General features: G+C 51.3%; 94 protein-coding genes (2 of these 94 running past the window's edge). 41 read left to right on the forward strand and 53 right to left on the reverse strand.

Going from position 1 to position 115,343, the window contains the following annotated elements:
* Together guaA and guaB are read right to left on the reverse strand one after the other, a co-directional pair.
* Positions 1-541, reverse strand: partial view of a glutamine-hydrolyzing GMP synthase gene (gene guaA, locus BV405_RS11690; RefSeq protein ID WP_086481014.1) — the beginning only. The gene continues 1,037 nt to the left of window position 1, outside the view; the window shows 541 of its 1,578 coding nt (coding positions 1-541); its start codon is at positions 539-541; its stop codon lies beyond the left edge, outside the window.
* A gap of 157 nt (positions 542-698) precedes the next feature.
* On the reverse strand, positions 699-2,168 hold the full coding sequence (gene guaB / locus BV405_RS11695; RefSeq protein ID WP_086481015.1) for an IMP dehydrogenase: 1,470 nt from the start codon (positions 2,166-2,168) through the stop codon (positions 699-701).
* Positions 2,169-2,357: 189 nt separating this feature from the next.
* On the opposite strand from guaB, the gene xseA reads away from it, so the two are divergent.
* The 3 genes from xseA to BV405_RS11710 all read left to right on the forward strand — a co-directional run bounded on the left by xseA (position 2,358) and on the right by BV405_RS11710 (position 5,789).
* Complete coding sequence (gene xseA / locus BV405_RS11700) at positions 2,358-3,959, forward strand: exodeoxyribonuclease VII large subunit (RefSeq protein ID WP_086481016.1); 1,602 nt, start codon at positions 2,358-2,360, stop codon at positions 3,957-3,959.
* Positions 3,960-3,994: 35 nt separating this feature from the next.
* Complete coding sequence (locus BV405_RS11705; RefSeq protein ID WP_086481017.1) at positions 3,995-5,008, forward strand: peptidoglycan DD-metalloendopeptidase family protein; 1,014 nt, start codon at positions 3,995-3,997, stop codon at positions 5,006-5,008.
* 469 nt (positions 5,009-5,477) lie between these two features.
* Complete coding sequence (locus BV405_RS11710; protein ID WP_140054578.1) at positions 5,478-5,789, forward strand: hypothetical protein; 312 nt, start codon at positions 5,478-5,480, stop codon at positions 5,787-5,789.
* 148 nt (positions 5,790-5,937) lie between these two features.
* On the opposite strand, the gene cysN is transcribed toward BV405_RS11710, so the two are convergent.
* The 5 genes from cysN to BV405_RS11735 form a co-directional block, all read right to left on the reverse strand.
* Positions 5,938-7,359, reverse strand: coding sequence for a sulfate adenylyltransferase subunit CysN (cysN, locus tag BV405_RS11715; RefSeq protein ID WP_086481019.1), 1,422 nt, complete (start codon positions 7,357-7,359; stop codon positions 5,938-5,940).
* Between the two features lie 26 nt (positions 7,360-7,385).
* Positions 7,386-8,297 carry a sulfate adenylyltransferase subunit CysD gene (gene cysD, locus BV405_RS11720; RefSeq protein WP_086481020.1) on the reverse strand — a complete coding sequence of 304 codons (912 nt, stop codon included), beginning with the start codon at positions 8,295-8,297 and terminating at the stop codon, positions 7,386-7,388.
* Positions 8,298-8,618: 321 nt separating this feature from the next.
* A complete protein-coding gene (locus BV405_RS11725) occupies positions 8,619-9,416 on the reverse strand; it encodes a metallophosphoesterase (RefSeq protein ID WP_176330126.1) in 798 nt (265 codons plus the stop codon).
* A gap of 139 nt (positions 9,417-9,555) precedes the next feature.
* Positions 9,556-10,077: a DUF1249 domain-containing protein gene (locus BV405_RS11730; RefSeq protein ID WP_176330127.1), complete on the reverse strand. Its 522-nt coding sequence runs from the start codon at positions 10,075-10,077 to the stop codon at positions 9,556-9,558.
* 88 nt (positions 10,078-10,165) lie between these two features.
* Positions 10,166-10,798 carry an NUDIX domain-containing protein gene (locus tag BV405_RS11735; protein ID WP_086481022.1) on the reverse strand — a complete coding sequence of 211 codons (633 nt, stop codon included), beginning with the start codon at positions 10,796-10,798 and terminating at the stop codon, positions 10,166-10,168.
* 223 nt (positions 10,799-11,021) lie between these two features.
* On the opposite strand from BV405_RS11735, the gene BV405_RS11740 reads away from it, so the two are divergent.
* From BV405_RS11740 to greB, 3 genes are all read left to right on the forward strand, one after another.
* Complete coding sequence (locus BV405_RS11740) at positions 11,022-11,849, forward strand: hypothetical protein (protein ID WP_086481023.1); 828 nt, start codon at positions 11,022-11,024, stop codon at positions 11,847-11,849.
* Positions 11,850-12,125: 276 nt separating this feature from the next.
* Positions 12,126-13,760: a methyl-accepting chemotaxis protein gene (locus BV405_RS11745; RefSeq protein ID WP_086481024.1), complete on the forward strand. Its 1,635-nt coding sequence runs from the start codon at positions 12,126-12,128 to the stop codon at positions 13,758-13,760.
* A gap of 108 nt (positions 13,761-13,868) precedes the next feature.
* Complete coding sequence (greB, locus tag BV405_RS11750; RefSeq protein WP_086481025.1) at positions 13,869-14,396, forward strand: transcription elongation factor GreB; 528 nt, start codon at positions 13,869-13,871, stop codon at positions 14,394-14,396.
* A 150-nt stretch (positions 14,397-14,546) separates the two neighbouring features.
* On the opposite strand, the gene BV405_RS11755 is transcribed toward greB, so the two are convergent.
* The 16 genes from BV405_RS11755 to ffh all read right to left on the reverse strand — a co-directional run bounded on the left by BV405_RS11755 (position 14,547) and on the right by ffh (position 31,103).
* Positions 14,547-14,750, reverse strand: a complete 204-nt coding sequence (locus tag BV405_RS11755; RefSeq protein WP_086481026.1) for a YgaP family membrane protein — start codon at positions 14,748-14,750, stop codon at positions 14,547-14,549.
* 150 nt (positions 14,751-14,900) lie between these two features.
* Positions 14,901-15,908 (reverse strand): tRNA 5-methoxyuridine(34)/uridine 5-oxyacetic acid(34) synthase CmoB, encoded by a 1,008-nt coding sequence (gene cmoB / locus BV405_RS11760; RefSeq protein ID WP_086481027.1) that lies wholly within the window; start codon positions 15,906-15,908, stop codon positions 14,901-14,903.
* Between the two features lie 66 nt (positions 15,909-15,974).
* Positions 15,975-16,724, reverse strand: a complete 750-nt coding sequence (gene cmoA / locus BV405_RS11765; protein ID WP_086481028.1) for a carboxy-S-adenosyl-L-methionine synthase CmoA — start codon at positions 16,722-16,724, stop codon at positions 15,975-15,977.
* 16 nt (positions 16,725-16,740) lie between these two features.
* Positions 16,741-17,883 carry a methyltransferase gene (locus BV405_RS11770; RefSeq protein WP_086481029.1) on the reverse strand — a complete coding sequence of 381 codons (1,143 nt, stop codon included), beginning with the start codon at positions 17,881-17,883 and terminating at the stop codon, positions 16,741-16,743.
* Between the two features lie 135 nt (positions 17,884-18,018).
* On the reverse strand, positions 18,019-18,822 hold the full coding sequence (locus tag BV405_RS11775) for a methyltransferase domain-containing protein (protein WP_245832299.1): 804 nt from the start codon (positions 18,820-18,822) through the stop codon (positions 18,019-18,021).
* A gap of 182 nt (positions 18,823-19,004) precedes the next feature.
* Positions 19,005-19,877 carry a porin gene (locus tag BV405_RS11780; RefSeq protein WP_086481030.1) on the reverse strand — a complete coding sequence of 291 codons (873 nt, stop codon included), beginning with the start codon at positions 19,875-19,877 and terminating at the stop codon, positions 19,005-19,007.
* 337 nt (positions 19,878-20,214) lie between these two features.
* Complete coding sequence (gene recJ, locus BV405_RS11785) at positions 20,215-21,990, reverse strand: single-stranded-DNA-specific exonuclease RecJ (RefSeq protein WP_086481031.1); 1,776 nt, start codon at positions 21,988-21,990, stop codon at positions 20,215-20,217.
* A gap of 87 nt (positions 21,991-22,077) precedes the next feature.
* Positions 22,078-23,469: a threonine synthase gene (gene thrC / locus BV405_RS11790; RefSeq protein ID WP_086481032.1), complete on the reverse strand. Its 1,392-nt coding sequence runs from the start codon at positions 23,467-23,469 to the stop codon at positions 22,078-22,080.
* A 122-nt stretch (positions 23,470-23,591) separates the two neighbouring features.
* On the reverse strand, positions 23,592-24,899 hold the full coding sequence (locus BV405_RS11795; protein ID WP_086481033.1) for a homoserine dehydrogenase: 1,308 nt from the start codon (positions 24,897-24,899) through the stop codon (positions 23,592-23,594).
* 284 nt (positions 24,900-25,183) lie between these two features.
* Positions 25,184-25,960: a DsbC family protein gene (locus BV405_RS11800; RefSeq protein ID WP_086481034.1), complete on the reverse strand. Its 777-nt coding sequence runs from the start codon at positions 25,958-25,960 to the stop codon at positions 25,184-25,186.
* 181 nt (positions 25,961-26,141) lie between these two features.
* A complete protein-coding gene (gene xerD / locus BV405_RS11805; protein ID WP_086481182.1) occupies positions 26,142-27,086 on the reverse strand; it encodes a site-specific tyrosine recombinase XerD in 945 nt (314 codons plus the stop codon).
* A 114-nt stretch (positions 27,087-27,200) separates the two neighbouring features.
* Positions 27,201-27,557, reverse strand: coding sequence for a 50S ribosomal protein L19 (gene rplS / locus BV405_RS11810; protein WP_077243221.1), 357 nt, complete (start codon positions 27,555-27,557; stop codon positions 27,201-27,203).
* Positions 27,558-27,594: 37 nt separating this feature from the next.
* Positions 27,595-28,341: a tRNA (guanosine(37)-N1)-methyltransferase TrmD gene (gene trmD / locus BV405_RS11815; protein WP_086481035.1), complete on the reverse strand. Its 747-nt coding sequence runs from the start codon at positions 28,339-28,341 to the stop codon at positions 27,595-27,597.
* A 45-nt stretch (positions 28,342-28,386) separates the two neighbouring features.
* Positions 28,387-28,917, reverse strand: coding sequence for a ribosome maturation factor RimM (rimM, locus tag BV405_RS11820; protein ID WP_086481036.1), 531 nt, complete (start codon positions 28,915-28,917; stop codon positions 28,387-28,389).
* Between the two features lie 139 nt (positions 28,918-29,056).
* Positions 29,057-29,299 carry a 30S ribosomal protein S16 gene (gene rpsP, locus BV405_RS11825; RefSeq protein ID WP_086481037.1) on the reverse strand — a complete coding sequence of 81 codons (243 nt, stop codon included), beginning with the start codon at positions 29,297-29,299 and terminating at the stop codon, positions 29,057-29,059.
* A gap of 424 nt (positions 29,300-29,723) precedes the next feature.
* On the reverse strand, positions 29,724-31,103 hold the full coding sequence (gene ffh, locus BV405_RS11830) for a signal recognition particle protein (RefSeq protein ID WP_086481038.1): 1,380 nt from the start codon (positions 31,101-31,103) through the stop codon (positions 29,724-29,726).
* A gap of 369 nt (positions 31,104-31,472) precedes the next feature.
* Here ffh and BV405_RS11835 point away from each other — a divergent pair, with 369 nt between their 5' ends.
* Positions 31,473-32,267 (forward strand): cytochrome C assembly family protein, encoded by a 795-nt coding sequence (locus BV405_RS11835; RefSeq protein WP_086481039.1) that lies wholly within the window; start codon positions 31,473-31,475, stop codon positions 32,265-32,267.
* 241 nt (positions 32,268-32,508) lie between these two features.
* Positions 32,509-33,789 carry an HlyC/CorC family transporter gene (locus tag BV405_RS11840; protein ID WP_245832300.1) on the forward strand — a complete coding sequence of 427 codons (1,281 nt, stop codon included), beginning with the start codon at positions 32,509-32,511 and terminating at the stop codon, positions 33,787-33,789.
* A gap of 27 nt (positions 33,790-33,816) precedes the next feature.
* On the opposite strand, the gene BV405_RS11845 is transcribed toward BV405_RS11840, so the two are convergent.
* On the reverse strand, positions 33,817-34,875 hold the full coding sequence (locus tag BV405_RS11845; RefSeq protein WP_086481041.1) for an alpha/beta hydrolase: 1,059 nt from the start codon (positions 34,873-34,875) through the stop codon (positions 33,817-33,819).
* 29 nt (positions 34,876-34,904) lie between these two features.
* Positions 34,905-35,474: a GNAT family N-acetyltransferase gene (locus BV405_RS11850; protein ID WP_086481042.1), complete on the reverse strand. Its 570-nt coding sequence runs from the start codon at positions 35,472-35,474 to the stop codon at positions 34,905-34,907.
* Positions 35,475-35,539: 65 nt separating this feature from the next.
* Between BV405_RS11850 and BV405_RS11855 the strand changes: the two genes are divergently transcribed.
* Positions 35,540-36,535, forward strand: a complete 996-nt coding sequence (locus BV405_RS11855; RefSeq protein ID WP_086481043.1) for a potassium channel family protein — start codon at positions 35,540-35,542, stop codon at positions 36,533-36,535.
* A 99-nt stretch (positions 36,536-36,634) separates the two neighbouring features.
* On the opposite strand, the gene BV405_RS11860 is transcribed toward BV405_RS11855, so the two are convergent.
* The 4 genes from BV405_RS11860 to BV405_RS18095 all read right to left on the reverse strand — a co-directional run bounded on the left by BV405_RS11860 (position 36,635) and on the right by BV405_RS18095 (position 39,941).
* Positions 36,635-37,579 carry a universal stress protein gene (locus tag BV405_RS11860; protein WP_176330129.1) on the reverse strand — a complete coding sequence of 315 codons (945 nt, stop codon included), beginning with the start codon at positions 37,577-37,579 and terminating at the stop codon, positions 36,635-36,637.
* A gap of 86 nt (positions 37,580-37,665) precedes the next feature.
* Positions 37,666-38,055, reverse strand: coding sequence for a CBS domain-containing protein (locus BV405_RS11865; protein ID WP_086481045.1), 390 nt, complete (start codon positions 38,053-38,055; stop codon positions 37,666-37,668).
* Positions 38,056-38,097: 42 nt separating this feature from the next.
* Complete coding sequence (locus BV405_RS11870) at positions 38,098-38,448, reverse strand: P-II family nitrogen regulator (RefSeq protein ID WP_086481046.1); 351 nt, start codon at positions 38,446-38,448, stop codon at positions 38,098-38,100.
* Positions 38,445-39,941 carry a DUF1538 family protein gene (locus tag BV405_RS18095; RefSeq protein ID WP_086481047.1) on the reverse strand — a complete coding sequence of 499 codons (1,497 nt, stop codon included), beginning with the start codon at positions 39,939-39,941 and terminating at the stop codon, positions 38,445-38,447. The genes BV405_RS11870 and BV405_RS18095 overlap by 4 nt, the downstream gene beginning before the upstream one ends.
* A gap of 206 nt (positions 39,942-40,147) precedes the next feature.
* Between BV405_RS18095 and BV405_RS11880 the strand changes: the two genes are divergently transcribed.
* On the forward strand, positions 40,148-41,020 hold the full coding sequence (locus tag BV405_RS11880; RefSeq protein WP_176330130.1) for a DUF72 domain-containing protein: 873 nt from the start codon (positions 40,148-40,150) through the stop codon (positions 41,018-41,020).
* A 95-nt stretch (positions 41,021-41,115) separates the two neighbouring features.
* On the forward strand, positions 41,116-41,463 hold the full coding sequence (locus BV405_RS11885) for a hypothetical protein (RefSeq protein WP_086481049.1): 348 nt from the start codon (positions 41,116-41,118) through the stop codon (positions 41,461-41,463).
* Positions 41,464-41,530: 67 nt separating this feature from the next.
* On the opposite strand, the gene purL is transcribed toward BV405_RS11885, so the two are convergent.
* The gene (purL, locus tag BV405_RS11890) at positions 41,531-45,436 is read right to left on the reverse strand and encodes a phosphoribosylformylglycinamidine synthase (RefSeq protein WP_086481050.1); all 3,906 of its coding nucleotides are present in this window, start codon (positions 45,434-45,436) and stop codon (positions 41,531-41,533) included.
* Between the two features lie 310 nt (positions 45,437-45,746).
* Between purL and mltF the strand changes: the two genes are divergently transcribed.
* On the forward strand, positions 45,747-47,198 hold the full coding sequence (mltF, locus tag BV405_RS11895) for a membrane-bound lytic murein transglycosylase MltF (RefSeq protein ID WP_176330131.1): 1,452 nt from the start codon (positions 45,747-45,749) through the stop codon (positions 47,196-47,198).
* A 36-nt stretch (positions 47,199-47,234) separates the two neighbouring features.
* Here mltF and tadA read toward each other — a convergent pair whose 3' ends face one another.
* Positions 47,235-47,696 carry a tRNA adenosine(34) deaminase TadA gene (tadA, locus tag BV405_RS11900; RefSeq protein WP_281251671.1) on the reverse strand — a complete coding sequence of 154 codons (462 nt, stop codon included), beginning with the start codon at positions 47,694-47,696 and terminating at the stop codon, positions 47,235-47,237.
* 301 nt (positions 47,697-47,997) lie between these two features.
* Here tadA and BV405_RS11905 point away from each other — a divergent pair, with 301 nt between their 5' ends.
* A complete protein-coding gene (locus tag BV405_RS11905; RefSeq protein ID WP_086481053.1) occupies positions 47,998-48,822 on the forward strand; it encodes a substrate-binding periplasmic protein in 825 nt (274 codons plus the stop codon).
* A 73-nt stretch (positions 48,823-48,895) separates the two neighbouring features.
* On the opposite strand, the gene BV405_RS11910 is transcribed toward BV405_RS11905, so the two are convergent.
* Positions 48,896-50,047 (reverse strand): hypothetical protein, encoded by a 1,152-nt coding sequence (locus BV405_RS11910; RefSeq protein WP_140054581.1) that lies wholly within the window; start codon positions 50,045-50,047, stop codon positions 48,896-48,898.
* A gap of 217 nt (positions 50,048-50,264) precedes the next feature.
* On the opposite strand from BV405_RS11910, the gene doeB2 reads away from it, so the two are divergent.
* The 6 genes from doeB2 to BV405_RS11940 all read left to right on the forward strand — a co-directional run bounded on the left by doeB2 (position 50,265) and on the right by BV405_RS11940 (position 58,730).
* Positions 50,265-51,503, forward strand: coding sequence for a N(2)-acetyl-L-2,4-diaminobutanoate deacetylase DoeB2 (gene doeB2 / locus BV405_RS11915; protein WP_245832301.1), 1,239 nt, complete (start codon positions 50,265-50,267; stop codon positions 51,501-51,503).
* A gap of 446 nt (positions 51,504-51,949) precedes the next feature.
* Positions 51,950-53,203, forward strand: coding sequence for an aspartate aminotransferase family protein (locus tag BV405_RS11920; protein WP_086481055.1), 1,254 nt, complete (start codon positions 51,950-51,952; stop codon positions 53,201-53,203).
* The gene (doeA, locus tag BV405_RS11925; RefSeq protein WP_086481056.1) at positions 53,200-54,507 is read left to right on the forward strand and encodes an ectoine hydrolase; all 1,308 of its coding nucleotides are present in this window, start codon (positions 53,200-53,202) and stop codon (positions 54,505-54,507) included. Before BV405_RS11920 ends, doeA begins: the two co-directional genes overlap by 4 nt.
* A gap of 1 nt (position 54,508) precedes the next feature.
* Positions 54,509-55,879 carry an NAD-dependent succinate-semialdehyde dehydrogenase gene (locus BV405_RS11930; RefSeq protein ID WP_086481057.1) on the forward strand — a complete coding sequence of 457 codons (1,371 nt, stop codon included), beginning with the start codon at positions 54,509-54,511 and terminating at the stop codon, positions 55,877-55,879.
* A gap of 282 nt (positions 55,880-56,161) precedes the next feature.
* Entirely contained in the window at positions 56,162-57,625 is a 1,464-nt protein-coding gene (locus tag BV405_RS11935) for a DEAD/DEAH box helicase (protein ID WP_086481058.1), read from the forward strand.
* A 325-nt stretch (positions 57,626-57,950) separates the two neighbouring features.
* The gene (locus BV405_RS11940; RefSeq protein ID WP_086481059.1) at positions 57,951-58,730 is read left to right on the forward strand and encodes a dienelactone hydrolase family protein; all 780 of its coding nucleotides are present in this window, start codon (positions 57,951-57,953) and stop codon (positions 58,728-58,730) included.
* A gap of 148 nt (positions 58,731-58,878) precedes the next feature.
* Here the strand turns inward: BV405_RS11940 and BV405_RS11945 are convergent, their stop codons facing one another.
* The 5 genes from BV405_RS11945 to BV405_RS11965 form a co-directional block, all read right to left on the reverse strand.
* Entirely contained in the window at positions 58,879-59,493 is a 615-nt protein-coding gene (locus BV405_RS11945) for a YtfJ family protein (protein ID WP_217895632.1), read from the reverse strand.
* A gap of 241 nt (positions 59,494-59,734) precedes the next feature.
* Positions 59,735-59,944 carry a cold-shock protein gene (locus tag BV405_RS11950; RefSeq protein ID WP_086481060.1) on the reverse strand — a complete coding sequence of 70 codons (210 nt, stop codon included), beginning with the start codon at positions 59,942-59,944 and terminating at the stop codon, positions 59,735-59,737.
* 420 nt (positions 59,945-60,364) lie between these two features.
* Positions 60,365-61,762: a TRAP transporter large permease gene (locus tag BV405_RS11955; RefSeq protein WP_086481061.1), complete on the reverse strand. Its 1,398-nt coding sequence runs from the start codon at positions 61,760-61,762 to the stop codon at positions 60,365-60,367.
* Complete coding sequence (locus tag BV405_RS11960) at positions 61,759-62,352, reverse strand: TRAP transporter small permease (RefSeq protein WP_086481062.1); 594 nt, start codon at positions 62,350-62,352, stop codon at positions 61,759-61,761. The genes BV405_RS11955 and BV405_RS11960 overlap by 4 nt, the downstream gene beginning before the upstream one ends.
* A gap of 244 nt (positions 62,353-62,596) precedes the next feature.
* Positions 62,597-63,583, reverse strand: a complete 987-nt coding sequence (locus BV405_RS11965) for a TRAP transporter substrate-binding protein (protein WP_086481063.1) — start codon at positions 63,581-63,583, stop codon at positions 62,597-62,599.
* Positions 63,584-64,250: 667 nt separating this feature from the next.
* Between BV405_RS11965 and yrfG the strand changes: the two genes are divergently transcribed.
* From yrfG to gshA, 6 genes are all read left to right on the forward strand, one after another.
* Positions 64,251-64,940 (forward strand): GMP/IMP nucleotidase, encoded by a 690-nt coding sequence (gene yrfG, locus BV405_RS11975; RefSeq protein ID WP_086481185.1) that lies wholly within the window; start codon positions 64,251-64,253, stop codon positions 64,938-64,940.
* 72 nt (positions 64,941-65,012) lie between these two features.
* Positions 65,013-65,414 (forward strand): ribosome-associated heat shock protein Hsp15, encoded by a 402-nt coding sequence (gene hslR / locus BV405_RS11980; protein WP_086481065.1) that lies wholly within the window; start codon positions 65,013-65,015, stop codon positions 65,412-65,414.
* A gap of 258 nt (positions 65,415-65,672) precedes the next feature.
* Positions 65,673-66,545, forward strand: coding sequence for an Hsp33 family molecular chaperone HslO (gene hslO, locus BV405_RS11985; RefSeq protein WP_086481066.1), 873 nt, complete (start codon positions 65,673-65,675; stop codon positions 66,543-66,545).
* Between the two features lie 674 nt (positions 66,546-67,219).
* On the forward strand, positions 67,220-68,776 hold the full coding sequence (locus tag BV405_RS11995) for a phosphoenolpyruvate carboxykinase (protein WP_245832302.1): 1,557 nt from the start codon (positions 67,220-67,222) through the stop codon (positions 68,774-68,776).
* A gap of 308 nt (positions 68,777-69,084) precedes the next feature.
* Entirely contained in the window at positions 69,085-71,427 is a 2,343-nt protein-coding gene (locus BV405_RS12000) for a Tex family protein (RefSeq protein ID WP_086481068.1), read from the forward strand.
* 244 nt (positions 71,428-71,671) lie between these two features.
* Entirely contained in the window at positions 71,672-73,261 is a 1,590-nt protein-coding gene (gene gshA, locus BV405_RS12005) for a glutamate--cysteine ligase (protein WP_086481069.1), read from the forward strand.
* Between the two features lie 99 nt (positions 73,262-73,360).
* Here the strand turns inward: gshA and BV405_RS12010 are convergent, their stop codons facing one another.
* Positions 73,361-73,774 carry a flagellar basal body-associated FliL family protein gene (locus tag BV405_RS12010; RefSeq protein WP_217895633.1) on the reverse strand — a complete coding sequence of 138 codons (414 nt, stop codon included), beginning with the start codon at positions 73,772-73,774 and terminating at the stop codon, positions 73,361-73,363.
* A 249-nt stretch (positions 73,775-74,023) separates the two neighbouring features.
* Between BV405_RS12010 and BV405_RS12015 the strand changes: the two genes are divergently transcribed.
* The 3 genes from BV405_RS12015 (at position 74,024) to BV405_RS12025 (ending at position 76,142) form a co-directional block, all read left to right on the forward strand.
* Entirely contained in the window at positions 74,024-74,518 is a 495-nt protein-coding gene (locus BV405_RS12015) for a disulfide bond formation protein B (protein WP_086481070.1), read from the forward strand.
* Positions 74,519-74,676: 158 nt separating this feature from the next.
* Entirely contained in the window at positions 74,677-75,153 is a 477-nt protein-coding gene (rsd, locus tag BV405_RS12020) for a sigma D regulator (protein WP_086481071.1), read from the forward strand.
* Positions 75,150-76,142 (forward strand): WD40 repeat domain-containing protein, encoded by a 993-nt coding sequence (locus BV405_RS12025; RefSeq protein ID WP_086481072.1) that lies wholly within the window; start codon positions 75,150-75,152, stop codon positions 76,140-76,142. The genes rsd and BV405_RS12025 overlap by 4 nt, the downstream gene beginning before the upstream one ends.
* A 78-nt stretch (positions 76,143-76,220) precedes the next feature.
* Here BV405_RS12025 and ftnA read toward each other — a convergent pair whose 3' ends face one another.
* The 3 genes from ftnA to BV405_RS12035 form a co-directional block, all read right to left on the reverse strand.
* Positions 76,221-76,754, reverse strand: coding sequence for a non-heme ferritin (gene ftnA / locus BV405_RS12030; RefSeq protein WP_086481073.1), 534 nt, complete (start codon positions 76,752-76,754; stop codon positions 76,221-76,223).
* A gap of 103 nt (positions 76,755-76,857) precedes the next feature.
* On the reverse strand, positions 76,858-77,025 hold the full coding sequence (locus BV405_RS17700; RefSeq protein ID WP_176330132.1) for a hypothetical protein: 168 nt from the start codon (positions 77,023-77,025) through the stop codon (positions 76,858-76,860).
* A 155-nt stretch (positions 77,026-77,180) separates the two neighbouring features.
* Positions 77,181-78,380 (reverse strand): GGDEF domain-containing protein, encoded by a 1,200-nt coding sequence (locus tag BV405_RS12035; RefSeq protein WP_217895634.1) that lies wholly within the window; start codon positions 78,378-78,380, stop codon positions 77,181-77,183.
* Between the two features lie 277 nt (positions 78,381-78,657).
* On the opposite strand from BV405_RS12035, the gene BV405_RS12040 reads away from it, so the two are divergent.
* Positions 78,658-79,599, forward strand: a complete 942-nt coding sequence (locus BV405_RS12040) for a LysR family transcriptional regulator (protein WP_086481075.1) — start codon at positions 78,658-78,660, stop codon at positions 79,597-79,599.
* Between the two features lie 309 nt (positions 79,600-79,908).
* Here BV405_RS12040 and BV405_RS12045 read toward each other — a convergent pair whose 3' ends face one another.
* On the reverse strand, positions 79,909-81,540 hold the full coding sequence (locus BV405_RS12045; protein ID WP_140054586.1) for an ATP-binding protein: 1,632 nt from the start codon (positions 81,538-81,540) through the stop codon (positions 79,909-79,911).
* 189 nt (positions 81,541-81,729) lie between these two features.
* Complete coding sequence (locus tag BV405_RS12050; RefSeq protein ID WP_086481077.1) at positions 81,730-82,449, reverse strand: response regulator; 720 nt, start codon at positions 82,447-82,449, stop codon at positions 81,730-81,732.
* A 680-nt stretch (positions 82,450-83,129) separates the two neighbouring features.
* On the opposite strand from BV405_RS12050, the gene BV405_RS12060 reads away from it, so the two are divergent.
* Complete coding sequence (locus tag BV405_RS12060; protein WP_086481079.1) at positions 83,130-86,015, forward strand: ribonucleoside-diphosphate reductase subunit alpha; 2,886 nt, start codon at positions 83,130-83,132, stop codon at positions 86,013-86,015.
* A gap of 263 nt (positions 86,016-86,278) precedes the next feature.
* Complete coding sequence (locus BV405_RS12065; protein WP_086481080.1) at positions 86,279-87,520, forward strand: ribonucleotide-diphosphate reductase subunit beta; 1,242 nt, start codon at positions 86,279-86,281, stop codon at positions 87,518-87,520.
* A 108-nt stretch (positions 87,521-87,628) separates the two neighbouring features.
* Here the strand turns inward: BV405_RS12065 and BV405_RS12070 are convergent, their stop codons facing one another.
* Entirely contained in the window at positions 87,629-88,228 is a 600-nt protein-coding gene (locus BV405_RS12070) for a nucleoside deaminase (RefSeq protein WP_217895635.1), read from the reverse strand.
* 323 nt (positions 88,229-88,551) lie between these two features.
* Here BV405_RS12070 and BV405_RS12075 point away from each other — a divergent pair, with 323 nt between their 5' ends.
* From BV405_RS12075 to BV405_RS12085, 3 genes are all read left to right on the forward strand, one after another.
* Positions 88,552-90,174, forward strand: coding sequence for a methyl-accepting chemotaxis protein (locus BV405_RS12075; RefSeq protein WP_086481081.1), 1,623 nt, complete (start codon positions 88,552-88,554; stop codon positions 90,172-90,174).
* Positions 90,175-90,361: 187 nt separating this feature from the next.
* On the forward strand, positions 90,362-90,766 hold the full coding sequence (locus BV405_RS12080) for a hypothetical protein (RefSeq protein ID WP_086481082.1): 405 nt from the start codon (positions 90,362-90,364) through the stop codon (positions 90,764-90,766).
* A 2-nt stretch (positions 90,767-90,768) separates the two neighbouring features.
* On the forward strand, positions 90,769-91,854 hold the full coding sequence (locus tag BV405_RS12085) for a hypothetical protein (protein ID WP_086481083.1): 1,086 nt from the start codon (positions 90,769-90,771) through the stop codon (positions 91,852-91,854).
* A 14-nt stretch (positions 91,855-91,868) separates the two neighbouring features.
* On the opposite strand, the gene BV405_RS12090 is transcribed toward BV405_RS12085, so the two are convergent.
* Positions 91,869-93,062: a MalY/PatB family protein gene (locus tag BV405_RS12090; protein ID WP_086481084.1), complete on the reverse strand. Its 1,194-nt coding sequence runs from the start codon at positions 93,060-93,062 to the stop codon at positions 91,869-91,871.
* Between the two features lie 272 nt (positions 93,063-93,334).
* Between BV405_RS12090 and BV405_RS12095 the strand changes: the two genes are divergently transcribed.
* On the forward strand, positions 93,335-93,772 hold the full coding sequence (locus BV405_RS12095; protein WP_140054589.1) for a hypothetical protein: 438 nt from the start codon (positions 93,335-93,337) through the stop codon (positions 93,770-93,772).
* On the opposite strand, the gene nrtS is transcribed toward BV405_RS12095, so the two are convergent.
* From nrtS to BV405_RS12120, 5 genes are all read right to left on the reverse strand, one after another.
* Positions 93,773-94,870: a nitrate/nitrite transporter NrtS gene (gene nrtS / locus BV405_RS12100; protein WP_086481086.1), complete on the reverse strand. Its 1,098-nt coding sequence runs from the start codon at positions 94,868-94,870 to the stop codon at positions 93,773-93,775.
* Positions 94,871-95,067: 197 nt separating this feature from the next.
* The gene (trmH, locus tag BV405_RS12105) at positions 95,068-95,823 is read right to left on the reverse strand and encodes a tRNA (guanosine(18)-2'-O)-methyltransferase TrmH (protein ID WP_086481087.1); all 756 of its coding nucleotides are present in this window, start codon (positions 95,821-95,823) and stop codon (positions 95,068-95,070) included.
* 92 nt (positions 95,824-95,915) lie between these two features.
* Entirely contained in the window at positions 95,916-96,362 is a 447-nt protein-coding gene (locus BV405_RS12110) for a hypothetical protein (protein ID WP_086481088.1), read from the reverse strand.
* A 177-nt stretch (positions 96,363-96,539) separates the two neighbouring features.
* On the reverse strand, positions 96,540-99,035 hold the full coding sequence (gene pbpC, locus BV405_RS12115; protein ID WP_086481089.1) for a penicillin-binding protein 1C: 2,496 nt from the start codon (positions 99,033-99,035) through the stop codon (positions 96,540-96,542).
* Between the two features lie 49 nt (positions 99,036-99,084).
* The gene (locus tag BV405_RS12120) at positions 99,085-104,070 is read right to left on the reverse strand and encodes an alpha-2-macroglobulin family protein (protein WP_176330134.1); all 4,986 of its coding nucleotides are present in this window, start codon (positions 104,068-104,070) and stop codon (positions 99,085-99,087) included.
* A 386-nt stretch (positions 104,071-104,456) separates the two neighbouring features.
* On the opposite strand from BV405_RS12120, the gene BV405_RS12125 reads away from it, so the two are divergent.
* The gene (locus BV405_RS12125; RefSeq protein ID WP_217895636.1) at positions 104,457-106,409 is read left to right on the forward strand and encodes a methyl-accepting chemotaxis protein; all 1,953 of its coding nucleotides are present in this window, start codon (positions 104,457-104,459) and stop codon (positions 106,407-106,409) included.
* 423 nt (positions 106,410-106,832) lie between these two features.
* Positions 106,833-108,017, forward strand: a complete 1,185-nt coding sequence (locus BV405_RS12135) for an MFS transporter (RefSeq protein ID WP_086481093.1) — start codon at positions 106,833-106,835, stop codon at positions 108,015-108,017.
* Positions 108,018-108,168: 151 nt separating this feature from the next.
* Here BV405_RS12135 and BV405_RS12140 read toward each other — a convergent pair whose 3' ends face one another.
* A complete protein-coding gene (locus BV405_RS12140; protein WP_086481094.1) occupies positions 108,169-109,803 on the reverse strand; it encodes a methyl-accepting chemotaxis protein in 1,635 nt (544 codons plus the stop codon).
* Between the two features lie 264 nt (positions 109,804-110,067).
* Complete coding sequence (locus BV405_RS12145; protein WP_086481095.1) at positions 110,068-111,705, reverse strand: methyl-accepting chemotaxis protein; 1,638 nt, start codon at positions 111,703-111,705, stop codon at positions 110,068-110,070.
* 353 nt (positions 111,706-112,058) lie between these two features.
* On the opposite strand from BV405_RS12145, the gene BV405_RS12150 reads away from it, so the two are divergent.
* Genes BV405_RS12150 through ybaK form a run of 4 tightly spaced genes read left to right on the forward strand, consistent with a single transcriptional unit; the run spans position 112,059 to position 114,858 of the window.
* Positions 112,059-113,045 (forward strand): zinc-dependent alcohol dehydrogenase family protein, encoded by a 987-nt coding sequence (locus tag BV405_RS12150; protein ID WP_086481096.1) that lies wholly within the window; start codon positions 112,059-112,061, stop codon positions 113,043-113,045.
* The gene (locus BV405_RS12155; RefSeq protein WP_086481097.1) at positions 113,045-113,908 is read left to right on the forward strand and encodes a hypothetical protein; all 864 of its coding nucleotides are present in this window, start codon (positions 113,045-113,047) and stop codon (positions 113,906-113,908) included. The genes BV405_RS12150 and BV405_RS12155 overlap by 1 nt, the downstream gene beginning before the upstream one ends.
* Before the next feature lie 47 nt (positions 113,909-113,955).
* Positions 113,956-114,348, forward strand: coding sequence for an acyl-CoA thioesterase (locus tag BV405_RS12160; RefSeq protein WP_086481098.1), 393 nt, complete (start codon positions 113,956-113,958; stop codon positions 114,346-114,348).
* 36 nt (positions 114,349-114,384) lie between these two features.
* Positions 114,385-114,858: a Cys-tRNA(Pro) deacylase gene (gene ybaK / locus BV405_RS12165; RefSeq protein WP_086481099.1), complete on the forward strand. Its 474-nt coding sequence runs from the start codon at positions 114,385-114,387 to the stop codon at positions 114,856-114,858.
* 111 nt (positions 114,859-114,969) lie between these two features.
* Here ybaK and BV405_RS12170 read toward each other — a convergent pair whose 3' ends face one another.
* On the reverse strand, positions 114,970-115,343 hold the 3' portion of the coding sequence (locus BV405_RS12170; RefSeq protein ID WP_086481100.1) for a hypothetical protein. It continues 91 nt past the right edge of the window; 374 of the gene's 465 nt are visible here — the last part of the coding sequence; its start codon lies beyond the right edge, outside the window; it ends in the stop codon at positions 114,970-114,972.

The following is a 115,343-nucleotide window of genomic DNA, read 5'->3' on the forward strand; positions in this document are numbered from 1 at the left end:
GGAACTGTACGCCGAAGAAGTTCTTCTCAGCGTGGAACATACCAGCGATAGCGCAGCTTGGCGTAGAAGCCATCAACTCGAAACCTTCCGGCATGGCAACCACTTTGTCACCGTGGCTCATCCAAACGTCCAGCAGAGCTTTGCCGTCGGTATCAACGTGATCTTTCACGTCTTTGGTCAGAGCGTTATCTGCTTCAACCTTAACCTGAGCGTAACCAAACTCACGCACGTCAGAACCCTGAACTTTACCGCCCAGCTGCTCTGCCATGGTCTGCATACCGTAGCAGATACCCAGAACCGGCAGGCCCATGCTGAATACGCACTCAGGAGCGCGTGGAGAACCGGCTTCAGTTACCGACTCAGGTCCACCGGCCAGAATGATACCTTTCGGGTCAAATTCGCGAATCTCTTCTTCGCTCATGTCGAAGGCGCGAATTTCGCTGTACACACCCAATTCACGTACACGACGTGCAATCAGCTGCGTGTACTGAGATCCGAAATCCAGAATCAGGACTTTCTGAGCATGAATATCTTGGCTCATTATTTTACCAACCCATCAATAAAGTAACGGTCTGTCCGGAATGAACAGCCTGTATAAAGAGGTCGACCGGAGACGAATGAATCTCCTGCGTCGTAAACTTTAAGCCTTGTAAACAAAAGTGGGGCGCAATGCCCCACTTCGTTTAACGCTTTGGCGATCAGCCGACCCGATAGTTCGGGGCTTCTTTGGTGATCTGTACGTCGTGTACGTGCGATTCCATCATGCCTGCGCCTGTGATCTTCACAAACTCTGGCTTGGTACGCATGGTCTGGATATCACCGCTACCGGTGTAACCCATAGAAGAACGCAGACCACCCATCAGCTGATGCACGATAGCGGTCATAGAACCTTTGTAAGGTACGCGGCCTTCGATACCTTCCGGAACCAGCTTCTCTACGCCAGCGTCTTTGTCCTGGAAGTAACGGTCACTGGAGCCCTGAGCCTGAGACATAGCGCCCATAGAACCCATGCCACGGTAAGACTTGTAAGAACGGCCCTGATACAGCTCGATCTCACCCGGTGCTTCTTCAGTACCAGCCAGCAGACCACCAACCATGATCACGCTTGCACCAGCAACAATCGCTTTCGCCAGATCGCCGGAGAAACGTACACCACCGTCAGCAATAACAGGGATATCGTATTTTTCCAGTGCTGTCGCAACATTCGCTACCGCAGAGATCTGAGGAACACCAACACCGGCAACGATACGGGTGGTACAGATAGAACCCGGGCCGATACCGACTTTAACTGCATCAGCACCCGCTTCTGCCAGAGCGATTGCCGCTTCAGCAGTTGCGATGTTGCCACCGATAACCTGAACCTGAGGGAAGTTTTCTTTCACCCAGCGAACACGGTCGATTACGCCTTTGGAGTGGCCGTGAGCAGTATCAACAACGATCACGTCAACGCCAGCTTCAACCAGTGCGGTTACACGATCAGGAGTCTCTGCACCGGTACCTACTGCTGCACCTACGCGCAGACGACCATCTTCGTCTTTACAGGCGTTCGGGTAAGTACGGGCTTTCTCGATATCTTTAACCGTTACCAGACCCTGCAGGTGGAACTCGTCGTCCACAACCAGAATCTTTTCAATACGGTGCTGGTGCAGCTTAGCTTTGATCTCATCCAGAGACGTGCCTTGCTTCACAGTTACCAGCTTATCTTTTGGTGTCATGATGTTGGCAACAACATCATCCAGATTTGGTTTGAAGCGGAAATCACGGCTGGTTACGATACCAACCAGTTCGTCGCCTTCAACAACCGGCATACCAGAGAAACGAGTGTCTGCGGTCAGTGCCAGCAGCTCGCTTACTGTGGTAGAGGGTGTTACCGTTACAGGATCTTTAACGATAACACTTTCGTGTTTCTTAACCTGACGCACTTGCTGAGCTTGCTGAGCAATGGTCATGTTTTTGTGGATAATACCGATACCACCTTCCTGCGCCATAGCGATCGCCAGACGGGACTCAGTAACGGTGTCCATCGCCGCGGATACCAGCGGGATGTTGAGAGAGATATCACGGGTGATTCGTGTCTTCAGGCTGACGTCATTCGGAAGGACGTCTGAGTAACCTGGAACCAGCAAAACATCATCAAAGGTGAGTGCTTCTTGAGCAATACGTAACATATTCCGCGAGCCTGCTGAAGAGTGAGGATAGAAAGAAGAATAACCCAATATTTTATCGTAAGAGTTTTTCTGGGTAAACCAATATTAGGCTTGGATTGTTCTCTTTTCCCTGATCCAGCTGTAAAAAAACACTGCCGTTCATTCTAAAATAATCACTTCCCCCTAAACATCTGCCAAGCGGAGCCAAAAATGCCTGATAAACCCTCATCCTACGGCCAGCAAAACAGCGGATTTTCCGCTTCGCCTTCTGATGAGATTTCATCCGGCTTTACCCGTGCACCGGATGGTATTTATCCGGATCACTCCACGCCTTCAGATACAAGAGGGCTACCTGAAAAGCAGGTACTGACGGTTAGCCAACTCAACCGACAGGCGCGTCAGCTACTGGAAAGTCGCTTTGCTCTGGCTGTAGTAGAAGGGGAAATTTCCAACCTGAGCACACCCGGCTCCGGCCATCTCTATTTCAGCCTGAAAGATGAAAACAGCCAGGTACGCTGCGCTATGTTCCGCAACCGCGCAGGACTGCTCGCCTTCCGTCCGAAAAATGGCGACAAGGTTCAGCTTCACGCCAAGGTCAGCCTTTATGAAGGCAGGGGTGATTTCCAGCTGATTGCAGAAACCATGGAGGAACAGGGGCGCGGCGCTCTGATTCGGGCCTTTGAAGCCCTGAAGTTCAAGCTGAAAGAGGAAGGCCTGTTTGATCGCAGCCGCAAGAAGCCTCTGCCGCCTATTCCCGATGTGATCGGCCTTGTGACCTCCCCAACCGGTGCCGCTATCCGGGATATGCTGATTGTTCTCAAGCGTCGTTTTCCGCTGGCGGAAGTCGTGCTTTATCCGGCGGTGGTTCAGGGTAGTGAAGCGCCGGATTCTATCGCCCGCGCGATTGAATTGGCCCATATCCACGGCAAAAGTGATCTGCTGATTATTGGCCGTGGCGGCGGCAGTCTGGAGGATCTCTGGGCCTTTAATGATGAGCGGGTGGCAAGAGCTATCTCTGCCAGTTTTATTCCCACCGTTAGCGCTGTAGGCCATGAGACCGATATCACCATCGCTGATTATGTCGCCGACTATCGTGCACCAACACCTTCTGCAGCCGCTGAACAGGTCAGCCCGGATCTGTCCCAATGGCAACAGTGGCTGAATCAGTCAGAGATCACTCTGCGCCGTCAGATGGAGCGCCAGCTGCAGAACAACCAACAGCGACTGGATCATCTTGAACATCGCTATCAGCGTTGCTTCAGCGGACTCCGCCAACAGGGCAAACAACTCAACCAGCTGGAACAGCGGCTGGTTCAGGGTATGAAAAACCGCCTGTTCCGTGAACAACAGCAGCTGGATAAGGTGGCAGGTAAACTCCGTCATCCCAAAACCGAACTCAATCAGCAACGCCAGCAGCTGAACAGCCTGCAGCAACAGCTGATTCGGGCAGGTAAACAGCAGACTCAGCAAGCGGGACAACAGCTGGAACAACTGGAAGCCCGACTCTGGCGGGCAAACCCAAGCCGTGAGATTAAAAGCCAGCACAGCCAATTACAGAAGCTGCAACAAGCTTTACAAAAAGCATGGCAACACCAGCTTGAAGGCCAGCAACAAAAGCTGGCAGAGTTGAGCCATCGCCTGCAAACCGTCAGCCCGCTGGCCACTCTGTCACGGGGCTATGCCATTGTTCAGGATGACAAGGGCAATATTGTCCGTCATTATCAGGAGGTTAGTCAGGGAGATGAGATCTCCGCACGGCTGGCTACAGGTGTATTACACTGCAAAGTTATGGCGCAAGATGCCGATAACTAGATGCTACAAGCTACTGCGCTGCTAAGGGGAAGACAATGCGCCGACAGACAAAGAACCGACGTTCCGTATTTGGATTAAATAACATCTTTAACGGGACAGCCGCATCCGGGTCTTGCCTGCCTCCCCGAATCCGCCTGACAACACGATTAAAAAGCACCTGCTGCCTTATTCTGCTTTCTCTCGGCCTGACGCTAAGCACATTCAGTCGCGCTGAAACCAACCCCCAGTACGATCCGAAACCCGATCCTATGCCCGGCGGCGTTGCCGTAATTGAACTGCCGGTTTCTCTCGGCACTGAAGAAGAGCCCGTGGTTTATTTTCAAGGCAAGCGGGTATTCGTGATGAACCGCCCGTACAACAAAAAAAGTGATAACCGTTGGATCGCCTGGGTCGGTATTCCTCTGAGTGCCAAACCCGGAAAAATGCCGCTGGTGATCGAACAACCTAACGGTCGCAGCCGCGAAATCATGATCAATGTGCTGCCCCCACAGCATAACGATAACTATGTGGTAACCCGTAAGGCGGCGCAGAAAAACCTGACCAGCCAACAGGAGCAACAGATCGCTCAGGATGATGAAACCCTGAAGCGCCTGATCAATCGCTGGAACGGTAAAGCTCCGGATACCCGCACCTTCCTGCATCCAACCCGTGGCAGCCAGCTACGTGACTTTGGCGATCGCGTCTTCCTGAACGGTGAGCTGCTGGACAGCCATAATGGTATCGACCTGAGCGGCCAGAGGGCAGCATCTCCTGCCGATGGCACTGTAGTGATGATTCGGGATCTGTTTTACGGCGGTAAAACCGTACTGATCGATCATGGTCGCGGCCTGTTCACCCAGTACAGCCACCTTGCCGGTATTAACTTCCGTATCCGCGAAGGCCAGCGTATTCGCCGCGGCGAAGAGATCGGTAAGATCGGCATCTCCGGTCATCATATTGAAGCAGGCAAAGACTACGCTGCCGAGATCAAGCGCGCGCACCTGCACTGGGGCGTGACACTGAATGGTGTTTATGTGAATCCGAAACTCTTTCTGGTGGATGCCGAATAAGCTGACTCTTTTTCGACCAAAGACGAGCAGCGAAACCTGAAGCATCCGCTATATTGAAAAGGCACCCCGTGGACGAAGGTGAGATTCTGTCAGCGCTGCGCCTCCCTCATAACGACAGGCAACACAGGCTGACCGAGAAGAACATAGGACCGGTTTCACCCAGATAACCGTTTTTTGCTTCGCAAATCACCTGTCGCCGCATCTCTTTTAAAAAGCTCTCCGATGGAGGGCTTTTTTCATTTCTGCAGTCAATCACCATATTTCTTTCACAAACAAGAGCTTACAAAGAGGCTTCTTATCCCTCAATTTCCAGCCAAAATAAATCATCCGATTATTTGATACATGACAAGCAACTGTAACAACCAAAGGGGCAAAAGCGTTCTAATATAAAGGTGAACCGAAGGACGGGCACAGATAACAGCCGGCCCTAAGGGGCAAGATCTTAAGGACAAATATGGAGATCGCAGTCATGGCAAATCAATTCTTTCCCGACTTTTCATTATTCGCTCAGGCGATTCCTCAGCCCTTCCCGATGCAGAAAATGCAGCAGCACTGGCTGGATGGCGTGAACAATCTGGTCAATCTGGAACTGGAAGCGATGATGGAATACAACCACCTCTGGTTCTCTCTCTGGCAGGACTGTGCATCCGGTGATCAGGAAGTGTGTCACGAACGCCTGATTGACCACTGGGCAGACCATCACAAACTGCTGATGGATCACCAGAAACGCCGCGAAGCTGTGATGAGTGAATGGAAAGAGCATATCGAAGAGGTTCTTTAGCTCTATCGGTATTCGACGACAGCACGGGCCGTCCCGCCTCGAAAACCAGAGGCCAATCGCTGAATAAACAAAAACGGCCATCGTAATGATGGCCGTTTTTTTATGCTTTGCGCAGCACTCAGAGATCTGGCGACCTCTGAGAGAAAGATTACTTCAGCAATTCGCTGATATCTTTCGCTTCCCAGTGCGGGAAGTGCTTGCGGATCAGGCTGTTCAGTTCCAGTTCAAAGGCACTGATCGGACCTGCCGCAGTTTGTGCGCCAGCTTCTGCTACCGAGTCGATCATGCCCGCACCAACAGTGATGTTGCTCAGACGGTCGATCACGATAAAGCTACCGGTAAACTTGCTCTCTTTATACGCATCGAACACAACCGGTGCGGTCAGTTCAACGGTTACCAGAGCGATGCCGTTCAGCGGCAGTTCACGGGTTTCAGATTTTTCCATGGTGTTCACATCGATCTGGTGTTCGATGTGCGTCACATAACCACTGGTAAAGTGGGTGCCCACTTTGAAGCTGTACTGCTTGCCCAGCTCCAGAGGTTGCTCATGCATCCAAACCATGTGCGCGCTGAAGCTGTTGCTGACCTGAGCTTCGCTACCGGTTTCAACCAGTACATCACCACGGGAGATATCGATCTCGTCATTCAGGGTGATGGTTACCGCCTGACCCGGCTGCGCCTGCTCCAGCTCACCATCATAAGTCACGATGGATTTAACGGTGCTGGTTTTACCGGAAGGCAGCGCAGTCACAGACTGACCTTTCTTAACCAGACCAGCTGCAACGGTGCCGCAGAAGCCACGGAAGTCCAGATTCGGACGGTTCACGTACTGCACAGGGAAACGCAGGCTATCCAGAGCGATATCGTGATTAACTTCCACGTTCTCCAGAATTTCCATCAGCGGTTCACCGGTATACCAGGACATGAGTTCGCTGTTGGCAGTTACGTTTTCGCCTTTCAGTGCAGAAACCGGTACGAAACGGGTATCCGGCAGATCCAGATCTTTCGCAAATTCTTTGTAGTCCGCCACGATTTCGTCATAACGAGCCTGGGAGTAATCCACCAGATCCATTTTGTTAACCGCAACGATCACGTGCTTAATACCCAGCAATGAAGCGATAAAGCTGTGACGACGGGTCTGAGTCAGTACGCCGTGACGGGCGTCGATCAGAATAATCGCCAGCGATGCGGTAGACGCACCGGTCGCCATGTTACGGGTGTACTGCTCGTGCCCCGGAGTATCCGCGATGATGAACTTACGCTTCTCGGTAGAGAAGTAACGGTAAGCCACATCGATGGTGATACCCTGTTCACGCTCAGATTGCAGACCATCTACCAGCAGCGCCAGATCGATCTCTTCGCCGGTGGTGCCACTTTTCTTACTGTCACGGCTGATTGCTGCCAGCTGATCTTCATAGATCATTTTGGAATCGTGCAGCAGACGGCCGATCAGAGTACTTTTACCGTCATCAACACTGCCACAGGTGATAAAGCGCAGCAGGTCTTTCTGTTCGTGTTGTTTCAGATACGCTTCAATATCTTCCGCAATCAGATCGGATTGGTGAGACATTTTGTGTCCTCTATAAACTTAAATCTTTAGAAATAACCTTCGCGCTTCTTCTCTTCCATAGAACCGGTACCGTCGTGGTCAATCACACGGCCCTGACGCTCGGAAGTCGTGGTCAGCAGCATTTCCTGAATAATATCCGGCAGTGTTGCAGCGGTAGATTCCACCGCACCGGTCAGCGGGTAACAACCCAAAGTACGGAAACGCACAGAACGCATCTCTGGTTTCTCGCCTTCTGCCAGCGGCATACGGTCGTCATCCACCATGATCAGGGTGCCATCACGCTCAACCACAGGGCGCTCTGCGGAGTAGTACAGAGGAACAATCGGAATCTCTTCCAGATAGATGTACTGCCAGATATCCAGCTCGGTCCAGTTGGACAGCGGGAATACACGGATCGATTCGTCTTTGTTGACCTTGCCGTTGAACAGGTTCCACAGTTCAGGACGCTGGTTTTTCGGGTCCCAACGGTGGAATTTGTCACGGAAAGAGTAAACACGCTCTTTGGCACGTGATTTCTCTTCGTCACGACGTGCACCACCAAATGCAGCATCAAAGCGGTACTTGTTCAGCGCCTGCTTCAGAGCATCGGTTTTCATCACGTCGGTGTACTTACGGCTGCCGTGATCAAACGGGTTGATATTCGCTGCGCGGCCTTCCTCGTTGGTATGAACAATCAGATCCATACCGGCTTCCTTCGCCATTTTGTCGCGGAATTCGATCATTTCACGGAATTTCCACGTGGTATCAACGTGCATCAGGGGAAACGGAGGCGTTCCCGGATAGAAGGCTTTACGGGCCAGATGCAGCATTACCGCAGAGTCTTTACCGATTGAGTACAGCATTACCGGATTATCAAACTCAGCAGCTACTTCCCGAATAATGTGGATGCTCTCGGCTTCCAGCTGTTTCAGGTGAGTCAGGCGTTCGGGCGATATCATCGTTGTGATCCACTCCTGCTAAAGGTCATAAACAAGCCCGACACAAGCGGGCTTTTTAAGTCGAAATCTGTGATTGCAGACTGAACCGGTTTGCGGATTAGGCAAATGCTGCGGTCAGAAAAAACACTACAGCGGTCCCAGTGGGTGCAATTTTAATAGGTGTAGTAAAAACGGAATCCTTAATTACGTCAAATTATTTAAAATCATTGTCTGATAACTTTTTGACATAAAGGGTTCAAAAACAAGATACCGGCATCCGGCGGGAAAATCTCTGCGACCAAGGGCTTGATGTCTGTGTATCGGAGCAGGCCACCACCCCGATTAAAAATGCTGTTTCAGTCGCTCTACCCGACTGGTCACAACACCATCGTCAGACAGGTCAAAACAGCGGTAACCGGGTGCCTGCTCATCCAGTTCAAAGTCGTTGATATCCGCCCTGAACTGGATGCTGGTTGCTGGCGTGGAGAACAGGGTCAGACCATCCCGCCCGATCTGCTGATCCTGATGCACATGACCACAAATCACCGCTTTCACCTGAGGCTGCTGACACAGGGTCTGCCAGAGCCAGCCATCATCCTGCAGAGGGATACTATCGATACCGGCAACCCGCTCAGGATCTTTCAGCTCAAAATAGAACATTCCCTTTCTTTCTGGCCCCACCAACACAGGTTGATGGTGCACGGCTACCGCCTGAAAACGGGCTTTAGGCTTATCCAAAGAAGCCAGCAGTGCCTGGCGCTCACTCTCGGCCAGCTCACCATGAGGGCTTCCGGAATTGGAATTCAGCAGCAACCACTGCCAGTCACCAACCACCACTGAAGGCTCCGGTGTTTTAAAATCAGCCATCAGCTCCGGCTCGTCATGGTTGCCGGGAATCCATTGCCAGCGAGCTCCGGTCTGATCCATGCGCTCCGCCAGCATGCGGTAGACCGTCCGGGCAGCCTCCGGACTGTGATCCTGACAGAGGTCTCCTGTCAGCAGATAGAGATCCGGTTGCCCCTCACAGGCTATCTGCGCCAGCAAGTGATTCAGATTGCGCCATGGGTTCTGTCCCTTAAAGTCCAGGGCAATATCGGCAAGCAGGTGGAGATCGGTAAGCTGGATAACGGAAACAGACATGACTGGCGAAGATCCTGAGCAAGCAAGTGAAAAACGAAAAAAGGCTTCCGGCATAACGTGGAAGCCTGTTCTTTGGGTAAGTTAGGAGACTGATTTAGTAAGCTTTTTTCGGAGGCCGGTTTTCGGAAGCCTTGTAACCTTAGTAAGACAGATTAACCGGCTCAGCGATATGGCCGTACTGCTGCAGGTGTGCCAGCCACTCTCCCAGAAACAGATTGATCTGCAGTTTCTCATCCGGCTGACGCATCTTGTCATTAGGATAAAGGTAACGGCCTTCAAAATGACGTTGCTTCTGATAACCCACCACTTCCGCCATGCGGGCATCGTGATACATACGCACCGAAAGCTCCGGCTGGCTGAGCCAATGGCCCCAGCTGTCCTTCTGGAAAATTCGTAACAGCGTGGTGTACTTACTGCGCTCAGTGACCTTAATCACCAGCTCACCCAGATGCAGGGATTCATCACTGACCGCAAAATGCCACTGCTCAGACTCATCAAGATCCGGCAGTAATTTCAGCAGACGCAGATAGTTGGCTTCACACTCTGCCATCTGCTTCTTCAGATCAACGGCGTAATTGGGTTTGGTTCTCCAGCCATTATATTGCTGCCAACTGCCAAAACGGTTACCGGTGCCCGGTTTTTTATCGGAATTCGAATTCATAGCAAAACACTCCCGCCCCAGCAGGCTGATCGTCCGGAACATATCTCCGGAAACTAAACGATCCTCCTGACACCCAGATAATTAGAATCTAAGCGCAGTACTTCTGCTGAAGGCGTTGTCGGTTAAGCTGCAGCCACTGCAAACCGATAATGGCCATGGCATTATTAATGCGGCCATCCTCAAGTCCCTTAAAGGCTTCGTCAGTGTCGACCAGCTCAACGCGGATATCTTCATTTTCTTCTTCCAGGCCGTAGATACCTTCCTGAATCTCACGACTGTTAATAATGCCCAGAAAAAGATCGATCTGTTCATCCATACCACCGGGGCTGACCCAGTATTTGTAGAGATGTTCAAGGTGAAGCACTTTACAGCCGGCTTCTTCTTCGGCTTCCCGGTGAACCACATTTTCATTACTTTCACCAGGCTCTGTCATGCCTGCTACCAGTTCAAACTGCCACGGGCTTTGGGACGCATCGTAAATACAACCGGGGCGAAACTGTTCCAGCATCAATAACTTATCGACGACAGGATCATACAGAAGCGCACCAACGGCGTTGCCACGAACAAACACCTCACGGCTCATCGCTTCTGACCAACCTCCATCAAAGCGACGTGTTTTCAGGCGCAGTTTATCGAAACGGAAGAAACCCTGAAATACCGTGTTCTGTTCGATAATTTCAACTGCATCCTGATGAAACGTGGGCGTTAATTTTTTACTCATGGTCATTCCTTTCCGGCAACAGCCTTTCAGCATAGCAAGTTTCAAATAACACTCAAGAAGCCCATTCAGGGGTAAAACTCAACCCACCAGTACAATTCTGCGCACTATACTAATCTTGTGTAGGACTATGACAGTATGACGAAGTAAAAGTCTCACCCGCGGTAATACAGCATCGCAACAGGAGCACTTTTACTTCCGGCAGGAGAGACTCCCGGAGGCGATTATGGCCTTTGTGCAACTCAACTATCTGAATCACCGACCGCTGGCCTTTTTCGCCGGTGCAGAGGGCAATGTGCCTGCGCTTAAGGCCTGCCTGCAACAAGCTAAAAGGCAAAGTGCCAGTATTCGTCTCTTTCTGGGCAACGCTTTTGGTGCCTTTGGCCACAGCGACGAAACCCTGTTCCAGCTGGAAACCCAGTGCACCTGGCTGGTTCGAGGACAACATGAACGCCTGCTGCTGCAGCGTTTCAGTCCCCGCCGGGGTTCTCTCAATAATCAGCCTGATGATTCATTCTTCGGACAGTCTCACGAAAACGGAGCGGAAACGGCCTGGCAGTGGCTGGATAATGATACCCGCCTCCGCCGCGCACAAAGCAGCTTCAGCTATCACAACATCGGCCATTTAAGCCAATGGACCGACCTGATCCGACTGCAAACTCCAAACGGAGCAATACTCGCCTGTCACGACTCACCGGATTACCTTTTTCCCGGTACGCTTAATCAACGTAACCTCGATAAAAACCAGATTCTGCAATGGCTGGATCAGTACCATTGTCAGGGGCTTATCATTGGCAGCGACCATCAACCCTGGATTGAACACCTGCCGGAAGGCCGTTTTGTCGCCAGCTGCGGTGCCAGTGGGTTTGCCAGCCATCCCCTCTATGCTGATGTCCATTACCTGCTGATTGAGCCCTTCAGGGGCAAACTGATCCCAAGAATCGAACGTGCCACCTATGATGTGAAAAACTGGGCGGATCAGCTGCATACAGAAGGTGTCTCTTCGCTACTGACCTACCCTCTGCTCAAAGGACTGCCGCCACCGGATAATTAAGCAAAAAACGATATCTGAACCAAAGGCTATATAAAAACAGCCATCCGACTGAGCCAGATCAACCTTAAAACAAATACAAAAAATACATGTAACATAACATGACTGAAATCATGCAGTTTTATTGCAAACATTAGGGTTAGAATTCACTATTGGGCAGCTGAATAATAACAATACATTTAAAGCTGATTTTTTAACGGCTTACGAACATTTATGGGCCAGCTTTGCCAAAGTCTTAAATTAAAAATATAACGACCAAGCATAAGAGCGAGCGTTGCAATGCATAACCTCCTGGGCAATATCAAAATCAAATACAAACTCTGGGTCATTATCGGTTTAATGGCCATGGGGACAGCGGTACTGATCAGCGTCTCGCTGATGTCTCTCAAAGACAACCTGCTGGAAGACCGTAAGATCAAAACCAAGCACGTGGTTGAGACCGTGCACGGTTTTATGGATCACTACTATGGGCTGGAAACATCCGGGCAGCTAACCCGTGAACAGGCGCAACAGGCCGCTCAAAAGGCGATTGAAAGTCTGCGTTACGACAAAGACGAGTATTTCTGGATCAACGACATGAACGCTGTCGTTGTGATGCACCCGATCAAGCCGGCCCTGAACGGTAAAAACCTGAGCAATCTGGAAGATGCCAACGGCAAAAAAATCTTTAGCGAATTCGTTGGGGTGGTTAAAGCTTCCGGTGAAGGTTATGTGAACTATCTGTGGCCTAAACCCGGCCATGATGAGCCTCAGGCTAAAGTTTCCTACGTGAAAGGCTTCACCCCTTGGGGTTGGATTGTCGGCAATGGTATCTACCTGAATGATATGGATGAGATCTTCTGGCAGACCCTGCTGCATTACTCTGTAACCGTGGGTATTCTTAGCCTGCTGATCGGTGGTCTGGCGCTCTTTATCATCCATATCATCACCGTACAGATCACCACCCTGAAAAACACTATGGTGGCGGTAAAAGACTCCGGTGACCTGCGTGAACGAGTGGATATTGATACCACTGACGAACTGGGTGATATGGCCGGTGCTTTTAACCACATGATGGATAAGTTCCAGAACATCGTGAACTCGGTTGATCAGTCCACCCAACAGCTGTCCCACGCCATCACTCAGATGTCAGAGATCACCGAAAGCACTATTGATGGTGTCGCCCGTCAGCGCTCTGAAACGGAACAAAGTGCAGCCGGTATGAACCAGATGGCGGCTTCTGCTCAGCAAACCGCCCATATTGCGGATCAGGCTAATGAGACCACCCGCCAGGCGCACGAACAGACAGAAAACGGCCTGCGTATCGTTGAAGAAGCCACCGGCAGTATCAACGAACTGGCAAGTGAAGTTGAAGAAGCCAGCAGCGTGATTAACGCTCTGGAAGATCACACTGCGAAGATCGAAAGTATTCTCGATGTGATCGGTGGTATCTCCGAACAAACCAACCTGCTGGCGTTAAATGCCGCCATTGAAGCTGCCCGTGCCGGTGAACAGGGTCGCGGTTTTGCCGTGGTGGCCGACGAAGTCCGTCAGCTAGCCCAACGCTCAGCCGAATCCACCCAGCAGATTCAGGAGATGATCCACGAACTGCAAAGCCGCTCCAAAGTTGCTGTAAATGTGATGAATACCAGTCGGACTAAGGCAGAAACCACGGTTACGAAAGCGACCGAAGCCGGTGAAGCCTTCCGCACCATTGCAGAATCCATGCAACAGATCAGCTCGCTAAATGCTCAGATCATGAATGCAGCAGATGAGCAAAGCAGCGTTGCAGATGAGATGAGTCGTAATCTGGTGTCTATCTCCAGCGTTTCGGAAGAAACTGAACAGGGTACAGCTCTGATTCGAGAATCCGGTCGTGAGCTGCAGCAAAATGCGAAGAATCTGGAAGGCTTGATCAAACAGTTCCAAACCTGACCTGCCTCTCAGGTCACGCTTCAAACAGCCTGTGCGTCGTTTTAGAATCGGCCACAGGCTTTTTTATTACTTAGAGAACACACTCCAACCAAAGAGACCGAATCCTGTATGAAAGGGCGTAATATGCAGCGCTGGCGGGATCCTGCAAAGGACCCTCGGCGTGAAAAGAAGACCAACCTGATCACCCCCGAAGGCTATGAAGCGCTTCAGAGCGAACGAAATTTTCTCTGGAAAGTTCGTCACCCGGAGCTGGCTCAGAAAGTACAGGAAGCTGCCGCCCAAGGCGATCGCAGCGAAAATGCCGATTACACCTACAACAAGCAACTGCTGAATAAAACACTGGGACGTATCCGCCATCTGGACAAACGTCTGGATGCGTTAACCGTTGTGGATAAGAAACCTGATGATCCGGAGCGAATTTTCTTCTCTGCCCATGTCGAGCTTGAAGATGAAGAGAGTGAGCTGATGAAAATCCGTATCGTAGGCCCGGATGAAGCCGACCTCAAAGAGGGTAAAATCAATATCGACTCCCCCATGGCGCGCTCTTTATTGGGTAAAACACTGGATGATGAGATTCGGGTACAGGCTCCCGGCGGTGAACAGGTCTATTACGTATTATCAGTGGCTTACGATTAACAGAGAGCCAACCCGGATCAACTGACGATAAGAACAACCCGCACCATTAAAAAAAACGCCCCTGACAACCTAAGTCGTCAGGGGCGGTTTTTTTAATTCAGATCGGATATTCCGAAATAAATATGTGGGGTATGGCTATAGGTCTCTGCCTTATTTGAAGGCACAGCCGGTTTTAATCCCCATCATATTGAAGATTTTTGCCGCCGGGCAGAAGCCAGTGAAAGCAGACTGGATCATATTGGCACCAATAAATACCGTAAACCAGAAGAAGTTTGCGTGTACGTACTGGGTCAGGATCACACTCAGTAAAACCATTGAACCCGCAAAAACAAACATCAGACGATCAATATTCATAACTCTCTCCAAAACTCATGTAGGTCACATCACCTGACCGATTGGGAGAGATAATATTAGAAAACCCTTAAACAAAGAAATACCGCTTAATTCTAAATAGAATTTACATATAACCAATAGAAATAAGCGGTCAACATGGATTCAAAAGGATCAGTAAGGACGTTCAGCAATCACCACTGCACGCTTGGGTGCAGGGTAACCTTCCGCAGTTTTAGTGGCATCATTCGGATCGAGAAAATCCTGCAGGGATTGGTAAGTCATCCATTCAGTGCTGCGCTGCTCCTCTGTCGTGGTGACCGAGACATCCACGACCCGCACATTAACAAAGCCGCACTTCTCCAGCCAAAGCACCAGTGCATCAGGGCTTGGCAGATACCAGACGTTGTTCATCATGGCGTAGCGATCTTCCGGCACCAGCACGGTTTGTGCGTCACCATCCACCACCAGGGTTTCCAGCACCAGCTCACCACCGGGACGCAGCGCTTCTTTCAGCTGGTACAGGTGATCAATTGGCGAACGGCGATGGTACAGCACCCCCATGGAAAACACGGTATCGAAGTAATCGAGATTTTCCGGGACATCTTCAATACCCACTGGCAAGTGGAATACACGATTGCCATCAGCCAAGCCCATCAGACGGCGCACCAGCTGGAACTGCATATGAAAACGAGGGGAAGGATCAATACCCACCACAAAGCGGGCTCCGGCACCGGCCATACGCCAGCAGTGATAACCGCTGCCACAACCAACATCCAGCACGCTGCGGTTATGCAGGGGTGCAATGAACTCCGCCAGACGATCCCATTTCCAGTCGGAATGCCATTCGGTATCGATATAAGAACCGTGCAGCTCGAACGGCCCTTTGCGCCACGGCATCAGCTTTTTCAGCAGATTACGATATTTCGCCTGCATTGGCTGAGGCAGTTCAGGTTGGGTACTGACCTGAACAGCACTTTGCTCCAGATTGATTTCAACCTGATATCCCTGCTCCGCCAGCATTTCTGCGGTATCAAATTTATCCACAACCCTCTGCCAACCCGGCAGGTCTGAATAACGCTTAATATCCAACGCCTCTTCCAGCTGCTCAGGAACTTTTGCCAGCCATCGGGTAAGACCTTCTTCGGCAAATTTTTGATACAGAGGTGCGTAATCCTGCATGGTGAAGCTCGCTTAAATCGGGTTGGATAGAATTCAGGACAATCAGACTGAGTTTTTGAGTGATAATTATCGGGCTTTTATCGCCAGCAATGAGGCAAAGTTCAGGTATTGAAACCAAACCGTACTCTGAGCGAAACCCGCATCTTTGAAACGCTGGTGATGGGTATCAAAGCTCTCAGCCTGCAGGAAGTTTTCCAGCGCGGCACGTTTCTGACTGATCTCCAGTTCGCTGTAGCCATTAGCCCGCTTGAAATCCAGATGCAGATCAAACAAGGTATCCTGCTGCTCTGGTGACTCGAAACGTACTTTTTCCGACAGGATAATCACACCACCCGGTGCCAGACCTTCATGGATCCGTTTCAGCAACGGCAGGCGCTGCTCCATCGGCAAAAACTGAAAGGTAAAATTCAGAATCACAACCGAGGCATTCTCAATCGGTGCTTCGCAGATATCAGCACATTCCAGATGCACACCATCTCGCTGCACGTCAGAAACTTCCTGTGACAGCACCTCACGACAACGCTCGATCATGGCTTCCGAGTTATCGAGACCAATAATCTCAAGGCCCGGCTCCTGAATCTGGTGCAGTACCGACAGCATACTGGCCCCCAGAGAGCAGCCCAGATCATAGATACGGGTACCCGGTTGCCAGTAACGACGGGCAATCACACCGGTCATGCCGATCATATTGCTGTAACCCGGCACTGAGCGTTTGATCATATCCGGAAAGACCTGAACCACCTTATCGTCAAAGGAAAAGGTCGCTACTTTGTCCAGAGGATTGGCGAAAATGGCGTCTTTTTGTTCGTGTTTCACGTCAGGTACCTAAAAGTTAAATCCGGGCAGACCAGATACAGAACTTACCGGTTTCTGCGATACGCTCGCAGTGACCGAAAGTAGCTTCGATAATATCCGGGTATTTCAGAAAACGGTTGGCAACGATACGCAACTCACCGCTTCGCTTAAGATGTTTTTTCGCCTGACGGATAAAACGATCCGCCAGATCGTAATCTGTCTTTTGACCGGTATGAAAAGGCGGATTCGAAATAATCAGATCGAAACGCTCGGTGACATCACTCCACATATCGGAGGCAAAAACCTCACCTTCGAGATCATTTGCTTTTAAGCTCCGGCTGGTTGCTTCCAAAGCCATCGCATTAACATCACAGAAGGTGACTTCCAGTTCGGGATCACGCTTAAGCAGGCTTAAACCGATCACACCGGTTCCACAGCCCATATCCAGCACTCTGCGGTTACGCACTTTGGACGGCTTGATACGAGGCATATTCTGCAGCATCAGAGCTGTGCCTTCATCCAGACGGCCATGGCTGAACACCCCGGGCAAACTGATTAGCTTTAGGTCCGACAAGACTTCAGGGAAGGCATCATTTTCAGGCAGATTCCAATGCAGCTCCCAAGGGTCAGGATTAAAGCTGTACTCGGTTTCGATCTGATTTACCGGGCCTAGCTCCAGCTTAAGCAGGGTGCTCTTTTTCGCCTTATCAGCCTTACTCAGACTGAAGCCACCTTCCGGCCAGGCTTCTTCAGCTGCTGCTCTAACCAGTTTATCGGCTGACTTAATCCCGCCGTTATTCTCACCTACCAACCAGAAACAAGCGCCTGATTTCAGCAAAGGCAGCAACTGAGCAATCAGATAACGTGCCTGCTCTTTCGCTTTCGGCATAAAGAGGACGATATTATCGTAACCGTTAAGAAGACCCGCCTCGTTATCCTGACCAAGATAAGCCTGAAAAAGCGGTAAAAAGCGCGATTCTCGCTGAGCAAAATCAACCATCGACTGATAGCTTCTCCAGTCATCCATCAGCAGGTGTAATGCCTCGACATCATCCGTGAGTAGTGGATGAATAAAATTACCAATACCCTCGGTTACCGACAAATGAGCCAACAGAACCTGCCCCTTAATTGACGACTGGTTGCGCAGTAAGAGTTCTGCGGCTGGAGATAAAGCGCTCATAATGTTTTACCGGTGTAGAAGGTTATAAAAACGTGAAGGATAAAGCTGGGTATTCTACCGTCAATCAACGCGTAAGGTACAAAATCTGGCAGTTTCAGCGATCAGGGCGTTAAGTAATGGCATGTGTATTTGTGGTTACATGCCCTTTTTGGCGATGATATGAATATAACGTCCCATTCGCCAATAAGGATCCTGATGACAATAACGCCATTCCAGCTCTAACAGCTTCTCAAGATCCTCATCAGAAGGATGTTTGTCTCTCAGGTAGTCCGTAAATACCCTGATGCCGGCGACAGAAACAATCTCAAGCCCCTGTTGCTTTAAGCCTTCAATAACCTGTTCCGGTTTTTGTGGACTGATGGGAGTCAGGCGTAAGCGCTGCCCGGTGCCATCCAGAGTATCCCGCAACGCTTTATCGTAGTTGCCCTTGACGATATTACTGAAACGAAGACCATCTTCATTGAAGAACATCAGCGAGAGCCAACCATCGCCTTCCACCTGACCGCTAATAATCGGGAGGGCATCCATCGGCTGATGCAGCCACTCCAGCACGGCATGACAAACAACCAGCTTGGCTGGCGGCAAATTCTCAGGCAGATCCTGCAAGCGGTAGTTAAAGCTTTCCACAGGATAAACGTATTGCTCTGATTGCTGCTGGAAGAGTGCTTCCGCTTCAGCCCGCATATCATCGGCAGGTTCAGTAAAGGTTACTTTATTCCCCTGACGGGCAAACCAGTCACTTATTTGGCCGAGGCCGCCACCGATATCCAACACTTCAATGTTTTGCTTATCTGCAATAAATGGAATCTGCTGGAAATCCCGGGACAAAAGCTCCTGACGCAACCAGCCTTTATTCGTGCCGTAGACATTCTTGCGGAATTTCTCGGCCAAACCATCAAAGATCTTATCAGTCTGGATTTTTGGGCGCGGTGCAGCCAAGACGGTAACCTCAAGAGAAGGGAATCACTGTTACAGGATTCAGATCAGGGTAAAAGCAAGCGCAGGATACTAAAGGATTTAACAGAAAGGATAAAGCTCAAGGCAATCAGGACAAAATTAAGGCATAAAAAAACCAGCCCGAAGGCTGGTTCTTTTTGTACTCAGTATTTCTAATCTTAAGATTAGAATACCAGCGCAGCACCTACGTAAGTACCAGCCAGGTTTTCTTTCAGGTCTGCATCACCAGAACCGAACTCGCCGTATACGTACATGTTAGATGCTACAGAGTAAGTTGCGCCAAATGCAACATTGGTTTGGTCTTTAGCATCAGACATAGAAACGATACCGTATACGTTACCGTTGCTGTAATCCATAGATGCAGAAGCAGCGATGATCATGTCGTCAGCTTCTGTCATTTCCAGCTTAGCACCAACAGTCAGAGCATCAACAGGCAGAGATACTGCAGCAGCGATGTCGCCTTCTACAGAGTCAAAACCAGCACTAACAGTCATTGCACCAACAGGCAGAGCTGCAACGAACTGCATAGCTTGCTCGTCACCGTCCAGCTGAACAGATGCACCAACTTTAACGCCGTCGAAATCGCCAGTGTACTGCAGCTGTGCTACTTCAGAAGCGCCAGAAACACCAGTGTGAGCACCTTTCAGAGCTTCTGGAGTGTAAACAACGTCTTGTACGAAGTCGTTGATCAGAGTGTCTTTAGAACCAACCAGAACTTGACCAAAGTCACCTTTAACACCCATGTAAGCTTGATCACCTACCATGAATGCATTTGCATCATCACCAGTTGCACTGCTGTCAGCAGACTTGGCAGCCGCAGCGTTAACATCAGCTTCAATCTTGTAGAAAGAAGTCAGACCACCTTCCATAGCGTTTTCGCCTTTAACGCCGAAAGTAGAACCGTTGTCACCAGCAGTCAGATCGTTTTCCAGATCAACAGCAACTTGGATGTTACCGTAAACAACAGGAGCAGCTTGTGCAGCTACAGAGAAGCTCATAGCACCAGCAATAGCGGTAGCAATCAGAGTCTTTTTCATTTGATAATTTCCTTTCTCTACTCAATCGCTCTGCAAATATGCAGAAGTTTTATCGGTGTGCTGACTGAATGATGAAAATTCAGCCAATCAATAACCGTTATTGTTTCAATCGCAGGAGCTACTTTAAACATCCTGCGTCCGCATGGCAATAGTCAAATTCGCCCTTTTTTCAACGAATTTCTTTGGTTTTGATCTGCACTAACCAAAGTTAACTCGTTGTTATGGCTCAAGCGTTCAGCAACCCTAGACCAAGACTTTGACAATTTAGTGACAACTTGTGAGTGCGTTCTCCGAAACACGGTAAATAACGGATAACAAAGGCCACCTAAAGAGCGAATCATCTAGCTTGTAGGGCATGCTCGATCATCAGCTGAACAGACTTCCTCCCCCGAAACTCATTTAAATTCAATTGGAAAGCGGCTTGCACATAATCCCCTTCTTTAAAATCGATCTTATTATTTCCAGCTAGCGCTTTGAACCAGATCCCTTTAACAGACACTGTTTTTTCAGGGTTTGATAGTAAGAGCTGCAGATGACTTTGGTCTGCACCCACAGCCCTCAGTTGCTCCACAAGAAATTGACCTGAAAAACAGGGCTGCTCAAATTCACGCCCAAACGGTTGTAACGTCTGGAATAATGACCAGGTATCTTCAGTAATATCTTCTGCCTGTAAAGTTCCGTCGATTTTTACTACAGGTTGTAAAGAGTCGCCTCTTAAAGCATTTACTACAGCAAAATTGAATCCTTCAGCGAAATCCCCAAGACTATTCCGGTTGAGCGTGAGTCCAGCCGCGCCTCTGTGGCCACCAAATTTAACCAATGAACTCTGATTTGTATCATGCACTTGCTGCAGGATATCTCTGATATGGATGCCATCAACACTTCGTGCCGAACCTGACAGATGATCCGGATTCAAAGCCGGACACATGACGACACAAGGTTTTCCTGTCTTTTGGGTGACCCGGGAAGCCACAATACCCTGAACACCGGCATGGCCATTTTCAAGAAAGACAGATAGCCCCTGATAATTTTTTGCCAGTTGCGGCTGAATCAAGCGGAATGCTTCCTGCACCATCTCCTGCTCGATCGCTTTTCGGTCTTCATTATCCTGATCCAGAATGGCGAGATAATGCTCAGCCTGATGATCCGTGCCGGCCAGCATATAATGCAAGGCCGCATAGGGATCATCCAAACGGCCACGGGCATTAATCCGTGGACCAAGCTGAAATCCTAATGTGCCGGCATCGAAGAACTCATTCTCTTTTCGGAGTAGCTGGCGGATTACTCGCCAGCAGGGCAGATCAAATCGGTTAATCAGACTTAATCCCGTATGCACAACCGCACGATTGACCGTACTCTCACCAAGAGAAACACAATCAGCCACTGTTCCTAAAGCAACATAGCTCAGCAGAAAGCCCAGCTTTTGCGAAGTCTCTGCCAGATATTGCCGTTGAATCAACTCATCCCGAACCTGAGCCATAACCAGCCAGCTCACCATACAGCCAGCAATGGTGGCATCAGGGTAATCACAATCACTTTGTGTCGGATTGACAACCGCATAAGCAGAAACAGGCGCACCTTCTTCAGGTAGCGCGTGATGATCCGTTACAACGACATCGATCCCTGCTTGCTTCAGCAGCTCAAGGCGCGCTTCATCGCTGGAACCACAATCTGCGGTAATAATCACATCAGGCAACGGCGTCTGCTCAAGAATTCGACTGATTAAACCTGCGCTAACACCATAGCCATCATTAATTCGATGTCCGATCAGGCTGTGAATTCTGTCATGCTGAACACCAAACAACTCTGTCAGCGCCCGATAAATTACGACATGAGAAGTAATGCCATCCACGTCATAGTCAGTCAGAACACCGATTCGCTCGCCACCGATAATTGCCTGACTGATTCGATCAGCAGCCTTAGAGCAATCCTTCAACAAGTCTGGCTTAGGTATATATTTCAGCCCCGGACGTATAATTTCTTCAAGATTACAGTTCTCACTTTTAATCCGGCCAGCTAAAACTCTCGCCAACAGAGGATGCAAGCCGAGACTCTCAGCTTGCTTCATAACTTCCGGGTTAAGGGTTCGCATTTGAAAAACGGGCTGCAACATAGGTCTTCCGGGCAAGAGTTAAAATCAGCAGAAACAAGCAGGGGAGCCTAAGCTCCCCTGTCTGAAGATACGCAATAACCGGTTGGCTTAGCGCTTATTCTCAACCACAAATTTCTGAATGGTTTCAGCATCTGCAGGCAGTACCGAGAAGCGTTCTTCTCGCTCCAGAAGGTCGGCCATGTGAGGAGGCAGCGGCGCGCCTTCAAAGCCTGCCTTAACAATGGCATCTTCAAACTTGGCCGGATGAGCTGTTGCCAGAGTGATCATAGGCACAGACTTATCGCGGTTGCTGGTTTCAGCTGCGCGGTAGCCGGTTGCGGTGTGCGGATCCAGCAGCTCACCGGTACGCTCAAAAGCTTCTTTGATCACCTCGATGGTGGTTTCGTCGTCAACGCTCAGGCTGTCGAACAGCTCACGGGCTTTATCCCAACGGGCCTGTTCGATCTGAACCGGTTCGTTGTTGAAGCGTTTCAGCAGATCTTCAACTGCCGCGCCATCGTTGCCATACAGATCAAACAGCAGACGCTCAAAGTTGCTGGATACGACGATATCCATACTTGGTGACAGAGTGTGCAGCAACGGCTGTTTGCTAAAGTCGTTTTTGCTGATCACACGGTGCAGGATGTCGTTGGCGTTAGTTGCCACAACAAACTGATTCACCGGCAGGCCCATTTTGTAAGCGATATAACCGGCAAAAACATCACCGAAGTTAGCCGATGGAACGCTGAAAGAGACTTTGCGATGCGGTGCGCCAACTGCCACAGCGGAAACAAAGTAGTACACCACCTGAGCCATGATACGAGCCCAGTTGATGGAGTTCACCGCTACCAGACGGGTATTACCACCCAGGAAGCCCTGGTTGTTGAAACTGTCTTTAACGATCGCCTGACAGTCATCGAAATTACCTTCAACGGCGATGTTAAAGACGTTATCCGCCAGCACTGTGGTCATCTGACGACGCTGTACTTCGGATACGCGGTTGTATGGATGCAGAATAAAGATATCCACATGCTCACAAGGCTTACAGCCTTCGATCGCAGCAGAACCGGTATCACCGGAGGTTGCGCCCATGATCACAGCATGTTCGTTACGCTTGCCCAGGAAGTGATCCAGCAGACGCCCCAGCATCTGCAGCGCTACGTCTTTAAATGCAAGTGTCGGGCCGTGGAACAGCTCCAGCAGGTAGTGGTTGCTGTCCAGCTGCTTCAGCGGAGTTACCGCATCATGCTTGAAGGTACCGTAAGTATCTTCAATCATGGCTTTCAAAGTGTCGGCAGGGATCTCATCACCGATAAAGGCGTGCATCACTTTATAAGCGATTTCGGTGTAAGACAGACCTGCCCAGGAAGCGATCTCGTCAGCGGAGAACTGAGGGATCTCTTCAGGAACATACAGGCCACCATCGCTGGCAAGACCGGTCAGAACAACATCTTCAAAGTTAAGGGCGGGCGCTTGGCCGCGGGTACTGATATAACGCACGGTGTGATTCTCGTATTCAGGTTTATAACGGCCCGATAGGGTGCGGGTCGGTTATTATCCGACGGCTGGGTTAACCGCCGGATTTTTCAGTTCTGTGCTTAACAAGGGTAAGCAGCCGGATATCAGCTATCCAGCGTTTCCACACGGATGCGGACCACTTCACCACAGATATCCACCAGAGATTCAATCTCGCGGATCGCGTCGTTCATCTGCAGCTCCTGACATTTATGCGTCATCAGGATAATCGGCACCATTTCGCTCTCTTTGGCCTCTTTCTGGATGATGGCTTCAATGCTGATGCCTTTGTCACTCAGAATGGTGGCCACACGAGCCAGAACACCCGGACGGTCTACCGCCTGCAGGCGCACATAGTAAGCAGTGGACACATCATCCATCGACAGGATTGGTGCATCGCTATCCAGAGTATCCTGAGTAAAGGCCAGAGGCGGTACACGATCGGCGTACTCAGCCCCCATGGAACGCGCGACATCAACAATATCAGCCACCACAGAAGAAGCCGTTGGTTCCGCACCGGCACCCGGACCGTAATACATGGTTGGGCCTACCGCATCACCGTGTACCATGACCGCGTTCAGTACGCCGTGTACGTTAGCAATCAGACGGTCTTTAGGAATCAGGGTCGGGTGAACACGCAGCTCAACGCCTTCTTTGTTACGACGGGCAATACCCAGATGCTTGATGATATAACCCAGCTCATCAGCCTGCTCGATATCCAGCGGAGTGATCTTGCTGATGCCTTCGGTATAAGCTTTATCAAACTGCAGCGGAATACCGAAAGCAACGGAACCCAGAATGGTCAGTTTGTGCGCGGCATCGATACCTTCAACGTCAAAGGTCGGATCTGCTTCAGCGTAACCCAGTTCCTGAGCTTCTTTCAGCACATCAGCGAAGTCACGGCCATAGTCGCGCATCTGAGTCATGATGTAGTTGCCGGTACCGTTGATGATACCCGCCAGCCAGTTGATGCTGTTCGCCGCCAGACCTTCACGGATACCTTTAATAACCGGAATACCACCTGCTACTGCCGCTTCAAAAGCAACCACAACGCCTTTGGCTTTGGCTGCTTCAAAAATTTCATTACCGTGCACCGCGATCAGCGCTTTGTTCGCTGTTACCACGTGTTTGCCGTTTTCGATCGCTTTCATGACCAGTTCACGGGCTACATCGTAACCACCGATCAGCTCAACAACCACGTCAATTTCCGGGTTGTTAACGACATCAAAAATGTCACGGGTTACATCAATACCTGTGGTATCGCATGCAGGGTTATCACGACGGGCACCAATCTGCTCAACAATAATAGGGCGACCAGTACGACGGGCAATCTCTTCAGCATTGCGGATCAAAACATTAACTGTACCGCTACCAACAGTACCTAAACCACATACACCCACTTTTACCGGTTTCAATACGATACCCTCTTACCTGTTTCTTGCATAAACGACTGGTATGCCTGTTTCAGCATATTCTCTTATCGGCTTTAGCACGACAGTCACTCGAACTGACAAGTCGCTACAGCCTGTTTAGAACCCCACATCTTAGCGCTTTTTAGCGCTAAGAAAAACCAAGTCCGATGGCAGAAAAAGCAATTGCCTCTGATATTTTTCAAAAAAAACGCAATGACTACCTCAGAAATAAAAACGCCCTGACCAAAGGATCAGGGCGCTGTAAAAAGACCGGGCTTAAACGGGAATCAAAGTTTGATACCCAGCGCTGTTGCCAGACGTTTTGCCGGCATATAACCCGGCAGCAGGCGACCATCTTCCAGGAAGATAGCCGGTGTCCCCTGAACACCTAATTTTTGCCCCAGACGATACTGATCCGCAATCGGGTTTTCACATTGTTTCTCTTCGATGGACTCGCCCAGCTTCGCACGGGTCATGGCATTCTGCTGATTCTCAGCACACCAGACCGAGACCATGGAATAATAAGAACCCGAACCGATACCCGCGCGCGGGAAACCCAGATAACGCACCTTAATACCCATCTCGTTCAGTTCAGGCACTTCTTTGTGCAGCTTGCGACAATAAACACAGTCGATATCGGTAAAAACCGTAATCTGGCCTTTCTGCTCACCTTTGGCAGGAAATACAATCATCTGAGACTCATCCAGATTACTGATCTCTGTAGCACGTGCAGTCATACGACGCTCTTCAGAGATATTTTTGAAACCCTGTGGCGCCACCTGATAAAGATCACCGGTAAAGATATAACTACCATCAGCAGTGCTGTAGAGAATCTCGCCGGTTTTCAGCTCAACCTCATAAATCGATTCGATAATGGAAGGGCGAATCTGATCCACCGAAATACTCGGACCAGCCGCTTCCAGCTTCTTTAAAATCATCTCTTCCGGAGTTGCCGCCTGCACTGAAAAAGAAAATAAACCCGCAACCAGCAAAAGACCTAGCGCAAGCAATGATTGACTGCCCTGAAGCAGACGAGGCAGAACTGTCATAGACCGTGTTTTCATAATAGATTCCTGAACCTGAAATACGCTGTACCGAATGGTCCTGAATCTGAACTTTCAGGCATACCGAACAGCACAATGTTTCCCTGTGACCCACAAGCAACGGGAATGTTCCATCAAAGCACTACATCAAACCTCAGTCCGTATTAACCGTCAACCAGACCAAGGCAAACCCGCTTTAAAATCAGGCCCTTGGGTGATGTTGTTGATGCAGCTGTTTTAAACGTTGATTAGCCACATGGGTGTAGATTTGGGTCGTAGTGACACTGGAGTGACCTAACAGTAACTGCACCGATCTCAGATCCGCGCCATGATTGAGCAGATGGGTGGCAAAAGCATGGCGAAGCTGGTGTGGAGAGAGCGTATCCGGCAAACCTGCTTCAACAGCATATTTATGAATGCGATACCAGAACGCCTGACGGGTCATAAAGCCTCCCTTGCGGCTGGGGAAAAGGGCTGTCTCACTCTCTTTAAATCCCGGCAGATTTGAACGCACCTCCTGCCAGTACAACGTCAGCTCATCCAGTGCTATCTCACCCAAGGGAATCAGGCGCTCTTTCTGACCTTTACCGGTTACACGCACAATCCCCTGCTGCAAACTAACCTGCCCAGCAGTCAAACCAACCAGCTCAGAAACCCGTAATCCGGTTGCATAAAGCAGCTCCAGCATACAGCGATCACGAGCCTGAGTGGGATCAGAACGATCCGGCTGATCCAAAAGTGCTTCAACCTGCTCTTCGGACAGCACTTTGGGCAGCTTCTTTTCCGCCCTGATTTTGGGCAGCAGACTGACCGGATTCTGTTCAACCAACTCTTCATCCATCAGCCAATAGTAGAAGCCTTTTAAGGCGCTGATAATCCTGGCTACCGAGCGCTTATCCAACCCAGTATCAAAACAGGCTTCGCGAAAGAGAGCCAGCTTCTCGGTATCCAGATTCAGCAACAGATTCTGATCGCAGACAGCATCTTTGCTACCTTCCGAGCGCAAAAAAGCTTCCGGGCTCACCAGCCATAAAACCAGATGCTTCAGATCCCGCCGATAAGCCAGCTGGGTATTCCGACTCAGGCCTTTTTCCAGCAACAGAAAGTCCAGATAACCCTGTATTAATGCCTCAGAGCCCTTAGTCACCAATAGCCTCCACGCTGACACTCAACCTCAAATAACCAAATCGCAGACATAAAAAAAACGGGCACCCCCGAAAGGTTACCCGTTTTTTCAGCAAGTCGAACTGATCTTAGCGAATCAGGACAGCTTTTCTTTAATACGTGCAGCTTTACCGCTCAGTTCACGCAGGTAGTACAGTTTAGCCTGACGAACGTCACCACGACGCTTAACAGAAATGCTATCTACCAGTGGGCTGTAAACCTGGAAAGTACGCTCAACGCCAACACCGTGAGAGATCTTACGTACAGTGAACGCAGAGTTCAGACCACGGTTACGCTTACCCAGTACAACACCTTCGAACGCCTGCAGACGCTCACGGTTGCCTTCTTTAACTTTAACCTGAACAACAACAGTGTCACCTGGTGCAAACGCAGGAACTTCTTTGCTCATTTGTTCGGCTTCAAGAGCCTGAATTACTGTATTTTTGCTGCTCATTAGCTCGCTCCTAGATTTAAGCCGCTCGACTTGCGCATTAGCGCGAACCGTCATGATTGCGGATGAATTCTTCCAACAATGCCTGGCGCTCATCGTCCAGGTCGACCTTTTCCAACAAGTCCGGCCGCCTTAACCAGGTTCGGCCCAGAGATTGCTGGAGACGCCACCGACGAATGGCTTCGTGATTCCCACTCAACAGAACGTCCGGCACTTCAAGATCATCAACCTGTTCAGGTCTTGTATAGTGCGGGCAGTCCAGCAGGCCATCGGAGAATGAATCCTCTTCAGCAGAGTCTTCATGCCCGAGAACACCGGGAACCAACCGTGATACTGAATCGATGAGGGTCAAAGCAGCTAGTTCACCACCGCTCAGAACGTAATCACCGATTGACCACTCTTCATCTATTAATGTCTCCACCACGCGCTCGTCGATGCCTTCATAACGACCTGCAACAATCACCATGCGGTCGCGCTGAGACAGCTCACGTACACCTTCCTGATCGAGGGGACGTCCCTGGGGAGACATATAGATCACCTTGGCATCGGGTCCGGCTTTTTCCTTGGCGGCTAAAATAGCATCGCGCAAAGGCTGAACTTTCATCAGCATGCCAGGACCACCGCCGTAAGGGCGATCATCTACTGTGCGGTGTTTATCTGTTGCGAAATCACGAGGATTCCAGAATTCAAGCGACAGCAGTTCTTTTTTAACTGCCCGCCCGGTGACACCATATTCGGTGACCGCATCAAACATCCCCGGAAACAGGGATACAACGCCTAACCACACAGTTTAATCTCTTTTAAAATTGCCGGTTTCATTACTGCAACCAGCTTAGAAGTCAGGATCCCAGTCAACAAGCACAGTGCCGTCGCTGAGATTGACCTCTTTGACTACCTGATCCACCAGATAAGGAATCAGACGCTCAGCGTCATCAAGACTTTCCGGTGTCGCCTTCACTACCAGTACATCATTTGCACCGGTCTCCAGCAGGTAATCAACCGAACCCAGAACTACGTTTTCGGTCGTGATTACCTTCAGCCCCTCTAACTGGTGCCAGTAGTAATCACCCTCTTCCAGATCCGGCAATGCGTCTTTTGGCATGCGAATTTCACAGCCACACATCTCTTCAGCGCCATTACGATCCGTAACGACCTTCAGACGGGCAACGAGACCCTTACCGTGTTTTTTGCCCTTTGCGACCTCAAACTCACCAACCGGCTTGTCATCTTTCCACAAAGACCACTTTTTATACTGGAAGATACCGTCCATAGGATCGGTAAAAGAATAAACCTTAACCCAGCCCTGAATACCAAAAGGACTTGTAATTCTACCTAGGACTACAAAATCTTTCGGATCTGACATAAGCCGACTTATTCTCTCAATTCATCCAGACCGGCATCAGCGCTGCTGACCACCAGAATCGATGTTTAAACTACAACCACTAACAGCCGGCTTGGCTGTTGCAGCGTCATACTGGTTCTGAATTCCGAAGAATCAGAAATTACTTAGCAGCTTCTTTCAGCAGCTGAGCAACACGATCAGAGATAGTTGCGCCCTGACCTTTCCAGTGTTCTACACGCTCAAGATCAACGCGCAGACGCTCTTCCTGGCCTTTAGCCAGTGGGTTAAAGAAACCAACACGCTCAAGGAAACGACCGTTACGGGCGCTGCGAGAGTTAGTTACAGTCAAGTGATAGAACGGGCGCTTCTTAGAGCCACCGCGAGCAAGACGAATGGTTACCATTGCCTTTTTATCCTATGTTCGGAGTTCTCAAAATTTCGCTACAGACTTTCATTCACGGCCTTTCGGCCCGAAAGGCGGCATATTCTAAGGGAAAACACCGGCTTTTGGAACCACAAAAGCACAATATTCCGCCGCAACCGCGATTTTCACCGGGTCGAGCAGAAATGTCAGTCTGAAAATGTGCGCGCTATTGTAGGCTTACCCAAGTGAAACGCAAGTCTGTAGCACCATTTTCTGCGGCAATTTGCGTAAAAATTACACTAAAGCCGCAGACTGATAAGAGGATATACAACTAACCTCTTGATTTAAAAACACTTAATTGCAGCAAAGGAGATACTATCATGCTGGCAATTAAATAAAGAAAAGGCCTGAAAAATCAGACCTTTTCGTCCACAAACTCCTGAAAACAGGATTTATGGTTCTATCAGAAGCGCGGAGGCATACCACCACCCATACCCGGTGGCAGCATACCGCCAAGGCCGCGCATCATCTTAGACATGCCACCTTTACCGCTCATCTTCTTCATCATCTTTTGCATCTGCTTGTGTTGCTTCAGCAGACGATTCAGATCCTGAATCTGCAGGCCAGAACCCGCACAGATACGACGCTTACGGGAACCTGAGATCAGATCCGGCTTCTGGCGCTCCAGAGGCGTCATAGAGTTGATCAGCGCTTCCAGCTTGCCCATCTCTTTTTCAGCAGCACCATTTTTGGCCACTTCAGCGATCTGCCCCATGCCCGGCAGCTTGTCCATCAGACCTGCCATGCCACCCATGTTTTTCATTTGCTGAATCTGGTCACGGAAGTCTTCCAGGTCAAAACCCTTGCCCTTCTTAACTTTCTTCGCCAGCTTCTCAGCTTTCTCTTTATCGATCTTCTGCTCTGCTTCTTCGATCAGAGACAGGATGTCACCCATACCCAGAATACGGGAGGCAACACGATCCGGGTGGAATGGCTCGAGTGCATCAACCTTCTCGCCCATACCCATAAACTTGATCGGCTTACCGGTAATGTGACGCACAGACAGCGCTGCACCACCACGGGCATCACCATCAGCCTTGGTCAGGATCACACCGGTCAGTGGCAGCGCATCGCCGAAGGCCTTAGCCGTGTTCGCAGCATCCTGACCCGTCATGGCATCAACCACAAACAGCGTTTCAACCGGGCTGATACCCGCATGCAGCTCTTTAATCTCAACCATCATGTCGTCATCAACGTGCAGACGACCTGCCGTATCGACAATCACAACATCAAAGAACTGAATCTTAGCGTGAGCAATCGCCGCATTAGCGATATCCAGTGGCTTCTGATCTGTGGTACTTGGGAAGAACTCTGCTTCCACTTCACCAGCCAGCGTTTCCAGCTGCTTGATTGCCGCCGGACGATAAACGTCAGCAGAAACAACCAGAACTTTCTTCTTCTCGCGCTCTTTCAGGAAGCGGGCAAGTTTAGCAACAGAGGTGGTTTTACCCGCACCCTGCAGACCGGCCATCAGGATAACCGCCGGTGCATTGGCAGCCAGGTTCAGCGATTCATTCGCCTCACCCATGATAAGTTCAAGTTCCTGCTGAACGATCTTAACGAACTGCTGACCCGGACTCAGACTCTTGCTGACTTCCTGACCAACGGCGCGTTCTTTCACTTTTTCGATAAAGGCTTTAACAACCGGCAGAGCAACATCCGCTTCGAGCAGCGCCTTGCGTACTTCGCGCAGGGTATCTTTGATGTTGTCTTCGGTCAGACGCGCCTGACCTGTGATAGAACGCAAGCTCTTCGATAGGCGTTCGGTTAAGTTCTCAAACATCCACACATCCTCGCTGCTTCAACAGCAGAAAAACATTCAACATCGCTCTTACCGGATTAAGCATCAGATCTGATCCGGACAAGCAAAATTCAAAAAATTGCCCGCATTATAACCAGCCGAGCCCCCTGTCATCCATGGGCAAATAGGCTTTAGGACGGAATCGGACAAAAACCTTGGCCGATGAGGCAAATAACCTCACCCAATCTGCCTCTGGCTATGATGCAGCGCGATCTGCAATCGGTTACTATTACACCTCTTTTTATCAGGAAGCTCCTGATGTTGACATTCAGGCAGGCCAGTACCCTTTTTTGCTCCAACCTGCTTCTTTCTTAACTGGCTCTTATTTATTAACGGGACAACTGACAGATTATGGATGCTATCGCACTAGCTCTGATCGCCATCGTTTTCTACTGTGCAGCGGCCACGTATCAGCTTCTGGCCCTCCAACGCAAAGCCCCTAACCGCCCACCTATGATTCGCCTGTTAGGTGCTGCTGCTGTACTCAATCACGGCCTCAGCGTCTGGCTGGCGATGTTCCAGCCTGACGGTCTGCATCTCGGCCTAACCGAAATGGGTCTTCTGGCAACCTTTACCATCAGCCTGATGCTTCTTGTCAGCAGTATTAAAAAGCCGGTTCTGAATCTGGCTATCGGTGTTTTCCCGATGTCCATGCTGGCACTGATCTTTGCCATCTGGGGACCGGTTTCTGCGCCCAGCAACGGTTTAGCACCGGGCCTGACATTGCATATTCTGACTTCTCTGGTTGCGTACAGCCTGATCGTTATCGCCGCCTGTCAGGCACTTTTGGTTTCAGTCCAGAACTACCAGCTCAAGCATAAGCAGACCCGTGGCATTATTCAGGTTTTGCCTCCTTTGCAAACCATGGAACGCCTGCTGTTTGAACTGATCTGCAGTGGCGTAATCGCCCTGACCATTGCCATCGGCAGCGGCTTTATCTTTATCGAAAACCTGTTTGCTCAGCATCTGGCCCACAAAACCATTCTGACCCTGATGGCATGGCTGGTTTTTGCCATCCTATTGGCAGGTCACCGCTGGCTGGGATGGCGCGGCATGACCGCTGTACGCTGGACGTTAGGCGGCGCAAGCCTTCTGGTTCTGGGCTATTTTGGCAGCAAGGTAGCACTTGAAATTCTGCTGAACTAACCCGACATCTGGCGTACTAAGCAGGCTATGTTTGGTAACACGCCTTGACGGCACTCAACAGAAAATTTAAAAGTAATGCTGCGGTTTTATCCGCAGCCTAAAAATAAAAAAAGCAGTCGCCACAATGTGAAGCGCACTGCCCGCGGCGAATTAACAGAATAGCGACCGAAGGAGGTCATTCTGCTGTCATACAGCAGTCGTTAAATCGTCAGTTTTTAATTAAAGCAGGATACCCGATCTCTTGAACGACACCCCCCTTGGCATCTTATTTGGACTTTTAGCCTTCCTGATTATCTGTTCCGGTTTCTTCTCAAGCTCTGAGACCGGCATGATGTCACTTAACCGCTATCGGTTAAGCCACAAAGCAAAGAACCGCGACAAAGGTGCGCTTCGTGTTAGCCGCCTGCTGGAACGCCCGGATCGTCTGATCGGCGTGATTCTGATCGGTAACAACTTCGTTAACATTCTCGCTTCTGCTATTGCCACCGTTATCGCTGTTCGCCTGTATGGTGACGCCGGTATCGCTATCGCCACCGCCCTACTGACGCTGGTGATTCTGATTTTTGCCGAGGTAACGCCAAAAACTCTGGCTGCACTGCACCCTGAGCGCGTTGCTTACCCGGCCTCTCTGCTACTGACCCCACTTCTGAAGCTGATGTATCCGCTGGTGTTTATGGTTAACTCCATCACCAATGGCCTGCTGAAAGTGATGGGTGTTAACCAGAACGACAGCAGCAATGATCAGCTGACTCCGGAAGAACTACGCACCGTGGTACTGGAAGCAGGTGCAATGATTCCCCGTCGTCACAAAACCATGCTGCTGAGCATTCTGGATCTGGAATCCATGACGGTGAACGACATCATGATTCCCCGCCATGAGATTCAGGGTATCAATCTGGATGACCCGATGGAGTCCATTATTGAGCAGCTGCAGAACTGCGAGCACACCCGCCTGATACTTTATAAAGGCGATGTGAACAATGTGCTGGGCATTCTGCACATGCGTAATGCTTCCCGCTTTATGGCCCGCCAGATGCCAACCAAAGAGGATCTGCTGGCTGAGGCCCGTGAGCCTTACTTTATTCCGGAAACCACACCGCTGCAGACCCAGCTGCTGAACTTCCAGCGCCTGAAGCGCCGTATCGGTATCGTGGTAGATGAATATGGTGATGTTCTCGGTATTGTGACTCTGGAAGATATTCTGGAAGAGATCGTCGGTGACTTTACTTCGCCGATGAGCGGCCACAATGATGAGATCAAACCAGACGGCAACGGTAACTTTGAAGTAGAAGGTGCCGCCAGCATCCGGGATATCAACAAGACACTGGACTGGGCGCTACCGGTTGATGGCCCTAAGACGCTGAACGGTTTGATTATTGAGCATCTGGAAGCCATTCCGGAAGCACCGGTCTGCCTGAGCTTCGGCCCTTACCGACTGGAAACACTGGAAATCAGCGGCAACTTCGTTCAAAAGGTACGCTGTAAGGAAGTGAAGAAGAGCAAGAAGAAGCGCAGCGCTTAACCATCCTGCTCTCTCGTTAAGATCCGATTAATCAGCCGCTGTAAAGCGGCTGGTTGCGTTATAGGCTTCCTGACACGCCTCAGGCACCAGAGATTCCAGATTGAGAAAAGCATGCAGCATCTGCTCATAGCAAACACCCTCAACCTCGATTCCTGCCTCCACCAGCTTCCCGAAGAAATACCCCGCCTCATCCCTTAACGGGTCGTAGCCAGCATTGATCAGCAGCGTTTTAGGAAAGTGACCCGGTACTGGCATTTCAAGAGGAGAAATCGTCAGAGGATCAGCCTTACCTTGAAGATACTGCTCGAAATACCAGCGCATCCGCTCCTCAGTGAGAAAGTAACCTTCCGAAAACTGCTGTATCGAGTCCGCCAACATACGATAATCAAGGCTTGGATAGAGCAGAACCAGCGCTTTTGGATAGCCCCGCAGGATCTCCGGCTGCTGCAAGCAGAGAGTCGCCGCCATGGCTGCACCACCGGAATCCCCCATCATCACAACCCGAATATTTGCAGGTAGCTCAAAGGTATCCAGCACTTCTGGCAGGCGCGCCATCAGCTCGGCAACGCTTTCAATACCGGCAGGCCAGGGATGCTCAGGAGCCAACGGGTAATCCATCGCTAAAACCGCCTGCCCTGTGTTTTCAGCCAATCTGCGACAGATAGGATCGTAAACCTCGATACTCCCTGCCATGTGGCCGCCACCATGAATAAAAAGCATCAGGGAATCAGGATTATCCACAGCCCGGTACAGCCTGAGCGGCAAGGGTAACTGAGGTCTTTCCGCCAGATCGTCCGGTTCAAGCACACTGTCGTCCATACGAAGAATCTCAGGCCCGGCCGGGACAAATCGTGCGGTAATACCCGCCAAAGCCTGACGGGCACTCTCAGGTGTCGCCGCTTTCTTTTCCGGTGGAAGGCTCGCCAGCAGGGCATTGAACTGCTGACGCCAGTTTTCCAGTGCCGGATGAAGCGGTGATAAGGAACCCGGAGAGAAATCCGCCATGGGCGTGACAATAACCTCTGGAGCAGAGGCTACGGCTGATGGCTTGTCTGAAGGACTGCCTGACGGTTTGTTTGAATACATCGTACATCCCTGTTTTCGCAGCTTAAGTGCTAATGGTTCACTGCAGGATAGCTGAATTCCAGCGCCTGAATACCACTTATTTCACGCCCCAATGCAAATACAGCCCCCAGCTTCTGCGCGAGCTTAATCGACGCTTTATTTTCGCTGTGAATCAGGCTGATTAGCGGGGTATCAGAATGGTGAACTCTCTGAAATGCCAATGCCGCTTCGGCCGCTTCAAAGGCATAACCTTGTCGCCAGTGACTACGGGTAATCATCCAGCCCAGCTCCATACCCGGCCAGCCTTCCGGCTGATAAAGCCCAACCCTGCCAATCACTTTGCCAGTGGCTTTTTCTTCAACCGCCCACAGCCCAAAACCTTTCAGCCACCAATGCCCCATCAGATAAGCCATGCTCTGCCAGGCCTGCTCCGGATTTAACGGCTGTCCTGCGCCGACATAACGCACAACCTCAGGATCGGTGACCATCGCCTGATAGGCAGCAAAATCTTCCTGTTGATAGCCTCTCATCATCAGGCGTTCTGTTTCCAGCACGGGAACCGAGCAGCCGGACTTAACAGCCGCAGAAAGTTGTTTTTCAGAGGTTTTATTGGCGCTCATCCGACCATCCTATTCCGTTTTCCTTTACAATCCGGTGAAGGACTACAGATCACAGGGCTATATCCATGACCTCAAATTCCCTTCGCCATCGCTGTTTTCAGCTGCTTGATGGAGAGCAGGCTTTTAGCCTTAAAGGCAAGCTGATCAATGGCTTTATTATCGCACTGATCGTATTGAATGTGACCGGCGTGATCATGGAAACCGTGCCTGAGATCGGCAAGGAGTACGCAAGCTACTTCTACGGCCTTGAGCTTTTCTCCGTCGCCGTATTCACCATTGAGTATCTGGTGCGGGTCTGGATCAGCCCGGAGAACCCCAAATTTGGCCCGGGGTTTAAAGGCAAGCTGCGCTACATCTTCTCGCCGATCGCTCTGATCGACCTGATCGTGATTATTCCCTTCTACCTGTCACTCTTTATCAGCATCGACCTGCGCTATCTCAGACTGCTGCGCTTGCTGCGACTACTAAAGCTTTCACATTACATCCGCAGCATGGATATCTTCCTCAAGGTAGTAACTTCAGAGCTGGCCTCACTGGCATCTGCCGTTTTTGCGGTACTGGTGTTGGTAGTACTCGCCGCCTGTGTCATGTTTGCACTGGAACATCAGGCTCAGCCGGATGCCTTTAAGAGTGTGCTGGATGCGATCTGGTGGGCGGTAGTGACCATGACAACTGTGGGCTACGGCGATATAACCCCCGTGACCGCAGGGGGTAAGATTCTGGCAATTCTGATTATGTTGCTTGGCGTAGGCACCGTTGCATTACCGGCTGGCATGCTGGCGGCACGTTTCTCGGAAGAGCTGCAGGACCGTAAATCAGCCATGACCGCCGAGGTTGTCAACGCACTGGAAGATGGCCATCTCAGTGATGCAGAAAAAGGGATGCTGGCCCGGCTAAGCCAGAAATATGGAATATCGGAAGAAGATCTGAACCAGATTATTCACAATAAAACGCTGGAGCTGGGACATCAGATGCACTGCCCCCACTGCGGAAACAGCCTGTTTGATGCCCCGATTGACGGGCCAAAAAATATCAGCCCGGATCTGCCGAAAGAGCCTTAAGATTTTTGCATCAAAAGCCTAAGGCTAAAAATCAAAAGACAAAGCATGAGAGAGGCATTTAGCCTCTCTGCACCTTTCTGGAAGTCTCTGTTAGCCCTATCAATCCGGCATCAATGGAGAGACAAATCCGGAAGGCTTCACCGTCAGCACCGAACACTTCAGCGCCCCCAGAACACTTTCAGCAGTGTTACCAATCACAATGCCTTTCAGACCGCTACGGGCAAGGGTTCCCATAATCACCAGATCCACATCCAGCTGCTCAGCCATCTCTGTCAGTTTTTTGGCTGGTAAACCCTGAACCAGATGCGTTACCGGAGCAATATAGTCGTAGGACTCTTTCCCCACCTTGCGCTCCAGAGCTTGCTTCAGGTCTGACATCCCCTTCTGCTTACGTTCATACTCTGCGGTTTCCAGCGTTCGACGGAATGCTTCCGGCTCTTCAGACCAGATACTGAGCATGCCCGCTTCCAGAGACTCATAAACAGACACCAGATGCAGATCTGCAGACTCTGAACTTGCCAGCGACAAGCCCAGCTCAGCCAGCGTCTGATTCAGTTCGACATTCTCCGGATGCTCGGTGTGATCGAAATCCAGCGCTACCATAATGTTTTTCAGCGGCTTAGGCGCGCCCGGCTTAAACAACCAGACAGGACAAGGGCATTTACGCAGCAGGTGGTTATCATCACTGCCCATCAGACGATCCATCCAGTCCGGATCTTCCGCCTCTTTCAGCACCAGATCAAAACCTTCCCGTACAACCGCGCTCACCGCCTCAATCACAGGCTTACCCGGACAAAGCAGAATAGGCAAAGCCTCAATTTGCTTCACCAGCGCTGGTGAAGTCTCCAGCTGAGACAGCAGTCGCTGGCGAACCTTCTGCTCAGGATTATCCTGCTCTGCAGCCAGAGCACTCACAGCCCCCGGAAGCATGACCTGAAGTGTCAATGAAGCACTGCTCTGCTCCGCAATCTGAAGAGCTTTTTTCAGCAGATCCTCAGCGCCATCTAACTGAATAAGGCAGAGAATTTTATTAAAGCGTTTCATCATCATTCCTTTCATATTTATCAGGGGAAGGAGGAGCAACCACTGTCATCACCTCGCCCTCAAACTAAAACCGGCGATCAATCCGGTCAGTCAATTTGCTGGAGCACGGCTTCCATAATGTCGTTCATCGTCACAATGCCTCTCAGGTCATTGTTAGACACCACCAGCAAGCGTTTTACTTTCGACTGCACCATTAAAGTTGCTGCATGTCGCACCGCTAAATCCTCACCCACAGTGATCACAGGCTTCGCACAAATATCGTAGACATTCAGCAGGTCAATATCGCCTTCTTCAGCGATCACCGTTTTCAGGATATTGGTATAGGTGATCAGCCCCCACGCGTCATGGTCAGAGTTTTTATCCACCACCAGAGACTTAATCTTGTGCTTTTTCATCAGGCGCAAAGCTTCCCTTAGCTTTGCGAACGGGCTGATGGTCACCGCATTTTCAACCATCACATCTTTTACAATTCGCATCACCTGCTCCTTAAATTCACCGGAATCTTCGGCTTATGCTGCTTACAGGGCATCTTTAAGATGCGCTTCAAACTTCTCAAACTGATTAGCATCAATCCCGCCCAGATGTTCCAGCGGCACGATAAAAACCAACCCTTTAGAACCGCTGCTATCGGGAGCAACCAGAGCCTTAATCGCTTTCAGAATCTGCAGCGCCAGGCTCTTCTCCAGCACCATCAGCAATACGGTCTGACTACCATCGTAGCTAAGGCCGAAAAAGGTCTTTTTCGCTTCATTGCTGATTCCCCGACCATTCAGCACCGTAATGCCTCCGGCACCCAGCTCCTTAGCGGTATCGATTGCCGACTGTTCCATGTCCTCAGGAACAATCGCGACAAGGGCAGAAAATTTCATAACGTCACCTTTTGATGTTTTGCCAGCAACTGGCTGATGATCGCATACAGCATAACGGAGATAATCGGAAAGACAGATGCGAAGGCGATCAGGCCAAATCCATCAATCAGCACGTTACGCCCTTCAATATGAGTCGCAAGCCCGATACCCAACGCCGTTACCAGCGGCACGGTCACTTCCGAGGTTGTCACCCCGCCTAAATCATAGGCCAGCGGCACGATAAACTTCGGCGTGATCAGAGTTAGCACAATAACCACTGCGTAGCCCGCCATAATGTAATGGTGCATCGAATCGCCAGCGATAATTCTGTGCACGCCCACGGTAATACCCACGGCAACGCCCAGAGCAACCAGAATCCGGATTACACTGCCTTTCAGACGACCTGCTGCAGCTTCTTCTGCCTGCCTACCAATCGCCAGCAGCGCAGGCTCAGCCATTGTGGTCGCAAAGCCAATGGCAAAAGCAAACAGATAAACAAAGCCTATCTTATCCAGACCGATCAGCTGTTCTGCCATCCTGGTGCCAATGGGAAATAGCCCCATTTTCAAACCGACAACAAATGCGTACAGCCCCAGAATCACCAGCAGAAAGCCGAAGATGATGCGTCTGGGATCTGCCAGCGGACGACGCAGTACCAGATACTGGAAAAAGAGAATCGTCAGAATAATCGGCAGCACATCCCGAACCATCGTCATCAGGTCGAGCAGCACTTTTAAGACTGGCGAGACCGTATCTCCGGCAGAACCGGTCTCCGAATCCAGTTCAAGCCCTGAGGTTACGTCTGGTGTCGAGTAGACATAAATGCCATAAAGCTGAACACTCACCATGGGGACCATCACCGCCAGTGCCACCAGACCAAAACCATCCTGCAGCGGATTTCGGCCACGAATCGATGCTGCGAGACCTATCCCCATCGCCGCAACTAAAGGCACCGTCACAATATTGGTAGTGACACCGCCGGAGTCATAAGCCAGACCAACAATCTCACCGGGGGCAAAGTAGGTCACCAGAACAACCAGTACGTAGCCGGGAATAATGATCCAGTGCAACGGCAGCCCTGCGATGATGCGGAATACCCCCAAAGCCATCACAACACCAACTGAAAGTGCGACCAACAAGCGCAGTGTCAGACCATCAATACGACCGTTACTGATCTCCTCTGCCTGCTTAGCCACCGCAATCAGTGCAGGTTCAGCCACCACCGCCGAAAAACCAATGGCAAAACCGAAACAGGTCAGTAATAGCGCAGAACCCCGTTCAGCAAACTGGTTAGACAGGCGCTTACCCACCGGAAAAATACTGAATTCAAGCCCCTGCAGAAATAAGGCAACACCGGCTGCAACAATCAACAGCCCAACCAGAATACTGCCTGCGTTTTCAGGGATCTGTTGCAGAATCAAAAACTGGAAACAAGCTACCACCAGAAGAATCGGTGCCAGATTGCGTAATGCATGAATAAATGCGGACTGAAAATCTTTAAGATAGGCCTGCATACCATCTGATCCAAAAACAGTGCTTGGTCTTTCCTGCCAGCACCGCATCGAACCGAAGCAGCTTGTGGCAAACATTGAGCTGTTAAACATCTCTGTTTGCAGAAAGTTCGGAAAAGACCGGATCAGGGTGTATCGTTGCAAGAAAATATGACACAGATCAAAATACAACCCTGGATCAGTTCCAACACTCAGGAGGCAAAGTGCCCGTGACGGCTCAGGCAGCGCACTGCTATATCGGTTTATCTCAGTGGAATCACAAACACTGGCAACAGGGGCCTTTGGCCGGTGGTGGTCAGTTATCTACCTTGAGCCGATACAGTCGTTACTTCTCCTCCGTTGAAGGCAACACCAGCTTCTACGGGTTACCGGAAGCTCAGACCGTGCGAGACTGGTACAGCCAGACACCGGAGCATTTCCGCTTCTGTTTTAAACTGCCGCGTTCCATTACCCACGACCGCTTGTTGCAGGTGCCCCATGAAGAACTGATGGCTGCGCTGGAACGTTTTGCCCTGCTACGGGAAAAGCTCGGCATGATCTTTCTGCAGCTGCCGGATGCCTTCGGGCCGCAGCACTTCGGTATCTTGCAGCAGTTTATCGAAAGCCTGCCCAAGGAGATGAACTTCAGTCTTGAGGTGCGCCACCGGGGCTTCTTTAATAAAGATGACACCGAGCGTCAGCTTAATGCTTTGCTGATGGAACACGGCATTAACCGGATTCAGTTTGATACCCGGGCGCTATTTAAGAACCCCGCGGATGATGAAGATACGCTGGAAGCGTTAAAAGCCAAACCCAACCTGCCGTTGCATGTGATCGCCACCGGACAGAATCCTATGGTGCGTTTTATCACCGCCAAAGACTGGCAGGGAACCCTGCATTATCTGGAACCCTGGATCACTAAAATTGCCCAGTGGATCAGGGAAGGGCGCACGCCCTATATGTTCCTGCACACACCCAGCAACAGCCATGCACCGGAAGTGGCGGCGTATTTTGCCGAGCAACTGAATCAGACCATCCCCGACGCAGCCCTCTTCAGTCACTGGCCGCAAGCACCGGAACAGCTGCAGGAATCCCTGTTTTAGTAGATGTGATTCTGATTATAACTTTCAGCCAGTCTGGTACCTTTTACCTCTATGGGATAATTATCATCCCTAAAAGAAATCACAGAGGTAGCTTAATGAAAAGCTTCGGTACAACTTTGACCATCGAAATCACAGGTCCAACAGCAACCGGAAAAAGAGACTTGCTAGAAAGAATTAGATTGAAGGCTTTGAACAAGGGGCTAACCTGCAAGACTCATTCATCTCTATCTCGCCTTGAACAGATTGATATTCAAAAAATAAAAGATCAGTGGCATGACACCGGTGTTGATATTGGCATCATTACCATGGACACCCCAGATCAACCTTTCAAAATCGAGCTGTCGCTGCCTCCAGAGTACAAAAAAGTTAAGCCTTTTGGGCATTTCCTTGGAGAGCTTCTATCAGACAACTTAGAAGCAGCAGAGACAGACTGTTTCCTGTAAACCCAAAACGCAAAAAAGGCAGCCGAAGCTGCCTTTTTTGTACCTTTCAGATAAGTCGCTTATCCGATCAGTTTGCCCATACACGTGCGTTGCGGAACATACGCATCCAGGCACCATCCTCACTCCAGTCATCCGGAGCCCAGGAGTTGGTTACCGCACGGTAAACACGTTCAGGGTGCGGCATCATGATGGTCACACGACCGTCAGTGGTGGTCACACCGGTAACACCAGCAGGAGAACCGTTCGGGTTCGCCGGATAGGTTTCAGTTACCTTGCCGTAGTTGTCCACATAGCGCAGCGCCAGATTACCGCTGTCCAGCAGAGCATCCAGATGAGCTTCGCTGGTGAATTCAGCATGACCTTCACCGTGTGCCACTGCGATCGGCATACGGGAACCCGCCATACCCTGCAGGAACACAGACGGGCTGTCCTGAACTTCAACCATACAAACACGGGCTTCGAACTGCTCAGACTGGTTACGGACAAAGCGCGGCCAGTGCTCAGCACCCGGAATCAGCTCGTGCAGGTTAGACAGCATCTGACAGCCGTTACATACGCCCAGTGCAAAGGTATCTTCGCGGTGGAAGAAGTTCTTGAACTGCTCGCGGGCGGTAGCGTTGAACAGAATGCTCTTCGCCCAACCTTCACCGGCACCCAGAACGTCACCGTAAGAGAAGCCGCCACAGGCAACCAGACCACGGAACTGATCCAGCGTGACACGACCTTCCAGAATGTCGCTCATGTGCACGTCAACCGCAGCGAAACCGGCACGATCGAAGGCTGCAGCCATTTCGATCTGACCGTTAACACCCTGCTCACGTACGATCGCCACTTTCGGACGGTTGCCGGAAGTGATCAGAGGTGCAGCGATATCTTCATTAACATCGTAAGTCAGTTCAGCGTGCAGCCCCGGATTGGTGGAATCCAGCAGGCCGTCGAACTCTTCCAGTGCACAGTCTGCGTTGTCACGCAGCGCCTGAATGCGGTAGCTGGTTTCGCTCCACTTACGCTGGTAGTTCACACGGGCATTTTCCAGAACCGCTTCACCGTCATAAGTGAAACGTACCCAGTCTTCGTCATTCAGCTCACCGATAACCGCTACGCAGTCACCCAGACCCGCTGCCTGGAACTGAGCCAGAACTGCTTCAGAATCCTCACGGGAGATCTGAACTACAGCACCCAACTCTTCGTTGAACAGGGCTGCCAGAACATCCTGATCCGCATCGCTGTCTGCGATCAGATCCAGTTTGATGTTCAGACCGGTATGACCGGCAAAAGACATCTCGGTCAGAGTTGCGAACAGACCACCATCAGAACGGTCATGGTAAGCCAGCAGCTTGCCGTCCTGATTCAGACCCTGAATAACGGCAAAGAAGGCTTTCAGGTCTTCAGCATCATCCAGATCCGGTGCTTCGTTACCCACCTGATTGAATACCTGCGCCAGCGCAGAACCGCCCAGACGATTCTTGCCACGACCCAGATCGATCAGCAGCAGGTCGGTATCACCTTTGTCAGTACGCAGTTCAGGGGTCAAGGTCTTACGGGCATCGCCAACAGGAGCAAAACCGGTAATCACCAGAGACAGCGGAGACGTTACCGCTTTCTCTTCGCCGTTATCGTCCCAAACGGTACGCATGGACATGGAGTCCTTACCTACCGGAATCGCGATATCCAGTTCAGGAGCCAGTTCCATACCTACCGCTTTCACGGTGTCGAACAGCGCCTGATTTTCGCCGTTGTGGCTCGCTGCAGACATCCAGTTAGCGGACAGCTTGATGTCGCCCATCTTGTTGATCTGAGCTGCAGCCAGGTTAGTAATGGTTTCACCAACCGCCATACGACCGGACGCCGCCGGGTTGATCAGCGCCAGCGGAGTACGCTCGCCCATCGCCATCGCTTCACCGGTAGTGGCATCCTGAGTGGTGGTAGTTACCGCTACGTCAGCAACCGGCACCTGCCAAGGACCTACCATCTGGTCACGGGCAACCATACCGGTAATAGAACGGTCACCAATGGTGATCAGGAAGTTTTTGCTGGCTACGGTCGGCAGCTGCAGAACGCGCTTAGCGGCTTCTTTCAGCTCAACACCTTCCAGCTTCAGCTCAGGCAGCTCAGGATTTACGCGGTTAAATTCGCGGTGCATCTTAGGTGGCTTACCGAACAGAACGCTCATCGGCAGATCAACCGGCTCATTGCTGAACACGGTATCGTGAACCGTCAGGTGCATCTCTTCCGTGGCTTCACCCACAACTGCAAACGGGCAACGCTCACGGGCACAAATCGCCTCAAACGCTTCCAGATTCTCAGGAGAAACGGCCATTACATAGCGTTCCTGAGATTCGTTACACCAGATTTCCAGCGGGCTCATGCCCGGCTCGTCATTCAGTACTTTACGCAGATCGAACTGACCGCCACGCTCGCCATCTTTAACCAGCTCAGGCAGGGCGTTGGACAGACCACCGGCACCTACGTCGTGGATAAAGCTGATCGGGTTTTTGTCACCCAGCTGCCAGCACTGGTCGATCACTTCCTGACAGCGACGTTCCATCTCAGGGTTTTCACGCTGTACAGAAGCGAAGTCCAGATCTTCAGAACTTGCGCCGGTCGCCATAGAAGAAGCAGCGCCACCGCCCAGACCGATCAGCATGGCAGGACCACCCAGAACGATCAGCTTGGCACCAACTTCGATCTCGCCTTTCTCAACGTGCTCGGCGCGGATGTTACCCATACCACCGGCCAGCATGATCGGCTTGTGGTAGCCCCACATTTCGGTGCCGTTCACACCGGTTGCTTCCTGTTCGAAAGTACGGAAGTAACCGTTCAGGTTAGGACGACCAAATTCGTTGTTAAATGCCGCACCACCCAAAGGTCCTTCGATCATGATATCCAGCGCAGAAACGATACGCTCCGGCTTACCATAACCCCCTTCCCAAGGCTGGTTGAACTGAGGAATGTTAAGGTTAGATACGGTGAAACCGGTCAGACCTGCTTTTGGCTTGGAGCCGCGACCGGTTGCACCCTCGTCACGGATCTCACCACCGGAACCGGTAGCCGCACCCGGGAAAGGTGCAATCGCTGTAGGGTGGTTATGGGTTTCCACCTTCATCAGCAGGTGAACCAGCTCGTTGTGTTTGGCGTATTCTTTCGTCTCAGGATTCGGGAAGAAGCGGTTCGCTTCGTGGCCCACGATTACAGAGGCGTTGTCTTTATAAGCAGACAGAACATCAGTCGGGCTCTGCTCATAGGTATTCTTGATCATGCCGAACAGGGATTTCTCCTGCTGCTCGCCATCAATCGTCCAGCTGGCGTTGAAGATCTTGTGACGGCAGTGCTCTGAGTTTGCCTGGGCAAACATCATCAGCTCAACGTCATTCGGGTTACGACCCAGATCGATGAAACTTTGTACCAGATAGTCGATCTCATCTTCCGCCAGAGCAAGACCCAGAGACAGGTTAGCTTCTTCCAGAGCAGGACGACCACGACCCAGAATGTCCACTGAGGTCATCGGACGAGGTTGCTCGTGGCTGAACAGTGACGTTGCCTGATCCAGCTCAGCCAGTACGGCCTGAGTCATACGATCGTGCAGCAGATCTTTGATCACAGCCAGGTCGGTTTCCGAAGCGCTGGACACCTCAACGTAGTAAGCGATACCGCGCTCAATACGGCTGATCTCGTTCAGACCACAGTTGTGAGCGATGTCGGTCGCTTTGGAAGACCACGGAGAGATAGTTCCCGGGCGCGGCACAACCAGAAACAGCGTGCCGGAAGGCTCCTGCAGTTCTGATTTAGGGCCGTAACGCAGGATACGGTCCAGAACCGTTTGTTGCTCAGCGGTCAGATCAGCGGTCAGCTCTGCAAAGTGCATGAACTCAGCGTGAACATTCTGAACCGCTGGAACTGCATCTTGTAATGCAGACAGCAGCTTGCGGGTTCGGAAAGCAGAAAGGGCGGGCGCTCCACGCAATTTAAGCATGACGAAAAGAAGCCTCTTAAAAAAAATTCGGAAACCGGAACTTGTTCTACTATTTAAACAGGCAACAAAGATATAATTCAGTTGCACTGTTAAAAAACGGCAGAAATGATGAGGGGGCTAATAATACTGCAAACCCTAGGTTTAAAGCCAATCTGAAGATGACTTTCTTGGCATATCACTTAGCAGAGTGTCATTTTCAGCAAAAAAAATGCGACAATAGGTCTCTGTACATTTTTTTCATCTGTGAGACAGTCGGCAACTCAGCGGTTAAACCAGCTACCGCCTTGATTACAGAACCGTGGTGAATATTGTGCTAAAGCAGCCTCTTTTACATTTTTCAAAGTTCACGTTAGCCGCAGCAACGCTGCTGGCTGCAGTGTCTTTGTCCGGCTGCAATCAACCCACCGTTCTGGAAGAAGTTAAGCAAACCGGCACACTGAAAATCCTCACCCGCAACACCCCGACAACTTACTATGAAGGCGCTGATGGTCCTGCCGGCCTCGAATACGAGCTGGCCAGTATGTTTGCCGACCATCTGGGCGTAAAACTGGAAATCGACAGCAATCACGATATTCAGGACATCTATCAGTCTCTGGAAGAAGGTGATGCCCACCTGGCCGCAGCCGGCCTGGAAATCAGCCTCGAACGCACCAGCCAGGTCTATTTCAGCCAGAGTTATATGGACGTTCAGCCGGTTGTTATCTACAACCGAAAAGAGAAAACACCCCGCTCCATTGAAGACCTGATCGGAAAACAAACCGCCGTTATCGCAGGCACGAATAACGCTCAACTGTTGCGCGAACTGCAGCAGACTCATCCGAAGCTGAGCTGGAAAGAAACCAGCGATCTGGAAGCCACTGATCTGATCCGCATGGTGCATGATCAGGAGCTCGACGCCGCCATTATCAACTCCAATGAGTTCGATATTAACAAGGCCTACTACTCCCGGGCGAAAGAGGCCTTCAAGCTGGACGAACCCCATAAACTGGCTTGGGCGATGCCAAAGCATCGCGACAACACCCTATACAATGCGGCCCGTGATTTCTTCAATCAGATCGAAGCTGATGGCACCCTGTCACAGGTAAAAGACCGCTATTTTGGTCACACCGAAGAGCTGAATTACGTTGGTGTTCAGATTTTTTTACGACATATTCGCGGTCGTCTGCCCAAATACGAGAAGCACTTCAAACAGGCTGCAGAAAAGTACAATCTGGACTGGCGTTTATTAGCCGCGACCGGTTATCAGGAATCCCACTGGCGTCCCCGGGCAAAATCTCCCACCGGCGTTCGCGGTATCATGATGCTCACTCTGAACACTGCCAGCGATATGGGTGTGACCAACCGTCTTGATCCGAAACAGAGTATCTACGGCGGCGCACGCTATCTGTCTAAACTGATTCGCCGTATGCCGGAACAGATTCTGGAGCCGGATCGTACCTGGATGGCACTGGCTTCTTACAACGTGGGTTATGGTCATCTGGAAGATGCCCGGAAGATCACCGAGCACATGAAGAAAGACCCGAATAAATGGATCGATGTGCGGGAACATCTGCCACTACTGCAGAAACGTAACTGGTACCGCTTCACCAAACACGGCTTTGCCCGCGGTGAAGAGCCGGTACATTACGTGCAGAACATCCGCCAGTATTACGATATTCTGACCTGGTATGACAGCCGCCTGCAGCAGGTTGCACAGAATCAGGCAACCGAACAGACTGTTGATGAAGCCGTCAGCTTCAGCATTGTTCCACCGGTTCTTTAAAGAGATCTTTTAGAGCAATTTAAGAATTCTTCAGCCCTAACGATCCTTCCTGCGTTCCGCAAAAAAAGCCTTCATAATCTGCTTACTTTTCCCTGATAAAAGCCCACCGGTAACAGCTACTTTATGGTTGTACCAGGGCTGCGCAAACAGATTACAGATACTCTCATTCACACCGGTTCGTGGCTCTGCCGCACCGTAATACACATGACGGATACGGCTGTGGATAATAGCCCCCGCACACATGGTGCAGGGTTCCAACGTGACATAGAGGTCGCACTCATTCAGGCGATAATTATCCAGCTGCTTCGCCGCATCCCGCAGCGCCATAATCTCAGCGTGAGCCGTGGGATCACAGCCTGCAACCGGCTGATTCCAACCCCGGCCGACAATCTCTCCGTTATAAACCACTACCGCACCAACCGGCACCTCACCTTCATCAGCAGCCTGTTGCGCCAGCTCTAACGCCCTGTGCATGAAATATTCCGGCTTACGACTCATAATTTACAAACAATCCTATCAACGATGCTAAGCAACAGACCTGCAACACACTGAAGCAAAAGCAGAAGGTCATTGTGTCTGTGCTTATGATAATCTGTTTTCCTGTCATCGTGACACTTAACAACAGAACCAAGAACCGAATACCAAAACACTTATATTTAAAAACCAAACACTTAATACCTGAGCCATCACATGACGTGCTGGCAACCGGCTAATTCCTGTGTCCTTTAACCAGCACGATTCCCGCTGGCGGTCAGCAGAAAGGAAAGCGCCGGACAGATTAGCCGGAGGTGCGCACTTTATGTCTTTTACCCGTTTCACATCGGTCAAAAAAACCGCCTCAGCACTTGGCCTAGGCCTGATCACCCTGTTGCCAATCTCTCTGGCAGAGGCCGCCCCCATTCGCTTTCTCGTAGGATATCCAACGGAAGCCAGTGCTCCCTACTATCTGGATTCCGGTACTGAAGTTCCGGCCAACAATCCCGGTTACAGCGTGGAGGTAATGCAGGAAGTGGGCAAGCGGGTCAAAGAGGTTCGCTTCCAGCTGGTACGCTGTGACTTTGAAGACTGCCTTGAACAGATCAAGACCGGCAAACTGGATGGGCTTTTTAATGTCCCTTACCGTGAGCACTGGCTGTTTACCGGCAAATACCCCTTCACCAAGGCCAAGGTTGATCCCCGCCAGAGACTGTACGGTGAAGAGTATGCTCTCTACCGCATCAAGGATAACCGCCGCGTCACCACTGATGGTGATCGTATTTACGGCCTGAAAGGCCAGAGTGTTGCGGTGAAAACCGACAGCCCTGTGATTTCGCTACTGGAAGAAAACAACTATCCGGTCATCAGCTTCCCGACCACCACGGAAGCTCTTCAGGCGATGCTGCAGCGTGAAGTACCGGCAACAGTTCTGGTCGCCGAGCATGTGGAAACCCTTGCCCGTATGCACCCTGAGCTGGGCGACCTTATCAGCCGCGCCGAATACAGCCTGTTTGAGGAAGATTACTATCTGATGCTGAGCCGCCAGTTCTATGCCAAAAAACCCTGGCTGGCTGAGAAGATCTGGACAGAACAAACCAAAGTTCAGCAGGAACTGGCTGAAAAACTGGCGAATAAATATATCCGCTGATTCTCACCTTTATCGGATCATACAAACGCAAAAAAGCCCCTTTCGGGGCTTTTTTGGTGGGGATTAAGCTTCTTTATTCAGAGGAGGTTGATTCTTCCTGCTTAGGGCAGAAGTTACCGTTACCGCCGTCTTCTTCTGTCACACAGTCACCAAACGATTCGAAGTGAATAGCCAGATAAGCTTCTGTGCCAGTAAAGCTTCGCGTTACCGAATAGGATTGCTGTTCAGTTTCAAACTCTTCCTGATAGCCCAGCTGCCCAGGAGCAACAGTACAGGTGTGATTATCACCTACGAAGATCTGAATCTTCTTAAAGCCATAATCTTCAAAAATCTGAACATCAATATCAACTTCGCCGGCAGCACCATCAAAGGTAATTGTTGCATTACCAATATGACTACCTTTTGTTAGTACATTCTGACCTGCAGCGGCGTAGATAGGATAAGTTCCTGTAGCACCAGCCATAATAGGACCTACTGACCAACCCCATTTAGATGACAGCGAGCCCACATTATTCTCATCATCGGTTCCACGGATATCATCGGCACCACAGCTTAAAAGGCTAGTGAACTCAGTTTCACCGACAACCCAAGCAGTTTCACCACCGCGATAACCATCATCACCCGGACCATCCGGATCATCGTCACAAGTCACGACAAAATTAAAGCTGCTACGGGTCGCCCAGCTACCGCGATCAACAACACGATCACCGTCACTCCAACCGGTTTCAGTCTGATAGCCGCTGATGTCATTCCCCATACCAACAACAGCATGTGCCATCACATAGAAAGGCGACAATTCGACGCCACACAGAGCATTCAGATCCGCAAAGGTATCGGTGAATGAATACAGAGGAATCGAAACCGAGTAATTATCCACCCACTCGATATTTCCTGAGTTGTAAGGGAAGTTACCGATTTTAGGATTACCCTTTTTGTTTTGCGGATAATCGTCCGCAAACTCACCTGCCCAGGTGTGGGTCTCGCCCAACATCCAGCCGTCTTGAGTCTGATAATCGACAACCAGATTCTCACCATCAATGCTCAGGCAAACATCGCCTGCATCAATATTTTGGCCCGCCATTAAATCGAAGCATTGAGTTTCGGGATCAATCGATAGAACAGCATTATTCGCATTGGCAGTGAAAGAGGCCGAGAGGAGTAAAGCGCCGGCAACAGCGGGAAGCATGCTCTGCTTCAGGACTGTCGATAGGTTTGTCTGTTTCATGAGTATGTCCCCACTTATTGTTGTCTTACGATACACAGTGTAACGCAATGTAAAGAAAGCAATAGGAGAAATACTACATAACTTTACATAAGAAGATGAAGATAAATATTCTGACCAATTACAACCCGGCCTGAAGCTTGCGGTTTGTATCGTGAGGACTAGGGTAAGAGGAGCACAATTTAAACGAGGTAAAGCAATTCAAGATCAGGAGGATCCTGTGGCCAAACCGATAAAAGTTATTAAAAATCAAACCAATACGCCAGAAGACAGCGAAAAGCTCTGGAGTGAAATCACTCGACAGGCGACCGGGCTACGCCACCTGTTACATCGTCAGCCAGAGCTGACCTGGCAGGAAGCTAAAACCAGCCAGACCATTCGACACTATCTCGACAGCCTTCAGATACCTTGGCGAAAATGTGAACAGTTTGGCACTTTAGCGACACTGGCTCCTGAAGCATCGGGCACTCATATCGCGCTGCGTGGGGATATAGATGCCCTCCCGATTCAGGAAGAAGCAGCTGTCAGTTACGCTTCGAACACTCCCGGCTGTATGCACGCCTGCGGTCACGATGGCCACACCGCAGCCCTTTGGGCGACTGCCGCCTGGTTAAAAGCCCATGAGGATCAGTTACCAGGGCCTGTCACTCTTATTTTTCAGCCTGCAGAAGAAGGCGGCCACGGCGCTAAAGCACTGATCGATGCGGGAGCGCTGAACGGTATTGACTGTATCTATGGTTGGCACAACTGGCCTGCCATCCCTTTTGGTCAGGCGGTTTGCCCCAATGGCACTGTCATGGCGGGTAACGGCACCTTTCATATCCGGGTAAGAGGGCAAGGTGGCCATGCCAGCCAACCGGAACTCTGCCGTGACCCTCTTCTGGCGGGAGCAGCCATGGTGCTCAATCTGCAGCAAATTATCAGCCGCCGGATCGCCCCGCAGGATGCTGCCGTGGTCAGCGTCTGTTCTTTCAAGGCAGAAAGTGCCGCCACCGTGATTCCGGAACAGGCCTTGATCGAAGGCAGTATTCGTCTGTCGAAGCCGGAGCTGCGCCAGCCCATCAATCAGCTGATCGAACAGATCTGTCAGGATACCGCCCGCAGCTACGGGGTCGAAGTGGAGATCGAGATACGCCCCCGCTACGAGGCAACGATCAATCACCCGAAAGCTGCCGCCAACTTTCGTCAGGCGCTGCAGGATCACCTGGGAGACAACTGGCAAAGTAATACTCCCACGCCCATTATGGCATCGGAGGATTTCAGCTATTACCTGCAACAGACTCCAGGAGCCTTTGCCCTGATCGGCATGGCTGAAGATGATGCCTTCACCAAACCTTGCCACAGCCCTCTCTATCAATTTAATGATCGTTTGCTGCCCAAGGTTGTTGCTCTGTTTGCTTCGCTAACCGGAGCACCACTGCCACCGGAATCTAAACTCTGCGCCAGTTCAAAGGGCTGAATTGACAGGAAACCAGAGCCAACGATTTTCCAGCCACCTGACAACAAAATCGACAAAATTCATAAATTAACGGCTAATTTCGGGAAAAAGATTAAAAATACTTATAAAAATTCATTTCTGAACCAGCCTTGCAGGATCGCTTTATCTCTCCTACGTTGAAGGCAGACCATTAAAAAACCGCCGTTTGCTCCACTTCCGGTAAGGGTTCATTTCCTGCCTGAAGCGGCCCATGCAACCGGCGGCTTTTTTTCAGCCGGAGCTCTGAATCCGGCAAGGTCTGTCATCATTTTGGTCAGTGGAAACCAAGCCTGACCCGGTCACTTTCCGACCGGCTTTATTGGTTCATAACTGGCTGCATTTAAATACCGTGCCGCCGCAATGGTGGTACCGACACACTGACTTAAAAGGGAAAAGACGACTCCCGACAGGTCAGTTTTGGAGGGGTTATGGAAATTTTTGAGCAGTGGGAATCCGAGATCCGGGGCTACTCCCGGGCCTATCCAACGGTGTTTGCTTCGGCATCCAACGCCCGACAGGTCGATGAGCAAGGCAAAAGCTATATCGATTTTTTCGCCGGTGCCGGGGTACTCAACTTCGGTCACAACAATCCCCGTATGAAACAGGCGCTAATCGACTTTATTCAGGCCGATGGCGTTGCCCACAGTCTGGATATGAGCACCACGGTAAAGCGTGAGTTTATCAGCGCTTTCGCCGAAACCATCCTCAAACCCCGTCAGATGAATTACAAAATGCAGTTTATGGGGCCAACCGGCACCAACTCCGTTGAGGCGGCCCTGAAACTGGCTCGACGGGTTACCGGTCGTCACCATGTTGTCGCTTTTAGCCAAGGATTTCACGGCATGACCCTTGGTGCACTGGCCTGTACTGCCAATCAATACTTCCGCAATGCTGCGGGGGTCCCTCTCAACAACGTCAGCCACGCTCCTTTTGAAACCAATTTGGGCTGTGGCTCCGGCTGTATGAAAACCCTGCGCGAAGGTTTTGAAAATAGCTCCAGCGGCTTCGAGCCTCCTGCCGCTTTTATCGTCGAAACCATTCAGGCCGAAGGTGGCGTCAATATCGCCAGCGAAGCCTGGCTGATGGAGCTGCAACAACTGGCGAAAGATCTGGGCTCACTGCTGATTATCGATGAGATTCAGGTGGGCTGTGGCCGCACGGGCAGCTACTTCAGCTTTGATAAGACAGGGCTCGATCCGGACATTATCTGTCTGGCTAAAGGCATTGGTGGCTTCGGTACGCCACTGGCTATGAATCTGGTGAAACCGGAACATGACGCCCACTGGCAACCGGGAGAGCATACCGGAACCTTCCGCGGACAGGGTTTCTCCTTTGTCGCCGGTCGCGAAGCCTTGCGTTATTTCGAAGATAACGCCCTGATGGATCTGACCACTGAACGCGGCCTGATGATCGCGGGTCGTTTGGCAGAGATCGCTGCCCGTTACCCTAACTTCTCCTCAAGGGGTAAAGGCATGATTCAGGCGCTGGATACCAAAGATGGCGATGCTGCCAAGGCGATTGCCAAAACCTGTTTTGAATCCGGTCTGTTAGTCGGCCCATGCGGTGTCGGTGGTCAGGTCATTAAACTGATCCCGCCGCTGACCATTCCCGATGATGATCTGGAAGAAGGCCTGCAAACTCTGGAACGCTCAGTTGCCACAGTGATGGAGGGTCGCGCATGAAACAGAGAGATGATATGACCTTTCCGTTTGCTGAATACGAGCGCCGGTTAAGCGACCTCCGCCAGCGTATGGCCAAGCGGCTTCTGGATGCTGTGATTATCACGGACCCGGAAAACCTGATGTATCTGACCGACTATCAGACGACAGGCTACTCCTACTTTCAGGCACTGGTGATTCCGCTGGAAGACGAACCCTTTATGATCACCCGCAAGATGGAAGAATCGAACATTCACGCCCGTACCTGGGTGGAGAAAACCCGCCCCTATCCGGACACAGGTGATGCGATCCAGATGCTGATCGAATCCCTGCGGGAGTTTGGTCTCTCCAATAAGGTGCTGGGTTACGAGCGCAACAGCTACTTCTTCCCCGCCTATCATCAGGACTACCTGCATACCGCTTTTACCGAAGGTCGGCTGATGGATTGCTTCGGTATTGTCGAAGAGGGTCGCGCCTGCAAATCGGAAGTGGAACTGGAGATCATGCGCATCGCAGCCAAAGCGACCGTCGCCGGTATGCGTGCAGGTTTTGATGCTGTTCATCCCGGCGTTACCGAAAATGAGATTGGCGCAGCGATCAGCGAGGCGATGTTCCGTGCTGGCGGCGAACCACCTGCAGTCATGCCCTACGTTACCTCCGGCCCCCGCACCATGATCGGCCACGCCACCTGGGAAGGTCGCAAGGTGCAGGCCAGTGAACACGTCTTTCTGGAAGTGGGCGGCTGCTATCGTCGTTATCACACCGCCATGATGCGAACCGTCATCTGCGGTGAACTGAGCGATTCTATGTACAAGGCTCAGGAGACAATGAAAAATGCCCTCAAACATGTTCGGGCAGAACTGAGACCGGGCATGACCGTCTCCGATGCGGACAATCTGGTGCGCACCATAATTACCGATAACGATGTCGGGGCCCGCCTGATCACACGCTCCGGCTACTCCATCGGCATCGCCTTCCCGCCAAGCTGGGACGAAGGCTATATCATCAGTCTGAAGCAGGGTGACAGTACCATTCTGGAACCCGGCATGACCTTTCATATCATCCCCTGGATGTGGGGCGTTGATGGTGACAAAACCTGCGGTATCTCAGACAGCATCTACATCACAGATAGCGGATGTGCGTCCTTCTTTGACGGCATGGAGGAGGACTTTGTCATCAAGCCTGAAACAGAAATCAAAGACGTCATCAGCACCTTCCCCACTGAAAATGCCCAGAAGACAGTGCAGGCTTTGAAGAGCGTAAAACAGGAGAAAAACAAAAAGAGCAGCAGCAAAAACCATAGCGCAAAGAAATCACAAGGAGTCTGATATGTTTACTGTTATCAATCCAACAACAGGTCAGCCCCTTTATCAGAAACCCTTACTCACTCCTGACGAGATGGAACATAAAATTCAGGCCTCTTTTGAAGCCTGGCAGCTTTGGCGCCAGCGTAGCTTTAAAGAACGCGCAGACGTGCTGATCCGTGTTGCCCGCATGATGCGGGAAAGCGTCGATATGCTAGCGATGCCGATGACCGAAGAGATGGGCAAACCCATTAAAGAAGCCCGGGCAGAGGTATTAAAAGCCGCCTGGTGTGCAGAACATTATGCCGAGCATGCTGAGGAGTATCTGAGCGCTAAAACCCTGCCTTCTGATGCTTCTCACAGTTATGTGCAGCATCTTCCGCTGGGGCCGGTTCTTGGAGTTCTGCCCTGGAACGCCCCCTTCTGGCTGGCATTTCGGTTTTGTGCACCGGCACTCATGGCAGGTAATACCTGCCTGATGAAGCATGATCCCCATGTGCCCGGCTGTGCCGAAGCGATCGCCGGTCTCTTTACGCAGGCAGGCGTGCCGGAAAACATCATGCAGAACCTGCCGTTGCAGACGCCGGATGTGGAAGCCGCTATTCGCCATCCGAGGGTTCAGGCAGTTTCCTTTACCGGTTCGGGTAAAGCTGGCGGCATCGTGGCTTCCATAGCTGCATCTGAGATTAAACCTTCCGTGCTGGAACTCGGTGGCTCTGACCCTGCCATCGTGCTGGCAGATGCAGATCTTGAAGCGGCAGCCGATGCCATTGCTCTATCACGCATTATCAATGCCGGTCAGTCCTGTATCGCTGCTAAACGCATCATTGTGGAAGAGAGCGTGCATGATGGCTTTGTGGATAAGTTAAAGCTGCGTCTGGAGAAACTTCAGATGGGTGATCCGAAGGAGGAAACCACTGATATCGGCCCTATCGCCCGTAAAGACCTGAGAGACAATCTTGATCGTCAGGTTAGGCAAACGCTGGATGCCGGAGCGCAATGCTTACTCGGCGGTAAGGTTCCGGATCGTGAGGGTTTTTTCTATCCGGTAACGCTGCTCACAGGTGTCACCAACGGGATGCTTGCCTGTCAGGAGGAAACCTTCGGGCCAATTGCCGTGGTGTTGAAAGCCGCAGATGCCGACGAAGCGCTCCGGATCGCCAATGATACTGAGTACGGTCTTGCCGCCTCCGTCTGGACGGAAACCAAACGTGGTGAATCCATTGCCCGGGAGATCATGGCGGGTCAGGTCGTAGTGAACGGTATCGTCAAGACCGACCCCCGCCTGCCAAGTGGCGGCATTAAACGCTCAGGCTTCGGCCGGGAATTAGGTCCCCACGGCATCATGGAGTTTGTGAACACTCAGCAGGTTTGGGTCGGCCCCAAAACAGAATAAAAGACGTAAGAAAAATCATAACCCACTCAATGTTTCCTCCTGGGCTTAACCATAAGCCCTCTCCTCCCCCGACAGGCATTCTGTCGGGGTATTTTTTCAAAAACTTCCCTTTATCACGAGTCAAACTGCCTTTAACTCAAACCTGATTGCCTTAATCCAAAACCGCCTTTTGACAAAATGTCATTAAGCAATAGCCCTGACCAGACTGATGCTGTAAGCTGCACCACCGCTTAACGCGACCCTCTTTGCAGCCTGCATTTATTCATTAAGAGAACATCTTCTATGAGCTTTGCCTCTCTGGGCTTATCGGCCCCTATTCTTGCCGCCGTTAGCGAGCAAGGTTACGAAACACCTTCCCCGATTCAGGCCCAGGCAATTCCACCTGTGATTGCAGGTAAAGATGTCATGGCAGCTGCACAGACAGGTACCGGTAAAACCGCTGGCTTCACCCTTCCTCTGCTGGAAGTGCTAAGCCGGGGCCAACAGACCAAGGGCAATCAGGTACGCGCCCTGATCCTGACGCCAACCCGTGAGCTGGCCGCTCAGGTGAGTGAGAGCGTTGAGCAGTACAGCACCCATCTGCCGATCCGCAGCACTGTGGTCTTTGGTGGCGTGAAGATCAATCCGCAAATCAGTCGTCTGCGTCAGGGTTGCGATATTCTGGTGGCAACACCGGGTCGTCTGCTGGATCTGTATCAGCAGGGTGCCGTGCGCTTTAATCATCTGGAAGTGCTGGTACTGGATGAAGCTGATCGCATGCTGGATATGGGCTTTATTCACGATATTCGTAAAATCCTCGCGATTTTGCCGGCAAAACGTCAGAACCTCATGTTCTCGGCAACCTTCTCCGATGATATCCGCAAGCTGGCTAAAGGCATTGTGAACAACCCCGTTGAGGTTTCGGTAACCCCGGCAAACTCAACGGCAAAAACCGTTAAGCAGTGGATCAGCCCGGTGGATAAAAACCGCAAACCTGCCCTGCTGTCCCATTTGATCAAAAGTGAAAACTGGAATCAGGTGCTGGTCTTTACCCGCACTAAACACGGCGCGAACAAACTGACCAAGGTTCTGGAGAAAAACGGTATTACTGCCGCAGCTATTCACGGCAATAAAAGTCAGGGAGCCCGAACCAAAGCACTGGCAGACTTTAAGAGCGGTGCGGTAAGTACGCTAGTGGCTACCGATATTGCGGCACGAGGTCTGGATATCGATCAGCTACCGCAGGTAGTGAACTTCGAACTGCCGAACGTACCGGAAGACTACGTACACCGTATTGGTCGAACCGGCCGCGCAGGAGCATCCGGTCAGGCGGTTTCTCTGGTCAGTGCCGATGAGTTTAAGCAGCTGAAAGATATCGAGCGTCTGATTCAGCAGAATCTGGAACGCAATGCTGTTGCCGGATTTGAGCCAGTTAACGAACTGGGTTCCTCTCCGGCACCTCAGGCTCAGAAACCGAAAAGACCACGCCGTGCCCGCCCTCAGGGGGAGCATAAAGATGGCCAACGCTCCGGTGAAAATGCGCGCGGCCATAAACCTGCAGCTAAAAATCGTCGCCATGGCAGTAAACCGGCCAACGCCAATCAGGAAAAGGGTCGATCAGAAGCCGGGCGCAATAGTCGCAACGCAAATGGGGAGCAACGCAGTCGCCGCTCTGACGCTAATGGCAACAAACAAAGCACAGATAACAAGCCTAAACGCAGCTTCTCGGCCAAGCCCTCTGCACCATCGCCATGGGGCAATCGCTGATCATTTCTCAGCGCTTTGACTCTCACACCAAAAATGCTCCTTCGGGGGCATTTTTTTCGCCTAGAGATCGGGTGCTCACTTTATTACCTCAAACCTGTCTCAGCTCTTCTGTCTCGGCTCTCTTCCCCCCTTACTCCACACCCCCTACTCCACAACCCAGTCTCCAATCCTCTTCACATTATTTCTTCTCAACTCCAATTCTCGGACGACAGGAGGATAAAACCAGAGAAAAGTGATCAGGTTTTCGTTTTCTGGCGTACGCTGATGGAAGCCCCCATCAATCCGATGAAGCCAATTCCGAAACGACCCTAACGAGGTAACCGATATGACTGCTCTGCCCTTACGCCAGTTACTCCTTCTGTTACTTGGCGCTAGCGTGATCCTGACAATGACACTTCCGGCTCAGGCCGCCAGTGGAAAAGATGTAGTTTATAAGGTTCGGGGTGAAGCCTACGAAGGCTATTACATGCCTGCGGCCCGAATGTCATCTTCAGCGCCTTTGGTACTGCTGATCCATGACTGGGATGGCCTGACCGACTATGAAAAACAGAGAGCCAAAATGCTCTCCGATCAGGGCTATAACGTCTTTGCAGCCGACCTGTTCGGACAGGGCGTACGTCCGACCGAAGTAAAAGATAAACGTCAGCACACCGGTGAGCTCTACAAAGACAGAGAAAAAATGCGCGCTCTGATGATGGGCGCTATGAAAGCGGCTGCCAAGCAAGGGGCCGATACCGATAATTCAGTGGCCATGGGTTACTGCTTCGGTGGGGCTGCAGTTCTGGAGCTGGCCCGTTCAGGTGCTGACTTTAAAGGCTTTGCGACCTTTCACGGCGGCCTGAAAACACCTGAAGGCCAGGACTATGCCAAAGCTAAAGGTAAAATTCTGGTGATGCACGGCAGTGCAGACAGCGCGATTCCCATGGAGCAGTTTGCCCAACTGACCAATGAGCTGGAAGCCGCTAAGATCGATCATGAAATGATCACCTACAGTGGCGCGCCTCATGCCTTTACCGTATTTGGCTCCGGTCGCTATCAGGAAGTGGCTGACAAGCAGTCCTGGAAACGCTTCAGCGACTTTCTGGATGAAATGACAGCCAACTGATCTTCTATAACGAGCTAACCAGTTAGCCTGATATCAATCTCTCATATAGAAAAACCCGCTGAATCCTGGGCGAGAGGAGAAGTGGATTCAGCGGGCTATGCTCGGTTTTTCTGAGCCGTTTTTTTATATCTCAACAGACTCGTAGCGATTACTTCAGCAATGTCTGGATCAGGTCCATCACTTCCTGCTGTTCCTGATCATTCAGGGCACCGTCTTTCATCCAGCGGACGCGGTTTTCTGCATCCACCACTATAATGGCAGAGCTCTCTTCCTGAAGATCCCAGACAGAACGGGCAACCCCTTCCTGATCCAGCACCATCATCGACCAGGGAAACTCTTCTTTACTGCTTTCCAGCTTACCTTTCACAATGCCACCGGTGCCCCAGATCGCATCATCAGTATTCACTACCGTAACCGTCTGATAACGGTCTTTTGGCAGCTCTGCGGCTTTAATTCGGTCAATGAGGGGAGCGTTCAGCTCTTTAGCTGAGGTACGACCTGCCATATGCTGAATAACATACACCTTGCCGGTCAGTTGCTGACTCTGCCAGGGGGTATAGTGGATATCGCCGGACTGAAGTACCAGCTCACCGCCTTCCATCACACTGACAGAAGGCAGGGTTGCATCTGTGGTTACAGAAGCATGGGCAGATACACTCAGAGTCATCAGCAATGATGCTAGGGTATTGCGGAACAGGCGGAAACAGCGTTGAGTAACGCCATTCTCAGAAACCGCCTTTAAAAACAGGGTACGCGGTGCCATCGATCATCTCCTTTCTTTCTTATTTTTAGCTTGGGTTATGTTGGCATCAGACCGAGAGTAAACCAATTTCCGATAAATTCAAACAGTCGTTTGTTTTGCTTGATGGGCAAATGATGCAGGTACAGCGCATCATGATAAGAAGCATAAACTTCAGGCACAAAAAAAGCCGATCATAAAGATCGGCTTCTTCAAATTCTTGCTGCCGTTTAACAGCGAAGCAACAACTTACAGAGCAGCTATATTACAGAGCTACAATGTTCTCTGCCTGAGGGCCTTTTGCGCCATCAGTAACAGTAAATTCAACTTGCTGACCTTCAGTCAGAGTTTTGAATCCAGAGCTTGTGATTGCGCTGAAGTGTGCAAAAACGTCAGGGCCAGTTGGCTGCTCGATGAAACCAAAACCTTTAGCTTCGTTAAACCACTTAACAGTACCACGGATAGTATTAGACATAATAAATTCACCTGAATTTAAAAAGAGAAAGCGCCTTCATCGGCGATGTTTTGCAGAATAATAGACTGGAACTTAGAGACTTCAGGACGAGGAATTATGAATAAAACTACGTATTGGAGAATATAAATTAGAGACTTCTATCTAGCTGCTGGCGATAGTATAGAGCTGTGACCAAGATAGCGAGCTTTATTTCAGTTATTTCTGAAAACCCCTGTAAAAACTAATACACAGAACCAAAAAAACCCCGCATTGAGCGGGGCAAAATTAGGGTGCTTAAGCAGAAGCACTTCAAGAAAGCCTGGCAGCAAGGCTGCCAGTAAATGACTTTGGTCCGCGATATGAGCCAAAGTCGGTCGGATTGAGACAATCCATGTGGAATCCGATCCCGGGCAGAGATCAGATTCCAAAACTTCATTCTGATCAGTAACCGTTCAGCTGGTCGATATACTCCGGCAGGAACAGTGAGATCTGAGGCACGTAGGTGATCAGGATCAGGAAGCCCAGCAGCAGGCTCAGCCATGGCAGCGCCGCGCGGATTACCCAAACCATGCTGCGACCGGTAATACCCGCAGTTACGAACAGGTTCAGACCTACAGGTGGTGTCAGCATACCGATCTCCATGTTCACCACCATGATGATACCCAGGTGAATCGGGTCGATACCCAGCTGAGTTGCAATCGGGAACAGGATAGGTGCCATGATCAGCAGGATCGCAGATGGCTCCATAAAGTTACCTGCCGCCAGCAGCAGAATGTTCACCACAATCAGGAAGCCCCACGCAGGCAGACCCCAGCCGATAATGGTTTCCGCGATGATGTGCGGAATACGCTCGGTAGTCAGTACGTGTGCAAACAGCATGGCGTTGGCGATGATAAACAGCAGCATCAGAGATACTTTCGCCGCATCCAGTACCACACGTTTTACTTCTTCGTCGAAGAACGACTTAGGCAATGCGATACCGATCTGAGCCAGGTTACGTACCACACAGGAAGCCAGAGCTTCACCTTCATAGCGCCATGGCTTGTCTTTCAGCGGGCCCATATCACGGTAACCGAATACCGCAACCAGGAAGGCATAAACCGCAGCAACTGCCGCTGCTTCAGTCGGACTAGCCACGCCACCATAGATAGAACCCAGAACGATCACGATCAGCATCAGACCGCCCATAGCGATGGCACCGGAGCGGAACAGCGCACGGAAACCCGGGAATGGCTGAGCCGGGAAATTCTTGATACGCGCCACGATGTAGATAGCGATCATCAGAATGCCGCCCATCATCAGACCCGGAATCATACCGGCCATAAACATACGGGCTGCAGATACTTCTGTCGCAGCTGCATAAACCAGCATCACGATAGAAGGCGGAATCAGAATACCCAGAGTACCGGCGTTAGCGATAACGCCCGCCGCAAAGCTTTCCGGGTAACCGGCACGAACCATACCGGCAATTACGATGGTACCGATCGCCGCAACAGTCGCAGGAGATGAACCGGATACCGCAGCAAACAGCATACAGGCCATAACAGAAGCCATTGCCAGACCACCTTTTACGTGGCCGATACTGTCTACTGCAAAGTTAATCAGACGTTTTGCCACACCACCGGTGGACAGGAATGCAGACGACAGAATAAAGAATGGAATCGCCAGCAGGGTGTAGTGGTGAGACAGCGCTTCAAACAGTTTCAGCGCAATCGATGCCAGGGAATCATCCGAAAACATCAGAATCGTGCCCACACTGGACAGACCCAGTGCTACGGCAATTGGCATACCCAGGAAGATACAGCCAAACAGGATCAGGAAAAGTACAGCGATTGTCATTTGTCTGCTCCTGGTTTATCAGAATCATTAGCAGCTTTTTCAGCTTTAGCGTTATCAGCAGCTTCCTGTAGCTCTTCAGCCAGGTGCATACTGTCTTTACCTTCATCTGCCAGATGGAAACCGTCTTTCTTACCGGTCAGTATGCCCCAGCCCAGTTCAGCAAAGCGGATCACCAGCAGTACAAAACCCACCGGCATAATCATCATCGCCATCCACTTAGGAACCGCGATATCTTCCATCTCAATACCGATCATGTGCATCAGCTGCAGATAGTCCCACGAACCCAGCAGGAACAGAGCGCAGTAAACAAAACACAGAGCGATTGCTACCAGGCCAGCCAGACGACGCAGCGGCTCCGGCAGAAGTTTTACAACAACATCTACCCCGATATGCGCACCGATACGCACCCCGTAAGAGGCACCGAACAGTACAAACCATGCAGAAGTGTAAAGAGTTGCTTCCTGAATCCAGATCACGCCGGTGTTAAATACGAAGCGCATAACCACTTCGGCAAATACCAGCAGGGTCATGGCGACCAGCAAGAGAGCAACGATGTTCTCTTCAAGTTTATGAATGAAACGTACAACCATGATTTAACTCTCATCGTTTCGTGAGCAGGCTCTGTCCGGATTGATGCTGGATGGTAAAAAACCATCAACTGTCAGATAACGGGGTACAAAAGCCAAAGAGGTGTGCGGGGGTTTTAAAACACCACTGCCAGCGGGCTGACAGCGGTGTTTTCTTCTCTACTACGCGCTTACGCTCTTAAAAAGAACCGAGCGCTACAACACAACTTACCGGAGCAGCGCGGGCCGATCCGGTAAGACAGGGTTGTTAGTTGTTCGCCTGGATTGCAGCTTCGATAACGTCTTTACCGATCTGACGCTCGAACTGTTTCCATACAGGCTTCATCGCATCTACCCACTGCTGACGCTCTGCATCAGTGATCTGCAGTACAGTAGTACGCTTGGAATCGATAATGCGCTGACGGTCGCCCATCGCTTTCTCTTCAGCAACCTTGTTGCCGTATGCGATCGCTTCATCCAGAGCTTTCTTCAGCTCAGGACGTACGTCTTCAGGCAGGCCTTTCCAGAAACGCGCGGAAGTCACAACCATGTAGTCCAGAACACCGTGGTTGGTTTCAGTCACGTAATCCTGAATTTCGAAGAATTTTTTCGAGTACAGGTTAGACCATGGGTTTTCAGCACCATCGATCGCTTTGGTCTGCATCAGGGTGAAAACTTCGGAGAAAGGCTTTTTCAGAGGAATTGCATCAACGGCTTCGAACTGAGCAACCAGAACATCAGACGTCATGATACGGAACTTCAGGCCATCAGCGTCTTTAGGAGTACGCAGAGGAGTGTTCGCAGACATCTGCTTCATGCCGTTGTGGATGTAACCCAGACCCATCAGGCCGCGTTTTTCCAGAGAGGTCAGCAGTTTCTGACCGGTAGGGCCCTGCTGGAAACGATCAACTGCTTCCATATCTTTGAACAGGAACGGCAGATCAAAAACCTGCAGCTGCTTGGTGTATTTCTTGAACTTAGACAGAGAAGGCGCAGCCAGCTGAACATCACCCAGCAGCATAGCTTCCAGTACTTTGTCATCACCGAACAGCTGAGAGTTTGGATAAACCTCAACATTAACTTTGCCTGCCAGACGGGACTCAGCCAGCTCTTTAAATTTCAGAGCCATCTGGCCTTTTGGCGTGTTTTCCGCCACAACGTGGGCGAACTTGATTGTTACAGGTGCTGCAAAAGCTGTGGCTGCACCAGCGAACATACATGCTGCAAGCGTAACCGCTTTGGTCAGTGAACGCATCGATCCGACTCCTAAAGGAATTGTTGTTATGTAAATCAGGCCCTTGTGGTCAAACCGGCTTGTTAGCATCAGTCTGAAATCCCGGGCGGTGCAAAAAAAGGCCGGACATCTCCGGCCCTAAACTTGCAAAGGCCAGCCCAAATGACTTTAAAGGCTGCGACCAACCTAACTATTACAAGTAGAGTGCCAACTTATTAAATTCTCATTAAAAACAAACAACCTATTGTTTTATAAGAACTTTTATCAGAAAGGAGAAAGCCTCAGCGTTCTTTAACCCGCTAATACTGTGCGGTTTTTCGCACACCACATAATTAGATAGGCGGATACCCACCCAACCCTTTGGGAGAACTCTTAGACCTAGGTCTAAGCCCTGTTGACGTAATGCGTCAAAATTCGGAGCTAAATTCCCCGCCTGAGGTCGATCCTGTCCGTTTCAACAGAGCGAAAAATTCACAGATCAGTAAAGTGTGCGGCATTTCACACAACTCACGCAGCAGAGCCCCGCCATTGACGTTAACGTTAACCAATCGCATCCCCTTAACCACAGAAAACAAGCTTAAGAAATTGGCCTGCCCTTGAATTTCCATCCCTCTCCCCCATTGTTAGGTACATTCGGAACCCGATCAGCAATAGGCCCTCCATGGCTCACGACTCAACACCGCAAGAAATGACCGATCAGAAAGCGCCTAATCAGAAAGTTAGTACGCCAGACTGGCAAAAGATTGAAACCGTACTGCTGGATATGGATGGCACTCTGCTGGATCTGCACTTTGACAGTCACTTCTGGCTGGAGCATCTGCCCAAGCGTTATGCCGAGCTGCATAAACTGGATGAAGCCAGCGCACAGGAATACGTGATTACAGAGATCACTAAAGAGCAGGGCACACTGAACTGGTACAGCCTGGATTACTGGGCCAGCCACTTTAAGGTGGATATTGTTGCCCTGAAGAAAGAAGTGCAGCACCTGATCGGCTTCCGCAGCGATGCTTTAGAGTTACTGAAGTTTCTGGAGAGTCATCAGGCTCAGGTGATTCTGGCCACCAATGCCGATCATCACAGTTTGGATATCAAGTTACCTGTGACAGGACTTGATCAGTATGTGGATAAGATTGTCAGCTCAGCGGAACTGCAGATCGCTAAGGAAGATCCGGCGTTCTGGCAGGCCCTTAAGGAGAAGGTCGATTTTGATCCTGAAACGACTCTGCTGATTGATGATAACGAAACCGTGCTCGACTCCGCCCGGGAGTTTGGCATCCGTTATCTTTACACCATTATGCAACCGGATATGCGTTCACCGGAACGCACCCTGACCCGCTATCCCGGTGTCAGTCAGTTTTCGACCATCATCGACTCCTGAACAGAAACAGATATAGATACAAAGACCTGCGACCTGTGGCCCGTACGCAAAGAGATTAATAAAGGTATATTGATGAGCACACCGGAAACCAAAGTACGCCTCGACAAATGGCTCTGGGCGGCACGTTTCTTTAAAACCCGCGCTCTGGCGAAAAAAGCGATTGAAGGCGGTAAGGTGCATTACAACGGCGAGCGTTGCAAAAGCAGCAAGATGGCTGAAGTCGGTGCCATGCTAACCCTGCCACAGGGCTGGGATGAGAAACGCATTGAGATTATCGCCCTGTCAGATCAGCGCCGTGGCGCACCGGAAGCGGCCCTTCTTTATAAAGAGACGGCAGAAAGTGTTAAAAAGCGGGAAGAAGAAGCTGAAAAACGCAAGCTGCTGAAATCTGCCCTCGGCGCACCGGAAAACCGTCCGAATAAAAAGGACCGTCGCATGATCCATCGTTTCAAGCGGATCGACTCTGAACAGTAAACGGCTCCGAACAGTAGACAACTCTGAACTACCGATGGGTCTGAACTATAATGCTCTGAGCTATATGCTCCGAAAATAACAGAGCCCCCGGCCTTGTCCTTGCAGGCTTACGCCTCAGGAAAGGACTAACCCATTTTCCACAGAATCGGTTGTTTCAGTTGTATATATAGAAACAATAAAAGCAACAGATCCTGTAAACCGCACTAATCAGAAATACGGTGACCTGAAAGCCACCGACATTACAGACAGAAGAGATTTATGAGCCAATTCGATTTTATTCAGCGCTTTATTATTGATAACTCACCGGTTCGCGGCGAGATCGTTCGACTGAAAGACAGCTTTCAGGAAGTGCTGGATAAGCACGATTACCCACCAGCTATCGAAAAACAGCTGGGTGAGATGCTGGCTGCTGTCGCGCTGTTGACCGCCATCGTCAAAGTGGATGGCATCCTGTCCCTTCAGGCTCGCGGTGCCGGAGCCTGCAGTCTTCTGATGGCAGAATCCAATCCCGGTGGTGACCTGCGCGCTATCGCTCGCTGGGAAGGCGATATCGGCGAGGCCAACAGCCTGCAAGAACTGATGGGGAACGGCCAACTGGTGATCACTATCGAACCCACCAACGGCAAGCGCTATCAGGGTATTATCTCTCTGGAACGTGAGACTCTGGCTCACTGCCTGGAGCAATATTTCGAACAATCAGAACAGCTGCCAAGCCGCCTCTGGCTGAACGTCACCGACAAGGTTGCGTCAGGCTTTATGCTGCAGGCTCTCCCCTCTGAGCGCACCGAAGCCGATATCAACGCCTGGGAGCACGCGGTAAGTCTGGCAGAAACCCTGAAGGATGAAGAGATGGCTTCGCTGCCTTTTGAAGAGCTGCTGCATCGCCTGTACCATCAGGAAGAGGTGCGCATCTTCGAAGGCAGTCCACTGCGCTTCCAGTGCACCTGCTCAGAAGAGCGTGTGAAAAATGCTCTGGTCAGCATGGGCAAAGCTGAACTGAATGAAGTGATCAAAGAACGCGGCGCAGTTGAGAGTAAATGCCAGTTCTGTAACACCCTCTACAGCTTTAATGCTGCAGATATCGAAAGCCTGTTTGATGACCCGGAAGCACCATCCCCGGTGATCCACTAATCCGTTAACCGGACACTAATTACTTATCGGGTTAGCAATAAAGCAGGAGGCAAATGCCTCCTGCTTTATTGTTTGCTGACCCGTTTTCGGGTTTAATTCATGCTCTTCTGACCGCTTTTGAATCTTCTCTATATTGCGCGCCAAAAGAGTGCATTTTTCTTCGTTTTCTAACGATTATTTCTTGTAGTAAAACTACAAAACTGCGAAAAACGCCTTCCGAAAACAGCTTTAAAAGTGAACATACGGTCAAAAAACAGACGACCGATCATTTTTTTATCACTCATTTCGAATTTATTTTGCTGAAGTTGCCCTTAGTAAGAACCTCTATCATTTAGAGCGTAAACCATCTTTAACACTGAAATTTCAGCGAAATACTCTAAAAACATCTGCGATTTTGTGTGCATCTGCATCAAGAATTTTGTTTTGTAACTGTTTTTCAGGATTTTCTTCCTGTTGGGGCTTCGCACACACCCGCTTTTTTTGCCATAATACGCCCCTAAAAACCGCTTCCGCAGGCAGACTGCTTTTTGGATATTTTCCGGAAACGACACGACCTGAGAGGAACGGTTTTTTTGATACCCGCTTGGTAATTTGCCCGCTTTGGTAAATTTACTCTTGGTAAGTTTGCCCGGTTTGATAGTAGTTGATCGGCTGGAGCCGAAGGACACAAGTAAATGACGACATCGATTGACGATAGCTCTGTAATGACGTTCACCAACCTCAGCACTGCTGAATTGGTTCAAATGGCTGTTCAACGTAAAGAAGGCGAACTGGCCAGCAACGGAGCTTTGGTAGTATCTACTGGCCACCGCACCGGCCGCTCTCCAATGGATCGTTTCATTGTTGAAGAGCCTAGCACTGCAGACCTGATCGAATGGGGCGCAATCAACCGTCCGTTCGACGCAGCAAAATTCGACGCTCTGTGGGACCGAGTAGAAGAGTATCTGACTCAGAAAGATACTTTTGTCTCCGAGCTGCATGTTGGTGCCGATCCGGAGCACTACCTGCCGATCCGTGTTACCACTGAAACTGCGTGGCACAACCTGTTTGGCCGCACCCTGTTTGTTCGTCCTGACGAATTCAACCCGAAAAACAAGGGTGAGTGGCAGATCATGAACGCGCCTCAGTTCACTTGTGAACCTGAGCGTGACGGCACCAACTCCGACGGTACCGTAATCATCAACTTTGCTAAGCGCAAAGTACTTCTGGCTGGCATGCAGTATGCTGGTGAGATGAAAAAAGCGATGTTCTCTGTGCAGAACTTCCTGCTGCCTGAAAAAGACGTTCTGCCGATGCACTGCTCTGCAAACGTTGGCGAAGATGGCGAAACAACTCTGTTCTTCGGTCTGTCCGGCACCGGTAAGACCACCCTGTCTGCAGACCCTGAGCGTTACCTGATCGGTGATGACGAGCACGGCTGGGGCAAAGGCGTTGTATTCAACATCGAAGGCGGCTGCTACGCGAAATGTATCGACCTGTCTCAGAAAAACGAGCCAGTAATCTGGGACGCGATTAAGTTCGGTTCCGTACTGGAAAACGTTGTTCTGGATGGCAACAAGACTCCGGATTACACCGACGTAAGCCTGACTCAGAACACCCGTGCAGCCTACCCGCTGGAGCACATCGAAAAACGTGTTCTGGAAAACCGCGCTGGCGAGCCTAAAGCAATCGTATTCCTGACCTGTGACCTGACGGGTGTACTGCCTCCTGTTTCTGTTCTGTCCAAAGAAGCAGCGGCTTACCACTTCCTGTCCGGTTACACCGCTCTGGTAGGTTCTACCGAAATGGGTTCCGGTGGCGGCATCAAGTCCACCTTCTCTACCTGCTTCGGCGCACCTTTCTTCCCACGTCCTGCAGCTGAGTACGCTGAGCTCCTGATCAAGCGTATCGAAGAATTTGGTTCTAAAGTGTATCTGGTTAACACTGGCTGGACCGGCGGTTCATACGGTGAAGGTCAGCGCTTCAGCATCCCAACTACCCGTGGCATCATCTCTGCAATTCAGAATGGCGCACTGGAAGATGTTGAAACAGTTCAGCTGGAAGGCATCAACCTGGCTGTACCTACCGAGGTACCAGGCGTTGAAACCAACCTGCTGCAACCTCGTGGCACTTGGGCTAACGCTGAAAGCTATGATGCGGCAGCTAAAGAGCTGGCAGCTAAATTCGTTGAAAACTTCAAGAAGTTCAACGATGTGGACGAAGCGATCATCGCTGCAGGTCCTCAGCTGTAAGATCCGTTTCCGGCTGTTTGATCAGCCGGCGGATTCCAGAAAAAGGCGAACACTCCAGTGTTCGCCTTTTTTGCTTTCCAGGGCAGAGTGAACCATAAGCGTTGCAGATCGTTACTCCGGTTCTACATTTTTTTGCCAGAAAAATTTTGCCCCAAACCTCACCTTACTGTATAAAATCACAGCTTAATTTTTTAGCGATATCAATTCGTTAGCGGATAAACTTTAGCCCATTCATTTTTCATTCGGGCTGTCCGGCTCCGCCTGCGTACCGATACCCCAAATTCAAGACAGAATAGAGAGTTGTCTTCATGGATCAGATCTCCCAACGTATTGCCGATGAACTCAGCGTCAAACAGACTCAGGTCAGCGCTGCCGTAGCCCTTTTGGATGAAGGCTCAACCGTTCCCTTTATCGCGCGATACCGTAAAGAGGTCACCGGTGGTCTGGACGATACCCAGCTGCGTAACCTTGAAGAACGCCTGCGCTATCTGCGCGAACTGGAAGACCGTCGCAGCACGGTTCTGAAAAGCATCGACGATCAGGGCAAACTGTCCGACGAGCTGAAAGCTGACATTCTCGCAGCAGAAACCAAAACCCGTCTGGAAGATCTCTACCTGCCTTATAAGCCTAAGCGCCGAACCAAGGCACAGATTGCCCGCGAAGCCGGTCTTGAGCCTCTGGCTGATCTGCTGTTTAGCAATCCGGAAACGGATCCACAGACTGCCGCCGAAGATTACCTCAACGCCGACGCCGGTATTACAGATACCAAAGCGGCGCTGGACGGGGCTAAACAGATTCTGATGGAACGCTTCAGTGAAGACGCCAGCCTGCTGGATACCCTGCGTACCAAACTCTGGCAGCAGGGCGAACTTCAGTCCCGCGTGGTTCCCGGTCAGGAACAGGCCGGTGAAAAATTCAGCGATTACTTTGAACACAACGAAGCGGTCAGCAAAACACCATCCCACCGTGCGCTGGCGATGTTCCGAGGCCGTAACGAAGGAGCCCTGCAGCTGGCCATCGTTCTGCCTGAAGCGGAAGAGCTCAAGATTCATCCCTGCGAGGAGATTATCGCCCGTCATTTCGGTATCGAAGATCAGAAGCGCCCGGCAGATACCTGGCTGAAAGAGGTGGTGCGCTGGACATGGCGCGTTAAGCTGCTGACCCATATCGAAACCGAACTTATGACCCGACTGCGTGAAGCTGCTGAAGCGGAAGCGATCAAGGTATTTGCCGGCAACCTGAAGGACCTGCTGCTGGCAGCTCCTGCAGGCCCCCGCGCTACTCTGGGTCTCGACCCGGGCCTGCGCACCGGTGTTAAGGTTGCGGTTGTTGATCACACCGGCAAACTACTGGATCACAGCACCATTTACCCTCACGCACCGAAGAATCAGTGGCGTGAATCCTTGGCCGTGCTGGCAGCACTGGTCAGCAAATACGATGTCGATCTGATCAGTATCGGTAACGGCACTGCATCCCGTGAAACCGATAAACTGGCTGGCGATCTGGTTAAGCTGATCAAGGATCGCAAAGTCAGCAAGATTATGGTGAGCGAAGCCGGTGCTTCGGTTTACTCCGCATCTGAGCTCGCCGCAAAAGAGTTCCCGGATCTGGATGTGAGCATCCGCGGTGCGGTATCCATTGCCCGTCGCCTGCAGGACCCTCTGGCAGAGCTGGTGAAGATCGATCCGAAATCGATCGGTGTAGGCCAGTACCAGCACGACGTTTCCCAGACTCAGCTGGCCCGCAGCCTTGAAGCCGTTGTGGAAGACTGTGTAAACGCTGTTGGCGTGGATGTAAATACAGCCTCGGTGGCACTGCTCAACCGGGTATCCGGTCTTAACGCCACTCTGGCTCAGAACATCATCAGCTACCGCGATGAGAACGGCACCTTTAACAGCCGCACCGATCTGAAAAAAGTCGCCCGTCTTGGCCCGAAAGCCTTTGAACAGTGCGCCGGTTTCCTGCGTATTATGCAGGGTAAGAACCCGCTGGACGCCTCTGCGGTTCACCCGGAAGCCTACCCTGTGGTGAAAAAGATTGCTGAAAACAGTGGTCGAAAAGTGGATAGCCTGATCGGTGATTCCGGCTTCCTGAAGGGAGTTAATCCGGCGGAATACACCGATGAAAACTTTGGTCTGCCAACGGTAACTGACATTCTGAAAGAGTTGGACAAGCCGGGTCGTGACCCTCGCCCTGAGTTTAAAGCGGCCGAGTTTATGGAAGGCGTTGAAGAGATCAGTGATCTTAAGCCGGGCATGATTCTGGAAGGCTCCGTCACCAACGTTACCAACTTTGGTGCTTTTGTCGATGTGGGTGTGCATCAGGATGGTCTGGTGCATATCTCTGCGCTGTCCAACACCTTTGTGGAAGACCCGCGTACCGTGGTGAAAGCGGGTGATATTGTGCAGGTTAAGGTGATCGATGTGGATCAGCAGCGCCGCCGTATCGCGCTGTCGATGCGCCTGAACGACGAACCGGAAGCACAACAAAGCCACAGTGGTGCCGGTAACGATAAAGGCCGAGGCCGTAATTACTCCTCTGCGAACCAAAATAAACGGGGTCAGAGCGGTAAAGATCAGGGTGGCCAAAATGGTGGTATGGGTACATTAGGAATGTTGCTTGCCCAAGCACAGCAAAAACAGCGAAAATAGCGCCATTAAAGTATCCTGACAAAAGCAGTCGGGATTGCTGTCGACTCATTTTGGCAGCTTAACTTTTTGACGACACCGCTTGAAGCCTGATTCTGCGCCCCCATATTGGCAGATCAGGCTTTTTTCGACTGGCAAAGGCCGGTTTGTTGCAGATGAATCCGCTGTTAGCTCACCTCCCAAAGAGCTTAATAGCGACTGAACGCTTTATGCGCCGGCCCCGCCGGTTGGTATTAGGGGAAGCACCTTGACCAAAACCATCAAAGATCGTATCGAGTTTTTACGCCCTGTTGCCCAGCGCGGTCTGTTTACCCAGATCAAGCGCGGACTCGAAAAGGAAGGTTTACGTACAACGCCAACAAGCAATCTGGCGCAAACCGATCACCCGAAGGCTCTTGGTTCAACACTGACCCACCCCTACATCACCACAGACTATTCGGAAGCGCTGCTGGAGTTTATTACGCCGGTATCCAGCAAACTGAATGAAACGCTGGATTTTCTGAAGGATCTGCACGCTTTCAGCTATCGTCACTTGGGTGACGAAGTGATCTGGCCTGCCAGCATGCCGTGCAAATTGCAGGGTAATGAGAGCATCCCCATCGCCCGCTACGGCAGCTCAAACTCCGGCACCATGAAAACCGTTTACCGTCATGGCCTGTCCTGGCGTTACGGCCGCATCATGCAGTCGATTGCGGGTCTGCACTACAACTTCTCCCTGCCGGAGCAGTTGTGGCCAGCACTGCTGCACCTGAAATATCCTGAGCGCGATGCCAAAGATCCTCAGGTTCTGCAGGACTTTATCTCAGAACAGTATTTTGCCCTGATCCGAAATTTCCGCCGCTACAGCTGGCTGCTGCTTTACCTGTTTGGTGCTTCACCAGCGGTGGATAAGAGCTTTGTTGAAGGCAAACAGCACCCGCTGGATGAACTGGATCAGGACAGCCTTTATCTGCCCTACGCAACCTCACTGCGTATGAGCGGACTGGGTTACCAGAACAATGTTCAGTCGAGCCTTAAGATCTGCTTTAACTCCCTGGAAAATTACGTTCGCACCCTGACCCATGCGATCCAAACCCCTTATGCGCCATATCAGGAACTGGGCGTAAAGGTGGATGATACCTACCGTCAGCTGAACACCAATATCCTGCAGATCGAAAACGAATACTACAGCGACATCCGTCCGAAGCGTGTCGCGGAGAGTGGAGAACGCCCATCTGAAGCGCTGACCGAGCGCGGCGTTGAGTACATTGAGGTGCGCTGCATCGATCTGAACCCGTTTGAAGCCATTGGCATCACAGAAACTCAGGCACGCTTTGTCGATACCTTCCTGCTGTTCTGTTTGCTGGAAAACAGTGCTCAGATTCCGGATGACGAGTGCGCCATGCTGGATGAGAATCACAGCAAGATTGTTAATCGTGGCCGTGAACCGGGTCTTATGCTGCAAACGCCAGAGGGTGAGCTTTCCCGAGAGCAGTGGAGTCATCAGCTGTTTGATCGCCTGCAACCTGTGGCGGATCTGCTGGATAGCGCCAATGACAAAGCGGAACATAAGGCCGCACTGGATGCGTTCCGCCCATTGATCGACCAACCGGAACTGACACCTTCAGCCAAAGTGCTTGAGGCGGTTCGTAAAGTCGGTAGCTTTACTGCCTTTGCCCAGCAGCAGGCGAATCAACAGGCTGAAGTACTGCGCACAGCTCCAATCAACAAAGCTCGCGAAGCGCTGTTCAGCCAGCTGTCAGAAAGCTCTATTCGTCAGCAGTCCGATCTGGAAGAAGCTGATCTGGTAGATTTCGACACCTTCCTGGCTAACTACATGGCTCGCCAGAGCGCATAAAGCTCAACGTCTTTTTTCGACAAAAACAAAAAAACCGCTGATGAATCATCAGCGGTTTTTTTATGCCGTCAGGCTGTGATGGTCTAAACCATCGGCAGCTTACTTCTGATAGATAAAGTTCAGTACCAGCAGATCGTCGATCACAGGGTGACCCACCTCTTTCTGCATCAGGTCTTTAACAGCCTGAGCGGCTTCCATACGAATCTGCTCCTGACCAACTGGTGTTGTCACCGCCTCATCAGTCTGACGACTGAACAGCGAAACCAGCTCGTTACGGATCAGCGGCATGTGGTGACTAACCGTTTGCTCTGCCAAAGGAGAGCTGGTTACCAGCGTGATATCAGCCTTCAGATATTTCAGGCGACCCGGACCACCATAGTTCAGTACAAAAGAGGGCTTCACTTCGGTGTAAGCGATAGGCGAACCTTCAGCTCCTTCTTCTGCCCAGCTTTGCATGCTTGCACCAAACATAATCAGAACCGCCAGCAGGCTATGTTTCACTAACTTAATCACTCAGCACTCTCCAATTTAATCATTATCCGCTTTATTAGGATCCTTCCGCAGTTATGGGGAACCTGCCGGAATGAAAACACTCTATGGGAGCATCCCGGATTCACCTCCGTGGCGCTGCCTGAGTCAAATATCGTTCTATTGTAGGGCTGCAACGGATTTTTTCCAATGCACAAGCCGCATATAATAAGGCTCTGGCAAACAGGTTGCTTCAGATGTTTTGCCTTTATCACCTAAAACTAAGGACAGAGAATGACCCTGAATTACCGCACCCTTAATCTGGCGGGTTTTGTCGCCTGTTTTCTGCTGATCGCCAGCGCTCTGGTTATGCAGCATGTTTTTGAACTGGAGCCTTGTCCGCTGTGTATCTTCCAGCGTATCAGCTTTATGGTCGCCGGTGGCCTCTTCCTGATCGGCGCCTTGTTTAATCCTGTTTCGGCGGGTAAGCGTAAGCTTATCAGTGGCCTTAACCTGCTGGCTCTGGCTGCAGGTATTGGCCTGGCACTGCGTCATATCTGGCTGCAGAATCTGCCACCTTCCGAAGTTCCGTCCTGCGGCCCAGGTCTGGACTATATGCTGGAAGTACTGCCCTTTACCTCCGTGATCAGTCAGGTACTGAGCGGTAGCGGCGAATGCGCTGAGATCTCCTGGACCTTCATGGGACTCTCGATTCCGTGGTGGACTATGTTTGCCTATATCGGCCTTGCAGGTCTGGTTTTTCTGGCTCACCGCAAAGCGAAGCAATAAACAGGCATACTGAATACTTCAGAAAATCCGACGGCCGATATTTGCATACAAACACAGGTGACATTGCATAACCGCTACCGTATGCTAAGGACGAAACCCGTCTTTGATGAGCGATTCTGCAACGGCCTGTCAGGCCGTCGAGATGCTGGAGGTCTGCCATGCTTGAAGGTTGTAAAAATGCCCGTGAACGCTGGAGTGGCGTACACGAGATGATCGACAAATGGCTTCAGGAACGTCAGGAGCTGATCGTTTGCTACACCGAACTGGCCCATCTGGTTAAAACCGACACCGCGCCAGGAACCGAGCAGGTTCAGGCATTATGCGATGTTATGGTGGACTACACATCAGCAGGTCACTTTGAAATTTTTGAACAGCTCTGCCGGGAAGCAGAAGCCTTCTCAGATCAGGATGCGATTGAACTCAGCCAGAAGATTTTCCCGCTGATTCAGAAAAGCACCGATGTCATTCTTGATTTTAACGAAGCCTACGGCGCCAGTACTGTCGCTGATGAAGCTCTGGCTAAACTGCCGGATGAACTATCCCGATTGGGTGAGTTTCTGGCAGACCGCTTCCAGCATGAAGACACCCTGATCGAAACCTTGCACACAGCCCATAGGGAACTTGTAGACTCATGATCCACGCCGGTAAAACTGCAGCCTCTGCTGTATTGGCCGCACTTTTTCTGACACTGTCCGGTTGCTCTGATCTGACACCACCGGAACAGACCTGGCCGCTGGCGGCCAAAGGTCATTACGATGCCGCTCTGTCTGATAACGGCAGTCTGGCGATTGTTGCTTCGATTAACCATGGCGGCAGCCTGTGGCAGCTGCCTCAGCACGAGCGTGTTTTTAACTGGAACCACAAAGCAGATACCTTTTCTCTGCTGGACCATGTGGCAATTTCCGGTGACGGCCGCTTTGGTGCTACCGCTGAACAAAGTAAGCTGACACTCTGGGATGCAACCTCCGGTAAATACCTCAATTTCTGGGCACTACCGGCGAATATCCGCAGTCTCGATATCTCTGCTGACGGCCAGTTCCTGCTGGCAGGCCTTGATAACAGCACAGCTGTTCTGATCAGCACAGCTCAGGGTAAAGGTGTTCGCACCTTTACTGCAGATGATCAGGTATCCTCTGTAGCACTGAGCGCTGACAATACCATGGCAATGGGCGGCACCCGCATCGGATCGGTCTATCTGTGGAATACGGAAGACGGCGAGGTTCGAGGCCAGTGGTCCCACGATAACCAGATTCGTTCTATGGCGATCGCTCCGGATAACCGCTTTGCCTTTAGCGGTGCGCAAGCAGGTTCAGGGGTTGTTGTTGATCTGACCAGCGGTCAGATTGCGATGAATATTGATATCAACCGTGGTGGCGAAATCGCTGCTGCTACCTATACCGCAGCAAGCTTCAGCCAGAGCCAGAATCTACTGGTCACAGGCAGCAGCACCGGCAAACTCAAGCTTTGGGATCTGTCGGCGAAAAAAGAGATCGCGGATTGGGAAGCAACCAAGCGTGATGCCTGGAAACCCTCCGGCGTCAGTATTCAGGACATCGCTTTTGTTGGTGGCAATAAACTGAGAGCCGTTGCCAGCAATGGCCTTGCTTACGAGTTTGCCCGCTAACTTCTCATAAAGGCTTTAAAACAAAAAAACCGGTAATCATTACCGGTTTTTTTTGTTTCTGGAAGCGTACAGATAAGATCAGAACTGAGGCTCTGAACTGTCCATAACGCTACCGGATTCTTTACCGACCATACGGCCAATCTCTTTATCGATAAAGAACAAACCTTTACCGTCTTCGCCGATAATCTCAATCTTATCCAGAATGCCTTTAAACAGCTTCTCTTCTTCGTGCTGCTCAGCAACGTACCACTGCAGGAAGCTGAAGGTTGAATAATCCTGTTCTGTAAAAGCAGTATGCGCCAGCTCGTTAATCTTCTGAGTGATCAGGCACTCATGCTCGAATACCTTTTCAAACAGATCTTTGATCGATTCAAACTCAGTTGGCGGCGCATCAATCGCACCCAATTTTGCCATAGCGCCGGTCTCATTCACGTAGGTGAATAAGCGCTTCATGTGCTCCATCTCTTCATCTGCATGCTTCTGCAGAAACTCAGCACAACCTTCAAAGCCTTTATCTTCAGCCCACGCACTCATCTGCAGGTAAAGGTTAGAGGAATAAAATTCCAGGTTGATCTGTTCATTCAAACGATCAATCATCGCTTTTTTTAACATGGACTCTCCTAGTGAGGCGGGTAATTGCTATGGCTGAATCATACCGTTGACGGGATATCGATGACAATTCAGTGACATACCATCAGGTCTTTATCGGGTTGGACTACATCTCGAGGGGGCGGCAGAGTCGCTTCTTATCCGAGGCCGAACGAGCGCACTTACCGCAGAGATAGTTGCTGGAGCGGGTAACCTGAGTCAGCTCCTCAAAGTGCTTGCTGATATCGCTTTTATCCAGCTTACACAGACGACCGGGCTTCAGAGACTTAGCCATGAAATAAGAACCTCAGAAAAGTACACAACGGATAATCGAACAGCGCACATGCAACTGATTAAGACTTACAAACAATAATGATTATCATATAAAAGCCATCCCGGAAAAGAAAGCTTTGTTATGCACAAATTCTGATATGACCAAAGGAAGCCCCTTCAGATATCAGAAAAGTCAGGACGACTCTCGGCTTTCTCGTACATATCATCATCCTGATGCAAAGACGACATCAGAAGACTACCCAGCTGACGATCAGTCACCAACTGATTCCGGCCACGGTTTTTCGCCGAGTAAACAGCGATATCCGCCCGGTGCATGGTCTCTTCGATAGGCTCTTTAGGCCGATACTGAGTCACGCCAATACTGGCGGTCACATTGTGACCCGGATCCAGAATATCCAGTTGGGCATGCTCCATCGATACTCGCAGGCGATCAGCTACCTGAATAGCACCTTCCAAAGGTGTTCTGACTAATACCAAAACAAACTCTTCACCACCTAAGCGGGCAACAAAGTCCACCTCTCTGACACTGTTACGGGCAATATCAGCAAAGGTCTGCAGCACCTCATCACCCGCTTTATGGCCGTAACGATCATTCACCTGCTTGAAGTGATCCAAATCGACAAAACAGAGGCTGAAGTCATAATCGCCACGGGCGGCCAACGCCTGCTGACGGCGCAGAATCTCCATCAGATGCCGGCGATTATAAAGCCCGGTCAGGTCATCAGTAATCGCCTGCTCCTTAACCTGCTTCATCACCTCGTTCATCTCCGCATTACGCTTTTTCAGCGCCCAGCGCAGACTGCTGATCTCAGTACCAATAATACTGACCCCCACCAGCATAAAGATGAACACCAGAGCGCTCAGAGTTTGCTCCGTCAGCCCAGCACCATCGCCTTTAAGCTGATGCAGAAGCATCACCGTGGTGTAACAGATCAGAATAAAACCACCGACAATAAAAAAGCCCCGCCGCTGCATGCGGAACGCACCAAATAACACCACCAACAGATAGTGCATCAGGAAGACATTCTGCAGTTCAGGAACCAAATAGATGGAGACAGTATTGGTAAAGGTGTGCCAGATCAGCTGGGGAATGGTTAGGCTGGGATCTTTAAACAGAAGGTTGATGTCATAGCTGATCATCAGAGGGAAGCAGAGGTTGCCCAACCAGATAAGGGTATAGAGCAAAATAAAATAGGGAAGCGCGAGATCCACCATCCCCAGCAACATCGAAAGCACAACGACCGCTGTCAGGACTAATCCCGAGCCGGTTGCCATCAAAGTTCGTCTCATCCTGAGCAGCTGATGCTGATCTTTAGGGACAAGCTGAGGCATCAGTTTGTCTATTATCGCAATCATGTTTCCCTCTGCAGCCTTTTTAATTGTTGTCTTCGCATCCATGCGACCCAAAGGTTTTACCAGAAAAAAACTGACTTTCCAATAAAGCTGTCTTTTAAAGTGTACTTAACCCCTTTTTATCTACAGTTCGCAACATAATCTGACGAGATGTCACAGCTAGCGCTGTAACGCCCACCAGTAGCGGTTTTATTAACCCGCCACGGGCTATGCCCCGTGCTATAATGAGCAGAAGTAGATCAAGCAAGAATATTCATGAAATCTATTCAAAGAGATAGCCATGATTGAGATCCGTCACCTCAAAACCCTGATGGCACTGAAAGAGACCGGTAGCCTGGTGGAAGCCGCAGACCGGATTCACCTGACACAATCCGCCCTCTCACACCAGATTAAAGACCTCGAAGAACGCTTGGGCTGTACACTGTTCGTGCGTAAAAGTAAGCCTCTGCAGTTCACCAGTGCAGGAATGAGGATTCTGCAACTGGCAGATGAAGTGATGCCTCTGCTGCGTTCGGCGCAACGGGATCTGGATCGTATGGCGGGTGGAGAAGTGGGTCGCTTGCACATGGCGATTGAGTGCCACAGCTGCTTTCAGTGGTTAATGCCTACGATCGACAGTTTTCGCAATAACTGGCCTGAAGTAGAGATGGATTTTGCCTCGGGTTTTAACTTTGCCCCGCTACCCGCTCTGGCACGCGGTGAACTGGATCTGGTGATCACCTCAGACCCCCAACCTCTTCCGAGCGTTGAATACGTTCCCCTGTTCCGTTACGAAGGTCTTCTTGCGGTTGCCAAACAGCATGCCCTTGCGAAAAAGAATTTTGTTACCGAGCAGGAGCTGGCTCAGGAAACTCTGATCATCTATCCGGTTGAACGGGATCGTCTGGATGTATTTTCTAAGTTCCTGACTCCGGCAGGGCTAGAACCGACAGATACTCGCTCAGCAGAACTGACCATTATGATGATGCAACTGGTAGCCAGCGGCCGTGGTGTTTGTGCATTACCTAACTGGGCTGCAGCAGAATATCTGGAGCGGGACTACGTGAAAGGCGTTCGCCTTGGTGAAAAAGGCCTCTGGAGCACACTCTTTGCCGCTGTACGCAAAGACACCATTGATAGCGCCTATATGAAGGATTTCCTGAGGACCGCCCGTGAGGTTTCTTTCCGCACGCTTTCAGGTATCCAGCCAGCGGACCATAAAACAGATGGCTTAGCGGATTAAGAGCGTTTGCTGTTGGTGCTTGAGGGCTAAAGAGTTCTGAACAAAAACTGCAGACGAAAAAAAGGGGCCCACTGCATGGCCCCTTCTCAAAAGGAGAGATAAAAAGGATAGAACTCAAGTCTCAGCTACAAATCAACCTGCGTTCCAATTTACTGCAGGAAAAATGTTACTGAATGAGCGCCTGCCCTTTCTTGACACTCATCAACAAAATCCGGCCCAACACTTAATCTGAGTCAAAAAGCACCGGATTAGCATTTTTCGACGAAAATAATGCTGAAATAACCCTTTTCTAACGACAAAAAACTGTCATTAAACGATAGGCGTATCTTCAACATCCACCCGATAACGGGGAAAGATCAGGCTGAAGCGTGCTCCGCCAAACTCATCACTACGATCCACCATAGCGCCACCCTGATGCCAATAAGTGATTCGGCGCACAATAGACAAGCCTAAACCATAACCACCGGATGCCCGGGTTCGACTGTCATCCAGTCGGGAAAACGGGGTAAATACCCGCTCCCAATCTTCTTCCGGCACACCGGGACCATCATCTTCCACATCAATCCGGAAGCTGTCCGCATCAACATAGCAGCTTATCTGAACCTGACTTTCCGCATAACGGCAGGCGTTGCTGACCAAATTCTGAACTGCCCGCTGGAAGTAGCGGACTTCAACATCAGCATCATCACCCACCGATGGATTACGGTGAATAACTTTCAGCTCCAGTTCAGGCTTGAGCACACGTAAGCCATTGACCACATCATCCAGCAACGGCATGACAGCCGCACGCTCATAATGCAGGTGTAAAGTTTCCTGCCCCAGACGGGCGTAGGTCAGAATCTCATCAACCAGCTCGTCCAGCTCCTGAATATCACTGTCGATGCCCTTCAGCTGCTTCTGAGCAAAAGGATCGTCCACCATATCCTCGATCATCTGCATACCAAAACGGATACGGGCAACGGGCGTACGCAGCTCATGAGAAACAGCATGGATCATCTCCTGCTGTGTTTTCAGCAGTTCCTGAACCTGTTTTGCCATAGTATTAAAGGCGCGGGCAAGGCGAGCAACAAAGTCATCGCCGTCAACACGAACCCGGGTACTCAGATGACCTGCAGCAATTCGACTTGCAGCCTGTTCTACTTTTTGCAGACGGTGTTCGAGCATGCGCACTGAGAGATAAACACCACTACCGGACAACAATAAAGCAACCAGCGCAATCGCGGCCATCAGAACCAGAGGATAAGGATCAAACATACCTACAGGCCCGACTTTTAACAGGCGCTCGTCATCCAGTTGCGCGTAGGCGACTACAGCCCGACCACTTTCCATAAAGGAGAGAATCGCCTCTCCCTCTTCAAGCTGTTGCTGTTCAATACGATCAAGATCAACATCCGCTGCCGGAATCAGAGATACAGGGTAAGCAAAATGAGGATTGGTTTCGGAAAGCACCTGCGATGCAGGGTAGTCATAACCCCGGATCACCTGCCGGAGGAGATCCACAGAGGCCCTGGCATGTTGTTCAGACAAGCGGGGGATCAGGCCTTTCACCAGTAAGTGGCTTTCAGGATCGAGATAGCGATAAACAATCAGCTCACGCTCAGTACGCCCCTGCAGTAACAGAATACGATTTTCACGCAGACGACGTAGCTGCCAGCTGTCCAGCGGTTCATCCTCTACCCGGGTGACAGAGAGCTTAATGTTCAGCTTGGTACTGGTTTCCATCAGCCAGCTGACACGAGCGGATTCCTCCTGTTGCTGCCAGCCTTTACTTAGCAGATAGAAGGTACCTGAAGCTAACTCTTCCCGATATTGCTCAACACGAACATGGTTGATCAGAGAGGTGGCACCAACCGCCAGTACGATAACCAATAGCATCGCCAGCAGCATGTGCAGATAAACACGGATAAAGATGCTGTTAACCCGAAGAGCGTTTAGAGGCATCACGTGAAAGGAATCCCGGTTTGTTAAAAAATATCCGGCCGGAAAGTTAAGCCGAAAGGCCTGAACGAAAAACACGGCAGAGAAACCTTATCTGCCGTGCTGTAAACGAGATCACTCAGACCGCGTATCTGACATCCTTTATAAAGGATGCTAAAACCGCCAAAGCATCCCTCTTCGGCGGCTTCAAGGTTATACCTCTTTTACAAAGAGATAACCCTTGCTGCGAACTGTTTTAATACGACGCGGGTGCATAGGGTCATCGCCCACTTTCGGGCGGATACGGGATACACGCACATCAATCGAGCGATCCTGACCGTCGTACTCAATACCACGCAGCGCGGTAAAGATCTCCTCACGGGTCAGTACACGACCGGCGTTGGATGCCAGCAGCCACAGCAGATCAAACTCAGCACTGGTCAGATCGATGCTTTCGCCACCCAGCCAGGCTTCACGCATCGCGTTATCAACCACCAGATTACCAAACTGCAGACGGCTGTCATCGCTCTCTTCCAGTGCCATTGGCTCTTCCGAACCACTTACCCGGCGCAGCAGCGCACGAACACGAGCCAGCAGAACACGAGGGCGTACAGGCTTGGAGATATAATCATCTGCGCCCATTTCCAGACCAACTACCTGATCCATATCATCAGTACGGGCAGTCAGCATCAGAATCGGACCGCTGTATTCAGGACGAACGCGACGACAAACACCCAGACCATCTTCACCCGGCAGCATCACATCCAGAATGACCAGATCCGGCTTCTCATTCAGAATACGATCGACTGCACGGTTACCGTCACCCTCAACGTCAACATCAAAACCATTGCCCTCAAGGTATTCTCGGGTCAGGGTCGCCAGTCGCTCATCATCTTCAACGATCAGAATTCGGGAAGTTTCTTGTGTATCCACGGGATGCTCTCTACGTTATTGCGGCAGCTTGCGCAATTAGCTACCGGCTTCTTTCGTCACATTCTACGGAGCAGTCAGGCTGCTTCGTGTCCATTTTCTCGCTCAATGGCGACTTTAAAGGGTATTTTTTATGTACTTTTCGGGACAATACCCTTCTTTTTTATGTATTTAATCATAACGTATCTGCACATACAGTTACTATGCCTTCATAATAAGATAGCTCAATTTACGTCCTATAAATTAGTTCACCTTGACTCACAGCAAACTGAAAAAATTTTCTTCTTTTCCTCTTGAAATTCCTGCAAAGCCTCTGGAAAAAGAGCTTGGACGTAAGTTGGTTTTCACCCCCTGAATAAACACAAGTTACTCACAAGTTATCCACTTGCAGAGATTAAAAAACAACATTATCTTGTGCCCACACTGCACAGCACCCCCATATATAGGGGTCAGGCATAAAATGCAGCACAATTCAACCTAAGCCCTTGTTATCAGCGATATTTCCGGATTTGATCCGGTTTTTTTGTTTTAACAGGCTCTGTCCACACTCAGAGCAGGGACTTACAGAGGTATGTGCTGCAGGCAAAGATTCCGCACTACTGCTTCAATAGGCGGTAGTGCCATACAGACAGCGATCTTCTAAACCCAAGATCAAAGATTAACTATAAGCAGGCATTTTCAGCATGGCACAGGACACCACTACCAACGCAGCGCTTAGCAATCTGCAGGTGATGAAACGTAACGGCGATCTGGTCGCGTGTGACCCAAGCAAAATCTCCGTTGCGATGAGCAAGGCCTTTATCGCTGTTGAAGGCGATAGCGCTCAGAACTCCAGCCGTATTCACGAGCTGGTAGATTCTTTCACAAAGAACATTATCGAAACCTTCCAGCGCCGTATGCCTGCTGGTGGTGTCGTTCACATCGAAGACATTCAGGATCAGGTTGAACTGGTTCTGATGCGTTCCGGTGAGCAGAAAGTTGCCCGTGCTTACGTTCTGTACCGTGAAGAGCATTCCCGTCTGCGTGCTGCTGAAGCTCAGGGTATCTCTAACCCGCACCCGACGATCAATGTAACTCATCCTGATGGCAGCAAACTGCCTCTGGACCTGGGCCGTATCGATACCGTTGTGAGCGAAGCCTGCGAAGGCCTGGAAGAAGTTAACAAAAAGCTGATCATCGATGATGCCCTGAAAAACCTGTACGACGGTGTACCGGTTGATGGCGTATCTACTGCTCTGATGATGGCAGCCCGTACTCTGGTTGAGAAAGAGCCAAACTACACCTACGTAACGGCACGTCTGCTGCTGGACAACCTGCGCCGTGAAGCCCTGAGCTTCCTGAAAGTTGCAGATGAAGCCACTCAGCACGAGATGGCAGATCTGTATCCGAAAGCCCTGACCGCTTACGTTGCCAAAGGTATTGAACTGGAGCAACTGGATCCTGCGCTGGCCGACTTCGATCTGGCCGCTCTGGGTGCTGCCATTCAGCCTGAGAACGACAACAACTTCACCTACCTGGGTCTGCAGACACTTTACGATCGTTACTTCCTGCACTGTGAAGACGTTCGCTATGAGCTGCCTCAGGTGATGTTCATGCGTGTGGCGATGGGTCTGTCCCTGAACGAAGCCAACCGAACCGAACGCGCGATTGAGTTCTACAACCTGCTGTCCAGCTTCGACTATATGGCGTCTACGCCTACCCTGTTCAACTCAGGCACCCGTCGTCCGCAGCTGTCTTCCTGCTACCTGACTCACGTTCCGGATGATCTGGAAGGTATCTACGGCGCTATCAAAGACAACGCACTGCTGTCCAAATGGGCTGGTGGCCTGGGTAACGACTGGACTCAGGTTCGTGCGCTGGGCTCTTACATCAAGGGCACCAATGGTAAATCTCAGGGTGTTGTCCCTTTCCTGAAAGTGGTTAACGACACCGCTGTAGCCGTAAACCAGGGTGGTAAGCGTAAGGGTGCGGTATGTGCGTATCTGGAAAGCTGGCACCTGGACGTTGAAGAATTCCTGGATCTGCGTAAGAACACCGGTGATGACCGTCGTCGTACCCACGACATGAATACGGCGAACTGGGTTCCGGATCTGCTGATGAAGCGTGTGTTCGAAGATAAAGAGTGGACTCTGTTCTCTCCATCCGACACTCCGGATCTGCACGACCTGTACGGTAAAGCTTTTGAAGCCCGTTACGAAGAGTACGAGCGCATGGCAGAAGCGGGTCAGATGCGTCTGTTTAAGCGCATTAAGGCGAAAGACCTGTGGCGTAAGATGCTGTCTATGCTGTTCGAAACAGGTCACCCTTGGATCACCTTTAAGGATCCGTGCAACCTGCGTTCCCCGCAGCAGCATGCCGGTGTTGTGCACTCGTCAAACCTGTGTACCGAGATCACGCTGAACACCAGCAAAGACGAAATCGCAGTATGTAACCTGGGTTCTGTGAACCTGGCGCAGCACGTGAAAGACAATGGCGAACTGGATGTGGACAAGATCCGCAACACAGTAACCACCGCCGTTCGCATGCTGGATAACGTGATCGACATTAACTACTACGCGGTTCCTCAGGCCCGTAACTCAAACCTGAAACACCGTCCGGTAGGTATGGGCATCATGGGCTTCCAGGATGCACTGTACAAAGCGAAAACCGCTTACGCCTCTGAAGAAGCCGTAGTATTTGCTGATCGCTCTATGGAAGTCGTGAGCTACTTCGCCATTAAAGCGTCCAGCGATCTGGCAGCAGAGCGTGGCCGTTACGAAAGCTACGAAGGCTCTCTGTGGAGTCAGGGCGTACTGCCGATCGACTCTCTGAGCAACCTGATCGAAGCCCGTGGCGAGAAGTTTATCGAAGTGGATACTTCCAGCACGCTGGATTGGGATTCACTGCGTACTGTTGTTCGTGAGCAGGGCATGCGTAACTCTAACGTGATGGCGATTGCACCGACAGCAACCATCTCTAACATCTGTGGCGTGTCTCAGTCCATCGAGCCGACCTATCAGAACCTGTACGTGAAATCGAACCTGTCCGGCGAGTTCACCGTAGTAAACCCATACATGGTTCGTGATCTGAAAGAGCGCGGCCTGTGGGATGAGGTGATGGTTAACGACCTGAAATACTATGACGGCTCTGTACAGCCGATCGACCGTATCCCGGACGATCTGAAAGCTCTGTACTCCAACGCCTTCGAAGTTGAGCCTAAGTGGCTGGTTGAAGCGGCAAGCCGTCGTCAGAAGTGGATCGATCAGGCGCAGTCTCTGAACCTGTACATCTCCGGCGTTAACGGTAAGAAGCTGGACGTAACCTACCGTATGGCCTGGTTCCGTGGTCTGAAAACCACTTACTACCTCCGTGCAATGGGTGCATCTACCGTTGAGAAATCCACCGTTGACCGTGGTACTCACAACGCAGTATCCAGCGGCGCACCAGCAGCAGCTCCTGTTGCGGCACCAGCGGCTGAGCCAGCTCCGGCAGCAGCACCTGTTAAGGATGAGTTCGAACTGTCCGGTGAAGCAGCCGCTGTTCCTATGGCCTGCTCTATCGACAACCCGGATTGTGAAGCTTGCCAATAAGCTTCAGGGAATATCAGCGAAAGGCACTGCAGCCTTTCGCTGACCGCAAGGATGCGGTTGCTCCGGCTTAGCCGGAACACAGAAAACCGCATCGACTTACCACAGTGCTTTTATAAAGCTCCGGAACCCGAGGGCTGAAAAAATGGAATTACTGCAAGCCCTGTGGCAAGTCAATGTGATACCTGACTCAGGTAAAAACACTTTCGACTACACTGTATAAATTATCAGTGCGACTGATTAAGAAATTTTAAGAGGATCTCACCATGCTTAGCTGGGACGAATTTGAAAACGAGGAAACCGCAGTTGCCGAAAAGCCTCAGGCAGCACCACAGCCTGCCGCGGCCCAGCCTGCGCCAGCTCCTCAGGCAGCTCCTGCTGCACCTGTAACCGCCAGCCAGCCGGCTGACATGAGCGCTCAGGAACGTGCTCGTGAAGCGATTAACAACATCGACGTTGCACCGGGTCTGGAAGATCTGGAGATGGGCGCTGCCCGTATCGAAGTTGATGACAAGCGCATGATCAACTGCCGTGCCGACCTGAACCAGCTGGTTCCGTTCAAGTACGACTGGGCATGGCAGAAATATCTGGATGGCACCGCTAACCACTGGATGCCACAGGAAGTAAACATGAACGCGGATATCGCGTTGTGGAAAAGTCAGGACGGCCTGACCGAAGATGAGCGTATGATCGTAATGCGCTCTCTGGGTTACTTCTCTACCGCAGACTCTCTGGTTGCTAACAACCTGGTGCTGGCGGTTTACCGTCTGATCACCAACCCTGAGTGCCGTCAGTACCTGCTGCGTCAGGCGTTTGAAGAAGCGATCCACACCCATGCCTACCAGTACTGTGTTGAGTCTCTGGGCATGGATGAAGGTGAAGTATTCAATATGTACCGCGAGATTCCGTCTATCGCTAAGAAAGCGAGCTGGAGTCTGAGCCACACGCACTCACTGTCTAACCCGAACTTCAGCACAGGTACGCCGGAGACCGATCAGGAGCTGCTGCGTAACCTGATCGCCTTCTACTGCGTGACCGAAGGTATTTTCTTCTACTGTGGTTTCAGCCAGATCCTGTCTATGGGTCGCCGCAACAAGATGACTGGTGTTGCAGAGCAGTTCCAGTACATCCTGCGTGACGAGTCCATGCACCTGAACTTTGGTGTGGACGTGATCAACCAGATCAAGATTGAGAACCCGCACCTGTGGACCCCTGAGTTCCAGGCTGAAGTGACTCAGATGATTCTGGAAGGTACCGAGCTTGAGATCGAATACGCCCGTGACACCATGCCACGCGGTGTACTGGGTATGAACGCCGGCATTATGGAAGAGTATCTGAAGTTCATCTGTAACCGTCGCCTGCAGCAGCTGGGGCTGAAAGAGCAGTTCCCGGGGGCAACCAACCCATTCCCGTGGATGTCGGAAATTATCGACCTGCGTAAAGAGAAGAACTTCTTTGAAACCCGTGTAACCGAGTATCAGGTTGGCGGTGCGCTGAGCTGGGATTAATCCCCGCTTAGCCTGTTTCAGCGCGAAAGCGTTTCGGGATCTCAGTTCCCACCCTCTGTGCCAGCTGTGATCAGCGGCTGGTGCAGAGTCCTATCTGAAGGCTTTGGCCTAACCCTTTTCAGATTCTCCCTTCCAGGCCTGTACCACTTTTTCCCGCATCTGAGCCGCACTTTGCTCAACACAATCATGGGCAAAATTACGCCAGTAACCCTGTATCAGCGCCTCTTCCACTTCAACACCTGATGCTAAGTTTTTCCATGCCGGAGGCAAGCCGTGCAGATGGGAGATAAAACCACCCGCTTTATCAGCCGTCAGATAACGTACCCGACCTATGCCGGAGAGAAGAATCCGACCGCTGCACATCAGGCAGGGCTCAAGACTGACATAAAGCGTGAGTTCACGGCGATCCAGATGGGCAAACTCCGTTTCCAGCCGATCCAGCAACTCCATCTCCGCATGACGCTGACTTTGATAACCGGATCTCGGCTCAGATAGCTCAGCTGCATCCTGCAGAAAAACCTGATTGCGCGCCACACAAACCAGCTCATCCTCTTCATTAACCAGAACAGCGCCAACGCCATAATTACCAGCTTTTATAGCCAGATAAGCCTGTTCACAACACAGATGCGCCCAAAGATCATCCCGCAGGGCATTGGGCGGCGTGTTGTCTAATCGCTGTTTCAAAGCTTCAAGGTGGGTTAAATCCAAGGTGCGCTCTCCGTTTGTCGATGATTTCCAACCGCCAGATTATCAACGGCTAAGATCACCCTGAAAAGCCTGCAAATATCTTTAGTCGAAGATCAAACCTTCTGGTCGGCAGAGAGCAACCGCAACATAGGCAAATGAATCAATAAGTTAGACAAACAACAGTCAATTAAAGGGATATCTAATATTAAAAAAAGTAGTACCGGATCAAGGTTCTTAAGTATTTACTCCTATACAATATCGCCATTACTGTTTGATTACATAAAAATAACAAGATCTTACAAAGACCCAGAATCCCAAATGACTAGCTAAGGACCTGAACCAAAATGGAAATCCGTCACTGGCCTGTGGCTCGCAAACTCGCACTGCTTATCGGGTTGCTGTTCGCTACACTGACTCTTATTGAACTGAATTCCCTCTACCGTTTATATGATGAACTGCTTGCTGCCCGTAAGGTGCAGGTTCAGGAGCAGGTTCAATCTGCTTCCAGCCTAATCCAGCACTACTACAACAAGAGTGCTGAGCTGGGTGAAACCGAAGCTAAAAAGCAGGCTTTGGATGCCATCTCATCTCTTCGCTACGGCAAAAACGGTTATTTCTGGATCAACGATATGCAGCACAAACTGGTGATGCATCCGATCAAGAAAAATATCATCGGCAAAGACATGACCAATATTAAGGACGCATCCGGCAAACTCCACTGGCAGGAGATGGTCAATGTGGTGCGCTCTCAGGGTGAAGGCTTTGTCGATTACACCTACAAAGGTCCACAATTTGATAAGCCGGAAGATAAGGTTTCTTACGTTAAAGGTTTCAAAGAATGGGGTTGGGTGATCGGCAGCGGTGTATATCTGACCGATGTTGCAGATATTTTCTGGGCAGCACTGACCGAATCTGCCATGTTCCAGATCGTACTTTTCAGCTTGGCGATCTGGGGCAGTATTGTCATGGTACGTAATATCACCCGCCCGCTGAACCGCATGCTGGAAACTGTTCGCTTTATCGCCGCAGGCGATATGACTCATACCATCGACCTGAAACGCCGTGATGAGATCGGTCAGCTGGCCGATGAGGTGGATGCCATGACCCGCTCACTGAAAACCGTACTGACCGATGTAGAGCTAGCAGCAGAACAGCTGCGTTCCCACACCGGAGCCATGAGCCAGAACAGCGAAGAAACCCGCAACGGCATGGATCGTCAGTTCAGCGAAGTGGATAAGCTGGCATCCGCCATGACAGAAATGTCCTCAACGATTCAGGAAGTTGCCCGTAACGCTACCGATACCGCGCAGGCAACCCGGGAAGCGACGCAACAGGCCCAGACCGGTCAGGACGAAGTTCGCCAGACCGTTAATACTATTGAGCTACTGTCTCAGCATGTTTCCGAAGCCGGTGGTGTGATGGGCAAACTCAGCGAACAAACCGACAAAATCGGCGAAGTGATCAATGTGATCCGCGAGATCTCTGACCAGACTAACCTGCTGGCTCTGAACGCGGCCATCGAAGCTGCCCGTGCCGGTGAGGCCGGTCGTGGTTTTGCCGTGGTGGCAGATGAGGTCCGCAACCTTGCCAGCCGCACACAGGGTTCCACCGGTGAGATCCAGCACATTATCGAGCAGCTTCAGCTTCAGGCAGCCAATGCCAACCGCACCATGGGTCAGAGCAGCGAAGAAGCTCATAACAGTGTTTCTCAGATGGTTCAGGCCGGTGCAGACCTCGATGCTATTGTTGAACATATCCGCCATGTCAGCGATATGAGCACACAGATCGCATCCGCTGCCGAGCAGCAGGGATCTGTTGCCGAAGAGATCAACCATAACCTGTTTGATATCCGTACCATCTCTCAGGATGTGCTCGATCGGGCTGCCACCATCGCTCTGAGCAGTCAGGAAATCGCCAGCATGGCCGACAGCCTCAGCCAGCGCCTGAGCCGCTTCCGCCTGAGCTAAGCAAGAGCACCGGATCTGTCCTATTCTGGAATTGGGACGCGCTGTAAGATTCCCCTTGCAAGGAAAACGGTGACGCTTTGTCACCGTTTTTCCGTTAAAGCGCATCAGAAACTCAGGTATCATAGCCGCCATCAGCGTCATCCAAAGGATGGCGGCCTATCGATATTTAGTGCCGAGATACAGGGATATGCAGATCTATCGTGTTTACCAACATCCTCAACGGGGTTATGCCGCGATTACCTCAGGTTTTAACTGGACCGCTGCTCTTTTTTCTCTGATCTGGACACTGTCGAATAACCTTTGGGGACCAAGCTTTCTGCTTTTTCTCGGTTGGAGCGCTTCACTTGCGGGTATTTTTATCGCTGGTGCAATGAATCTACCGATGGTCTCTATGGCTTTTGTCGGCCTTGCGGTACTGATGCCGCTTTGGGCCGGAATGAATGCGATGAACTGGCTGGATAAAGGTCTGCGCAAGCAAGGCTACAATCTGGTCAATAAAGTACGTGCACAAACCTCTCAGGGTGCGATTACAACCACCCAACGTAAACTGGATCCGACCGCAGCAAGGAAACGTCACGCCGCCAGGAGGTAGCTTTGATAAAATACGACCTCAGATACTTAATCAACATTCTGGTAACGATCCTTCTTTGCCTGACCAGCACCTACAGTAATGCGCAAGTCGGCTTAGTAGTACCTGATATCCCCACAAAGAAAACAAATAGTGCTGATAACTCAAAAGAAAAAGCATCTTCAATTGAACTGAAAGTTGTCAAAAAAGGGGTAGCCCAAAGCAGAAACCTCTTAGGGCGAACTGCGTCAACTATTGGCCTAGGTTTAGATTCACTTTTTGGCTCTCCGGACAAAGATCAACCCAATGAAAGCGCTATCACACTGAGCTCAGGTTTCAAGTTTGATGAATCTGGCAGCGCAACCCAAATCAACGGAGTCAATTTTCAGGCAGACTTACCCGCAACCAGTAGTAAACTACAGTTATTGATCAGAGTGGATGATCAGAATGATCTGCAGGATCAAAAAGAGGACGACTCTAGTGACCCTGACAACGGGAAAACTGAAACACCTCCATCAGCATCTTTCGAATCAAGAGTACTTGAAGCCAATAAAGCAGGAATCTTTGTTCGCTACATCTATAAAGCCCCTGACTCTCCATGGCAGACAACCTTCGACAACGGGTTGCAATTTGCAACCAGCTCTCTGGCCGTTGAGCCTGTAAGCTACCTGAGGGTCGGGCAAACAATTCAGGTGGGATCCTGGTATTTTCGTCCGGTTCCGGGTGTTTATTGGACAGAAAGCTCAGGCTTTGGTGCAGGTATTGCGTTACACACTTTTAAGCCTATCGATCAGGTAACCAGCCTTCAGCATACAACCAGTATTAATTACTTACTCGATAGTCGAAATACGCACTACCAGCACGGCTGGCAGCTGGTTAAAGTCTTCAGTCAGGATCTGCGAGCGACCTACAACATCACGTTCTACACGACAGATGAAGCTGAAAACCTGATCGACGAAGCTCAGATCAGCGCCACTTTACGTCGCAGAATTGATGGAGACTGGCTGTTTTTCAGTGTCACACCGGCAGATACCTTATCTGCTGAAGATGATTATGAAGGCAATATGAGTATCACCTTTCAGCTGGAAGCCAAGTTCGGCACTCAGTACTGAGTGCCGACACAGGTCTACTTCAGCACTGTATCCAGCCGCTTTAAAACACGCTCAAGCAGCTCTCGACGACAACCAAAATTCAGTCGGGCAAAGCCCGGCAGACCAAAATCAGCACCTTCTGACAGCGCCACCCCTGTCTCTTTTAACAACCATTGCGCGGGGTTTTCCTGACCTGTTGCCCTAAGATCCAACCAGGCAAGATAAGTCGCTTCCGGCTGATTCAGGGCCACCTGATCCTTACCTGCAGCCCACTGAACGATCATGTCCCGGTTAGCCTTCAGATAATGCAAAAGCTCTTCCCGCCACTCAGCCCCATCCCGATAAGCCGCCTCTGCCGCGACAAAGCCCAACAGATTGACGCCGGGCATCATGCCTTCAATTGAACGCTTAAAATGGCTGCGCAATTTGGCATCAGGAATCACCGCTGCCGAGCAGGCAAGGCCCGCAATATTAAAGGTCTTGCTGGGCGCTAACAGCGTCACCGTACGGGCTGCGATCTCGTCACTCAGACTGGCCAACGGAATATGGCGATACGTCTTATCCAGCACCAGATCACAGTGAATCTCATCAGAGCAGATCACCAGATCCTGCTCGATGCAGAAATCAGCCAGCGCTTTCAGCTCCTGCTCAGAGAAAACCCGTCCGGTGGGATTTTGCGGATTGCAGAGCATAAAAAGGCGGGTATTGTCTTTAACCTCTGCACGCATCGCCTCCAGATCCAGCGACCAGCGCTCACCTTCCTTCATAGGGATCGCCTGCAGCTGCTTGTGATTACGGACAGCAACTTTAAGAAACGGCGGATAAACCGGAGTGTGGGTCATAATAGCGGAGCCCGCTTCGCCAAAAGCCCGCCCCACCGCGTGCAAACCACTAACCAGCCCCGGTAACCAGACGATCCACTTGGGATCAATTTGCCAGTTGTGATGTTCTGCGTACCAATGACAGAAAGCCTCCGTCATGCTCTCCGGAATCTTGCCATAACCAAAGACACCATGGGCGACCCGGTGTTGCAGTGCATCCAGCACCTCAGGCGGAGAAACAAAGTCCATGTCCGCCACCCACATCGGCAGAATCTCCCGCCCCTGACGCTCCCCTTCCAGCTGATAATGCCGCCACTTGGCACTGTCGGTATGACTACGATCCACCGGCTGATCAAAGTTATATCGGGAGGAAACAGTGGTGTCAGTTTGAGGGTTATTAGCAGTCACGATAGCTCCGGTTCTGAATCAGAAGGAAAAAGAAGAATCGAGCGTGAGCCCGTTCAGGCTGGATGTAATAGCCTAGTTTTCCGGTCAACAATTGCTATACTCACGGCTCTTTCCTGTGGCAATTCGCTTAGGGCGCGTCTTAAAGCCTGTTATTGGAAACCTGCCCACAGGAGTCTCAGGCTACCTTTGAAAGCCCACTCAGGCAAAGCCTGTTCAACAAAAAAGCCACAGAGCAAAACATAATTTCTGATACTCACCAGCAAGAGCAAACCATGACCACATCAGCATCACCTTACATCGCCAAACATTACGCCCTTTTCACCTGGTTTAATCTGGCTCAGGGTGATGAAGCTCTGCTGGTAAGAATCCTGTCGGATACGGCGGGACTAAAAGGCTGGCTCAGCCGACCGCTGCACGACCAGCTGAGCAAAGCGCTGCTGGCGGATGTTGCAGAAGCCGGTGTGCTGGACAGTTTTGACCGGGCAGCGGTTTATCTGCTCAGTCAGATGCCCCAGTTTAACGGCCCGGAAAATGAAGCGGACTGGCAACAATGGCTGGCTCAGTGGCAGATGATCCATAAGGATAAAACTCCTGCAGAACAACTGGATGCCCTGCCGGAGCGTTTTGATCACCCTCAGGCTGAAGCCGCAATGAAGGCACTGCTGGACAACCAAAAAGAGAAGGTTATCCCCCTGACGCTAAAGGACTGATCAGGCAGCTTTCAGCTGCAGCAAACCTTTATTTAGCCCTTCGATCATTCCGCCACTCAACTGAATATTGGTGGCGGAGCCTGCTACCGCAGCTTCGGCATCAGAAGCCATTTGCTCGACCTGCTCAACCACAGAGCGGGTCTGATCAAGTTGCTGCTCGGCTCGCTGAGTCACAGAATACATGGCTGCTTTAATCTGGCCGATGGAAGCATTCACCAGAGCGATACGTTCGTCATCTCTTTGCGCCAACAGCGCTTCCATAGAATCGGAAAAGTGCTGCACTTTGGATGACAGTGTCTGGCTCTCCTGACTCAGCTGAGCCATCAGGCTATTGATATCTCCGGCATACTCCCCTGACTTGTTCGCCAGGGACTTCACCTCATCAGCAACAACCGCAAAGCCACGACCCGCTTCGCCAGCCCTTGCGGCTTCAATCGAAGCGTTTAGCGCCAGCAGGTTGGTCTGATCGGCAATACCGGTAATGGTTGAAGCAATATTCTCTACCTTATCGAACTGCTCTTTGAACTGTTGAGTGTCGGCCAGCAGTTCTTTTGCCCACTGGGCTGCCTGCTCAAACTCACGGGTAAAGGACTGGTTCTGCTGATCCAGCTCCGTCAGCTGGCAGTCCAGATGCTCCACCTGCTGATCAGCGGTCATCACATCACCCAGAACCTCACTGGCACTGTCAGAAACCGAACGCACCTGATTCAGAGTCTGCTCCGCAAACTCAACCCGCGCTCTCGAACGCTGGTTCACGTTTTTAGCGTTATCAGAAACCTGATTCGTCGTGGACAGGATCCCCTTCAGCGTATGCTCGATACTCTGCATCTTCTCCTGACGATGTGCTTTAGCAAGCTTCTGCTGTTCAACAAAGCGGCCATAAGCCTGCTTTAATCCGGCATAAGCGCTGAACAGGGACACCATAAAGGGCACCAGATAAGTCAGCCCCAGCTGCCACCAGTGGACGGGAGCCCCGGCGAAAACGGCATTCTGATTAATCAGGTTTAATAGCGTGCCGACAATCAGGGAGACCTTTATCGCTTTAACGACAGCAGCGGGTTCAAAAAGATTCGGTTGGTGATCATACAAATCGGGCATAACGGAGCATCCTTTTCATGGCGTTTGCTTTCACAGCAGAGTTAACCAGAAGATTTAAGGAAGTTACGCAGCCAGGAGGATTAAAGATGCAGAAGAGATGCAAAAAAATCAGAACACGGAAAACAGTGCACAAAAACGAGACCTAAAAAAACCGTGGGCAAAGCCACGGTTTTTTAAAACACACACCGATGATCAGATTATTCTGCGGTCTGATCCAGGCCATCTGAAGCAAGAGCCGCCTTAACCGCTTCACGTTTTTCACGGGCTTCATCACGGATCACTTTCACCGACTGATACCACTCGGACGGGTTTTCGATATCCCCCTCTTCCGTCAGTAGCGGATAGTCCAGATTACGCTCTTTGCAGAACTGAGCGATCTTAGGCTGCGCCCATTCAAACAGAGTCGTTTCATACTCTTCCGGATCCATACGGGATTCATCATAAAGACCCGCTTCAGCACGCTGACGCTGGGCTTCCGCCAGAATAATCGCCGCAGCGACCGACACATTGTAGGACTCCACCATGCCCATCATAGGGATCATGATGTGTTCGTCCGCAAGCTCAGCGGCAGTATCACTGACACCGAATTTCTCCGCCCCCATCAGGATGGCGCAGGGCTGGGTGTAATCCAGCTGGCGGTAATCCACCACGCGATCAGTAAAGGTTGCCGCGTAAACCTTGAAACCTTCCGCCTGCAGTTTTTTGATCGGCTTATCCACACCCTCATAGAGATGCACCTTCACCCAGCTGTGGCTGCCTTTAGCGGTTCCATGGTAAGTGCCGTAGCCATCATCAGGGTCTGCCGAGTGAACATGAGGAATGCCCACAGCATCACAGGTACGCACAATCGCCGACAGATTGCGGGATTTATGCACGTTATCGGTGATCACTGTCAGATCCGGCTGGCGGCGGTTCAGTACCGCTTTAATCTTGGCAAAGCGCTCGGGACTCACTCAGTATTCCTCGGTCAGGTGGCTGTGGGTATTTTATAACGGGGCTTCAATTTGCAGCCCTTAATGATCATGGGAAGCAAAAGCAGCGGACATTATGCAGATTGCACGCTGCTCGTCCATTCCACACCCACCAGCATTGCAAAAAACGCAAAAGCGACCTGTACCGCCAGTAGTATCTGAATCTGACGGTTGCGCTTTTTGGCACCTCCCCAGTTCACACTTCGGGCAGCCTGGCGCAGGTCGACCATGCGCAACCAGAATAATGGAACCTGTAGCAGCCAGAGCCCCGCCACCAACAGCCAGTAAACCGCCATCGACTGAACACTGAAATCCATCAGAAAAGGCGCAGCCACCAGAATCAGCAGTCCCGGCAGAGACAGTGCCTGCTGGACATTTAACGCCGAAATACGTTGGTTGTATCCCGCTTCAGGATAACGAGCAGCAGGAGCCAGTAGCTCAGAAGAAAACGCGTAGATAGCCGGCAATAACACCAGCGCCAACGCCAGCACAAGCAGCGAGGTATTTAACATCAGTTCCAAGGGAGATCCTTACGATAGGGTGACACATCATTCAGAGATGATTCGCCTGCCAGGTCAGAGAATGATGCTCGACTCAGCAGGATTTGGATTATAAATCAGAGTGTTAACCAAATGGGGTTATTTTTTGAGAGTTCAATCTCAGTTCATGGTTAACATCTTTTCGGTCCGTTATCAGACTTAACGTCTTGATGGCGCTTCCAACTGAACGTTCACTCGCTCCAGACGTCCCTGCTGATCCAGCACCACCAGCTCATAGGCACCGGGCTGCTCAAAATTCAGCATGACAGGAGCTCCGGGTTCTGTCCGTCCCTGATGGCGGCCATTCAGAAACCAGTCCCGCTCACCCTGACCACCAACGGAAAAGACCTCCAGTTGCAGACTTTGGTTTTCTTCCGGGGCATCATCCGGCTGCAGCAGGCGTTCGCCACTTTTCAGCCCGACAATATGCAAGGGTGCCGACATCAGAGCATCCGGCGCACAGCCTTTAGCTAACGAAGGCAATTGCTCACTTAAGCGCCAGCGCCGCGGAATCCAGGGCTCGGTCGGTTGCGGCCAAAGCGCCAGCTTTTGCATTGTCACCTGACCGCTTTGGGGTAAACACCCACTGCTGAGTCGCTCACCCTGTGCGTTAACCCGAATCGTCATCGGATTAGGCTGCAGACCATCTGTGACCGCATCCCGCAAGGTTGGCGGCACCTGCTTACGAATCACCCAGGCCTGATGAGCCACATGGCAATGCTCAGGGGAGGTCTCTTCCGCTAATTGCCCCAACGGCCAACAGATATTCTGCAGGCTGACGCGATCCGGCATATCGGGCCAACGTGGGTAGGGGTCGAGAAAATCCTGAATCCGGAACAGAATCGGCAGTGCTGTAATCGCACCGAAATACCCCGGCGAAGGCGTACCATCCGGTCGCCCTACCCAAACACCTATGGTCAGTTTCGGGGTAACGCCAATCGCCCAGGCATCCCGGAAACCATAGCTGGTGCCGGTTTTCCAGGCGATGCCGGGCGCCTGATCCCGAATCGCGGGATTCCGGGTCTGATCCGGACGGGCATTACGCAGCAAACGGGCAACCACCCAACTGGTTTCTTCAGACATCAGCCAGCGGCTATCGGTTTCACTTTCAGAATGGCTGGTAGCGCCACTGACATCGGCTTCATCTCCGGTGCGCCTTAAAACCTTAAGCGGCTGAACCTGCCCCTTATTGGCCAGTCCGCCATAAAGCTTCACCAGATCCCAGAGGTTAAAGCCACCACCACCCAGCGCCATGGCAAGGTTAGGCCGACTACCACCGGGCATACGGTAAGGGGTACGGACATTGGTTAAAGCTGCAGCAAAGCGCTCCGGAGTCACAGCCTCCAGCACCTGTACCACGGGCAGATTCAGCGACTGCCTGAGCGCCGTGTGAGTATCCACCGCTCCCGAAAACGCCCGGGCGAAGTTTTCCGGTTGGTACTCTTTCTGATAACGCGGCGTATCCCGCAGCAGACTGGCAGAATGGATCAGTCCTTCCTCCAAGGCTAACCCGTAGATAAAGGGCTTAAGGGTCGAACCCGGCGAGCGAATCGCCTGCACCATATCCACATGACCAAAGCGCTGCTGATTGAGAAAATCTGCCGACCCGACATAAGCGATCACCTCTCCGGAGGCGTTATCTGCCACCAGAATGGCTGCCGACTGGCCGTTGGGATACACCTGTATCTCTTCCTGCAGCAGGGTTTGCAGCTCCGCCTGAATATCCGCATCCAGCGTGGTTTGAATCACCGCCCGATCGGGATATTTCTGATGCAGCTCCCGGGACAACAAGGGGGCTAACAAAGGCATATCCGGTTGCCAGGCGACCACGGCTTCCAGTTTGGCTTGTTCAAAGGCCTTTTGATCAATCACACCGAAATCGTACAGGCGTTGCAGCACCTTATCCCGCGCTGCCCGGGCCCGTTGCGGATAACGGTCCGGTCGTAAACGGGAAGGTGCCTGCGGCAACACGGCAAGCAAGGCACTTTGTGCCAGTGAAAGCTCAGATGCAGAGCGATCCAGATAGAGACGGCTTGCAGCTTCCACTCCCTCAATCACGCCCCCCATGGGCACATAATTGAGATAAAGGGTCAGAATCTCCTCTTTGCTCAGATGCCACTCCAGCTGTATCGCCCGAAGAATCTGATGCAGCTTACCGGAGAGATTACGCTGATGGGGATCAAGACGACGGGCCACCTGCATGGTGATAGTCGAACCACCGGACACAATGCAGCCGCAGCGCCAGTTCTGCCAGGCAGCTCGGGCAATCGCAAAGGGGTTAAATCCGGGATGCTGATAAAACCAGCGATCTTCGTAATTGAGCACCGCCTTAAGATAATCCGCTGAGACCTCATTGAGCCCAACCTGATATCGCCAGAGGCCTTCATGGTCAGCAAAAATTCGCAGAGGACGTTTGTAGCGATCCACCACCGTCTGAGCAAAACCTAATCGATTCGATCCGGCTTTTTCCTCGATCCCAGAACCACGCTGATCAACCATCCGACCTGTATTTCCGGGCAGAACTGCCTCAAGGGGATAAACCCGATCCAGCACCGCAAAACAGAGTGCAAACAACAGACAAAAGAAAAGCAGCAGGCCAAGTAGGCCTGCTGTCAGAGGGTACTTACGTCGGAATTGGTCAAGCTTCTTGTTCAAAGCAGCTCTGCCCTTACTCAAAGCCGTTCTACTTTTACTCAAAGCCGTTCTACTGTTGAGCTTCTGTATCCGGCTGAGAAACAACCAGCAGTCCCGGAGAATCACTGATGGCGCGAACTTCCGGATCGTACATATCTTCAACCAGGGAGTTCGGAATCCGGTAACTGCCCGGAGTCACAGCGCGAGCCAGATAGAAGATACGGGTCACTTCGTGCTCTCCCCAGCGCTCATCTTTACCGCTGGAAAGCGCGGTGACGAAACGATCATCACGGTATTCCTGATGGCGGATATCTGCCTGTTTCATCCACTGATCCAGGGTCTGGCCTTCAACGCTGATCTCATTCAGTTTCAGGCTGTCCCCCAGATTCTGGTTCTCCAGCTCAAGACCGGCAGGCAGCAGATCAACCAGCAGCAGATCAGGACGGAAGCTATCGCTGCGTACAAAGAGGCTGACCAGAACACGGTCACCAGTCTGCAGCTCTATTTTGCCATCACGCACCGACAAACGCTGACCCGATGCATCCATAAAGCTTCGGGTCACCAGAACCCCACCTTCACTGGAAGCCGGAGGTGCCGTCTTCGGTGTACTCTGAATCGCAAAGTCCGCATACAGGGTGGATTGACTACGGTTGATAATCTCTGCTCCCTGCATCAGATCTTCACCTTCCGCACTCAGGTAGAAACCTTTGTCATAGGTGTAACGGGAACTCTTACTGCCCAGACGAACCTCGGCCTGCCACGGTTTACCACCGAATGCGGTCAGCGCCTGAGACATCTGCAACACGGAGATCTGTTCCTGAGTACTCAGATAGCGGCGCTTTCTCAGCTGCCCGCTAACGGAGCGAGCCAGATTCTGAAGCCGTCCGGAATCCATATCGTGTTCCGCCAGCAGGCGAGCCTGTTGCGCTTTATCACGAATCAGAGAGCCGTAGTGACCGATATAACGCCAGCCACCATCGGAGGTCATCAGATCCGGCCCTGTGGTACGGGCGATCAGGATATTGGCCAGCCCACGGTCACCCTGCAGTTTGGCGGCAACCGCCAGCTGAACAATACTCAGAGATGGCGTTTGACTGGTCACGCTCTGTGCCAGACGACGGATATCCGCCAGCGTCGCACGGTTGTTACGGGCCAGTACATAATGAGCATAAGCCTGATAAGCAAAACGGTACTGATCCGGTTCCGGCGACCAGCGTTCACGCATATTGCCGCGTCCACGGGTATAGTCCTGCAGACGCTTCAGAGTACGTTCCATCAGAGCGGAATCGACACTAACACCGGCATTGACGGCATCGGTCATAAAGTGACCAGCATAAGCCGTCAGCCAGTGCTGTTCATACTCATCGGTGGCCGACCACATACCAAAGCCGCCGTTGCTCTTCTGCTTTTTAGCCAATCGTTCCAGACCGGCTTCCAGCGCGGACTGACGATAGGCCGGTGAGTACTGAGCACCACCAATCGCCTCCAGCTCACTATCTAGGCTATAAAGCCACGGATAAGTGCTGCTCACCGTTTGCTCCAGACAGCCATACGGGTAGTGCAGCAGGCTATCCAGATGACGGTGCACATCTAACGGCACTGTATTAGCAATACCGGCAGCAATCTTGAGACTTTCCGGGTTGATTGAGGATGGATCTGCGGCGAAATCAGCTGGCTCCAGAACCAGACTCTTACCCGGTGCGAGCGAACTGCGCTTCACTTGCGTACTCACCGGATACGGCTGACGGCTGATCAGCCCCCAGCGTCGATCTACCGGATACTCTTCAAGTCCGGTGACTTTAGCGTTGAACTCAATCCGGCCGTTACGGTTGCCAGCGGTAAAGCGATAGTTCAGGGTACGCTTTTCTTTATCCGCTAAGGTCAGGGTTTGTGTCAGCGCGGAAGGATCGGCAAAGGTCGCTGGGCCTGTCGCCTGCATCTGTACCTGAACCTCCTGAGGCGCACCGCTCAGATTAGTCACATCCAGAGCAACCTGAGATTCATCGCCAGCAGCGATAAAGCGCGGCAGCGACAGCTGTGTCACCAGAGGTGCAGCAACGATAATCTCTTCTTCCAGATGGCCAAAGCGGTTGTCATCAAAGGCCACCGCCATCAGACGCAGGCGACCGTTGAAGTCCGGCAGATCTAACGGAATCACCGCCTCGCCATTTACGACATCAACCCGGCCGGAGTAGAGGGATACGATCTGAACCTCTGAACGGGCAAGATCACCACCACGGGTCAGGCCGCCATCACCACCAAAGGCGATACCGGCATTTTTGTCATCATTCAGTTCGATCAGATCCGCATACATATCATGGTGCTTAACCTGATAGCTGCGCTGAGCAAAGAAGAAATCCGCAGGTTCCGGGGTTTCAAAACGGGTAATGGAAAGAATACCCACATCCACCGCAGCCAGTGTCACCCAGGCTTTCTGAACCGGCTGACCTTGGCTGTCGGAGATTTTGAGACGGGCTTCCACCGTCTGATTCGGTAACCACTTCTCCGGCAGTTCTGTCGTTACCTGCAGGCTGCGCTCGGTGCGATCCAAAGGCAGATGCGTCAGACCAATCGCCCGGGTTGGCGTAATACGCCCCTCTTTATCACTCGGTTGCAGGTGCAGTGCGGTGATGTAGATATCATGTCGCTTCCATTCAGGATCAACCGGAATCTCAACCACGGAGCCTTCTTTCGGCGTTGTGATCCGTTTTGACCAGAGCAGTCGATCACTTTCCACCAGAATCAGAGTTTCACCGGCAGATGGTGGTGTCACCGTCAGCTGTACCTTGTCACCGGCCTTGTAAGCTGGTTTATCCAGCGTCAGGGCAACCTGATCCGGAAAAGAAGAATTCTGAGGCTGATCTCCCCACCAGTAATCGGTTTCAAACGGCAGACGGGTCACAAGACCTGTGCTGTTATCGGTGATCTCCAGACGATACTGCCCCCAGTTAACCGGAATCTGCAGCTTGTATTTTTCACCGGCTGCAATGGAAACCGGCAGGGTCAGCTCGGTGATATCCTGATCAGTATGGGTCGCATACCAACCCCGGCTATCACTGAAACGCCAGTATGTTTTACGGGTCTGGTTAACCACCTTGACGGTCAGATCCTGTTTGGCTAACAGCTCACCCTCAATATTGGTGTAGATCAGATCAAACTCTGCCAGACTGTTGCTGGCGACCTTGTCATCAAACAGAGGACGCACACCGACCAGGCTGTTGGCAGGCAGTAAGTGAACGGTATGACGACGCACAACCGGACGACCACCACTCTCGAACAGGCTACCGGTAATCTGCGCCTGTAAAGGAATCTTGGTTTCTTTCCAGCGCGGCTGTTCCGTCAGCACCAGTTCACCGGCTGCATTCAACAGCTGATTCGTTCGGGAAAACGCCTGATTCCAGTCACTGTTCTTCGGCTGACCAAAGAAGAAATCCGGGAAGGCCGCAATCGGGTGAACTGACGGGGAGATTTTAAATTCGGCATCAAAGCGGTTATTGGCCGCTGGAGCACCGTACAAATACTCACCCAGCACCTTCACACTCAGAGGTTGGGAGGCCATCTGAGCCAGCGGTTGATTATCCGGATTCCAGCTGATTTTCAGCCGCTCCGGCATAAAGTCTTCCACCTTAAAACTGTAACGCCAGACCTGATTGGCAGGGCCTTTCACCTGAACCTGCCAGTTACCGGTTTTAGCATCAGCAGCCAGCGGATAATCAAAGCTGTAGAAGCCGTTACCGCTACTTTCCCAGCTCAGATTTTTCACTTTCTGCCCATCCGGGCGCACCAGTGTCAGCATCAGCTTGGTATCCGGCAGACGCTGACCATCTTCATCCCGTAGCAGAGCATTAATGGTCACGGTATCACCGCCGCGATAGAGATCGCGGGGCGAATAGATAAAGAGCTCACGCTGCAGGAACTGGCGGGAACCTGTTCCCATTCGGGACAGATCCAGTGGCGGCTGATTCAGCGGCATCAGAGTAACGGAGTTGCCTTCGGTGACCAGCAGCGCTTTCTGGCGGTAGGGTTCAACCTGATAAGGAATATTGGTTTTGCCCATACCGGTTGTGCTGTGCCAGCGGTTGTTAGCACCCTTATAGGTCAGCAACTCGACCCTGGCACCTACCACAGGTTTAGCATCGGACAGGCGATGTACATATACATCCATCGCATCACGGTAACGGCGAACGTGGACACCCAGATCCGTCACACTGAACCAGTTTACAGACAGGGTATTCTCAAAACGGGTCGGATCCCGCATCACTGCCAGATAAACCCCCGGATCTTTTAAAGCAGGGATGTTCTGCACCGGCAGATTCACGGTCTTCAGCTTATTAGCTTCAGCATTGAGTTCGAAGCGGGCTTCATAGACCAGATCCAGCAACTCTTCGATATCGTTCAGGCGGTAATAACCTTCACTGGTGCTGCTCCGCTTCCAGCTCAGTAAAGTACGCAGGGCTGCCTCATCATTTTTCACCCGGAAGAAGCTGACATTAGCCTGAGGCACATTCTGACTTTGCACCGGTAAACCACCGGAGCCATTTAAAGGCAGATAGTGACCATCGCTCAGAAAGCGAACAATTTTAGGCGCAGGACTCAGGGTGACAGCCTTGGAACTCGATCTGGACAAGGTTGCCCCGTTGGCGGCCTGCAGACCTTCCGCCACCAGTACTTCATATTTCGTTTCCGGTTCAGGATTCAGCAAATAGAGAAACAGGCCATCTTCCGAAAGCACCCAGTTAGTGTTGCGACTGGCAACCTGAACATAGGACTGAAAAGGCTTACTGCCATCCAGCGGCGCGGAGAAGCGGATACCAACGGTATTACCGTCGTCATAGCTAACCTCACCGATGTGGGTCACGGTTAAAGGCAAACCGGCATAGATATCATTCGGCTTATCTGCCGCTGAAGCCGGTACGGCGATCAGCAGAGAGACCATCATAAGCATGGCTAGCAGGTTCTGAACCAGAACCCCTGATGTAAGCCAGGACATAGAAGGCTGATGAGAAGGCCGGAGGCCGGACAGATACCGGTCACCGAAAACGGAGGTCTGAATCATACGGATATTCCCTGTGGAAAAGCCACTTACAGAACCGGTTGAGATTCCCGTTACCGGAAATCTGGTCTGCAATAACATTAGATCGGACAGCAGAGAGCAAAAACTCTATCTGAAAATTTTGCCGAGTATAACTGATTGAGGCCACGGGTATAGGATCAGAAGAGGGGCTCAAAGGGAGCAAGAGTAATTTTTTCCGCCTGGTTCACCTTTTTTCGACTGAAATTGGCATTTTTTGCTGATTTAACGCGATATTCGCACCCAAAAATTACAATTCATTACAGTTTCGGCACATTTTATCGGTACTATTGTCCGTCTTCTCTTCTACGACTTTCGTCAACCTTTATCCTAGACGGCATGCCTTTATGCAGACGCTAAGATTTAATCAATTGTCGATTACAAGTCGCGTATTGATCTCACCGATCACTATTTTGTTGCTGCTGATTTCTGTCAGCGCCATCGCTCTTTTCTCGCTGAAGCGAATCGACCGTGATGTGGCGGCGGCCACTACCCAGATTGCGCCTATGACTCAGCAAGCTCAGGCGATCAGCGAATATCTGTCACGACAGCGTATTCTGGTACTGAACTACCAGCAAAATCCTCAACCCCTGATGCTGGATGAGTTCGCGACCCGTGAAAAAGCTTTCAGCGAAAATCTGGAACAGCTACGCCCTTACATGAACTCTGCGGGTCAGCAGGAACTGCTGGATCAGGTTCAGCAGCTGAATCAGGGCTATTCCGATCTGTTCCGGGACAAACTGGTGGGCTTTATGAGCCAGCAGCAAAGCCTGCGGGAAAATCTGGAATCCGCCTCAAGAGGCACAGACCGCGCGATCAAAAAGCTGGTCTCTCAACTGACGGCTAATGGTCAGAGCGATCTGTCAGAGCTGGTGGTTGTGGTCAGTGAGCTACAGGCAAACTTTCAGCAGGCCCGCATCTTCCTGCATCAGTATCTGACCCACAGAGACGAGAATCTTCTGGCGGAAGCGGAATATTACCTCGGCGAAGCCCGCGCCTTTCAGCAGCAGCTCGACAGCCCGGGGCTGAGCGAAAAGATGCAGTACCGCATCGAACAGCTGACCAAATCTCTCGATGGCGTAGCGCTGATCATCAACGAAGGCCGTCAACTGACCCATAAGCGTCAGGCAGTTCAGGAGCAACTGGATAGCTCAAGTGATGCCATTTCAGTGGCGGCATCAGAGCTGAATCAAGGCATTCTTGCCCTACTGGATGACACCAGTGAGACGGTGCAGAGCCTGACCCAGCAAACCCGCTCCGGCCTGATTGGTGCCAGTGCTGCCGCTGCCATTGTCGGCTTGTTGCTGGCGATTCTGATCAGCCGCAACGTACGCCGTATTCTGCTGCAGCTGAACCGTCGTCTGACCGATATCGCTTCCGGTGATGGTGATCTGACCGCCCGTCTGCCGGAACAGGGCGGGCAGGAACTAAGCCTGATCGCCCGCAGTTTTAATCAGTTTATGATCAAGCTGCAGACACTGATCCAACAACTGGTACGCAGCACCGACAGTCTGGCTTCTGCCAGCAGTCAGCTGGCCACCAACAGTCAGCAAAGTGTGATCAACGCCCAGCAACAGCAGAGCAGCGTGCACTCGATCAATCAGGCGATCAGTGAACTGGTGGATCAGATCGCCACCATCGATCACAACGCCCAGCAGGCAAACGCTGTAAGCCGGGATACAGAAACCTCTGCCCGTGCCGGTCAGGACGATATCGAACAGACCCATAAAGCATTGGAAAACCTGTCCGCTCAACTGGCACTCTGTTCACAGCAGGTACTGGGACTGAGTGAACGTACCGACAGCATCTCTGAGATCACCGATGATATTCAGGGCATTGCCGATCAGACCAGCCTGCTGGCTCTGAACGCTGCTATTGAAGCAGCACGCGCAGGCGAGCATGGTCGCGGTTTTGCGGTAGTCGCCGATGAGGTGCGCCACCTTGCCAGCCGGACTCATCAGATGACCGAACAGATCGTTGCTATCGTACGCACCATCGGCGATGAAGTGCAGCAAACCTGCTCCGATATGGAACAGCTGCAGCAGCAGTCTGATCAGACCCTGAAGCTAGCCAGCAAGACTCGCCAGGCACTGCAGAATATCGGCCACTGCGCACTGGAAACCCGTGAACAGATCGCCTCTATCGCGGATTCTTCAGAGCAGCAGACCGGCCAGGTTCGGGCACTGCAACAGCAGAGTGAAGCCCTGCAGCAGACTCTGAATGAAGCCGCGCAGGCAAGCGAAGAACGGGCTGAAGCCAGCCGGATTCTGGATACTCTGAGTCAGGACCTGCAACGTATGGCGCGCCAGTTCCGTACCAGCTAGCGCCATAGCAGCCAGCCCCGTACCAGCCAGCCTTAGCGATAACCGGAGCCAGCGTCCGCTCCATAAACAGAGCCAGCAGGCTTCGGTTATTCGACTAAAAACGCTATTTTCCGGCATCTGATTATTAATTTTTGCTTCAGATGCTGGAGCTTTTCTGCTCTCAGGAGTAACGTAAAGCCCAACTCCAAAGCAGCACCCGATAAAAATAACGCTGCGGATCTGACAAAGATTTTCTTGCAAAGACCAAACCCGCACTGGTTGCCAAAACGATAACCCATATCGATAACGACACATTCAGGCTCTACCTGCCATTTTTCCGCTAACGTCACGTTGTGGGAAAGTCGCGGAGTGTTGAGCTCTGCCTGTCTGAATCCCGTATTTTGATCCGGCCGTCTGAGTCAGACCTGCCGGTGGAGCTTGTGTATGTCTCATACAGACACTGCCATTCAGCGTCACCAGTCCGCCTTCTGGAAAGCGAGCCTGGCGCTCTTTTCCGGTGCTTTTGTCACCTTTGCCAATCTGTACAGCACTCAGGCGCTGCTGCCTCTGCTCGCCCGGGAGTTTGATATTTCACCGGCCGCTGCCAGTCTCAGTCTATCGGTTGCCACCGCATCCCTTGCGGTTGCGCTCCTGTTTACCCCCGGTATTTCTGACCGTGTGGGACGTAAGAGCGTGATGGTGACCGCCCTGCTGCTGGCCTCAGTACTGGGTTTTGTGGTGACCTTTGTTCAGCACTACAGCCTGTTGCTGATTATTCGAGGCCTGCAGGGTTTTGCACTGGCGGGACTGGCTTCTATCGCCATGACCTATGTGAATGAAGAGTTCAGTCAGGAGTGTCGCGGTCTAGCCATGGGCCTCTACGTCAGCGGCACCACCGTGGGCGGTATGTCCGGACGTATCATTACCGGAACCCTGACAGAGCTGTACAACTGGCATCTGGCGTTACAGGTGCTGGCGGGTATCAGCCTTGCCTGCAGCCTGATCTTCGCCTTTGCCCTGCCGGCGTCGAAGCATTTCGCCCCTCAGAGTCTGTCGTTAAAAGCGATGGCAAAAGGCTTTGCTCACCATCTGGGACACTGGCCGCAACTGGGACGTTTTCTGCACGGTTTCCTGCTGATGGGCGGTCTGGTTACCCTCTATAACTACGTCAGCTTCCGCCTGCACGATGAGCCTTATCTGCTGAGTGAAGCGGCTATCGGTTGGCTGTTTGTTATCTATCTGCTGGGCACCTTCAGCTCTACCTGGATGGGAGCTAAAGCGGACAGGTTTGGCCCGCGTCCGGTGCTGCTGATCTGCATGTTACTGATGCTGGCCGGACTTCTGCTCACCGTGTTAGACGGTCTCTGGATCATTATTGCCGCGATGGGAATCTTCACCTTCGGCTTCTTTGGCGCGCACTCTATCGTCAGTAGCTGGGTGGGACAGGCGAGCAATGAATATAAGGCTCAGGCATCGGCGCTTTATCTGTTGTTTTACTATGCCGGTTCCAGCCTGATCGGCTCCGTGGGTGGGTATTTCTGGAGCCACTGGCAGTGGCTGGGCATTACCGGGCTGGTGTTGGCTTTGGTTTGTACCAGCGGCCTGATCGCCCTGACCTCAAAAGATTAAAACCGTCTCAAATTTTATAGCTGCCGCAACTACCATAACGGTCACTACGAAAAAGCCGCTGAGGAAAACTCCTCAGCGGCTTTTGCTTTCTATGCCGGACACATCTTATTTCAGGTGCATCTTATTTCAGCTGCATTTCTTAGCCTGGCGATCAGACCTTAAACTGACGTACCAGATTGTGCAGGGTATCCGCCTGTCCCGCCAGCTCATCACTGGCATGATTTACCTGGTCAGTGGATTCAGATGTCGTCTGGGACAGATCCACAATATTCACCACGTTACGGTTGATCTCTTCTGCCACCAGAGACTGCTCTTCGGCGGCACTGGCGATCATGTCGTTCATATCCCGAATCGACTCAACCGCTGCCAGAATAGTATCCAGCGAGCTGCCCGCTTCGGTTGCGGTAGCTTCGGTCGCTTCGGTGTATTTCAGGCTCTCGTCGATCACAGTTACCGCTTTCATAGCCGCAGCCTGCAACTGCTCGATCATGCCCTGAATCTCATCGGTACTTTCCTGAGTCCGTTGCGCCAGCGTGCGAACTTCATCTGCCACAACCGCAAAGCCTCGGCCATGTTCACCGGCACGTGCTGCTTCAATCGCGGCGTTTAGCGCCAGCAGGTTGGTCTGCTCGGCGACGTTACGGATCACATCCAGCACACTACCGATGTTTTCACTGTCAGAGCGCAGGGTCTTGATCACATCCGCCGAGTTTTTCACCTGCCCATTCAGGTCATGAATGGCACGGATCGCATCCTCAACCTGAGCTTTACCCTGACGGGCCTGCTCATCGGCGCGGTTAGCCGCAGCAGCTGCTTCACCGGCGTTTTGCGCAACTTCATGCACAGTTGTGGACATCTCATGAATCGCGGTGGCGACCTGATCGGTTTCCTTCGCCTGCTGAGCAATGGTGGTACTGCTCTCACGGGTGATCGAGGACAGTTCCTCTGCTGCGGCAGATACTGCTTCTGAGGATTTATTAGCCTGAATGATCACCTGATGAATCCGTTCCACAAAAGCGTTGAAATGGAAGGTCAGCTGGGTGATTTCATCGTTACCCCGAACACGCAAACGGGAAGTCAGATCACCTTCACCCTGACTGATATCCTGCATCGCCTGAACGGTGGCTTTCAGCGGACGGGTAATACTGCGGGCAATCAGCCAGGCGATAGCCGCCATAACGCCGATAATGACAACTGCAGCAGACAATACCGAGATCATCTGACGGTTAAACTGGGCATCGATATCATCGATATACGCACCTGTGCCCACAGCCCAGCCCCATGGCTTGTACGCCAGGACAAAGGAGAGTTTTGGCACAGGCTTATCAGAGCCGGCACGGGTCCAGTGGTATTCAGACACAAACTCGCCGGTGCTTTGCAGCTTAGGGCCCATACCGGCAAAAAACTGTTTGTCGTTAACATCTTTAATCTGGCTCAGGTCTTTACCAATCAGCTTATCGCTGACGTGCATTTTAACTATGCCGTTCAGATCCTGAACCCAGAAGTAATCGTTCTGGCCAAAGCGCATCGGCTTCACCAGCTTAAGGGCGGTATCCTGAGCTTCTGCCAGCGTCATACTACCTGCCTGAACCTGTTTATTAAGACCATCAAACAAGCTGATGACAGATTCATTCAGGTGACGGAGTTCACTGGTTTTCTGATCGGTATAACCATCACGGGAATATTGAAGGGAGACAACCAGCAGCACACTGATCGAGGCAAAGACCAGTAACAGAAGCAGCCAGATGCGCAATTGGATTGGTAGACGGCGAAACGTCATTTCCATAGGGGAGATCCTTAGTTCTTGCTATGAGCGGCGGTCGGATTTTCAGCGTCTGTGTGGGGTATAATTTTTATTGATCAGACACTGACCTAACGTACGCTCTGTTTATTGTTATGGCCTCTAAGATGCCACTTACACAACGCATTACAAGTCATTAATGTAGCCTTCTGTTTAATAGTGTAACTTTGATGCCTCAAAAAAAAGTGGCATCCTGATGAAATCAGTAATGCCACTGTTTTAGATCACTTTTTTTACAATTCTTTTGGATCAGATCCGGAACTGACGTACCAGACTGTGCAGGTTATCCGCCTGCTGCGCCAGCTCTTCACTGGCGTGATTTACCTGGCTGGTGGACTCAGATGTGGTCTGGGAAAGATCCACAATATTCACCACGTTACGGTTGATCTCTTCTGCTACCAGAGACTGCTCTTCAGCGGCACTGGCGATCATGTCGTTCTGGTCACGAATCGATTCCACCGCAGCCAGAATACGATCCAGAGACTCTCCGGCTTCTGCCGCAGTTGCTTCTGTGGCTTCGGTAAATTTCAGGCTCTCATCCATCACAGATACCGCCTGGAGCGCTGCAGTTTGTAGCTGCTCGATCATGCCCTGAATCTCATCAGTGCTCTCCTGAGTCCGCTGTGCCAGTGTACGTACTTCATCTGCCACAACCGCAAAACCACGACCATGTTCACCGGCACGGGCTGCTTCAATGGCAGCATTCAGCGCCAGCAGATTGGTCTGTTCGGCAACATTACGGATCACATCCAGTACTGAGCCGATATTTTCGCTGTCAGAACGCAGGGTGTGGATCACATCAGCAGAGCTCTTCACCTGACCGGTCAGGTCATGGATCGCACGGATCGCCGTTTCAACCTGCTGTTTACCCTGAATCGCTTCCTGATCAGCCTTGTTCGCTGCCGCTGCGGCCTGACCCGCGTTTTGCGCGACTTCATGCACGGTTGTGGACATCTCATGAATGGCAGTCGCCACCTGATCGGTCTCTTTCGCCTGCTGAGCAATCGTGGTGCTGCTTTCGCTGGTAATAGAGGACAGTTCTTCTGCTGCGGCTGAAACCGCTTCTGAGGATTTGCTGGCCTGAATAATCACCTGATGGATACGCTCAACAAAGCCGTTGAAGTAATGGGTCAGCTGAGTGATCTCATCATTACCCTCCACTTTAAGACGAGCAGTCAGATCACCTTCACCCTGACTGATATCCTGCATTGCAGCCACCGTAGATTTCAGCGGACGGGTAATGCTGCGGGCGATAAACCAGGCGATCAGAGCAATCAGGCCGATAATGATGGCGGAAACAGTGATCACAGAGTATGCCTGCTTCCAGAAAGCGTTTTCGATATCGTCAACATAGATGCCGGTTGCTACCGACCAGTTCCATGGCTTGTACGCCAGTACGTAGGTGAGCTTAGGAATCGGCTTGTTGCTGCCAGCGCGGGTCCAGTGGTACTCCGCAAAGCTTTCGCCCCGGCTTGCCAGATCACGGGCAACATCCTTCAGGAAGTACTTACCGTTAATATCTTTAATGCTGGCGGCATCAACACCATTGAGGGAATCCTTAATCGGGTGCATCAGATAGATACCCTTGATATCCATCACCCAGAAATAGTCATTGTCGCCAAAGCGGGTGGCACGCACCTGATCCAGCGCCAGCTGCTGAGCTTCTTTCAGACTCATTTCACCAGCTTTCACTTTGGCATCAAGCGCATCAAACATAGTCGCCACCGACTGAGTCAGGTGACGCAGCTCAGTAACTTTCAGCTCGTTAAAACTTTCACGTTCCTGCTTAAGGGTTACCGCGATCAACAGCGCCATACTGGTGAAAGCCAGCAGCAACATAAACCAGATACGGTGGTGAATCTGAAAACGACGAAAAATGGATTCCATGGGGTTGTCCTCTCAGGAGAAGATCTAGTCAGTCGAACGGCCCCTGCTTTTTTTATTTTCAGGCCACAAACTAATCAGGCAATTAATAGGTTTGTTTAATTTGGAGCGCATTAAACCTTCAGCATTGACCTGCATCAATTAGAGAACTGTTGTGTTGCGTTGCGAAATGTAACCATACCTTTTATATGCCTAATAAGATTAGGTTTATATTTTGTCTTCCTGATTAGTTCATTCCATTGAAAGCCCGCCGCTTTGTCGCCAAAATCAATCTCTACTAAAAACCTGTTCTGTGAGTTAAAAAGCTCCGGTTACAAACAGCCTGAATACAACAACAGCTCCCACGAGGCCTACTTATGCAAGCTATGGTGATCCGTCAGTACGGTGATGCAGCCGTGTTCGAACAAGCAGAGATGCCCGCTCCGGTTATCGAACCGGGTCATGTGATTATTAAGGTCGCAGCCACCAGTGTGAATCCGCTGGATACCAAGATTCGTGCCGGAGCTGTGCCTGCAAACCCTGAGTTCCCTGCGATTCTGCACGGCGATGTTGCCGGTATCGTGACGGAAGTCGGTGAAGGTGTAGATCGCTTTGCAGTCGGTGATGAAGTGTTTGGTTTTGCTGGTGGTATCAAGCGCTACCAGGGTGCTCTGGCGGACTATATGCTGGTCGATGCCCGCCTGATCGCAAAAAAGCCTGACAATATCGCCTTTGCTGAAGCTGCTGCTTTACCGGTGGTTTTCATCACCGCCTGGAAAGCTCTGGTAGAACGTGCTCAGGTTCAGCCACAGGATAAGGTCCTGATTCACGCGGGTACCGGCGGCGTAGGACACGTTGCCATTCAGGTGGCTAAATGGGCGGGTGCCAAAGTTTACGCCACTGTCTCGACACCGGAAAAAGCTGAGATCGCCCGTAATCTGGGTGCTGATGATGTGATCTTCTATCGCGATGAATCCGTGGAAGATTATGTTGCCCGCTGCACCGATGGCAAAGGCTTCGATGTGGTATTCGACACCGTCGGCACCGATAACATGGATCGTTCCTTCCAGGCCGCCCGTGTCAGCGGAACCGTTGCAACCATCGCTGCCCGCTCCACCCATGACCTGTCGCCACTACACGGTAAGAACCTGACACTGCACGTTGTCTTTATCGCCACACCTTTGGTTCATGGCGTCGACTTTGAAGCACAGACAGAAGTTGTTGATGCGATGAGCAGTATGGTGGCCGACGGCTACGTTAAGCCGCTGCTGGATGAAGATATGTTCAGCTTCGAGGAAGTGGCCAAAGCTCACCAGAAAGTAGAAGCGGGAACCGCCATCGGCAAAGTGGTGTTGCTGCGCTAATGACCACACTACTGCTTATCAAAATTAGCGTATCCATCGCCACGGTAATCGGGCTTTCCCTGATCGCTGAGCATGTAAACCCGCGCATTGCGGGTTTACTCTCCGGTTATCCCTTGGGGACTGCGATTGCTCTGTTCTTTATCGGCTACGAGATCAACCCGGAGTTTGCGGCAGAAGGTGCGGTTTATACTCTGGCAGGCTTTGCCAGTACCCTGATGCTGACCACGGGCTATCTGTTTGGGATGAACCGACTGACAACGGCTAAAGAACTCAATCACCCCGCCAAACAACAGCAACAGGAAACCGGCAGCTGGTTAGCGATTGCTCTGGCCAGTGTATCCGGCCTGGCACTGTTTCTGGCTTCCGGTCTTGCTATCGATCAGCTGGAACTGAACCTGATTACTGCAGCCTGTCTGCCAACCTTGGCCATTCTTGGCTGCCTCTGGTTCTACCGCCATATTCCGGAAACTCAGGTCACTAAGCGGGTGGCTATGTCGGTTTCGGTACTTTTGTTCCGCGCAATCACCGCCGCTCTGATCGTGGTGCTGATTACCGGTGCGGCCCATCTGGTGCCTTCATCCACGGCAGGTATTCTGGCGGCCTTCCCGATCTCTATGTTCCCGTTTCTGGTACTGATGCATCGTACCTATGGCCCGGGCAAAGCATTGACGGTAATTAAACACTACCCGACGGGCCTGGGTTCTCTGATGGTTTATGCCACAGGTGTTGCCTGGTTCTATCCATCCCTTGGCTTGCTGTGGGGCACCCTGTTATCACTGGCGCTGGCCACGGTTTATCTGGCGATCGCGCCACCCTATATGGATAAACTGAGAAACCTGCTGGTCAGCAGAGCACCTGCCTGATCCCTGCAAATCACAACGCTTGAGAAAAACAATAATTAAGGATTGCTATGTACACTCAGACAATTAAACCTGCATTCTGCGATACCGATGCTCTGGGACACATCAACAACACCAAGCTGCCGATCTGGTTTGAACAGGCCCGAAATGAGCTGTTCCATATTTTTACTCCGGACCTTGATCCGCAAAAATGGCAGCTGATTCTGGCAAAAATCGAAGTGGAATATACTGGCGAGCTTTTCTACGGTCGTGATGTCACCATCAAAACCTATGTCGGTCATATCGGAAATTCATCGTTCCAGATCTGTCAGGAAGCCTGGCAGGATGGAAAAATGGGCGCAAAAGGTATTGCGACCATGGTGCATTACAGCTTTGCAGAGAAAAAGAGCCAGCCACTGAGTGATCATCACCGTCAGGAACTGGGACAGCTGCAGCAAGATTGAGCCCCTAATAACAGAAATAATCAGGAAAATTCAGCGATGACCCCGGGAATCCGTCAGGCAAAAAAAGCCGGTATTCACTATGAGATCAAAGAGTATGCTCACGATGCCGGAGCCGAATCCTACGGTGGCGAGGCGGCCGCTGCACTTGGCTTATCGGAAGATCAGGTTTTTAAAACTCTGATGGCGAAAAGCAATGATGGCAAACTGGTCATCGCCGTCGTGCCGGTTTCCGGGATTCTGGATCTGAAAGCTTTGGCAAAAGCCTTTGGCTGCAAAAAGATGGAGATGGCAGATCCTGCGCTGGCAGAGAAAACCTCCGGCTATGTGGTTGGCGGCATCAGCCCTCTGGGGCAGAAAAAACGGCTGCCAACCTTTATCGACGCCAGCGCTCAGACTCTGGAAACCATCCATGTCAGCGCAGGTAAACGGGGGCTGGAACTTGCACTTAAGCCGGATGATCTGCTGACACTAACCAATGGTAAATGGGCTGAAATCGGTAAGGCCGATTAAGTCGGGGCCTGAACCTGAACCTGAAAATCAGGACAAACGACGGAAACAAAAAATCCCCGCGGGAGGCTCACGACAAGCACCCAGCGGGGATTTTTTATAGCTGCAGAAGAATCAGAAGGCGTACATCACACGCAGGCGAGGCACAAACCAAGGCTCTTCTTTTTCGGTAACCGGATGACGGGGTCCAAACACCATCTGCACATCACCGGATACTACCCAGTTCTGAGATGGGGAAAATTCGTAGCCCATCGCCCCCTCCACATACAGACGGGTACTGTTCTGGATATCCAACAAGCCACCTATCTGGAAGAAAGAACCGTAGTAATAACGCTGATTGTAAACTTTATAGTCGATGCCTACCGTAGTGCGACTGTCTTTCTGAGCAAGATCGACAAACAGAGCATCTTCGCGGCCCAGCGCCTTCTGGAACGTCAGACTGGCCATGCCGCCATCCTGAACCGGATCAAACCAGCGAATCAGATCTG

Source organism: Oceanospirillum sanctuarii, assembly GCF_002150805.1.
Lineage (GTDB): Bacteria > Pseudomonadota > Gammaproteobacteria > Pseudomonadales > Halomonadaceae > Oceanospirillum > Oceanospirillum sanctuarii.

Excerpts from the sequence above, each read along its gene's own strand:
- BV405_RS12155 (WP_086481097.1), top strand. The coding sequence starts at position 113,045 with ATGACCACACTACTGCTTATCAAAATTAGCGTATCCATCGCCACGGTA.
- yrfG (WP_086481185.1), top strand. The coding sequence starts at position 64,251 with ATGACCGATCAGAAAGCGCCTAATCAGAAAGTTAGTACGCCAGACTGG.
- BV405_RS11935 (WP_086481058.1), top strand. The coding sequence starts at position 56,162 with ATGAGCTTTGCCTCTCTGGGCTTATCGGCCCCTATTCTTGCCGCCGTT.
- BV405_RS12040 (WP_086481075.1), top strand. The coding sequence starts at position 78,658 with ATGATTGAGATCCGTCACCTCAAAACCCTGATGGCACTGAAAGAGACC.
- rplS (WP_077243221.1), bottom strand. The coding sequence starts at position 27,557 with ATGAGCAGCAAAAATACAGTAATTCAGGCTCTTGAAGCCGAACAAATG.
- BV405_RS12080 (WP_086481082.1), top strand. The coding sequence starts at position 90,362 with ATGCAGATCTATCGTGTTTACCAACATCCTCAACGGGGTTATGCCGCG.
- BV405_RS11995 (WP_245832302.1), top strand. The coding sequence starts at position 67,220 with ATGACGACATCGATTGACGATAGCTCTGTAATGACGTTCACCAACCTC.
- rpsP (WP_086481037.1), bottom strand. The coding sequence starts at position 29,299 with ATGGTAACCATTCGTCTTGCTCGCGGTGGCTCTAAGAAGCGCCCGTTC.
- ybaK (WP_086481099.1), top strand. The coding sequence starts at position 114,385 with ATGACCCCGGGAATCCGTCAGGCAAAAAAAGCCGGTATTCACTATGAG.
- BV405_RS12135 (WP_086481093.1), top strand. The coding sequence starts at position 106,833 with ATGTCTCATACAGACACTGCCATTCAGCGTCACCAGTCCGCCTTCTGG.
- BV405_RS11965 (WP_086481063.1), bottom strand. The coding sequence starts at position 63,583 with ATGCGTTCACTGACCAAAGCGGTTACGCTTGCAGCATGTATGTTCGCT.
- purL (WP_086481050.1), bottom strand. The coding sequence starts at position 45,436 with ATGCTTAAATTGCGTGGAGCGCCCGCCCTTTCTGCTTTCCGAACCCGC.
- BV405_RS11930 (WP_086481057.1), top strand. The coding sequence starts at position 54,509 with ATGTTTACTGTTATCAATCCAACAACAGGTCAGCCCCTTTATCAGAAA.
- BV405_RS12150 (WP_086481096.1), top strand. The coding sequence starts at position 112,059 with ATGCAAGCTATGGTGATCCGTCAGTACGGTGATGCAGCCGTGTTCGAA.
- doeA (WP_086481056.1), top strand. The coding sequence starts at position 53,200 with ATGAAACAGAGAGATGATATGACCTTTCCGTTTGCTGAATACGAGCGC.
- BV405_RS12015 (WP_086481070.1), top strand. The coding sequence starts at position 74,024 with ATGACCCTGAATTACCGCACCCTTAATCTGGCGGGTTTTGTCGCCTGT.
- BV405_RS18095 (WP_086481047.1), bottom strand. The coding sequence starts at position 39,941 with ATGCAGGCCTATCTTAAAGATTTTCAGTCCGCATTTATTCATGCATTA.
- greB (WP_086481025.1), top strand. The coding sequence starts at position 13,869 with ATGAAAGGGCGTAATATGCAGCGCTGGCGGGATCCTGCAAAGGACCCT.
- BV405_RS11800 (WP_086481034.1), bottom strand. The coding sequence starts at position 25,960 with ATGAAAACACGGTCTATGACAGTTCTGCCTCGTCTGCTTCAGGGCAGT.
- BV405_RS12160 (WP_086481098.1), top strand. The coding sequence starts at position 113,956 with ATGTACACTCAGACAATTAAACCTGCATTCTGCGATACCGATGCTCTG.
- BV405_RS12000 (WP_086481068.1), top strand. The coding sequence starts at position 69,085 with ATGGATCAGATCTCCCAACGTATTGCCGATGAACTCAGCGTCAAACAG.
- BV405_RS11870 (WP_086481046.1), bottom strand. The coding sequence starts at position 38,448 with ATGAAATTTTCTGCCCTTGTCGCGATTGTTCCTGAGGACATGGAACAG.
- xseA (WP_086481016.1), top strand. The coding sequence starts at position 2,358 with ATGCCTGATAAACCCTCATCCTACGGCCAGCAAAACAGCGGATTTTCC.
- BV405_RS11725 (WP_176330126.1), bottom strand. The coding sequence starts at position 9,416 with ATGTCTGTTTCCGTTATCCAGCTTACCGATCTCCACCTGCTTGCCGAT.
- rimM (WP_086481036.1), bottom strand. The coding sequence starts at position 28,917 with ATGTCAGATCCGAAAGATTTTGTAGTCCTAGGTAGAATTACAAGTCCT.
- BV405_RS12045 (WP_140054586.1), bottom strand. The coding sequence starts at position 81,540 with ATGCCTCTAAACGCTCTTCGGGTTAACAGCATCTTTATCCGTGTTTAT.
- BV405_RS11735 (WP_086481022.1), bottom strand. The coding sequence starts at position 10,798 with ATGAGTAAAAAATTAACGCCCACGTTTCATCAGGATGCAGTTGAAATT.
- BV405_RS11770 (WP_086481029.1), bottom strand. The coding sequence starts at position 17,883 with ATGAGCGCTTTATCTCCAGCCGCAGAACTCTTACTGCGCAACCAGTCG.
- BV405_RS11945 (WP_217895632.1), bottom strand. The coding sequence starts at position 59,493 with ATGGCACCGCGTACCCTGTTTTTAAAGGCGGTTTCTGAGAATGGCGTT.
- cmoB (WP_086481027.1), bottom strand. The coding sequence starts at position 15,908 with ATGCAGGATTACGCACCTCTGTATCAAAAATTTGCCGAAGAAGGTCTT.
- BV405_RS11780 (WP_086481030.1), bottom strand. The coding sequence starts at position 19,877 with ATGAAAAAGACTCTGATTGCTACCGCTATTGCTGGTGCTATGAGCTTC.
- BV405_RS11910 (WP_140054581.1), bottom strand. The coding sequence starts at position 50,047 with ATGAAACAGACAAACCTATCGACAGTCCTGAAGCAGAGCATGCTTCCC.
- BV405_RS12145 (WP_086481095.1), bottom strand. The coding sequence starts at position 111,705 with ATGGAATCCATTTTTCGTCGTTTTCAGATTCACCACCGTATCTGGTTT.
- BV405_RS12035 (WP_217895634.1), bottom strand. The coding sequence starts at position 78,380 with ATGATTGCGATAATAGACAAACTGATGCCTCAGCTTGTCCCTAAAGAT.
- BV405_RS11755 (WP_086481026.1), bottom strand. The coding sequence starts at position 14,750 with ATGAATATTGATCGTCTGATGTTTGTTTTTGCGGGTTCAATGGTTTTA.
- BV405_RS12140 (WP_086481094.1), bottom strand. The coding sequence starts at position 109,803 with ATGGAAATGACGTTTCGCCGTCTACCAATCCAATTGCGCATCTGGCTG.
- BV405_RS11710 (WP_140054578.1), top strand. The coding sequence starts at position 5,478 with ATGGCAAATCAATTCTTTCCCGACTTTTCATTATTCGCTCAGGCGATT.
- ffh (WP_086481038.1), bottom strand. The coding sequence starts at position 31,103 with ATGTTTGAGAACTTAACCGAACGCCTATCGAAGAGCTTGCGTTCTATC.
- hslR (WP_086481065.1), top strand. The coding sequence starts at position 65,013 with ATGAGCACACCGGAAACCAAAGTACGCCTCGACAAATGGCTCTGGGCG.
- BV405_RS11950 (WP_086481060.1), bottom strand. The coding sequence starts at position 59,944 with ATGTCTAATACTATCCGTGGTACTGTTAAGTGGTTTAACGAAGCTAAA.
- BV405_RS12025 (WP_086481072.1), top strand. The coding sequence starts at position 75,150 with ATGATCCACGCCGGTAAAACTGCAGCCTCTGCTGTATTGGCCGCACTT.
- BV405_RS12060 (WP_086481079.1), top strand. The coding sequence starts at position 83,130 with ATGGCACAGGACACCACTACCAACGCAGCGCTTAGCAATCTGCAGGTG.
- BV405_RS11865 (WP_086481045.1), bottom strand. The coding sequence starts at position 38,055 with ATGCGAATTGTAAAAGATGTGATGGTTGAAAATGCGGTGACCATCAGC.
- BV405_RS12075 (WP_086481081.1), top strand. The coding sequence starts at position 88,552 with ATGGAAATCCGTCACTGGCCTGTGGCTCGCAAACTCGCACTGCTTATC.
- BV405_RS11905 (WP_086481053.1), top strand. The coding sequence starts at position 47,998 with ATGTCTTTTACCCGTTTCACATCGGTCAAAAAAACCGCCTCAGCACTT.
- BV405_RS12120 (WP_176330134.1), bottom strand. The coding sequence starts at position 104,070 with ATGATTCAGACCTCCGTTTTCGGTGACCGGTATCTGTCCGGCCTCCGG.
- BV405_RS11860 (WP_176330129.1), bottom strand. The coding sequence starts at position 37,579 with ATGAAACGCTTTAATAAAATTCTCTGCCTTATTCAGTTAGATGGCGCT.
- BV405_RS11835 (WP_086481039.1), top strand. The coding sequence starts at position 31,473 with ATGGATGCTATCGCACTAGCTCTGATCGCCATCGTTTTCTACTGTGCA.
- BV405_RS11960 (WP_086481062.1), bottom strand. The coding sequence starts at position 62,352 with ATGGTTGTACGTTTCATTCATAAACTTGAAGAGAACATCGTTGCTCTC.
- BV405_RS11730 (WP_176330127.1), bottom strand. The coding sequence starts at position 10,077 with ATGAATTCGAATTCCGATAAAAAACCGGGCACCGGTAACCGTTTTGGC.
- cysN (WP_086481019.1), bottom strand. The coding sequence starts at position 7,359 with ATGTCTCACCAATCCGATCTGATTGCGGAAGATATTGAAGCGTATCTG.
- cysD (WP_086481020.1), bottom strand. The coding sequence starts at position 8,297 with ATGATATCGCCCGAACGCCTGACTCACCTGAAACAGCTGGAAGCCGAG.
- BV405_RS12095 (WP_140054589.1), top strand. The coding sequence starts at position 93,335 with ATGACCACATCAGCATCACCTTACATCGCCAAACATTACGCCCTTTTC.
- BV405_RS11845 (WP_086481041.1), bottom strand. The coding sequence starts at position 34,875 with ATGTATTCAAACAAACCGTCAGGCAGTCCTTCAGACAAGCCATCAGCC.
- hslO (WP_086481066.1), top strand. The coding sequence starts at position 65,673 with ATGAGCCAATTCGATTTTATTCAGCGCTTTATTATTGATAACTCACCG.
- BV405_RS11885 (WP_086481049.1), top strand. The coding sequence starts at position 41,116 with ATGAAAAGCTTCGGTACAACTTTGACCATCGAAATCACAGGTCCAACA.
- BV405_RS11850 (WP_086481042.1), bottom strand. The coding sequence starts at position 35,474 with ATGAGCGCCAATAAAACCTCTGAAAAACAACTTTCTGCGGCTGTTAAG.
- BV405_RS11745 (WP_086481024.1), top strand. The coding sequence starts at position 12,126 with ATGCATAACCTCCTGGGCAATATCAAAATCAAATACAAACTCTGGGTC.
- BV405_RS12065 (WP_086481080.1), top strand. The coding sequence starts at position 86,279 with ATGCTTAGCTGGGACGAATTTGAAAACGAGGAAACCGCAGTTGCCGAA.
- rsd (WP_086481071.1), top strand. The coding sequence starts at position 74,677 with ATGCTTGAAGGTTGTAAAAATGCCCGTGAACGCTGGAGTGGCGTACAC.
- BV405_RS17700 (WP_176330132.1), bottom strand. The coding sequence starts at position 77,025 with ATGGCTAAGTCTCTGAAGCCCGGTCGTCTGTGTAAGCTGGATAAAAGC.
- nrtS (WP_086481086.1), bottom strand. The coding sequence starts at position 94,870 with ATGCCCGATTTGTATGATCACCAACCGAATCTTTTTGAACCCGCTGCT.
- tadA (WP_281251671.1), bottom strand. The coding sequence starts at position 47,696 with ATGAGTCGTAAGCCGGAATATTTCATGCACAGGGCGTTAGAGCTGGCG.
- BV405_RS11855 (WP_086481043.1), top strand. The coding sequence starts at position 35,540 with ATGACCTCAAATTCCCTTCGCCATCGCTGTTTTCAGCTGCTTGATGGA.
- recJ (WP_086481031.1), bottom strand. The coding sequence starts at position 21,990 with ATGTTGCAGCCCGTTTTTCAAATGCGAACCCTTAACCCGGAAGTTATG.
- BV405_RS11920 (WP_086481055.1), top strand. The coding sequence starts at position 51,950 with ATGGAAATTTTTGAGCAGTGGGAATCCGAGATCCGGGGCTACTCCCGG.
- BV405_RS11740 (WP_086481023.1), top strand. The coding sequence starts at position 11,022 with ATGGCCTTTGTGCAACTCAACTATCTGAATCACCGACCGCTGGCCTTT.
- BV405_RS11705 (WP_086481017.1), top strand. The coding sequence starts at position 3,995 with ATGCGCCGACAGACAAAGAACCGACGTTCCGTATTTGGATTAAATAAC.
- guaB (WP_086481015.1), bottom strand. The coding sequence starts at position 2,168 with ATGTTACGTATTGCTCAAGAAGCACTCACCTTTGATGATGTTTTGCTG.
- BV405_RS11940 (WP_086481059.1), top strand. The coding sequence starts at position 57,951 with ATGACTGCTCTGCCCTTACGCCAGTTACTCCTTCTGTTACTTGGCGCT.
- ftnA (WP_086481073.1), bottom strand. The coding sequence starts at position 76,754 with ATGTTAAAAAAAGCGATGATTGATCGTTTGAATGAACAGATCAACCTG.
- BV405_RS11955 (WP_086481061.1), bottom strand. The coding sequence starts at position 61,762 with ATGACAATCGCTGTACTTTTCCTGATCCTGTTTGGCTGTATCTTCCTG.